97 protein-coding genes and 2 pseudogenes are annotated in these 107,109 nt (G+C 72.3%); 49 read left to right on the top strand and 50 right to left on the bottom strand.

The window, feature by feature from the left end:
* Positions 1–30 precede the first annotated feature (30 nt).
* The 3 genes and pseudogenes from ftsL to mraZ all read right to left on the bottom strand — a co-directional run bounded on the left by ftsL (position 31) and on the right by mraZ (position 2,375).
* Positions 31–636 (bottom strand): cell division protein FtsL, encoded by a 606-nt coding sequence (ftsL, locus tag NIE111_RS02745; RefSeq protein ID WP_210785713.1) that lies wholly within the window; start codon positions 634–636, stop codon positions 31–33.
* Between the two features lie 63 nt (positions 637–699).
* A pseudogene (rsmH, locus tag NIE111_RS02740) lies at positions 700–1,737 on the bottom strand (16S rRNA (cytosine(1402)-N(4))-methyltransferase RsmH); the annotation flags it as partial.
* Positions 1,738–1,943: 206 nt separating this feature from the next.
* Positions 1,944–2,375, bottom strand: a complete 432-nt coding sequence (gene mraZ / locus NIE111_RS02735; protein WP_238682869.1) for a division/cell wall cluster transcriptional repressor MraZ — start codon at positions 2,373–2,375, stop codon at positions 1,944–1,946.
* A gap of 355 nt (positions 2,376–2,730) precedes the next feature.
* On the opposite strand from mraZ, the gene NIE111_RS02730 reads away from it, so the two are divergent.
* From NIE111_RS02730 to NIE111_RS02715, 4 genes are all read left to right on the top strand, one after another.
* Entirely contained in the window at positions 2,731–3,978 is a 1,248-nt protein-coding gene (locus NIE111_RS02730) for a MurT ligase domain-containing protein (RefSeq protein WP_238682881.1), read from the top strand.
* Positions 3,968–4,687 (top strand): type 1 glutamine amidotransferase, encoded by a 720-nt coding sequence (locus NIE111_RS02725; protein WP_238682868.1) that lies wholly within the window; start codon positions 3,968–3,970, stop codon positions 4,685–4,687. Before NIE111_RS02730 ends, NIE111_RS02725 begins: the two co-directional genes overlap by 11 nt.
* Positions 4,684–5,367 carry a TVP38/TMEM64 family protein gene (locus NIE111_RS02720; RefSeq protein WP_238682867.1) on the top strand — a complete coding sequence of 228 codons (684 nt, stop codon included), beginning with the start codon at positions 4,684–4,686 and terminating at the stop codon, positions 5,365–5,367. The genes NIE111_RS02725 and NIE111_RS02720 overlap by 4 nt, the downstream gene beginning before the upstream one ends.
* Before the next feature lie 143 nt (positions 5,368–5,510).
* Positions 5,511–6,725: a hypothetical protein gene (locus NIE111_RS02715; protein ID WP_238682866.1), complete on the top strand. Its 1,215-nt coding sequence runs from the start codon at positions 5,511–5,513 to the stop codon at positions 6,723–6,725.
* Between the two features lie 183 nt (positions 6,726–6,908).
* Here NIE111_RS02715 and leuS read toward each other — a convergent pair whose 3' ends face one another.
* Positions 6,909–9,749, bottom strand: coding sequence for a leucine--tRNA ligase (gene leuS, locus NIE111_RS02710; protein ID WP_238682865.1), 2,841 nt, complete (start codon positions 9,747–9,749; stop codon positions 6,909–6,911).
* A gap of 403 nt (positions 9,750–10,152) precedes the next feature.
* Between leuS and NIE111_RS02705 the strand changes: the two genes are divergently transcribed.
* Genes NIE111_RS02705 through NIE111_RS02695 form a run of 3 tightly spaced genes read left to right on the top strand, consistent with a single transcriptional unit; the run spans position 10,153 to position 14,996 of the window.
* Positions 10,153–11,208: an AAA family ATPase gene (locus tag NIE111_RS02705; protein WP_238682864.1), complete on the top strand. Its 1,056-nt coding sequence runs from the start codon at positions 10,153–10,155 to the stop codon at positions 11,206–11,208.
* Position 11,209: 1 nt separating this feature from the next.
* Positions 11,210–12,508 carry a DUF58 domain-containing protein gene (locus NIE111_RS02700; RefSeq protein ID WP_238682863.1) on the top strand — a complete coding sequence of 433 codons (1,299 nt, stop codon included), beginning with the start codon at positions 11,210–11,212 and terminating at the stop codon, positions 12,506–12,508.
* A gap of 16 nt (positions 12,509–12,524) precedes the next feature.
* Positions 12,525–14,996 (top strand): transglutaminase TgpA family protein, encoded by a 2,472-nt coding sequence (locus NIE111_RS02695; RefSeq protein ID WP_238682862.1) that lies wholly within the window; start codon positions 12,525–12,527, stop codon positions 14,994–14,996.
* 449 nt (positions 14,997–15,445) lie between these two features.
* On the opposite strand, the gene NIE111_RS02690 is transcribed toward NIE111_RS02695, so the two are convergent.
* The 9 genes from NIE111_RS02690 to NIE111_RS02650 all read right to left on the bottom strand — a co-directional run bounded on the left by NIE111_RS02690 (position 15,446) and on the right by NIE111_RS02650 (position 25,871).
* Positions 15,446–15,844, bottom strand: coding sequence for an SCO2097 family morphological protein (locus tag NIE111_RS02690; protein WP_030334542.1), 399 nt, complete (start codon positions 15,842–15,844; stop codon positions 15,446–15,448).
* 116 nt (positions 15,845–15,960) lie between these two features.
* Positions 15,961–17,220, bottom strand: coding sequence for a DNA polymerase IV (locus NIE111_RS02685; protein ID WP_238682861.1), 1,260 nt, complete (start codon positions 17,218–17,220; stop codon positions 15,961–15,963).
* A gap of 62 nt (positions 17,221–17,282) precedes the next feature.
* Positions 17,283–18,455: an alkaline phosphatase family protein gene (locus NIE111_RS02680; RefSeq protein WP_238682860.1), complete on the bottom strand. Its 1,173-nt coding sequence runs from the start codon at positions 18,453–18,455 to the stop codon at positions 17,283–17,285.
* Complete coding sequence (locus tag NIE111_RS02675) at positions 18,452–19,219, bottom strand: methyltransferase domain-containing protein (protein ID WP_238682859.1); 768 nt, start codon at positions 19,217–19,219, stop codon at positions 18,452–18,454. Before NIE111_RS02675 ends, NIE111_RS02680 begins: the two co-directional genes overlap by 4 nt.
* A 74-nt stretch (positions 19,220–19,293) precedes the next feature.
* A complete protein-coding gene (locus tag NIE111_RS02670; RefSeq protein WP_167492956.1) occupies positions 19,294–19,470 on the bottom strand; it encodes a hypothetical protein in 177 nt (58 codons plus the stop codon).
* A gap of 93 nt (positions 19,471–19,563) precedes the next feature.
* Positions 19,564–22,950, bottom strand: a complete 3,387-nt coding sequence (locus NIE111_RS02665) for an error-prone DNA polymerase (protein ID WP_238682858.1) — start codon at positions 22,948–22,950, stop codon at positions 19,564–19,566.
* Positions 22,951–22,983: 33 nt separating this feature from the next.
* On the bottom strand, positions 22,984–24,597 hold the full coding sequence (locus NIE111_RS02660) for a DNA polymerase Y family protein (protein ID WP_238682857.1): 1,614 nt from the start codon (positions 24,595–24,597) through the stop codon (positions 22,984–22,986).
* Complete coding sequence (imuA', locus tag NIE111_RS02655; protein WP_238682856.1) at positions 24,594–25,319, bottom strand: DnaE2-dependent mutagenesis accessory factor ImuA'; 726 nt, start codon at positions 25,317–25,319, stop codon at positions 24,594–24,596. Before imuA' ends, NIE111_RS02660 begins: the two co-directional genes overlap by 4 nt.
* A gap of 102 nt (positions 25,320–25,421) precedes the next feature.
* On the bottom strand, positions 25,422–25,871 hold the full coding sequence (locus NIE111_RS02650; protein ID WP_007463070.1) for an SAV_6107 family HEPN domain-containing protein: 450 nt from the start codon (positions 25,869–25,871) through the stop codon (positions 25,422–25,424).
* A 445-nt stretch (positions 25,872–26,316) separates the two neighbouring features.
* On the opposite strand from NIE111_RS02650, the gene NIE111_RS02645 reads away from it, so the two are divergent.
* The 6 genes from NIE111_RS02645 to NIE111_RS02620 are packed head-to-tail and all read left to right on the top strand — an operon-like array spanning position 26,317 to position 31,628.
* Positions 26,317–26,805: a YbaK/EbsC family protein gene (locus tag NIE111_RS02645; RefSeq protein WP_238682855.1), complete on the top strand. Its 489-nt coding sequence runs from the start codon at positions 26,317–26,319 to the stop codon at positions 26,803–26,805.
* A complete protein-coding gene (locus NIE111_RS02640; RefSeq protein WP_238682854.1) occupies positions 26,802–27,581 on the top strand; it encodes a monooxygenase in 780 nt (259 codons plus the stop codon). Before NIE111_RS02645 ends, NIE111_RS02640 begins: the two co-directional genes overlap by 4 nt.
* Positions 27,578–28,129, top strand: coding sequence for a GNAT family N-acetyltransferase (locus tag NIE111_RS02635; protein WP_091407634.1), 552 nt, complete (start codon positions 27,578–27,580; stop codon positions 28,127–28,129). The genes NIE111_RS02640 and NIE111_RS02635 overlap by 4 nt, the downstream gene beginning before the upstream one ends.
* A complete protein-coding gene (locus NIE111_RS02630; RefSeq protein WP_238682853.1) occupies positions 28,126–29,004 on the top strand; it encodes a carotenoid biosynthesis protein in 879 nt (292 codons plus the stop codon). The genes NIE111_RS02635 and NIE111_RS02630 overlap by 4 nt, the downstream gene beginning before the upstream one ends.
* Positions 29,001–30,128: a glycosyltransferase family 2 protein gene (locus NIE111_RS02625; RefSeq protein WP_238682852.1), complete on the top strand. Its 1,128-nt coding sequence runs from the start codon at positions 29,001–29,003 to the stop codon at positions 30,126–30,128. Before NIE111_RS02630 ends, NIE111_RS02625 begins: the two co-directional genes overlap by 4 nt.
* Positions 30,129–30,140: 12 nt before the next feature.
* Positions 30,141–31,628 (top strand): phytoene desaturase family protein, encoded by a 1,488-nt coding sequence (locus tag NIE111_RS02620; RefSeq protein WP_238682851.1) that lies wholly within the window; start codon positions 30,141–30,143, stop codon positions 31,626–31,628.
* A 76-nt stretch (positions 31,629–31,704) separates the two neighbouring features.
* Here NIE111_RS02620 and NIE111_RS02615 read toward each other — a convergent pair whose 3' ends face one another.
* Together NIE111_RS02615 and metF are read right to left on the bottom strand one after the other, a co-directional pair.
* Positions 31,705–32,394: a CDP-alcohol phosphatidyltransferase family protein gene (locus NIE111_RS02615; RefSeq protein ID WP_112582773.1), complete on the bottom strand. Its 690-nt coding sequence runs from the start codon at positions 32,392–32,394 to the stop codon at positions 31,705–31,707.
* A gap of 44 nt (positions 32,395–32,438) precedes the next feature.
* Positions 32,439–33,356, bottom strand: a complete 918-nt coding sequence (metF, locus tag NIE111_RS02610; protein ID WP_238682850.1) for a methylenetetrahydrofolate reductase [NAD(P)H] — start codon at positions 33,354–33,356, stop codon at positions 32,439–32,441.
* A gap of 342 nt (positions 33,357–33,698) precedes the next feature.
* Here metF and NIE111_RS02605 point away from each other — a divergent pair, with 342 nt between their 5' ends.
* Complete coding sequence (locus tag NIE111_RS02605) at positions 33,699–34,088, top strand: helix-turn-helix domain-containing protein (RefSeq protein WP_238682849.1); 390 nt, start codon at positions 33,699–33,701, stop codon at positions 34,086–34,088.
* A gap of 9 nt (positions 34,089–34,097) precedes the next feature.
* Positions 34,098–35,180 carry a polyprenyl synthetase family protein gene (locus tag NIE111_RS02600; protein WP_238682848.1) on the top strand — a complete coding sequence of 361 codons (1,083 nt, stop codon included), beginning with the start codon at positions 34,098–34,100 and terminating at the stop codon, positions 35,178–35,180.
* Positions 35,181–35,326: 146 nt separating this feature from the next.
* Here the strand turns inward: NIE111_RS02600 and NIE111_RS02595 are convergent, their stop codons facing one another.
* Positions 35,327–35,716 (bottom strand): Rv2175c family DNA-binding protein, encoded by a 390-nt coding sequence (locus NIE111_RS02595; RefSeq protein ID WP_091408069.1) that lies wholly within the window; start codon positions 35,714–35,716, stop codon positions 35,327–35,329.
* 189 nt (positions 35,717–35,905) lie between these two features.
* On the opposite strand from NIE111_RS02595, the gene pknB reads away from it, so the two are divergent.
* Both pknB and NIE111_RS02585 read left to right on the top strand, forming a co-directional pair.
* Positions 35,906–37,894 (top strand): Stk1 family PASTA domain-containing Ser/Thr kinase, encoded by a 1,989-nt coding sequence (gene pknB, locus NIE111_RS02590; protein ID WP_238682847.1) that lies wholly within the window; start codon positions 35,906–35,908, stop codon positions 37,892–37,894.
* Complete coding sequence (locus NIE111_RS02585; RefSeq protein WP_238682846.1) at positions 37,894–38,763, top strand: deoxyribonuclease IV; 870 nt, start codon at positions 37,894–37,896, stop codon at positions 38,761–38,763. The genes pknB and NIE111_RS02585 overlap by 1 nt, the downstream gene beginning before the upstream one ends.
* An 85-nt stretch (positions 38,764–38,848) precedes the next feature.
* Here the strand turns inward: NIE111_RS02585 and NIE111_RS02580 are convergent, their stop codons facing one another.
* The 4 genes from NIE111_RS02580 to NIE111_RS02565 form a co-directional block, all read right to left on the bottom strand.
* Positions 38,849–39,889 (bottom strand): threonine aldolase family protein, encoded by a 1,041-nt coding sequence (locus NIE111_RS02580; RefSeq protein WP_274530561.1) that lies wholly within the window; start codon positions 39,887–39,889, stop codon positions 38,849–38,851.
* Positions 39,890–39,977: 88 nt separating this feature from the next.
* Entirely contained in the window at positions 39,978–41,384 is a 1,407-nt protein-coding gene (locus NIE111_RS02575; protein ID WP_091407607.1) for a class II 3-deoxy-7-phosphoheptulonate synthase, read from the bottom strand.
* An 87-nt stretch (positions 41,385–41,471) separates the two neighbouring features.
* Positions 41,472–41,978 (bottom strand): nuclear transport factor 2 family protein, encoded by a 507-nt coding sequence (locus tag NIE111_RS02570; RefSeq protein WP_238682844.1) that lies wholly within the window; start codon positions 41,976–41,978, stop codon positions 41,472–41,474.
* Between the two features lie 181 nt (positions 41,979–42,159).
* Positions 42,160–43,785, bottom strand: coding sequence for a glycosyl hydrolase family 18 protein (locus NIE111_RS02565; RefSeq protein ID WP_238682843.1), 1,626 nt, complete (start codon positions 43,783–43,785; stop codon positions 42,160–42,162).
* 167 nt (positions 43,786–43,952) lie between these two features.
* Here NIE111_RS02565 and NIE111_RS02560 point away from each other — a divergent pair, with 167 nt between their 5' ends.
* Positions 43,953–44,444: a glutathione peroxidase gene (locus NIE111_RS02560; protein WP_238682842.1), complete on the top strand. Its 492-nt coding sequence runs from the start codon at positions 43,953–43,955 to the stop codon at positions 44,442–44,444.
* A 367-nt stretch (positions 44,445–44,811) separates the two neighbouring features.
* On the top strand, positions 44,812–45,486 hold the full coding sequence (locus NIE111_RS02555) for an NADPH-dependent F420 reductase (RefSeq protein ID WP_238682841.1): 675 nt from the start codon (positions 44,812–44,814) through the stop codon (positions 45,484–45,486).
* 76 nt (positions 45,487–45,562) lie between these two features.
* On the opposite strand, the gene NIE111_RS02550 is transcribed toward NIE111_RS02555, so the two are convergent.
* Entirely contained in the window at positions 45,563–46,009 is a 447-nt protein-coding gene (locus NIE111_RS02550; RefSeq protein ID WP_238682840.1) for an Imm50 family immunity protein, read from the bottom strand.
* Positions 46,010–46,022: 13 nt separating this feature from the next.
* Positions 46,023–47,624 carry a glycosyltransferase 87 family protein gene (locus NIE111_RS02545; protein WP_238682839.1) on the bottom strand — a complete coding sequence of 534 codons (1,602 nt, stop codon included), beginning with the start codon at positions 47,622–47,624 and terminating at the stop codon, positions 46,023–46,025.
* A gap of 175 nt (positions 47,625–47,799) precedes the next feature.
* Here NIE111_RS02545 and NIE111_RS02540 point away from each other — a divergent pair, with 175 nt between their 5' ends.
* Positions 47,800–48,669, top strand: coding sequence for a DUF4397 domain-containing protein (locus NIE111_RS02540; RefSeq protein WP_238682838.1), 870 nt, complete (start codon positions 47,800–47,802; stop codon positions 48,667–48,669).
* Entirely contained in the window at positions 48,666–49,343 is a 678-nt protein-coding gene (locus NIE111_RS02535) for a class F sortase (protein ID WP_238682837.1), read from the top strand. Before NIE111_RS02540 ends, NIE111_RS02535 begins: the two co-directional genes overlap by 4 nt.
* Before the next feature lies 1 nt (position 49,344).
* Here the strand turns inward: NIE111_RS02535 and NIE111_RS02530 are convergent, their stop codons facing one another.
* The 5 genes from NIE111_RS02530 to NIE111_RS02510 all read right to left on the bottom strand — a co-directional run bounded on the left by NIE111_RS02530 (position 49,345) and on the right by NIE111_RS02510 (position 52,904).
* Positions 49,345–49,695 (bottom strand): DUF2203 domain-containing protein, encoded by a 351-nt coding sequence (locus NIE111_RS02530; RefSeq protein ID WP_091407586.1) that lies wholly within the window; start codon positions 49,693–49,695, stop codon positions 49,345–49,347.
* A 46-nt stretch (positions 49,696–49,741) separates the two neighbouring features.
* A complete protein-coding gene (proC, locus tag NIE111_RS02525) occupies positions 49,742–50,560 on the bottom strand; it encodes a pyrroline-5-carboxylate reductase (RefSeq protein ID WP_091407583.1) in 819 nt (272 codons plus the stop codon).
* 72 nt (positions 50,561–50,632) lie between these two features.
* On the bottom strand, positions 50,633–51,661 hold the full coding sequence (locus NIE111_RS02520) for a 6-phosphofructokinase (protein WP_088949424.1): 1,029 nt from the start codon (positions 51,659–51,661) through the stop codon (positions 50,633–50,635).
* Positions 51,662–51,823: 162 nt separating this feature from the next.
* The gene (locus NIE111_RS02515) at positions 51,824–52,327 is read right to left on the bottom strand and encodes a pyridoxamine 5'-phosphate oxidase family protein (protein ID WP_238682836.1); all 504 of its coding nucleotides are present in this window, start codon (positions 52,325–52,327) and stop codon (positions 51,824–51,826) included.
* Positions 52,328–52,406: 79 nt separating this feature from the next.
* A complete protein-coding gene (locus tag NIE111_RS02510; protein ID WP_238682880.1) occupies positions 52,407–52,904 on the bottom strand; it encodes a polyadenylate-specific 3'-exoribonuclease AS in 498 nt (165 codons plus the stop codon).
* Positions 52,905–53,173: 269 nt separating this feature from the next.
* Between NIE111_RS02510 and NIE111_RS02505 the strand changes: the two genes are divergently transcribed.
* Positions 53,174–53,866, top strand: a complete 693-nt coding sequence (locus NIE111_RS02505) for a Crp/Fnr family transcriptional regulator (RefSeq protein WP_091407574.1) — start codon at positions 53,174–53,176, stop codon at positions 53,864–53,866.
* A 181-nt stretch (positions 53,867–54,047) separates the two neighbouring features.
* On the opposite strand, the gene NIE111_RS02500 is transcribed toward NIE111_RS02505, so the two are convergent.
* Positions 54,048–54,305 (bottom strand): hypothetical protein, encoded by a 258-nt coding sequence (locus tag NIE111_RS02500; RefSeq protein WP_084597913.1) that lies wholly within the window; start codon positions 54,303–54,305, stop codon positions 54,048–54,050.
* Positions 54,306–54,436: 131 nt separating this feature from the next.
* Here NIE111_RS02500 and NIE111_RS02495 point away from each other — a divergent pair, with 131 nt between their 5' ends.
* Positions 54,437–57,934, top strand: a complete 3,498-nt coding sequence (locus NIE111_RS02495; RefSeq protein WP_274530573.1) for an AAA family ATPase — start codon at positions 54,437–54,439, stop codon at positions 57,932–57,934.
* A 28-nt stretch (positions 57,935–57,962) separates the two neighbouring features.
* Here NIE111_RS02495 and NIE111_RS02490 read toward each other — a convergent pair whose 3' ends face one another.
* Positions 57,963–58,655, bottom strand: a complete 693-nt coding sequence (locus tag NIE111_RS02490) for a lysophospholipid acyltransferase family protein (protein ID WP_238682835.1) — start codon at positions 58,653–58,655, stop codon at positions 57,963–57,965.
* 324 nt (positions 58,656–58,979) lie between these two features.
* On the opposite strand from NIE111_RS02490, the gene NIE111_RS02485 reads away from it, so the two are divergent.
* The gene (locus tag NIE111_RS02485; RefSeq protein WP_238682834.1) at positions 58,980–59,831 is read left to right on the top strand and encodes a DUF308 domain-containing protein; all 852 of its coding nucleotides are present in this window, start codon (positions 58,980–58,982) and stop codon (positions 59,829–59,831) included.
* A gap of 159 nt (positions 59,832–59,990) precedes the next feature.
* Positions 59,991–61,487 (top strand): alpha,alpha-trehalose-phosphate synthase (UDP-forming), encoded by a 1,497-nt coding sequence (locus NIE111_RS02480; RefSeq protein WP_238682878.1) that lies wholly within the window; start codon positions 59,991–59,993, stop codon positions 61,485–61,487.
* 20 nt (positions 61,488–61,507) lie between these two features.
* Here NIE111_RS02480 and NIE111_RS02475 read toward each other — a convergent pair whose 3' ends face one another.
* The 6 genes from NIE111_RS02475 to NIE111_RS02450 all read right to left on the bottom strand — a co-directional run bounded on the left by NIE111_RS02475 (position 61,508) and on the right by NIE111_RS02450 (position 66,770).
* Positions 61,508–62,302, bottom strand: coding sequence for an alpha/beta hydrolase (locus NIE111_RS02475; protein WP_238682877.1), 795 nt, complete (start codon positions 62,300–62,302; stop codon positions 61,508–61,510).
* A 23-nt stretch (positions 62,303–62,325) separates the two neighbouring features.
* Positions 62,326–63,732, bottom strand: coding sequence for a flavin-containing monooxygenase (locus NIE111_RS02470; RefSeq protein ID WP_238682833.1), 1,407 nt, complete (start codon positions 63,730–63,732; stop codon positions 62,326–62,328).
* 118 nt (positions 63,733–63,850) lie between these two features.
* Positions 63,851–64,543 carry an endonuclease/exonuclease/phosphatase family protein gene (locus tag NIE111_RS02465; protein ID WP_372488270.1) on the bottom strand — a complete coding sequence of 231 codons (693 nt, stop codon included), beginning with the start codon at positions 64,541–64,543 and terminating at the stop codon, positions 63,851–63,853.
* An 11-nt stretch (positions 64,544–64,554) separates the two neighbouring features.
* Positions 64,555–65,502 carry an ROK family glucokinase gene (locus NIE111_RS02460; RefSeq protein WP_238682832.1) on the bottom strand — a complete coding sequence of 316 codons (948 nt, stop codon included), beginning with the start codon at positions 65,500–65,502 and terminating at the stop codon, positions 64,555–64,557.
* A gap of 76 nt (positions 65,503–65,578) precedes the next feature.
* A complete protein-coding gene (locus NIE111_RS02455; protein WP_238682831.1) occupies positions 65,579–66,283 on the bottom strand; it encodes a hypothetical protein in 705 nt (234 codons plus the stop codon).
* A 31-nt stretch (positions 66,284–66,314) separates the two neighbouring features.
* Positions 66,315–66,770, bottom strand: coding sequence for an SRPBCC family protein (locus NIE111_RS02450; RefSeq protein WP_238682830.1), 456 nt, complete (start codon positions 66,768–66,770; stop codon positions 66,315–66,317).
* 118 nt (positions 66,771–66,888) lie between these two features.
* Here NIE111_RS02450 and NIE111_RS02445 point away from each other — a divergent pair, with 118 nt between their 5' ends.
* The 7 genes from NIE111_RS02445 to NIE111_RS02415 all read left to right on the top strand — a co-directional run bounded on the left by NIE111_RS02445 (position 66,889) and on the right by NIE111_RS02415 (position 75,124).
* Positions 66,889–68,703, top strand: a complete 1,815-nt coding sequence (locus NIE111_RS02445; RefSeq protein WP_238682829.1) for an AMP-dependent synthetase/ligase — start codon at positions 66,889–66,891, stop codon at positions 68,701–68,703.
* A gap of 14 nt (positions 68,704–68,717) precedes the next feature.
* A complete protein-coding gene (locus NIE111_RS02440) occupies positions 68,718–70,409 on the top strand; it encodes a sensor histidine kinase (protein ID WP_238682828.1) in 1,692 nt (563 codons plus the stop codon).
* 7 nt (positions 70,410–70,416) lie between these two features.
* Positions 70,417–71,085 carry a response regulator transcription factor gene (locus tag NIE111_RS02435; protein ID WP_030337723.1) on the top strand — a complete coding sequence of 223 codons (669 nt, stop codon included), beginning with the start codon at positions 70,417–70,419 and terminating at the stop codon, positions 71,083–71,085.
* Positions 71,086–71,227: 142 nt separating this feature from the next.
* Entirely contained in the window at positions 71,228–72,037 is an 810-nt protein-coding gene (locus tag NIE111_RS02430) for an SAM-dependent methyltransferase (protein WP_238682875.1), read from the top strand.
* A gap of 79 nt (positions 72,038–72,116) precedes the next feature.
* Entirely contained in the window at positions 72,117–73,775 is a 1,659-nt protein-coding gene (locus tag NIE111_RS02425; protein ID WP_238682874.1) for a putative bifunctional diguanylate cyclase/phosphodiesterase, read from the top strand.
* Between the two features lie 81 nt (positions 73,776–73,856).
* Positions 73,857–74,441 carry a TetR/AcrR family transcriptional regulator gene (locus tag NIE111_RS02420; RefSeq protein WP_238682827.1) on the top strand — a complete coding sequence of 195 codons (585 nt, stop codon included), beginning with the start codon at positions 73,857–73,859 and terminating at the stop codon, positions 74,439–74,441.
* A 20-nt stretch (positions 74,442–74,461) separates the two neighbouring features.
* Complete coding sequence (locus tag NIE111_RS02415; RefSeq protein WP_238682826.1) at positions 74,462–75,124, top strand: lysophospholipid acyltransferase family protein; 663 nt, start codon at positions 74,462–74,464, stop codon at positions 75,122–75,124.
* A gap of 13 nt (positions 75,125–75,137) precedes the next feature.
* On the opposite strand, the gene NIE111_RS02410 is transcribed toward NIE111_RS02415, so the two are convergent.
* The 3 genes from NIE111_RS02410 to NIE111_RS02400 form a co-directional block, all read right to left on the bottom strand.
* Positions 75,138–76,262, bottom strand: coding sequence for a glycosyltransferase family 4 protein (locus NIE111_RS02410; protein ID WP_238682825.1), 1,125 nt, complete (start codon positions 76,260–76,262; stop codon positions 75,138–75,140).
* Positions 76,259–77,518, bottom strand: a complete 1,260-nt coding sequence (locus tag NIE111_RS02405) for a M48 family metalloprotease (RefSeq protein ID WP_238682824.1) — start codon at positions 77,516–77,518, stop codon at positions 76,259–76,261. The genes NIE111_RS02410 and NIE111_RS02405 overlap by 4 nt, the downstream gene beginning before the upstream one ends.
* A 102-nt stretch (positions 77,519–77,620) precedes the next feature.
* The gene (locus NIE111_RS02400) at positions 77,621–77,839 is read right to left on the bottom strand and encodes a hypothetical protein (RefSeq protein WP_196918964.1); all 219 of its coding nucleotides are present in this window, start codon (positions 77,837–77,839) and stop codon (positions 77,621–77,623) included.
* A gap of 230 nt (positions 77,840–78,069) precedes the next feature.
* Here NIE111_RS02400 and NIE111_RS02395 point away from each other — a divergent pair, with 230 nt between their 5' ends.
* Complete coding sequence (locus NIE111_RS02395; protein WP_238682823.1) at positions 78,070–78,603, top strand: hypothetical protein; 534 nt, start codon at positions 78,070–78,072, stop codon at positions 78,601–78,603.
* Positions 78,604–78,727: 124 nt separating this feature from the next.
* Here the strand turns inward: NIE111_RS02395 and NIE111_RS02390 are convergent, their stop codons facing one another.
* A complete protein-coding gene (locus NIE111_RS02390) occupies positions 78,728–79,447 on the bottom strand; it encodes a DinB family protein (RefSeq protein WP_238682822.1) in 720 nt (239 codons plus the stop codon).
* A gap of 141 nt (positions 79,448–79,588) precedes the next feature.
* Positions 79,589–81,043, bottom strand: a complete 1,455-nt coding sequence (locus tag NIE111_RS02385; RefSeq protein WP_238682821.1) for an NYN domain-containing protein — start codon at positions 81,041–81,043, stop codon at positions 79,589–79,591.
* 127 nt (positions 81,044–81,170) lie between these two features.
* On the opposite strand from NIE111_RS02385, the gene NIE111_RS02380 reads away from it, so the two are divergent.
* The 5 genes from NIE111_RS02380 (at position 81,171) to NIE111_RS02360 (ending at position 86,671) form a co-directional block, all read left to right on the top strand.
* On the top strand, positions 81,171–82,925 hold the full coding sequence (locus NIE111_RS02380) for a DEDD exonuclease domain-containing protein (RefSeq protein WP_238682820.1): 1,755 nt from the start codon (positions 81,171–81,173) through the stop codon (positions 82,923–82,925).
* A gap of 126 nt (positions 82,926–83,051) precedes the next feature.
* Positions 83,052–84,842, top strand: a complete 1,791-nt coding sequence (locus NIE111_RS02375; RefSeq protein WP_238682873.1) for a RelA/SpoT family protein — start codon at positions 83,052–83,054, stop codon at positions 84,840–84,842.
* A gap of 53 nt (positions 84,843–84,895) precedes the next feature.
* Entirely contained in the window at positions 84,896–85,438 is a 543-nt protein-coding gene (locus tag NIE111_RS02370; RefSeq protein ID WP_238682819.1) for an NUDIX hydrolase, read from the top strand.
* Positions 85,435–86,304 (top strand): nucleotidyltransferase family protein, encoded by an 870-nt coding sequence (locus NIE111_RS02365; RefSeq protein ID WP_238682818.1) that lies wholly within the window; start codon positions 85,435–85,437, stop codon positions 86,302–86,304. The genes NIE111_RS02370 and NIE111_RS02365 overlap by 4 nt, the downstream gene beginning before the upstream one ends.
* 79 nt (positions 86,305–86,383) lie before the next feature.
* Positions 86,384–86,671 (top strand): Lrp/AsnC family transcriptional regulator, encoded by a 288-nt coding sequence (locus NIE111_RS02360; RefSeq protein ID WP_074313163.1) that lies wholly within the window; start codon positions 86,384–86,386, stop codon positions 86,669–86,671.
* A gap of 105 nt (positions 86,672–86,776) precedes the next feature.
* Here NIE111_RS02360 and NIE111_RS02355 read toward each other — a convergent pair whose 3' ends face one another.
* The 5 genes from NIE111_RS02355 to ctaE all read right to left on the bottom strand — a co-directional run bounded on the left by NIE111_RS02355 (position 86,777) and on the right by ctaE (position 91,950).
* Positions 86,777–87,469, bottom strand: coding sequence for a DUF4142 domain-containing protein (locus tag NIE111_RS02355; protein WP_238680080.1), 693 nt, complete (start codon positions 87,467–87,469; stop codon positions 86,777–86,779).
* Between the two features lie 193 nt (positions 87,470–87,662).
* Positions 87,663–89,294 carry a cytochrome bc1 complex cytochrome b subunit gene (gene qcrB, locus NIE111_RS02350; RefSeq protein WP_238682817.1) on the bottom strand — a complete coding sequence of 544 codons (1,632 nt, stop codon included), beginning with the start codon at positions 89,292–89,294 and terminating at the stop codon, positions 87,663–87,665.
* Entirely contained in the window at positions 89,291–90,379 is a 1,089-nt protein-coding gene (gene qcrA, locus NIE111_RS02345; protein ID WP_238682816.1) for a cytochrome bc1 complex Rieske iron-sulfur subunit, read from the bottom strand. Before qcrA ends, qcrB begins: the two co-directional genes overlap by 4 nt.
* 64 nt (positions 90,380–90,443) lie before the next feature.
* Positions 90,444–91,280 carry a cytochrome bc1 complex diheme cytochrome c subunit gene (gene qcrC / locus NIE111_RS02340; protein ID WP_238682815.1) on the bottom strand — a complete coding sequence of 279 codons (837 nt, stop codon included), beginning with the start codon at positions 91,278–91,280 and terminating at the stop codon, positions 90,444–90,446.
* Between the two features lie 70 nt (positions 91,281–91,350).
* Positions 91,351–91,950 (bottom strand): aa3-type cytochrome oxidase subunit III, encoded by a 600-nt coding sequence (ctaE, locus tag NIE111_RS02335; RefSeq protein WP_112582810.1) that lies wholly within the window; start codon positions 91,948–91,950, stop codon positions 91,351–91,353.
* A 108-nt stretch (positions 91,951–92,058) separates the two neighbouring features.
* Here ctaE and NIE111_RS02330 point away from each other — a divergent pair, with 108 nt between their 5' ends.
* The 4 genes from NIE111_RS02330 (at position 92,059) to NIE111_RS02315 (ending at position 95,011) form a co-directional block, all read left to right on the top strand.
* On the top strand, positions 92,059–92,979 hold the full coding sequence (locus NIE111_RS02330) for a cytochrome c oxidase assembly protein (protein WP_372488269.1): 921 nt from the start codon (positions 92,059–92,061) through the stop codon (positions 92,977–92,979).
* A 103-nt stretch (positions 92,980–93,082) separates the two neighbouring features.
* Entirely contained in the window at positions 93,083–93,478 is a 396-nt protein-coding gene (locus NIE111_RS02325; RefSeq protein WP_091407513.1) for a helix-turn-helix domain-containing protein, read from the top strand.
* Positions 93,479–93,569: 91 nt separating this feature from the next.
* On the top strand, positions 93,570–94,613 hold the full coding sequence (gene trpD / locus NIE111_RS02320; protein ID WP_238682814.1) for an anthranilate phosphoribosyltransferase: 1,044 nt from the start codon (positions 93,570–93,572) through the stop codon (positions 94,611–94,613).
* A 197-nt stretch (positions 94,614–94,810) separates the two neighbouring features.
* A complete protein-coding gene (locus NIE111_RS02315; RefSeq protein ID WP_238682813.1) occupies positions 94,811–95,011 on the top strand; it encodes a hypothetical protein in 201 nt (66 codons plus the stop codon).
* A gap of 105 nt (positions 95,012–95,116) precedes the next feature.
* Here the strand turns inward: NIE111_RS02315 and NIE111_RS02310 are convergent, their stop codons facing one another.
* On the bottom strand, positions 95,117–95,542 hold the full coding sequence (locus NIE111_RS02310) for a cytochrome c oxidase subunit 4 (RefSeq protein WP_091407506.1): 426 nt from the start codon (positions 95,540–95,542) through the stop codon (positions 95,117–95,119).
* 9 nt (positions 95,543–95,551) lie between these two features.
* The gene (ctaC, locus tag NIE111_RS02305) at positions 95,552–96,523 is read right to left on the bottom strand and encodes an aa3-type cytochrome oxidase subunit II (protein WP_238682812.1); all 972 of its coding nucleotides are present in this window, start codon (positions 96,521–96,523) and stop codon (positions 95,552–95,554) included.
* A 229-nt stretch (positions 96,524–96,752) separates the two neighbouring features.
* Here ctaC and NIE111_RS02300 point away from each other — a divergent pair, with 229 nt between their 5' ends.
* Both NIE111_RS02300 and NIE111_RS02295 read left to right on the top strand, forming a co-directional pair.
* Positions 96,753–97,904, top strand: a complete 1,152-nt coding sequence (locus NIE111_RS02300; protein WP_238682811.1) for a cysteine desulfurase family protein — start codon at positions 96,753–96,755, stop codon at positions 97,902–97,904.
* Entirely contained in the window at positions 97,901–98,134 is a 234-nt protein-coding gene (locus NIE111_RS02295; RefSeq protein WP_238682810.1) for a sulfurtransferase TusA family protein, read from the top strand. The genes NIE111_RS02300 and NIE111_RS02295 overlap by 4 nt, the downstream gene beginning before the upstream one ends.
* A gap of 112 nt (positions 98,135–98,246) precedes the next feature.
* On the opposite strand, the gene NIE111_RS02290 is transcribed toward NIE111_RS02295, so the two are convergent.
* The 3 genes from NIE111_RS02290 to NIE111_RS02280 all read right to left on the bottom strand — a co-directional run bounded on the left by NIE111_RS02290 (position 98,247) and on the right by NIE111_RS02280 (position 101,115).
* The gene (locus NIE111_RS02290; protein ID WP_124820724.1) at positions 98,247–99,227 is read right to left on the bottom strand and encodes a carbohydrate kinase family protein; all 981 of its coding nucleotides are present in this window, start codon (positions 99,225–99,227) and stop codon (positions 98,247–98,249) included.
* A gap of 198 nt (positions 99,228–99,425) precedes the next feature.
* Entirely contained in the window at positions 99,426–99,794 is a 369-nt protein-coding gene (gene erpA, locus NIE111_RS02285) for an iron-sulfur cluster insertion protein ErpA (protein ID WP_091407494.1), read from the bottom strand.
* A 181-nt stretch (positions 99,795–99,975) separates the two neighbouring features.
* Positions 99,976–101,115: a glycerate kinase family protein gene (locus NIE111_RS02280; RefSeq protein ID WP_238682871.1), complete on the bottom strand. Its 1,140-nt coding sequence runs from the start codon at positions 101,113–101,115 to the stop codon at positions 99,976–99,978.
* A 68-nt stretch (positions 101,116–101,183) separates the two neighbouring features.
* On the opposite strand from NIE111_RS02280, the gene nadA reads away from it, so the two are divergent.
* The 5 genes and pseudogenes from nadA to NIE111_RS31870 form a co-directional block, all read left to right on the top strand.
* Positions 101,184–102,383 carry a quinolinate synthase NadA gene (nadA, locus tag NIE111_RS02275; protein ID WP_238682809.1) on the top strand — a complete coding sequence of 400 codons (1,200 nt, stop codon included), beginning with the start codon at positions 101,184–101,186 and terminating at the stop codon, positions 102,381–102,383.
* A 212-nt stretch (positions 102,384–102,595) separates the two neighbouring features.
* Positions 102,596–103,951 carry a UDP-N-acetylglucosamine 1-carboxyvinyltransferase gene (gene murA, locus NIE111_RS02270; protein ID WP_110564159.1) on the top strand — a complete coding sequence of 452 codons (1,356 nt, stop codon included), beginning with the start codon at positions 102,596–102,598 and terminating at the stop codon, positions 103,949–103,951.
* Positions 103,952–104,064: 113 nt separating this feature from the next.
* Positions 104,065–104,658, top strand: a complete 594-nt coding sequence (locus NIE111_RS02265; RefSeq protein ID WP_091407492.1) for a DUF3043 domain-containing protein — start codon at positions 104,065–104,067, stop codon at positions 104,656–104,658.
* 172 nt (positions 104,659–104,830) lie between these two features.
* The gene (locus NIE111_RS02260; protein ID WP_238682808.1) at positions 104,831–105,391 is read left to right on the top strand and encodes a helix-turn-helix domain-containing protein; all 561 of its coding nucleotides are present in this window, start codon (positions 104,831–104,833) and stop codon (positions 105,389–105,391) included.
* 383 nt (positions 105,392–105,774) lie between these two features.
* A pseudogene (locus NIE111_RS31870) lies at positions 105,775–107,109 on the top strand (hypothetical protein); the annotation flags it as partial.

Raw genomic sequence — 107,109 nt, 5'->3', positions numbered from 1 at the left:
GCGCGGCTCGTCCGACCTTGGTGGCACCGGTCAGCCTCCCGCACCCTGGCTGGTCACCGACGGCTGGCCGTTCGCCGGCTGCGGCACACCGATGGTCTTGCCGTCCGGCAGTCGGATGTAGCCCGGCTCGCCGGCGTCGACCAGGCCCAGCCGCTTCGCGTTGGCGGTCAGGTTGCCCGGTGCCTCGGCGTCGGCGATCTGCTTGTCCAGTTGCTGCTTCTCCAGGTCCAGTCGAGCCTGCTGCTGCTGCAACCGCTCCAGCCGGAACGCGTTCTCATTGATCTTGGTGTTGACCGCCAGGATGCCCAGCACCCCACCGACCACCAGCACCACGATCAGCGCCGCGAACGGCGCACGCGGCACCGAGATCGGCGGTGGCGGCGCCACCCGCAGCCGTGGCGGCCGGGCGCTGGTCGCGCTGGCGGCCTTCTCGACCGGTCGCAGCGCGGCCGTGCCCTGAGTCGGGAACTCGCGCGCCCCCCGGGCGCGAGTCTCCCCCTGCCGATTCGTTCGATCGATGCGTGGCGTACCGTTTCCGAGGCGCGGAGCCCGCTCCGCCGCGATCCGGCCCCCCGACCGCGGTGCGCGCTGCCCGCCGCCGGTGACGTCCCGGCGGTCGCGCTTGTCAATGCTCATGTCCCCTCCCCCTCAACGTCCGTCCCTCTAGCCGTCCCGGTGCCCCTGACCCCCCACGGATCAGGCGGACCCCGTGCCCGGTTGGTGCATGCCCTTCACCCGTCGGCGAGACCGTTCGCGGTCGGTCCGCCCCTGCTCTGTCGCGTTCGGGTCGAGTCGCTCCGCGGCCCGCAGCCGCACCGAGGCGGCCCGCGGGTTCGCGGCGACCTCCGCCTCCCCCGGCAGTTCGGCGCCCCGGCTGAGCAGCCGGAACGTCGGACCGGACCCGGGAAGCTCGACCGGGAGGTCAATCGGGCCCTTACTGCGGACCCGGTCCGTGAGGGCCGCCTTGGTGAGCCTGTCCTCCAGCGAGTGGTAGGACAGGACCACCATGCGACCGCCCACGGTCAGTGCGTCGAGTGCGGATGGCAACGCTGTCTCCAGCGCTGCCAGCTCTCTGTTTACCTCGATCCGTAAAGCCTGAAACGTTCTCTTTGCCGGGTGCCCACCCGTTCGTCGGGCTGGTGCCGGAATGGAGTCCCGAACCAGCTCCGCAAGCAACGCGGACGAGGTGATCCGGGCCCGCTCCCGCTGCCGGATGATCGCCGAGGCGATCCGACCGGCGAACTTCTCCTCGCCGTAGACCCGCAGCACCCGGGCCAGGTCCGGATGGGCGTACGTGTTGACCACCTCTTCGGCGGTCACCCCCCGGGTCTGGTCCATCCGCATGTCCAACGGCGCGTCCTGGGCGTACGCGAACCCGCGGTCGGGCGCGTCCAACTGCAACGACGAGACACCCAGGTCGAACAGGATGCCGTCGATGGCCGGATAGCCCAGCCGGTCGAGCACGTCCGGCAACTCGTCGTAGACGGCGTGCTCCAGGTGCACCCGATCGGCGAACCGCGCCAGCCGGACCCGCGCGTGAGCGAGCGCCTCGGTGTCCCGGTCGAGCCCGATCAGGACCGTCTCCGGATGCGCCTCGAGCACCGCCTCCGCGTGCCCGGCGAGACCGAGCGTCGCGTCGACGTAGACCGTCCGGCCGCCTCGACCCAGCGCGGGGGCCAGCAGCTCGAGACACCGCTCGAGCAGCACCGGCACGTGCGTGCCGCGCAACTCCCCCATGATGACCCCCACTGGTTGAAACGTCCGTTCTTCTCGTGCGCCTGTCGTCGGACGGCGCTGCCGTCGTACCGCCAGATCCCCATCCGCTCCCGCCTGACACCGGACCGTCGCCCAATGACTGGATCGTGCGCCTGGCACCGGGGAAGTGATGCCAGGAACTCGAAAGCGGCTGGAGATCTCGCAGTACGTCGGGCGCCGTTACCGCCCTACAGACCGCCGGGCAGCACCCCCTCCTCGATGTCGGCGAAGTCGTCTTCGCTCTCGGCGAGGTAGGCCTCCCAGGCGACCTTGTCCCAGATCTCCACCCGCGTGCTCGCGCCGATCACCACCAACTCGCGGTCCAGCGCGGCATAGGCCCGCAGGTGAGCCGGAATGGTCACCCGGCCCTGCTTGTCCGGAACCTCGTCGTGCGCGCTGGCAAAGAAGACCCGGCTGTAGGCCCGGGCCGCCTTGTGGGTCATCGGCTGTGCGCGCAACTGCTCCGCGATCCGCTGGAACTCAGGGGTCGGGAAGACGTAGAGGCAGCGCTCCTGCCCTTTGGTGACCACGACACCCCCCGCCAGCTCATCCCGAAACTTGGCCGGAAGGATCAACCGGCCCTTTTCGTCCAGGCGCGGAGTGTGGGTGCCGAGAAACATCGGCCCAACCCCCTCGCCCCTGAGCGGCGTTCGCGGCGCCGCTGACCCCCCGGGCCGGTGAGCCCTCCCGGCCTCACCATTGGTCCCCACTCTACTCCACTTCCCTCCACCCGCAACCAAATACGCCCGCGTGGCGCGCCTGACCCGGCGACAAAACCGCACGTCACGAGGGGTGGAGCGGAGTGGAGGGCTCCGGCCGCCCCTCGGCGTGGTCCGCTTTCCGACATAGATCGACTCCGTCCGGGGGACGCCGACCCGGCCGCCCGCGCAGCCACCACGGCCGAACGGTTCACAGTCGGCGGCGATCTGGTGGGGCCGGCGGTCCGGTAACCTCGCTCGCGTGACGGACGCGAAAATGCCCCTACGGGCCAAGGTGGCCAGCTCCGTGTCACGGACCGCCGCGGCGCTCTCCCGGGCCGCCGGCCGTGGCGACGGTTCGGTGATCGGCGGGTGGATCGGCCTGAAGATCGACCCGGACCTGCTGGCCCACCTGTCGGCCGGGCGCGCTATCGCGCTCGTCTCCGGCACCAACGGCAAGACCACCACCACCCGGTTGACCTCCGCCGCTGTCGGCGTGCTCGGCCGGGTCGCCACCAACTCGTTCGGCGCCAACATGCCCAGCGGGCACACCTCGGCGCTGGCCAAGGCCGGCAGCACCCCGTACGCGGTGCTGGAGGTCGACGAGCACTACCTGGCCCAGGTGCTGGAGGCGACCGAGCCGCACGTGGTCGCGCTGCTGAACCTCTCCCGCGACCAGCTCGACCGCGCCAAGGAGGTCGCCATGATGGCGCAGCTCTGGCGCGCGGCGCTGGTCCGGCACACCAACGTACGGGTCGTGGCCAACGCCGACGACCCGCTGGTGGTGTGGGCCGCCACCCCACCGGGCGACCCCGCCCGGGGCATCAACCCGCCGCACGTGACGTGGTTCAGTGCCGGCCAACGCTGGCACGACGACTCCTGGGTCTGCCCGGAGTGCGGCTCCACCATCCAGCGCTCCGGCGAGCAGTGGTGGTGCACCGGCTGCCCGCTACGCCGACCGGAGCCGCACTGGGTCGTCGAGGACGAGGGCGTGCTCGACCCCACCGGCGCCTGGCACAAGGTCTCGCTCCAACTGCCCGGCAAGGTCAACCTCGGCAACGCGGCGACCGCGCTGGCGGTGGCCGCCGAGTTCGGCGTACGCCCTGTCGACGCGGTGTCCCGCCTCGGCATCGTCACGTCGGTGGCCGGCCGCTACGCACAGGTCGACAAGGACGGGCGCAACATCCGGCTGCTGCTGGCCAAGAACCCGGCCAGTTGGCTGGAGGCGTTCGACATGGCCGACGACGCGCCGACCCTGCTCTCCATCAACGCGCGCGACCCCGACGGTCTGGACACCTCCTGGCTGTACGACGTCGACTTCGCCCCGCTCCGCGGCCGGCAGGTGTTGATCACCGGCGACCGGGCATACGACCTGGCGGTTCGACTGGACGTCAACGACGTGCCGTTCCAGCACGTCCGCACGTTCGACGACGCACTCCGGTCGGTCCCGCCCGGCCGGCTGGAGGTCATCGCGAACTACACCGCGTTCCAGGACATCCGAGCGGAGTTGGACCGTGTCATCTGAGAGTCTGCGCATCGTCTGGATCTACCCCGACCTGCTCTCCACCTACGGAGACCGGGGCAACGCCCTGATCCTCGCCCGTCGCGCCCGTCAGCGTGGGATGCCGGTCGAGGTGCTGGAGGTCCGCTCCGATCAGCGGCTGCCCGCGACCGCCGACATCTACCTGGTCGGCGGCGGCGAGGACGGCCCGCAGGCGCTCGGCGCCCAGCGGCTGCTCGCCGACGGCGGCCTGCACCGCGCGGTCGCCCAGGGCTCTGTCGTGTTCGGCGTCTGCGCCGGCTACCAACTGCTCGGCACCTCGTTCTTCGCCAAGGGTGTCCAGTGCCGCGGGCTGGAGCTGCTCGACCTGCAGTCCGACCGGGGTGAGAGCCGAGCCGTGGGTGAGCTGGCCGGTGAGATCGACCCCCGGCTGGGCCTGCCCCCGCTGACCGGTTTCGAGAACCACGGCGGCCGCACCCACCTCGGCCCGGAGGTTTCCCCGCTGGCAAGGGTCACCGCCGGCGTGGGCAACAACGGCGCCACCGAGGGCGCGTGGCGCGGCAAGTTGCTCGGCACCTACTCGCACGGGCCGGCGCTGGCCCGCAACCCGGCCCTGGCCGATTTGCTGCTGCGCTGGGCCACCGGGGCACACCAACTCCCGCCGTTGGACGACACCTGGTCGGACCGGCTCCGCAACGAGCGCCGCTCCGCGGTGGCCGCCGCCCGGGCATGATCCGCGCCGTCCGGCGGCTGCTCCGGCAGCCGTCGGCCGCCCGGTTCGCCCTGCTCGTGCTGCTGATCGGCGGGTGTGGGTTACTGCTGCTGCTGGTGCCCCGGCCGGATCCGGCGCAGTTGCCGCTGGTCGCCGACCGGCTCGGCGATCTCGCCCCGGTGGCGGCGATCCTCGGTGGTGCGCTGCTGCTTGTCGCGCTGGTGCCCCGGACCTTCATCACGCTCGCCGCAGGTGCGATCTTCGGTCCGCTGGAAGGTGCCGCGTACGCCCTGGGCGCCGCGCTGGTGGCGGCGGCGATCGGGTTCACTGTCGGCCGGTTGCTCGGTCGGGAGTTCGTCGCCGAGCGGGTCCGCGGTCGCCTGGCCCGCCTCGACGGCTGGTTCGCCCGGCAGAGCGTGCTCGGTGTGGTCACCGTTCGACTGCTGCCGATCGCCGGCTTCGGCCTGGTCAGCTATGGCTACGGCACGACCGGAGCCCGAGTGCTGCCGTTCCTGGCCGGCAGCGTGATCGCGTCCGCGCCGACCGCCTTCGGCTACGCGGCGATCGGCGCGGCGGTCAGCTCCCCGGGGCACGTCAACTGGTACGCCGCCGCCCCGGCCAGCCTCGGTCTGATCGCCAGCCTGGTGCTCATCCACCAGTGGTGGCGCGCAGAACGCCGCCGCCGCTCCATGCCGGTCTGACCCGCTGCGGAGAGCCGAGCAGACCCCCTGCCACCTGCTGACGTCGATGACAGGATCCTGTCGGTTCGGCGGTGGTAACGGCCGGACGACGATCCCGGCGGCAGGGCATCGGGCAGCGCCGGCGCGATCTAGCGTCTGCGGCCATGACGCCCTTGCCTCGAGCCAGGATCGGTCCCCGAGCCATCGCCCTCGTTGTCGTCCTCGCGGCGGCGCTGCTCGCGGCGTGCACGCCGGGCGACCCACCGGCCGCATCGTCGCCGCCCGCCACTGCCGAGGCACCGCCCGCGACACGGGTGACCGCCCCACCGCTGGCCGACTTCTGCCCGGTCGCCATGCCGCCGAGCTGGCAGGACGCGATCCGTGACAGTCGCCTTCCCCAGGAGCCCGGGGAACGATGGGCGGCGCTCACCCCGGCGCCGGATGGTCGCTCCGCGTTCGCCACTGTGCAGCGCGGCGGCTCAATGACGCTGGTCTGGCAGGAGAAGGACGGCCGACGGCGGGAGGTGGCCACCATGCCAGACATGTTCACCTTCCCCCTGTGGGGCGTCTTCGACGGGCGCTGGCTGGTGTACGCGCGCAGCAGCCTCATGCGAGCGGCACCCCACGGCGGCGGCGGCTCCGAACTGTTTGCCTGGGATGCGGAGTCGGGGACCGCACCACGGCAGGTGCTGGGCACCGCGGACTTCCTCTTCCGGCCCCCGTTGCGCGACGGGAAGCTCGCCGTCACCAGGATCCTCGGCGAGGACCGGAACGAGCTGACCCTGCACGACCTGGCTGCCGGGACGGTCCGCACGGTGGCCACCGGCCCGGTGGGCGGTGTCGGGTTCCACGGCGCCGACCTGCTCTGGTTCGATCGGGCCACGGGTCGCCTGAACGCTGTCGGTCCGGACGGTAAGGCTGGGTCCGCGCCACAGCCGAGCCCGGGACCGGGCACCACGGTCGACGTGACCACCGACGGCCGGACCACTGCCTGGGTGTCCCGCGACGAGCGCACCCTTACCGTCTGGCGACCGGACTGGGCGGCACCGGTCCGCGCGTTCCGGGTGACTTCTCCGTCGGCCACGGCCGCCACTACCTCGTTGCCACCGGGCACCAGGCCCCCGACCGTCGACCCCTTCCACACGGTCGCCACGCCCACTGCCGTCGGGGACCTGGTGATCTTCCAGTACCACCTGGGTTGGTACGTGGCCGACCTGCGAACCGGGTCGTACGTGCGGCTGACCGCCGATCACGCCCACGCGGTCGCCTCGGGCGAGGCGCTGCTGGTGGACCCGGACAACAACTCGGACCCCGCACAGCAGCATGCGTACTCGCTGCTGCGCCCGGACCGACTACCGCCACTGCCGCCCTGCCCGTGACCACCGGAGCGCAACGCCGGGCGGCTGGTCGAGCTGATCCGGCGACTGCACGAGCCGGCTGTGCGGCGGCCGGCGGAGATGCGCCGGAGAACGTTATGACTCAGAGGCATGTTTATGCCTCTGAGTCATAACGCTCAACGCGGTGCCCACCTGCGTGGACGTCACGGTGCCTATCGCTCGCCGTCAGGCGACGACCGAGACCATCCGGCCCTTGACCACGATGACCTTGCGCGGTTCCTTGCCGTTCAAAGTTGCCGCCACCGCGTCCAGGGCCGCCGCGCGGACGCTCTCCTCGGAGGCGTCGGCGGGGACCTCGACGCGACCACGGACCTTGCCGTTGACCTGCACGGGGTAGGTAACCGTGTCGGCCACCAGCAGCGTCGGGTCGGCGGTCGGGAAGTCCGCGTACGTCAGTGAGGTGTCGTGGCCCAGCTTGCGCCACAGCTCCTCGGCCACGTGCGGGGCGAACGGCGCCACCATCAGCACCAGCGGCTCGGCCACCTCGCGGGGCGTGGCCGACAGCCGGGTCAGCCCGTTGGTCAGCTCGATCAGCTTGGCGATCGCGGTGTTGAACCGGATGTTGTCCATGTCGCCACGGACCCCGTCGATCACCTTGTGCAGCAGCCGACGGGTCGCCTCGTCGGCCGGGTCCTCGGTGATCCGCAGGGCACCGGTCTGCTCGTCGACGACGGCCCGCCACACCCGCTGCAGGAACCGGTACGAGCCGACCACAGCCCGGGTCTCCCACGGGCGGGAGACCTCCAGCGGGCCCATCGACATCTCGTACACCCGGAAGGTGTCCGCACCGTAGGCGGCACACATGTCGTCGGGGGTCACCACGTTCTTCAGTGACTTACCCATCTTGCCGTACTCGCGGTTGACCGCCAGGTCACCCAGGTAGTAGGCGCCGTCGCGCTCGAAGACCTCCTCGGCCTGCACGTAGCTGCCGCGCGAGTCGGTGTACGCGTACGCCTGGATCATGCCCTGGTTGAACAGCTTGCGGAACGGCTCGAACGACGACACGTGCCCCAGGTCGAACAACACCTTGTGCCAGAAGCGCGCGTACAGCAGGTGCAGCACGGCGTGCTCGGCGCCTCCGACGTACAGGTCGGTGCCCCCGCAGTCACCGTCGGCGCGCGGACCCATCCAGTACCGCTCGTTCTCCGCGTCGACGAACCGCTCGCTGTTCGTCGGGTCCAGGTAGCGCAGCTCGTACCAGCAGGAGCCCGCCCACTGCGGCATCACGTTGGTTTCCCGGGTGTAGCGCTTCGGCCCGTCACCCAGGTCCAGTTCGACCTCGACCCAGTCGCGCCGCCGGGACAGCGGGGTCTCCGGGTTGCTGTTGGCGTCGTCGGCCTCGAACGTCTTCGGGGAGAAGTCGTCGACCTCCGGCAGCTCGACCGGCAGCATCTCCTCCGGCAGGGCGATGGCCGCGCCGGTCTCGTCGTAGACGATCGGGAACGGTTCGCCCCAGTAACGCTGCCGGGAGAACAGCCAGTCGCGCAGCCGGTAGGTCACCGCGCCGGTGCCGTGCCCGTTCGCCTCCAGCCAGGCGATGATCGCCGCCTTGGCGTCGGCGACCCCCAGGCCGTTCAGGTCCAGGCCGCGCTCGGGCGCGGCGCTGTTGATCGCCGGGCCGTCCCCGGTGTACGCCTTGCCGTCGAAGCCCTCCGCCGGCTGCACGGTACGGACGATGGGCAGCTCGAAGACCTCGGCGAACGCCCAGTCCCGCTCGTCCTGCGCCGGCACCGCCATGATCGCGCCGGTGCCGTAGCCGGCCAGCACGTAGTCGGCGATGAAGATCGGGATCTGCCCACCGGTGACCGGGTTGGTGGCGTACGCGCCGATGAAGACGCCGGTCTTCTCCTTGCTGTCGGACTGCCGCTCGACGTCGGTCTTGGCGGCTGCCGCCTTGCGGTACGCCTCGACGGCCTCCCGGGGGCTGGCGTGCCCGCCGGTCCACGCGTCCCTCGTCCCGTCCGGCCAGCTGGCCGGCGCCAGCGTGTCGACCAGCTCGTGCTCGGGCGCCAGCACCATGTAGGTGGCGCCGAAGACGGTGTCCGGGCGGGTCGTGAACACCCGCACCGGTGCCGCGCTGGTCGGGAAGTCGATGTGGGCGCCGGTGGAGCGGCCGATCCAGTTGCGCTGCATCAGTTTGATCGGCTCGGGCCAGTCCAGGCTGTCCAGGTCGTCCAGCAGCCGGTCACCGTAGGCGGTGATCCGCATCATCCACTGCTTCAGGTTGCGCTTGAAGACCGGGAAGTTGCCCCGCTCGGAACGGCCGTCGGCGGTGACCTCCTCGTTGGCCAGCACGGTGCCCAGCCCCGGGCACCAGTTCACCGGCGCCTGCGAGACGTACGCCAGGCGGTGGTCGTCGACGACCTGGCGGCGCTCGGCGACGCTCAGCTCGGCCCAGGCGCGGCCGTCCGGGGTGGGCCGGTTACCGCCCTCGAACTCGGCGATCAGCTCGGCGATCGGACGGGCCCGGTTGGCGTCGCTGTCGTACCAGGAGTTGAAGATCTGCAGGAAGATCCACTGGGTCCAGCGGTAGAAGTCGGTGTCGATGGTGGCCACCGAGCGGCGCTCGTCGTGCGCCAGCCCCAGCCGGCGCAGCTGCGCCTTGTACCGCTCGATGTTCGCGACGGTGGTGGTGCGGGGGTGGGTGCCGGTCTGCACCGCGTACTGCTCGGCGGGCAGGCCGAACGCGTCGAAGCCCATCGCGTGCAGCACGTTGCGGCCGGCCATCCGCTGGTAGCGGGCGTAGCAGTCGGTGCCGATGTAGCCCAGCGGGTGGCCGACGTGCAGGCCCGCTCCGGAGGGGTACGGGAACATGTCCAGCACGTACAGCTTCTCCGCGCCGGCGCGTGGATGGGTCGGGTCGGCAAACGGGCCGGTCGGGTTCGGTGCGTGGAAGGTGCCCTCGCGCGCCCAGATGTCCTGCCAACGAATCTCGATCTCGTCGGCCAGGGCCGCGGTGTACCGGAACGGGGGAATGTCGCCCGCCGGTGCGGCTGCCTCACTCATCGTCTCTCCTCGCTTCGCTTCGCTTCGTCTCGGCGCCACCGGGCCGGGCCGGCGGCGGGCACAAAAAAGCCCCTCGCGCAGGAGGGGCCGCCGTGCTGTCGCTGGGTTCAGCGCATCAGCACGGCCCGGTAAGAAGCAGGAAGACTCCGGCCATGCCCCGCAGTGTACCTCTTCCACGGATCGCCCTGCCGGCCCCCGGGCGTTGTCGAACCCGTTCCCCCGAGCTGGCGAATATCGGTGCGTAACCGACGGACTACCTGCGGGGGTCGGCGATAACGACAAACATGGTTAGCCTGAGAGACTAGTGAGATTCCTGCGGCAAACGAGGCTCGACGTCGCGAACCCAACGGCGGGTCCAGGTGCTCTCTAGAGAGCTGCCGTGACGGCGACGAGGAGGAGGCCCGTGACACAACAGACCTGGGACGAGGTGGGCGGCCTGTTGCCGCACGACGAGTTCCGCGCCGCCAGCGAGGCCATCGTGGCCAACATCGAGCAGGTCATCGAGGGTAAGACCGCCACAGTGCGGCTCGCCCTGGCCGTCCTGCTCGCCGAGGGTCACCTCCTGATCGAAGACGTCCCGGGTGTCGGCAAGACCAAGCTTGCCAAGGCCCTCGCGCGGTCCATCGACTGCACGGTGCGACGGATCCAGTTCACCCCCGACCTGCTGCCCAGCGACGTCACCGGGGTCAGCGTCTACAACCAGGAGACGCACGACTTCGAGTTCCGCCCCGGCGCCGTGTTCGCCAACCTGGTGGTCGGCGACGAGATCAACCGGGCCTCGCCGAAGACCCAGTCGGCGTTGCTGGAGTGCATGGAGGAACGGCAGGTCACCGTCGACGGGGTGACGTACCAGCTCCAGACCCCGTTCATGGTGATCGCCACCCAGAACCCGATCGAGATGGAGGGGACCTACCCGCTGCCGGAGGCGCAGCGCGACCGGTTCACCGCCCGCATCGCGATGGGTTACCCGGACTCCCACGCCGAGCTGGCCATGCTCGACGGGCACGGCGCCACCGACCCGCTGCACGAGCTGCGCGCGGTCTCCGACGCGGCCATCGTCCGGCAGCTGATCGCCACCGTCCGCCAGGTGCACGTGGCGGACGCGGTCAAGCAGTACGCGATCGACCTGGTCACCGCCACCCGCGAGGCCCCCGACCTGCGGCTCGGCGCGTCCCCCCGGGCGACCCTGCAGCTGTTGCGCACCGCCCGGGCGGTCGCCGCCCTGGAGGGCCGCGACTACGTCCTCCCCGACGATCTGCAGGCCCTGGCGGTTCCGGTGCTCGCCCACCGGATCATCCCGACCGCCGACGCGCAGCTCGCCCGGCGCACCACCGACGCGATCGTCTCCGAGCTGGTGCACCGCCTGCCGCTGCCACACGACCGGCAGCGCAACCCGTACGACACCCGGCCCCCCGCCACCGGCAACGGTCGCGCGCCCTACGAGCCGCGGAGGCCATGACGTGCGTGCCGGGCTACGCGGGCTGACCACCCGCGGGCGGTCCTTCCTCGCCGCTGCGGTCGCGGCGGCGATCTCGGCCGGCATCCTCGGCGAGAAGGACCTGCTCCGGGTGGCTGTGCTGTTGGCCATCCTGCCGTTGCTGGCCGCCGCCTACGTCGGGCGGAGCCGCTACAAGCTGGCCTGCAACCGTTCCCTGGACCCGCACCGGGTTCCGGTCGGCGCCAACTCCCGGGTGGTGCTGCGCCTACAGAACCTCTCCCGGCTGCCGACCGGCACCCTGCTCCTGGAGGACCGGCTGCCCTACGCGTTGGGCAGCCGGCCCCGGGTGGTGTTGGAGCGGCTCGGCGCGCACCAGGCCAGCTCCGTGGCGTACACGGTGCGGGCCGACGTGCGGGGCCGCTACGACGTGGGCCCGCTGGTCGTCCGGATGACCGACCCGTTCGGCCTCTGTGAACTCACCCGCTCCTTCCCCAGCACCGACCACCTGACGGTCATCCCGCAGGTCACCCCGCTGCCGTCGGTCCGGCTCCCCGGGGAGTACGCGGGCAGCGGCGACAGCCGGGCCCGCTCGGTGGCGGTGCACGGTGAGGACGACGCCGCGACCCGGGAGTACCGGCGCGGCGACGACCTGCGCCGGGTGCACTGGAAGTCCACCGCCCGCACCGGTGAGCTGATGGTGCGCCGCGAGGAGCAACCGTGGGAGAGCCGGGCCACAGTCGTCCTGGACACCCGGGCGTACGGCCACCGGGGCGAGGGGCCGACGGCCAGTTTCGAGTGGTCGGTCTCGGCCGCCGCGAGCATCGCCGTCCACCTGCGGCAGGCCGGTTACAAGTTGCGCCTGGTCACCGGCTCGGGGGCAGATGTGGACGCCTCGGAGGCCGGCGGCGACGGCGCGCTGCTCGATCACCTCGCGGAGGTCCGACTGGATCAGCGCGCCGAGGTCACCGGCCTCGTGCAGCGGGTCCGCCAACGCGCCGACGGCGGTCTCATCATCGGCCTGTTCGGCACTGTGAGCATCGCCGAGGCGGAGCTGCTGGCCGGGCTGCGGGGCAACGGCGCCACCTGCGTCGGCTTCCTCCTGAACAGCTCCACCTGGCTCAGCCTGCCGGAGAAGGCGCGGGCCGAGGCGGAGCACGCCCACGCCGCCGCCGTCCTCGCCATGTTGCAGAGTGGCTGGCGGGTGGTCGGCGTCGACCACGGCGGCCGGCTGCCGGCGCTGTGGCCGCAGGTCGGTCGGGGTGCCCAGGGGTTCGCCCTGCGAGCCGCGCTGGCCGAGACGGTCGCCGGCGGTGTGCGATGAACGGAAGGCTCCCCTCATGATCAGCAGTCGGAACATCGGCATGGTGGCGGCCGCTGCCACGCTGCTGGCCGCCGCGCCGCTGTCGGCCATCTTCCAGGGCTGGACGTGGTTGATCGAGTCCATCATCGCGGTCGCCGTGGTGGCCGGGGTGGCCGCGCTGACCCGCCTCGCCCGGGCACCCTTGTGGGGTCAGGTGCTGGGCATGCTGGCCGGCCTGACGCTCGCCCTGACCTGGTTGTTCCCCAGCGGCCAGGAGCTGTTCGCGATCCTGCCCACCCCGGGCACGCTCGCGTACTTCGGCGACCTGCTCGCCGGCTCCATGCAGGACATGCGCTCGTACGGGGTCGAGGTCCCGGACACCGATCCGCTGCTGTTCATCGCCGTGCTCGGTGTCGGCGGGGTCGCCGTGCTGGTGGACGTGCTGGCCGTGGGCCTGCGTCGGCCCGCGCTGGCGGGGCTGCCGATGCTCGCCATCTACTCGGTGCCGGTCGCCGTCTACGTGGACAGCGTCCCCGCGGTGCCGTTCGTGGTGGGCGCCGCCGGTTACCTCTGGCTGCTGGTCACCGACAATGTCGACCGGGTGCGCCGCTTCGGACGCCGGTTCACCGGTGATGGCCGCGACGTCGACGTGTGGGAGGCCTCTCCGCTGGCGTCCGCCGGCCGTCGGCTCGCGGCGGTCGGGGTGGCCCTGGCTGTGGTGCTGCCGCTGGCGGTGCCCGGCATGACCAGCGGGCTGCTCGACTCGCTCAGCCGAGGGCCGGGCAACGGCACCGGCAACGGGTCCGGCTCGGGCGGCACGTCGGGTCGGATCGACCTGTTCGCCTCGCTCGCCGGTCAGCTCAACCAGTCCCAGGTGGCCGACCTGGTAAAGGTGAAGACGTCCGAGCAGAACCCGTTCTACCTGCGCTACGCGGTCGCCGACGAGCTGCGCCCCGCTGGTTTCCAGGCGCGCAACCCCAGCGGCCGGTCGGTCAACAAAGACCTACCGAACCCGGCCGACCGGGCCGGCCCAGGCGTGCGGCAGACCACCTACCAGGCGACCGTCGAGGTCACCAAGAGCCTGAGCATGTCGCTGATGCCCGTGTACGCCGAACCGACCAGCGCCGACGACCTCAGCGACAACTGGCTCTACGACACCAACCAGCAGGTCGTCTTCTCCAACCGGGAGAACTCCCGCGGTCGGAAGTACTCCTTCGACTACGTCCGCTCGACCTTTACGCCCGACGCGTTGCGAGCCGCGAAGCCGCTGCCGACCGAGCACCCCGTACGCCGACAGATGACCGCCACCCCCGGGCCGGTGCCCGAGGTGGAGGAGCTGGTCAAGGGGCTGATCCAGGGCAAGCGCACCGACTACGACAAGGTGCTGTCGATCTACCAGCACTTCTCGGCGGACAACGGCTTCAGCTACCGGTTGAGCACCGAGAGCGGCAGCAGCGGTCAGGACATCGTCAACTTTCTGACCAACAAGGTCGGCTACTGCCAGCAGTACGCCGCCGCGATGGCCTGGCTGGTCCGCTCGGCCGGCATTCCGGCCCGGGTGGCGTTCGGGTTCACCAACGGCAGCAAGCGCGACGGTGACACCTTCACGCTGACCAATCTCAATCTGCACGCCTGGACCGAGGTCTACTTCGACGGGGCTGGTTGGGTGCCGTTCGACGCCACCCCGGCGTACGGTGTGCCCGGCTCCACCCGGTCGGCCTGGGCACCGGACACTGACGCGCCGGAGGAGCCCAGCCCGAGCAGCGGCGCTACGAGCGCCCCGACTGACCCGGATGCCTCGACGGCGCCGACCGGCCCGGACAACGCCGACCAGGACACCGACGACGGGCTCTCTCTCGGCGGGACGACCCCGAACGAGCAGCCACCGGTCTGGCCGTGGTGGGCAGCGGGCCTAGTGGCCCTGCTGCTGTTGCTCGCGGTGCCCGCGCTGCGCCGGATGGCCCTGCGGCGCCGACGCAGTGGCCGCGCGGCGAGCGTGGCGATGCCCTCCGCGAGGGTCGACGGCGACAGCGAGCCGGGGGCACGTCCGGTGGTGGTCAGCGCGGACGCCGACCGGGCCCGCGCGGACGCGCACGCCGCCTGGGCGGAGCTGCTCGACACGCTTGTGGACTTCCGGGTTCCGGTCGATCTGACCGAGACGCCCAGGGCGACCGCGGACCGGCTTGTCCGGGACTCCCTCGACGATGATGACGCGATCGGGTCCGTGCGGCTGTTGGGCCGGGCAGAGGAGCGGGCCCGCTACGCGCGGGATCCGCTGACCGGTGAGCGGTTGCTGCCGGCGCTACGCGCGGTCCGTGCGGCACTCGCGGCACGGGCGGACCGACGGACCCGCCTGCTCGCCGCCGTGCTGCCGCCCTCGGTGCTGCTGCGTTGGCGCACCACAACGGCGGACAGGTCCGGCCGGATGGTGGCGCTCACCGGGCAGGCCCGGTACCGACTGCTGCGGTGGAACCCCCGACGGCTGCTGGCCGACCGGGCCGCTCGCTGACCGAAACCCGACCCACCCACTCCGCCACCACCTACCCGGCGCCGCCCATGATCACTTGATGACCAGTAGTTGCAGACCGCTTCTGGTAGCTACTCATCATCAAGTGATCATGGGCGCTCTGGGGTGGCGACGCCGGTCAGGCGCAGCGGGACCGTGTTGACGCGAGGTCGAAGACCGCGCGGGCCGAGTGGGGCCTCGGCTGAGGCGATATCGGGTCTGCGCTGTGGTGCGGTGACGTCGCGGTGTCCCGGACCACCCAAGGTCGTGCTCGATCCAGGAAAGAGGCCCTTCCCCTCGCACACGATGCCACTACTTCCAGGATCGAGCACGATCTTGCGGGAGAGGGCGGCCAGCGGTAGAGGGCGCGCGGATACGACGGAGGTCGCCGGGGGCTGTTGCCCGGCGACCGCTCGTCGCGGCGTACGGCCCGCCTCAGCGGCGGGACCGGCTCAGCGGTGCCCCTCCGGGCGCTGCCGCCACCTGTCCTCCATGCGGTCCAGGATTGACGACCGGCGACCGGATCGGCCACCGCGGGGACGACGACGACTCGTCGTGCCGCCCACCACGTGCAGGTCGGGTGACTGCGCCCGCCGGTGCGACTGCACCGCGAACGCGGCCGACGCCAGCATGACGACGAAGCCCGCCACCGCCAGTGGTGGAGTCTTGATCACCGCGCCATAGACCAGTAGAGCCAAGCCAGCGATGATGACGCCGGCGGCGACGAGCAGGCGACGCCGCGCATGGAAGCGCGGATCGCTGGCGCGCACGGCCGAGGCGAATTTGGGGTCCTCGGCAAGCGACCGCTCGATCTGCTCGAACAGCCGCTGCTCGTGCTCCGAGAGCGGCACGGCACTCCTCCCCGGTCACGTTGGTCGGGCCCACTCGGGCCGACAGACCGTGGCAGCCAACCGGCTGCTTACCCGCAAGTCTACGAGGGGGGTCGCGCGTCGGAAAGCGGGACGACCTATGGGCGGGGTGGATTTTCGTTTCGACGGGGATCACGGTCGGCCATCAGACTGGCCGGACCTATGACGGACCGCCCGAAACGGGCAGCGGCGGCGTCCGCGGCAGCTTCCGCTTCGCGCCAGCCATGCTCGGGCGCGCCGAGGGTGAGCTGCCGGTGAGCGCCCTGCGCCGGGGCGAGCCCTTCCACCCGGACACCGACGAGTCGGATCCGCTCGGCCGGGTCCAGCGCGGTATAGAGCGCCCAAACCGTGTCGAACATCTCGCGGGCGGTGTCGGTGGGCACGTCGAGGGTGCGAGATCGGCTGACGGTGCGGAAGTCGGCCAACCGGACCTTGAGTGAGACGGTGCGCCCGACCTGCCCGGAGCCGCGCAGCCGGACACCGACCTTCGCGCTGAGCGCGAGCAACGCACGGCGGATCTCCAACGGGTCGGCCACGTCGACGTCGAAGGTCACCTCGGCGCCGATCGACTTGTCGACGTGCTCGGGGCTGACCCCGCGCGGGTCGCGCCCCCAGGCCAACTCGTGCAGGTGGGAGGCCGAGGCGGCACCGACGGCCCGGCGGAGCATGCCCACCGGCGCCTCGGCGAGGTCCCCGACGGTGGTCAGGCCAAGCCGGCGTAGCGCCTCGGCGGCGCGCTCCCCCACCCCCCACAGGGCGTCCACCGGCAACGGGTGCAGGAAGTCGAGCACCTGCCCCGGGGGCACGACCAGCAGGCCGTCCGGCTTGGCGCGGGTGGAGCCCAGCTTGGCCACGAACTTGGTCGGCGCCACCCCGACCGAGCAGGTCAGCGCCTGCTCGTCGGCGACCCGGCGACGGATCAGCCCGGCGATGGTGGCCGGAGAGCCGAACAGCCGACGGGCGCCGGTCACGTCGAGGAACGCCTCGTCGAGGGAGAGCGGCTCGACCAGCGGCGTGACGTCCCGGAAGATCTGCATGACGGCCCGGGAGGCGGCCGTGTAGGCGGAGAAGTCCGGCGGCAGGTAGACCGCGTGGGGGCAGCGGGCCCGGGCCTGACTGGTCGGCATCGCGCTGCGGACGCCGTACCGGCGGGCCTCGTAGCTGGCCGAGCTGACCACCCCGCGCGGGCCGACACCGCCGACGACCACCGGCCGGCCGCGCAACTCGGGACGGCGGCGCACCTCGACGGCGGCGAAGAAGGCGTCCATGTCGACGTGCAGGATCGGACTGGCCGAGTCGTCGGCGTCCGGCCCGAAGCGCGGATCGTCGCCCCGGGGCAACGACTGGCTGCGGCCCATCCCGGCAGGTTAACCCGGGGGTACGACACGACCATCGGCCAGCCGGCCGAACCGTCCCCGGGTCAGCCCCGCACGACCAGCAGCGGCACTGTCAGCTCCGCGGCGGTGTCCGACCCGTGGTAGGCCACCAACTTCGACGCCATCGGCCGCTCGGTGCGGCTGGCCATGACCGCGTACGTGTCGTTGCAGGTCACCACCACGTCGCCGACCCGGCCCAGGTGCTCCTCGGGCACCGGCCCGAACCAGCCGGTGGCCACCACCTCGTCGCGAGTGCGTACCCGGGCCGCGACGCCCAGCACCTCCGACCAGGCGGCCCGCACGTCGTCGACAGCACCCGGCTCGACGTGCAGGTAGCGCACCCGGGCCTCGCCGGCCACCAGCCGCACACCGGCGCGCAGTCGCGGATCGGTGTCCAGGTCGAAGCGGTGCGCGGCAGGGATGTCGAGCTGCCCGTGGTCGGCGGTCACCAGCAGCGCCGCGTCCGGCGGCAGCCCGTCGACCAGTCGGGCGACCAGGGCGTCCACCTCGGTGGCGGCGACCCGCCAGGGTGCCGAGTCGACGCCGCTGACGTGGCCGTGCCGGTCCAGGTCGGCGTGGTAGCCGGAGACCAGTGTGGGCCCGGTGCCGGCGGCCAGCGCGGCCAGCATGGCGGTGGCCACCGCGTCCCCGCCGGTGGCGCCCCGGAAGTCGCCACCCCGGTTGGCGGCCAGTGTCAACCCGCTGCCGCCGAACTCCGGCCGACTCACCACGGTCGTCGTCACGCCGGCGGCGCGGGCCCGCTCCAACTGGGTGGGCACCGGCTGCCAGCGCAGCGGCGACGGATCGGCGGCCCAATCGGTGTGGGTGAGCACCCGATCGGTGCCGGGCACCCGCACTGTGAAGCCGAGCACCCCGTGCGCGCCCGGCGCGACACCGGTGCCCAGTGACACCAGGCTGGTCGGGGTGGTGGACGGGAAACCGGCGATGAGCGGCCGAGCCACCGTCGCGGCGAGCCCGGCGAGGGTCGGCGCGTACGGCGCCGCGGTAGGTAGCTGGTACCAGCCGAGCCCGTCGACGAGCAGCACGGCGATCCGACGTACGCCGGCCAGCGCGGGCCGGAGCCCGAGCGGGTCGGTCGAGCCGGGCACCCCGAGCACGGCCAGCGCGCTGGGCAGCACGTCGGCGAGGCGGCCGCCGCCGTGGCCCGGCCCGAGGATCTCCAGCGGCGCGGGCGGGGCACCGGCCTCGGCGGTCATGCCGGCCGGCGGGCGAACAGGTGCAGTTGGGCGGCCAGGTCCCGGTACGGCGGTTGGGCGGCCAGCGCACGTTCCAGCTCGACCACGGCGGCGGACTGCCCGTCGGCGACAGCGGCCGGCAGCAGGTCGGCCAGCACGCGTACCCCGTGGATCTCCTCGACCACCAGCCCGGCGGCGCCGAGCAGCGCGGCGGCGCCGGGGGCGTCGTAGCGTCGGCGCAGCGTGTCCCGTGGCCCGGCGGTGCCGGCCGGGTCGGCGGCCAGCGTGGTCGCGACGTCGAGGTGGCCGTTCATCGCGCGGCCCAGCACGGCGGCGGCCCGGCCGGCCACGAGCACACTTGCCGCCCCGCCCGGACGCAGCGCGGTGGCGAGCGCGGTCACCACCGGCACCGGGTCGTCGACCACCTCCAGGACGGCGTGGCAGAGCACCAGGTCGACGCCGGCCGGCTCGACCAGCCCGGCGAGGGCGTCACCGTCGCCCTGCACGGCGGCGATCCGGTCGGCCACCCCGGCCTCGGCTGCGCGGCGGGTGAGCGCGGCGAGCGCGTCGGGGCTGGCGTCGACGACGGTGACCCGATGCCCGGCGCGGGCCAGCGGAACGGCGAAACCGCCGGTGCCGCCGCCCACGTCCAGGACTGTGAGCTCGGCGTCGCCGCGCCGGTCCAGCTCGGCGCGGAGCACCGACCAGATCACGGCGGTACGGGGTGTCAGCGGCGGCTCGGCGAACCGGCCTCGGGTCTGCTCCACCCGGTCGAGCCTAGTCACCCGGCCCGGTGGTGGTGCGGGCGTGTGGCGGGGGCGCCCACCACACGCCCGATCGGTGCGTGGTCGGCGGTCGGTCAGGCCTCGGTGCCCTCGGCCTCGTCCTCCGCCCGGGACCGGCGCTCGTTGGCCACCGGACCGTTCGTCACCTCGTACTCGCGGGGGTCGGCGAGGTGCGACGGCACCCAGCCGGTGCCCAGTCGGGTCCGCCGGGCGTTGGCGATTCCACCGGTGTACGCGTGATTTCCCGTCACTGTCGTTCCCCCTCACGAATCACGGGCCGCTCTGCCCGCTCGGGACGAGTCTCCCGCTCGACGGTTCGGGAAACCGTAATGTGGATCACTGAATCAGCGGAAGTCGCGGGAAGCGGGGCTGACCGGTGGCTCGATGGCGTCCAGCCGGTCGGCGACCAGGTTGGTCACCCCCTCGTGCCGCTGCAACCGCCCCCGGACCACCAGCGCGGCGCTGGTCCGCGCCACCCGCCGGTAGCGCTGCCACAGCCCCGGCGAACAGGTGACGTTGAGCATCCCCGTCTCGTCCTCCAGGTTGAGGAAGGTGACCCCGCCCGCCGTCGCCGGGCGTTGCCGGTGGGTGACGATGCCACCGACCCGGATCCGCTGCCCCGGCTCCACCCGGCCGAGCCGGGCGATCGGCACCGCGCCGAGCACGTCGAGCTGACCCCGGATGAACCGGGCGGGGTGGCTCTCCGGCGACAACCCGGTGGCCCACACGTCGGCGACCAGCCGGTCCACCGCCTCCATCCCGGGCAGCGTGGGCGCCGCCGCGCCGGTCACAGTGCCGGGCAGCCGACCCGGCCGGTCCTGGGCCGCCGCGCCGGCGGCCCACAGCGCCTGCCGCCGGGACAGCCCGAAACAGGCGAAGGCGTCCGCGGTGGCCAACGCCTCCAGCTGCGCGGCGGTGAGACCGAGCCGCCGGGCCACATCCGGCATGTCCCGGTACGGCCCGTCGGCGGCCCGTTCGGCCTCGATCCGCTCGGCCACATCGGCGCCGAGGGTCCGCACACTGGACAGGCCGAGCCGGACGGCGGGGCCGCCCAGCCCCCAGGCGTGCGGCGGCTCCCCCGGCCCGCTGCCCCACCGGGTCTCCGGGGTGGACTCCAGCACCGCCAGCGCCCCGCTGGCGTTGATGTCCGGACGACGGACCTCCACCCCGTGCCGGCGGGCGTCGTCGACAAGGGTCTGCGGCGAATAGAAACCCATCGGCTGGGCGTTGAGCAGCGCGGCCAGGAACGGCGCGGGGTGGTAACGCTTGAGCCAGGAGCTGGCGTAGACCAGGTAGGCGAAGCTCATCGCGTGGCTCTCCGGGAAGCCGTAGCTGGCGAACGCGGTGAGTTTGCGGTAGACGTCGTCGGCCAGCTCACCGGTGATGCCCCGCTCGGCCATCCCGGCATAGAGCCGGTCGGCGATCCGGGTCATCCGCTCGACCGACCGTTTGGCGCCCATCGCCCGGCGCAACTGGTCGGCCTCGGCCGCGTCGAAGCCGGCCAGGTCGATGGCGAGCTGCATCAGCTGCTCCTGGAACAACGGCACACCCAGGGTCTTCTCCAGGGCGTTGCGCATCAGCGGGTGCGCGAAGGTCACCGGCTCCTGGCCGTTCTTGCGGCGGATGAACGGGTGCACCGAACCGCCCTGGATCGGGCCGGGACGGATCAGCGCCACCTCGACCACCAGGTCGTAGAACTCGCGGGGCTTGAGCCGGGGCAGGGTGGCCATCTGGGCCCGGCTCTCCACCTGGAACACCCCAACCGAGTCGGCCCGGCAGAGCATGTCGTAGACCTCCGGGTCGTCCAGGGTCATGTCGCCCAGGTCGAGCCGGGACCCGATCATGTCGTAGCCGTAGTGCAGGGCGGAGAGCATGCCCAAGCCGAGCAGGTCGAACTTGACCAGGCCCACCGCGGCGCAGTCGTCCTTGTCCCATTGCAGGACACTGCGCCCGGGCATCCGCCCCCACTCCACCGGGCAGACCTCGATCACCGGCCGGTCGCAGATCACCATGCCGCCGGAGTGGATGCCCAGGTGCCGCGGGAACGTCTGCAACTCGTTGGCGTACTCCACCACCTGCTCGGGGATGTTCTCGACATCGACAGTGGCGACCGAGCCCCACCTGTCGATCTGCTTGCTCCAGGCGTCCTGCTGCCCCGGGGAGTAGCCGAACGCCTTGGCCACGTCCCGCACCGCCGACCGGGGTCGGTAGGAGATGACGTTGGCGACCTGGGCGGCGTGCTCCCGGCCGTAACGGGTGTAGACGTGCTGGATCACCTCCTCCCGCCGGTCGGACTCGATGTCCACGTCGATGTCGGGTGGGCCGTCCCGTTCCGGGGCGAGGAACCGCTCGAAGAGCAGTTGGTGCCGGACCGCGTCCACATTGGTGATCCGCAACGCGTAGCAGACCGCCGAGTTGGCCGCCGAACCCCGACCCTGGCAGTAGATGTCCTGGTCACGGCAGAACGTGACGATGTCGTAGACCACCAGGAAGTAGCCGGGAAAACCCAACTCCTCGATCATGTTCAGTTCGTGGTCGAGCTGCGCGTACGCCGTCGGGTGCGCCTGCGGCGGCCCGTAGCGCTCGTGCGCCCCGTCGGCTGTCAGCTTCCGCAGCCAGCTCATCTCGGTGTGCCCCGGCGGCACCGGGTACGCCGGTAGCTGCGGCGCGACGAGCTGGAGGTCGAAGGCCAACTCGGCGCCGAACTCGGCGGCCCGCGCCACCGCACCCGGGTACGCGGCGAACCGGGCCGCCATCTCCGCGCCGCTGCGCAGGTGGGCGGTGGCCGCCGCGGGCAACCAGCCGTCGATCTCGTCCAGGCTGCGGCGGGCCCGGACCGCGGCGACGGTGGTGGCCAGTCGACGCCGGCCAGGGCTCGCGTAGTGCACGTTGTTGCTGGCCACCGTCGGCAACCCGGCCGCGGCGGCCAGCTCGGCGAGCGCGTCGTTACGGTCGGCGTCGATGGGATGGCCGTGGTCGGTCAGCTCCACCGCCACCGTCTCCGCGCCGAAGAGCGCTGTCAGCCGGTCCAACTCGCGGGCCGCCGCGTCCACCCCCTCGGTGAGCAGCGCCCCCGGCACGTGCCCCTTGCGGCAGCCGGTCAGCACCAGCACATGGTCACGCAGCTCGGCGGCGACCTCCTCCAGGTCCCCGTAGTCCGGGCGGCCCTTCTCCCCGCCGCGCAGTTGGGCGCGGGCGATGGTGGTGGCCAGCCGGGCGTACCCCTCGTGGCCGTGCGCGAGCACCAGCAGGTGCGCGCCGTGCGGGTCGGGCTCGCCGTTCTGCGGGCCGGGCAGGCCGAGGGACAGCTCCGCGCCGAAGATGGTCGGCAGGCCCAGCGTACGAGCCGCCTCAGCGAAGCGGACCACCCCGTAGAAGCCGTCGTGGTCGGTGACAGCGAGCGCGGTGAGCCCCAGCCGGGCCGCCTCCTCGGCCAGCTCCTCCGGGTGGCTCGCGCCGTCGAGGAAGCTGAAGTTGGTGTGCGCGTGCAGTTCCGCGTAGGGCACCACACCGTCGGGGCGGGTCAGCTCCGGTGGCTGGTACTGCTCGCGGCGGCGGCTCCAGGCCGGGGAGTCGCCGCCATCGGCGTCCACGGCGAGCGGATCCACCACGTGCAGGTGCCGCTCCTCACGCGACCGACCGCCGCCCGACCGGCCGGAGCCGCCACTGGCCCGCCCGGAGAGCACCCGCTCCAGCTCCGACCAGGGCATGTTCGGGTTGTGGAAGCTCATCGAGCCTCCACCTGCGACCCGTGGAGCACCGGCTCAGTCATAGATCGCCTCCACCAACCACTGCCCGGCCTCGACGGCCAGCAGCAGGGCGGCACCGTCGGCCAGGCTGACCTGGAACCGGGCCCGGCGGCGGGCCTCGACCGGCGCCCACCACCGCTCGTCCACCGGCCACGGGCCGGCCCAGCCCACGATCTCCGCCGGCTGGCCGGTGCCGACCACCAGCCGAGCCGGTGGGGCGCTCACCGCCAACCGCGCGCTGATCACCACCGGCTCACCGGCGGCGTCGTGCACCGTCGCCGCGAGCGGACTGGGCAGCACCACCGCCGGCGCGGGTGCCGGCAGCCGGCCCGGCCACGGCGGAGCCCCGCCTGCACCCCGGCCGGTGGCCGGATCGGCGCCGGCATCGGCCGGCGGGCCAGGACGGGCGGGGACGCGTTCGTCGCCCCACGGCACCAGTCGCACCTGGTCGGCCGGGGAGCGCCCACCACCGAGCACAGCGGTGACCACCGCTTCCGGGCCGAGGATGCCCTGCACCCGGCTCAACGCCCGGTGCGCGCGTTCCCGTTCCTCGCCGGTCTCCCCCCAGAGGCCGGCCTGCAGACCGGCCTGGGCGATCACGCCGTCCGGGATCAGTCGCAGCCGGATGATGCCGGCCGTCGGTCGGGCCGGCCGGGCGCCGGCGCGGCCGTTGCTGCCGGAGAGCCATCCGTCGAGCTGCCAGCGCACCCGGTCGGCGATGGCCGCGGCGGTGAGCAGGCCATCGTGCCGCCACACCCGGTGCAGCTCCTGCCCGTGCTCGGTCACCGCCTCGATGCCGAGCCGGGTGCAGGCCAGCCCGTGCCCGGCCAACCGTTCGTGCAGCCGCTCGGCCAGCGCCCGGGCCACGAACGCCGCCGCGTCGACCCGGTCGATCGGCTCGTCGTGCTCCGCGGTAACCGTCAGGTCGGCCGGCGGCCGCCGGACGGCGAGCGGGCGGTGGTCCCGCCCGGCGGCCAGCCGGTGGGCCAGCGCACCGTCGAACCCGAACCGGGCCAGCACGTCGCCGGCCGGCAGGGCGGCGAAGTCGCCGAGGGTGCGTACCCCCAGCCGACGCAGCAGGTCGGCCAGCGCCGACCGGCCGAGCGCCTCGACCGGCAACCCGGCCAGGAACTCCGGTGTCCCACCCGGTGCCACCACCCGGCCAGCGCGAGCGGCCAACCCGGCCGCGAACACCCCGTCGGCGATGCCGACCTGGCTCTCCACCAGGCACGACTGCGCCACGTGCTCGATGATCCGCTCAGCGGCCGCCTCCTCGCCGCCGAGGTAACGGCCCGGCCCCCGGGCGGCCACCGCGCAGGCACCCGGGCGGACCACCTCGACGCCGGCTACCAGTTCCTCCACCGCGGCGACCACCGGCTCGAACGCACGGGCGTCCCGGCCGGGGTCGTACTCCACGACGGTGAGCTGCGGGCAGCGCCCCTGCGCCTCCCGCTTGCGCAGCCCTCGACGCACCCCCTCGGCGCGGGCCCGCTCGGAGCAGGCGACCACCCGATTGGCGTGCAGCACGGCGACGGGGCCGGTCGCCGGCACCCCGTCGACGATCTCGGCGGCGAGCACCGGCCAGTCCGGGCACCACAGCAGCAGCGTGCGTGCCGGCGCGCCGGTCACCCCCGACCGACCAGCGCGAGTGGCGCGGCCGATCGGCCCGCGGGCGACGGCAGCGCACGAGGGATCACCCGGGTAAGCTCGTCCCCCGGGAGCCAGACCTTGATCTCCTTGGGCCGGGCGGCCGCGCCGCGCCCGCGCGCCGAGACGGTGATCTCCCGGCGGCGCAACCGCCCCCGGCCCAGCCCGAGACCCTCCCAGACTCCCCGGACCACCTGCAGCGTCACGTCCGCGCCGTCCCACCGGCCGTACGGGACGAGCACGCTGCCGCGCTGCCGGGCCCGAGCGGCCAACCGGGTGGCGACCGAGGCGGAGACCGAGGCCGGCACGGCGGTGACCACGACGTCCACCCCGTCGATCAGCGCGGCGACCACTGTGGCCCACTCGGGGCCGGGGTTCGGCACCAGGGCCAGCCGGTCCAGGGCGATGCCCAGCTCAGCCGCCGCGCCCGCGCCGAACGTCGGCACCCCGACCACGGCGCACCACGAGCCGGCCCGGGACGCCTCGGCGAGCAGGGCCAGCATCAGCGAGGTGCCACCGCTGCGGCGGGGCTGACCGGCGGCGACCGCTATGGTGCTGCCCCGGCGCAGGCCCCGGTTGGGCAGCAGACCGGTCAGCTCGGGCACCACCGGCAGCACCCGGTGGCCACCGACCGGGTCGGATGCGCTCGCCGGGCGCACCAGATCGGCCAGCGCGGCGGAACCGACCACCATGCGGCCCGCCATTGGACCAACTCCCCCGTCGTTGCTGTGGATCAGATCAGGACCGGCACGCCGTGCCACCGGCCGCCCGGCTCCCCCCGGTAGGGCGGCCGGTGGCAGGCGGGATCAGGCGGCGAGGCCGTCCAGGGCCGGTTGGTGGGCCACGCCGAGCGCGGTTTCCACCACAGTGACGAACTGTTCGGCGGCGCGGAGCAGATCGTCGGCCTCCCGGGCGCTGACCACCCGGGGGATGCCGGCCTCGGCGGCGGCGCGCTTGCTGGCCCCCGCGGCGAAGAACCGGGACCACTCGTCGAGCTCCGGAGCGACGGCGCAGAGGAGAACCCAGACGCTGGTGATCCGGTTGCGTCGACTCGGCGCGGGTCGGGCCCGGGCGGCGAGCAGGGCCGCCGCCGCGCGCAGGGCGGCCAGGTGGGCAGCCGCGTAGCGCAGACCGTCAGGTCGGGTCTGGCCGGCCTCGACCAGCCCACGGCGGGCCAACGTGAGGAGTTGGGCGGGGGTGCGGTGCGGCAGCACGTGCGCCGGCACCGTCGGTGCCTGAGCCGGGTTGGTCGGCATGGGTGTCTCTCCTCCACGTGGCCGAGACGTCACCGCGGCGGCTGATGCCGCCGACGAGACGCCGAGGTCGGGGTGGTGCGGAGGAAGACGCACCGGGTGTGGCCGGCCGGGTGTGGATGCTTCCCCACACCACACCCGGCCGGCGGACCGGCGGGTGCGTCGCCCGCCGCCCGGGGGTCGTGGGCGGCGGGCAACGCTCCTGCCTGTTGGGACCAGGCTCGCGACTGCCCGGAAACCCAGGTGCGGCCCGCGGAGCCGCACCGCCCGGAGGTGGCGCCGCGAAACGCCGCGCTCCGGCTGGTTGGAACGGGCGTTCGAGGCAATCGAACACTCGTTCTAACTGCTGCTGACAGTACACCTCCCCTCCGACGAAAATGCAACGTGTGACGCGCCGAGCGCGCCGGCCGGCTGAACCGGCCACCAGCGGACCCGGAAGAATGGCGGGATGCAGCCACACCCGAACGTACGGGCGGTGCAGGACGCGCTCACCGCCGCCGGCACTCTCGACGGCGCCGGTGAGCCCAGCATGGTCCGTCTGCTGCCCGACGCGGTGCACACCGCCTCGGCGGCCGCCGAGGCGCTCGGCGTCGAGGTCGGCCAGATCGCCAACTCACTGATCTTCGACGCGGACGACACCCCGCTGCTCGTCCTCACCTCCGGCGCACACCGGGTCGACACCGCCGGCCTGGCGGCATCGATCGGCGTCACCCGACTGCGCCGGGCCACCCCGGAGTTCGTCCGGGCCCACACCGGGCAGCCGATCGGCGGGGTCGCCCCACTCGGGCACCCGCACCCACTGCGCACCCTGGTGGACACGGCGCTGGCGGCGTACGCGGAGATCTGGGCCGCTGGTGGCGTACCCCAGGCGGTCTTCCCGACCACCTACCCCGAGCTGTTGCGGGTCACCGCCGGCACCCCGGCCGAGGTGGCGTGAGCGAGCGGAGCGAGCGAACCAGCGGGCCCAGCGGCGACGTCAGCGCGGCTCCGGAGCTGGTCACGCTGCACGTGTGGCGGACCTCCCCCGGCGCGCTGCCCCGGGCGCTGACCCGGATGGCGGTGGACCCCCGCCGGTTGCGGGCCCTCCCCGGCGTTCGGTTCGGCAAGCTGCTGGGCACCGGGACCGGCACCGACTTCGGGCCACGGGACGCCGACCTGACCCGGTGGGCGGCGCTGACCGTCTGGGACTCTCCCGCCGCGGCGGCCGGCTTCGACGACTCGCCGGTCGGGCGGGCCTGGGCGCGCATCGCCCACGCCCAGGCCCGAATCGACCTCCGCCCGCTGACCAGCCGGGGCGAGTGGTCCGGCCAGCGGCCGTTCGGCGACCCGTCGGGCGGCCGAGTCACCGGCCCGGTGCTGGCACTGACCCGGGCCCGGCTGCGGGCCCGCCGGGCGGCCACCTTCTGGCGGGCGATCCCGCCGGTGGCCGCCGCCCTGCGCGACGCGCCCGGGCTGCTGGCCCGGTTCGGAGTCGGAGAGGCCCCGTTGGGTTGGCAGGGCACGGTGAGCGTGTGGCGCGACCCGACGGACCTGGTGGCGTTCGCGTACCGTCACCCGGAGCATCGGGCGGCGATCATGCGAACCCCCACCGCGGGCTGGTACGCCGAGGAGCTGTTCGCCCGGTTCGAGGTGCGCGACGTGGTCGGCGACCGGTCGGTGCTCGGATGGGCCGCCGACGGCGGCCCGGAAACGGTGAAGGGTGGACGGGCATGAGGTTGGTGCGCTGGACGCCGGACGATCTCGTCCGGCGGCTGGACGACGTGGTGGCCGTCTACGGCGAGGCGATGGGGTACCGCACCGACCTGCTGGAGGCCCGGCGCGGTTACATCGCCACCCACGTCCGCCGGCCGGGTTTCCGGGCGGTCGCCAGCCTGACCAGCGAGGGTCACCTCGCCGGCTTCGGCTACGGCTACCTGGGCGCCTCCGGTCAGTGGTGGCACGACCAGGTGCACCGCGCGCTGGACGCCCCGACCCGCACGCGCTGGCTCACCCACTGCTTCGAGGTGGTCGAGTTGCACGTCCGGCCACCGGCGCAGGGGCACGGCCTGGGCGCCGGTCAGCTACGCGCGCTGCTCGGCATGGCGGAGGGCGACACAGTGCTGCTGTCCACCCCGGAGGCCGACGAGCAGACCTCGCGGGCCTGGCGGCTGTACCGACGGTTCGGCTTCGTCGACGTGCTGCGCGACTTCCACTTCCCCGGCGACGAGCGACCGTTCGGCGTACTCGGTCGGGATCTGCCGCTCGAGCCACCGGCGTCATGACCCGGCGGATCTCCTGGGCGCTGCTCGCCGTCCTGGTGCTCGCCCAGATCTGCTACCCGCTCACCACCGGCGCCACCCGGGCCGGGCTCACAGTGGCCACCGTCGTCCTCGGTTGGCTGCTCTCGGTCGGCCACGCGCTGCTCAGCCGGGGCCCACGGGTGGCGGCGGCGCTGGTCGCGGTGGCGACCGGCGGCGGGTTCGCGATCGAGGCGATCGGGGTGGCCACCGGCGTGCCGTTCGGCAGCTACGACTACTCCGGAGAGCTGGGCCCCAAGCTGGCCGGCGTGCCACTGATCATTCCGCTGGCCTGGACCTGGATGGCCTGGCCGGCCTGGCTGGCAGCGGTCCGACTGACCGGCGGCGGGGCCGCAACGGTCGGCGGCAGCGGGTCGACAGCCGGCGGCAGCGGGCCGACGGTGGGTCGCTGGGTGGGGCGGATCGCGCTGGCCACCGTGGGGCTGGCCGCCTGGGACCTCTTCCTCGACCCGCAGATGGTGGCCGAGGGCTACTGGGTCTGGCGCGACGCCACCCCGGCCCTGCCCGGCCTGGCCGGCATCCCGATCAGCAACTACCTGGGCTGGCTGCTCTTCGCGGTGCTGATGATGAGCGCGCTGCGCCCGCTGGCCGGGCCGGCAGCCGAACACACCGACCGGCGGGACGACCCGATGGTCGCGCTCTACCTGTGGACGTACTTCTCCAGCATCCTGGCCCACGCCGTCTTCCTCGACCTGCCCGCCTCGGCGCTCTGGGGCGCCGCCGGGATGTCGGTGACCGCCGTACCCCTGGCGGTGACAGTGCTCCGCGCCCGGCGCGACAGTCACCTCCGGCCGGCGGATCCCCAGACACACCGCCCCGGCGTCGACGCGACCCGATGACCGTTCTGCTCGCCCTGCTCGTCGCCGTCGCCACGTTGACCGGGCACACCTGGCTCAACGCCACCCGGTGGCTGCGCCGACCCACCGACCGGCCCGACGACGTCGACGAGCCCGTCACCGTGCTGCTGCCGCTGCGCGACGAGGCCACCCGGGTAACGCCCTGCCTGCGCGCCCTGCTGGCCCAGCGCGGCGTACCCGGGCTGCGCGTCGTGGTCCTCGACGACGGGTCCACCGACGGCACCGCCGACGTGGTCCGCGCGGTGGCCGGCGACGACCCCCGGGTCACGCTGCTCACCGGGGTCGCCCCACCGCCGGGCTGGCTGGGCAAGCCGCACGCCTGCTGGCAGCTGGCCACCCGGGCCGACCCGGACGCCACCGCGCTGGCCTTCGTCGACGCCGACGTGGTGCTCGCCCCGCACGCCGTGGCCGCTGCCGTCACCGAGTTGCGCGCGGCCCGGGCGACGCTGCTGTCGCCGTACCCCCGGATCGTGGTGGCGACGGCCGGCGACCGGTTGGTGCAGCCGCTGTTGCAGTGGCTCTGGCTGACCTTTCTGCCGCTGCGCGCGATGGAGCGCTCGTCGCGGCCGTCGCTGGCCGCGGCGGGCGGGCAGTTCCTGGTGGTGGACCGGGCCGGCTACACCGCGGCCGGCGGGCACGCCGCGGTCGCCGACAAGATCCTGGAGGACGTCGAGCTGGCCCGGGCGGTCAAGCGGGCCGGTGGGCGGATCGCCCTGGCCGACGGCTCCCGGCTGGCCACCTGCCGGATGTACGACGACTGGCCGCAACTGCGCGACGGGTACTCGAAGTCGCTCTGGGCGTCGTTCGGGCACCCGGGCGCGGCGGCAGCCGTGGTGGCGGCGCTGCTGCTGCTCTACACCGCCCCACCACTGATCGCGCTGACGGGTGCGGCGGCCGGCGCACCGAGGGTGGCCGCCGTGGGCTTGGCCGCGTACGTGCTCGGGGTGGCCGGACGGGTGCTCACCGCCCGCGCGACCGGTGGCCGGTGGTGGCCCGACGCGCTCGCACACCCCGTGTCGGTCGTGGTCCTCGGTTGGCTGACCCTGCGGTCGTACCATCTGCGAAAGCGACGCCGCCTGACCTGGCGGGGCCGCCCGGTCAGCTAGGGAGGACGCGGCATGGCGCGGATCGTGGTCGTCGGCGCCGGGGTGGGTGGCCTCGCCACCGCCGCCCGGCTGGCCGCTACCGGGCACCAGGTGACCGTCTTCGAGCGGGCCGACACTGTCGGCGGCAAGCTCGGCCGGTACGCGCACGACACCCCGGCCGGGTCGTTCCACTTCGACACCGGGCCGAGCCTGCTCACCCTGCCCGAGGTCTTCCACGACCTGTTCGAGGCGACCGGGGCGAAGCTCGACGAATACCTGGACCTCGTCCCACTGGACCCGATCGTCCGGCACGTCTTCCCCGACGGTGGCCCGACCCTGGACTCGTGCGCCGACCCGGCGGAGTTCACCGCCCGGATCGGGGCCGCGTTCGGTGACCGGGCGGCAGCCGACTGGCAGCGGCTGTGGCGGCGGGCGGCGCGGGTGTGGCAGGCCTCCTCACGGGACATCCTGCGTCGTACCGTCGACTCTCCCCGCGACCTCGCGTCGCTGGCCTGGCGCGTCGGGGACCTGGCCGCCATCGCCCCGGGCCGCAGCCTGCGCGGCCTGGGCCGCCGGCACCTGTCCGACCCGCGGCTGCGGATGATGCTGGACCGGTACGCCACCTACACCGGCGCCGACCCACGTCGGGCGCCGGCGGCGCTGGTCGCGGTCCCCTACGCCGAGTTGGCCTTCGGCGGCTGGTACCTGCGCGGTGGGCTGGGCACGCTCGCCGACGCGCTGCTGACCCGCTGCCTGGACCTCGGCGTGGTAGTGCAGACCGACACCACTGTCACCCGGATCGACGCCACCGGCGGCCGGGTCCATGGGGTACGCCTCGCCGGCGTCACCACCCCGGTGCCCGCCGACGTGGTGGTGGCCAACGTGGACGCGCTCACCGTCTACCGTGACCTGCTGCCGCACCCGCGTCGGCTGGCCGCGCTGACCGACCGCAGCCTCGCCGGCTTCGTGCTGCTGCTCGGCGTCTCCGGCAGCACCGGGGTGGCCCACCACAACGTCTTCTTCCCGGCCGACTACGACGCCGAGTTCGACGCGGTCTTCGGTGACCCCGGGCGGGGTGTACGGGCCCGGCCGGCGGCCGACCCGGCGGTGTTCGTCACAGTGGCCGACGACCCGATGGTCCGCCCAGCCGGACACGAGGCGTGGTTCGTGCTGGTCAACGCCGCCCGGCAGGGCACCGCGGCGGGCGCTGTCGACTGGCGACGCCCGGGGCTGGCCGACGCGTACGCCGATCGGATCCTGGACGTGCTGGCGCGGCGCGGCGTGGACGTGCGCGACCGGCTGCTGTTCCGCGAGATCCGCACCCCGGCCGACCTGGACGTGGCGACCGGCGCGCCAGGTGGCTCGATCTACGGCACCGCCGGTGGGCTGCTCCGCCCGGCGAACCGGGGCCCGGCGAACGGGCTGTGGCTGGTGGGTGGCTCCACCCACCCGGGCGGCGGGTTGCCGATGGTGACCCTCTCCGCGCAGATCGTCGCCGACGAGATCGGCCCCGCCTGGTAGACCCGGCCTGCTCCGGCCGGCGCCTGTTCGGCCCCCTCAGCTGGCGCCTGTCTCGGTCGGCGTCGGGCTGGCCCGGTCAGTCGGCGTCGAGCAGTGCGCGGCGGATGCTGGAGAGCAGTTGCCCCAGGCCGAAACCAGCCAGCAGCACCCAGACCGCTGTCGCCATGGTGATGGTGCCGGCGGCCAGGTCCGGCTCGATCAGCCCGGCCAGCCCGGCAACCAGCAGGCCGGCCAACGCCACCGAGACCCGGGTGGGGCGTTCCCCCACTGTCACCGCGCCGATCTCCCGCATGCCGGCGGCAACCGCCCGCGCCCGGACGTACTCGTGCAACCAGGACAGCGCGCCGCCCGCGACGACCAGCCCACCCGGCGCGCCCACCAGCCAGAAGGCCAGCAGCCACGCCACCTCACCGAGCCGGTCGGCGACCGAGTCGTAGACGTAGCCGAGCCGGGTGGTGCGGCCGGTGGCGACCGCCACCGCGCCGTCCACGCTGTCCGCCACGGCGGCGAGCAGCACGAACAGCGCGCCGAGGAACGGCCCGTCCCCCGGCCGGCCCACCAGCAACGGTACGCAGAAGCAGAGCAGCACCCCGGCCACGGTGACCGCGGTGGGGCTGACCCGCAGCCGACCCAGCACATATCCGACGTGGTACGCGAATCGCAGCCAGGCGCGCACCACCGGCGCCGCGACCCGCGGGTCGAACCCGCCGTGCAACCGCGCCCACGCCGTGGCGTACTGATCCCAGTTCAGCTGTGTGCCCACCACGGATCAACCGTCGTGCCGGGCAACAGGTGTCGCAGGCGCATCGTTCACACGCGGGCGCCGGCCTTCAGGTTCTGCCAGACCTCGCGGGTCGCAGTGGACCGGTTGAGGGTGATGAAGTGGATTCCCGGCACGCCTTCGTCCAGCAGGCGGCGGCACATCTCGCTGGCCTGCTCGATGCCGAGCCGGCGGACGGCGTCCGGGTCGTCGGCGACGCGTTCGAAGCGGGCCGCCAACGCCGGTGGGAACGGCGCACCGGACAGCTGCACTGACCGCTCGATGGTGCTGAACTGGGTCACCGGCATCACGCCGGCCAGGATCGGGGTGTCACAGCCGGCAGCGGCCACCCGGTCACGTAGCCGCAGGTAGTCGTCGGCGTCGAAGAACATCTGGGTGACCGCGAACTCCGCGCCGGCCCGACACTTGCGGACGAACTGGGCGGTGTCGGTGGCCACGTCGGGCGAGCGCGGGTGCTTGTACGGGAAGGCGGCCACGCCGACGCTGAAGTCGCCGGCGTCGCGCACCAGCCGGACCAGGTCCTCGGCGTAGTCCACGCCCTCGGGGTGACGGATCCACTCACCGCCCGGGTTGCCCGGGGGGTCACCACGAACGGCCAGCACGTTGCGCACCCCAACCCCGGCGAGCCGACCGACCACGTGCCGCAGCTCGGCGACGGAGTGGTTGACCGCGGTGAGGTGGGCCATCGGCAGCAGAGTGGTCTCGGTGGCGATCCGCTCGGTCACCGCCACTGTGGTGTCCCGGGTCGAGCCGCCGGCCCCGTACGTGATCGACACGAACGACGGGCGCAGCGACTCCAACTCGCGGATGGCCTGCCAGAGCAGCTGCTCCCCCGCCTCGGTCTTGGGCGGGAAGAACTCGAACGAGAAGGTCGGCTGGCGCTCACGGATGAGCTCCCCGATCGCCGGCTGCGGATTGGGGAGTGTCGAGGGAAGACCAAGCGCCACGACCCGACTCTAGCGGTCGATGGCACCAGGACCCAGGCCCTTCCCATCCAGCGGCCGGCGTCGCCGGTCCGGTGGGCGGTGTCGCCCCGGTCTGCCGTGAGCCCGGGGCGGCGTCGCTCGGTCTGTCGCCCGGTCTGTCGTGAGCCGGCGGGCGATGTCGCACCGCGCTCCCCGACCCGACGGCGGAAAGGCGTCGTACCTCCGAGGTAGGAAGGGACGGTGCGGGAGGGGCGGCGGGGGTGGCCCGGGTCCCGCGCGGGGGTCAGCAACCGAGCGGTGGCGCCGGTCCCGTCCGGTCGGGCGGGTGGGTCGTCACCGCACCGACGCCCGCCAGGAGGACAGATGATCCCGCTCGCATCGCCGCGCCCCGCGCAGCTCGGGCCGCTGCTGGCCCGGTGCCGACTGGAGCGGGGCTTGAGCCAACAGCGAGCCGCCGCCGAGTTGTGTGCCGCCGCCGGGGTGCCGACGCTCAGTCGGCACGAGATTTCCCGGTGGGAACGACAGCGTCGCGTGCCGGGCGGGTTCTGGCTCGGCTGGCTCGCCGTCGTCCTGGACGTGCCGCTGGTGGTGCTCGCCGAGGCTGCCGCGGCCACCCGTCGGGCCGGCTCGACGCGGGCCACCGGGCCGGGCCGCGCTACGGCGGCCGGCGCGCGACCGGCCAGGCGGACGGGGCCCGGCCGCACCGGCGGGACTACGCGTGGCGGTGGAGCACGAGCACGGGCGACCGGCTAGCGTCGGGGCGTGACCCACGCTGCTCCCGTGTCCCCCGTCGACCGCGCCGGCCTGCGGCAGCGGGTCGACAAGGCTCTCACCGAGTTCCTGGCCGGCCAACGGGTCCGGCTCGCCGCCGTGGACGACGCGCTGGGTCCGGTGGCCGAGGCGATCGAGGCGTTCGTGCTCGGCGGCGGCAAGCGGCTGCGTCCCGCATTCGCGTACTGGGGGTTCCGGGGAGCCGGCGGGCTGGACGGCGACCAGGTGCTGACCGCCCTGGCCGCACTGGAATTCGTCCAGGCCAGCGCCCTGATCCACGACGACCTGATGGACCGTTCCGACACCCGTCGCGGCGAGCCCGCGGTACACCGACGGTTCGCCACCCGGCATCGGGAGGCCGGCTGGGGCGGCGACGCGGACGGTTTCGGCGACGCCGCGGCCATCCTGCTCGGTGACCTGTGCCTGGTCTGGTCGGACGAGCTGCTGCACTCCGCCGGCCTGGACCTGTGGTCGTTGGCCCGGGCCCGGCCGGTCTTCGACGAGATGCGCACCGAGGTCACCGTCGGGCAGTACCTCGACGTGCTCACACAGGTCACCGGGGACACCTCGGTGGAGCGGGCCAGCAAGGTCGCCCGGTACAAGTCCGCGAAATACACCGTCGAGCGTCCGATGCTGCTCGGCGCCGCGCTGGCCGACGCGCCGGAGGACGTGCGGACGGCCTACTCGGCGTACGGGCTGCCGCTGGGCGAGGCGTTCCAGCTCCGCGACGACGTGCTGGGGGTCTTCGGCGACCCGTCGCTGACCGGCAAACCGGCCGGCGACGATCTACGCGAGGGCAAGCGCACCTACCTGGTGGCGGCGACCGTGGAGGCCACCGACGACGCGGGCCGCGAGCTGCTGCTCGGCCGGCTCGGCGACCCGGAGCTGGACGAGCACGGGGTGGCTCGGCTCCGCGAGGTGATCTCGGGGAGCGGGGCGCTGGCCCGTACCGAACAGCGGATCGTCACACTCACCGACGCCGCCCTGGCCGCCCTGACCGCCGTCGGCCTCGACACCGAGGCCCGCCAAGCCCTGGTAGACCTGGCCATAGTCGCAACCCGCCGATCCGACTAACCCCCCACCCTGCCCCACCCCCACCCTCCTCCCGCCCCCGCCCCCGCCCGCCGGCGTTGATCATGAAGTTATTGCCACGACACGCCAAGCGGGCTGGCAATAACTTCATGATCAACCGAGGCCGGGGGGCGGGTCCGGGGGTGGGGTTAGAAGCCCTGGGCTTGGGCTCGGCGTTTCACCTCTCGGGCCTGGTCGCCGGAGAGGGCGGCAGCGGGGGTGGCGCCGGGGAGGGTGTCGTCCGGCTCGTAGAGCCAGCGCAGAACAGCCTCGTCGTCGTAGCCGTTGTCGGCGAGCAGATTGAGCACGCCGGGCAGGTGCTTGAGCACTGTCTGGTTGGCGACCAGGTCCGCTGGGATCCGGCGGACGCCGTCGCGGCGGACCGCCAACAACTCGCGGTCACGGATCATCTGGTGCACCTTGCTGATCGACACGTCGAGGCGTTCGGCGACGTCGGGCAGGGTCAACCAGTCGGCCGGGTCGGTGGGGCCGGCGAGCTCCAGGCCGGGCGCGGCCTGGTCGGGTACGGGTTCGGTCACCCGACCACCCTGCCACGCCGCCGCCGCGACGGGCCACCGGCACCCCGGGCGACCCATCTGCGCCCCCTTCCCTGATCGCCGCTGACCAGCGGATAAGGGATGGGGAACCCGGCGGGACGGACCCGGTTCGGCATACGGCTGTAGCATCCTGTTCATCCCTCACCCTCTGGACACATAGACTGCCTGCCGATGGACACTCAGGTCGCCGACACGTTGCTGGGCTCGCTGATCGACGGGCGCTACCGCATTCGCGGTCGCGTGGCCCGTGGTGGCATGGCGACCGTGTACACCGCCACCGACGAACGCCTTGAGCGCACCGTCGCTGTCAAGATCATTCACCCGACCCAGGCCAGCGAGGCACGGGCCCGGATCGCCAACTTCGTGGCCCGGTTCACCGACGAGGCGAAGACCATCGCCCGGCTGACCCACCCGAACGTGGTGGCGGTCTACGACCAGGGCACGCACGCCGGCCTTCCGTACCTGGTGATGGAGTACGTCCGGGGTCGCACGCTGCGTGACGTGCTGGCCGAGCGACGCCGGCTCAACCCGGACGAGGCACTGGCCATCGCCGAGCAGATGCTCGCCGCGATCGCCGCCGCGCACCGGGCCGGCCTCGTGCACCGCGACGTCAAACCGGAGAACGTGCTGGTCGCGGAGGCGCCTACCGGTGGCGTCGCCAACCTGGTCGACAGCGTCGTGAAGGTGGCCGACTTCGGGCTGGCCCGGGCGGTCGAGGCGAGCGCCGACGAGGAGCAGGGCAACCAGCTGATGGCCACCGTGGCGTACGTCGCCCCGGAGCTGGTCACCGAGGGCCGCGCCGATCCGCGCACCGACGTCTACTCGGCCGGCATCGTGCTGTTCGAGATGCTCACCGGTCGGGTGCCGTACGACGGGGACCGCCCGGTGGACGTCGCCTGGCAGCACGTCGACCGGGACGTGCCGACGCCCTCGACGCTGGTGCCGGGCCTCCCGTCGGTCCTCGACGACCTGGTGCAGCGGGCCACCCGCCGCGATCCGGGAGCCCGGCCCGCGGACGCCGGCGCGTTGTTGGCCGAGGTGCAGGTGGCCCGGGATCGCCTGGGCGACGCCAACAGCCACACCGCCGTGCTCCGCCCGATCAGTGACGCACCGTCGCTCTCCCAGCCGACGATGATGGTCGCGACGGTCCAGCCGCCCAACCGCCCGTCGTGGGCACGACTGCCCGAGGGCGCCAGCAGCCAGGGGCCGGGGCGGCGTCGGGCCGCCCCGGAGCCGGCGGAGGGCCTGGGCGCCCGGCTCGCCGCGCTGCGCAGCACGGTGCTGAGCAACCCCCGTGGCCGCCTGGCCGTCGCGGCCGTGGTGGTGACGCTGGGCCTGGTGGCCGCGATCGGGGGTTGGTGGTTCGGTGTCGGCCGCTACACGGACGCTCCGCAGTTGGTGAGCCTGAGCAAGGCCGAGGCGCAGTCGCGGGCCGACCGCTCCGGGCTCCTCCTCACGTACGCTGAGCCGCGCTTCGATGAGAAGGCCCCGAAGGACAGCGTGCTGGAGCAGAGCCCGGCGTCCGCTGCCAAGATCGTCAAGGGTGGCACCATCACCCTGACCCTCTCCCTCGGTCCGGAGCGTTTCCCCGTACCGGACGTGATCGGCAAGGAGTTCGAGCTCGCCGAGGCGGACCTGGTCAACGTGAAGCTGGTGGTGGCCAAGGGCACCCCCCGTTATGACGACAGCCTGCCGGCCGGGGTCGTGGTGGACAGCTCCCCCAAGGTGGGCACCGAGGTCAAACCCGGTGCGAAGGTCACCCTCATTCTGAGCCGTGGCAGGGCGCCGGTGACGGTGCCGAACCTGGTGGGCAAGAGCCTGACCGACGCCCGGACGACCCTGGCCCAGCTCAACCTGGTGCTGAAGGAGACCTACAAGGACTCCGACAAACCGAGGGACGAGATCCTCGGCCAGAGCCCGGCCGATGGCGCTGGCGTGGAGAAGGGCACCGAGGTCAAGCTGGACGTCAGCAAGGGGCCACCGCTGGTCGCCATGCCGCGGGTGATCGACCTGCCGTGCCAGCAGGCCAAGCAGGCGTTGGAGGGTCAGGGCTTCCCGGTGACGATGGCGATCAACCCGAACGCCGTGGTCCGAATCCAGCTCCCGGGCGAGAATTCGCAGGTGGCGCCCGGCACCCCGGTCACCCTCACGTGCTTCTGATGCCGACGATCCCCGCGCGCCCTGTGGGCACGCACACTCCGACCTCGGGTGGGCTGGCGAAGGCCGCCCTGCCGTACGCCGACGCGACCGGTGCACAGGTGGTGCAGGTCTACGTCTCCAACTCGCGAGGCTGGGCACTGCCCAACGGCGACCCGGTGCAGGACGCGCTGTTCCGCGACGGTTGCGCCGAGCGGGGCATTCCCGCGTTCATCCACGCCGCGCTGCTGGTCAACCTCGGCTCACCCACCCCGGCCACTGTCGAGAAGTCGGCCGAGACGCTGGCGCACGCGTTGCGTCGGGGCGTGGCGATCGGCGCGCGCGGGGTGGTGTTCCACGCGGGCAGTTCGGTGGACGAGGGGCACGCCGAGGCGGCGATGGGACAGGTCCGCGAAGTGTTGCTGCCGCTGCTCGACTGGGCTGCCGACGCTGGTGGGCCGATGTTGCTGGTCGAGCCGAGCGCCGGCGGTGGCCGGTCACTGGCCTCCCGGGTGGAGCAGCTCGGCCCCTACCTGGACGCGGTGGACGGCCACCCCATGCTCGGGGTCTGCTTCGACACCTGCCACGCCTGGGCGGCCGGCCACGACCTGGCGGCCGAGGGCGGCATGACGGCGACCCTGGACACCCTGGTGGCCACCGTCGGTGCGGACCGGCTGCGGCTGGTCCACGCCAACGACTCGAAGGATCTGTGCGGCTCCACCCGGGATCGGCACGAGAACATCGGCAAGGGCAGCATCGGCGAGCCGGCCTTCGCCGAGCTGATGGCGCACCCGGCGACCGCTGGCGTCCCGACCGTCGTGGAAACCCCCAGCGAGAAGCACGTGGGCCACGCCGCCGACATCGCCACCCTCACCCGCCTGTCCCACCCCTGACCCCAACCTCGTTGATCAAGAGGTTTGCGTCACCCGGCGACCGGAATCTGACGCGAACCTCTTGATCACCGAGGTGAACAGGGGTTCAGGCTGCGGCGAGGATTCGGGGTAGGGCTGCCAGGGCGCGGTCGACGTCCGCGTCGCTGAGGCCCAGGTGGGTGACCAGGCGGGCGGTACGGGGGCCGAGCACCGAGATCAGTACGCCCTCGGCCCGCGCCGCGGCGGCCAGCGCCCGCGCGTCCAGGGTGTGCTTGGTGAGATCCAGCGCGACAAGGTTGGTACGGACCGTGGTGGCGAGCACACCGAACGGCGCGACCGCCTCGGCGAGCCGGGCCGCCTTCGCGTGGTCGTCGGCCAACCTGTCGATGTGGTGCGCGAGCGCGTACCGGCCGGCGGCGGCGAGAATGCCGGCCTGGCGCATGCCCCCGCCCATCCGCTTGCGGATCAGCCGGGCACGTTCGATCTTCTCCGCGCTGCCGATCACCAGCGAACCGACCGGCGCGCCGAGGCCCTTGGAGAGGCATACCGACAGCGTGTCGAAGAGCCGGCCGTACTCGATCAGCGGCACCTGGTCGGCGACGTGCGCGTGCCAGATCCGGGCGCCGTCACAGTGCAGTGCGACCCCCGCCTCGTCAGCGACCCCGCGCAGATCCCGCAGGGTCGCCAGCGGAATCACCCCGCCGCCGCCGCGATTGTGGGTCTGCTCGACGGCGACCGCGCGGGTGGGGACGGCGAAGTAACCGTCCGGCCGGATCATCCCGGCCACCATCTCCGGGTCGATGTCCGCGCCCACGGCGGGCCAGGTCCGCGAGGAGATCCCGCCGTACGCGGCCGCGGCGCCGATCTCGTACGTGACCACGTGCGCGTCGGCATCGCAGAGCAACTCGTCGCCGGGCGACACCAGCAGTTGCAGGGCGATCTGGTTCGCCATCGAACCACTCGGGGCGAACAGCGCCGCCTCGTGTCCGAACAACGCGGCGACCTCGGCCTCCAGCGCGTTGACGCTCGGGTCCTCGCCGTAGACGTCGTCACCGACCTCGGCGGCGGCCATCGCCTCCCGCATCCCGGCGGTGGGTCGGGTCACCGTGTCGGACCGCAGGTCCACGAACAGATCAGGCACTGTCATCCTTTCAACTGCCGACTGCGGGCTCGCAAGCTCGCTCCCCACGTCAGCCATTGTCATCCTCTGACTTGCCGGCTGCGGGCTCGCAAGCTCAGCCCCGCAGCATCTCCGCTACGAGGAAGGCCAACTCCAACGACTGCTGGGTGTTCAGACGCGGGTCGCAGGCGGTCTCGTACCGGTCGGGCAGGTCGAGATCCTCGATCCCCTGGGCGCCGCCGAGGCACTCGGTGACGTCCTCGCCGGTCAACTCGACGTGCAGGCCGCCGGGGTGGGTGTCCAGCCCCCGGTGCACCTCGAAGTAGCCGAGCACCTCGTCGACGATGCGGTCGAAGTGCCGGGTCTTGTAGCCGTTCGACGACTCGTGCGTGTTGCCGTGCATCGGGTCGCACTGCCAGACCACCTTGGCCCCGGCGGCGGTGACCTTGGCGACGATCGGCGGCAGCGCGTCGCGTACCCGGTGGTTGCCCATCCGGCTGATCAGTGTGAGCCGGCCGGGGATGTTGTCCGGGTTGAGCTTCTCGCACAACTCGATCGCCTCGTCCGGGGAGGTGGTCGGGCCGAGCTTGACCCCGATCGGGTTGGCGATCCGGGAGATGAAGTCGATGTGCGCCCCGCTGATCTGCCGGGTGCGCTCGCCAATCCACAGGAAGTGCCCGGAGAGCCCGTACGCCCGACGGTCGGAGACCCGGGTGAGCGCCCGGTCGTACTCCAGGGCCAGGGCCTCGTGGGAGCAGTAGAGCGTGACGGTGCGCAGCGCCTCGTCGTCGGTCATGCCGCAGGCCCGGATGAAGGCCAGCGCCCGGTCGATCTCCCGGGCGATCGCCTCGTAACGCTCCCCCGCCGGGGAGTTCTTCACGAAGCCCTTGTTCCAGTCGTGTACGGCGTGCAGGTCGGCCAGCCCGCCGGCGAGGTACGCCCGGAGCATGTTCATCGCCGCCGCCGAGTTGGCGTACGCGCGGATCATGCGTTGCGGGTCGGCGACCCGGGCGGCCGGGTCGGCCTCCAGCGAGTTGATCATGTCGCCGCGGTACGCGGGCAGGCCGCGGGCGTCGGTCGGCAGCGAGCGGGGCTTCGTGTACTGCCCGGCGACCCGGGCGACCTTGACCACCGGCAGCGACGCGCCGTAGGTGAGCACGATCGCCATCTGGAGCAGGGTGCGGGCGTTGGCCAGCAGGTGGCTCTCGGTGTTGTCCACGAACGTCTCGGCGCAGTCACCACCCTGCAGCAGGAAGGCCTTGCCCTCGCAGACCAGGGCGAGCTTCTGCCGGAGCTGGTCCACCTCGTAGGGCGCGACGACCGACGGCACGGTGTCGAGGACCTTGCAGACCGCCGCCACGGCAGCCGGGTCGGACCACGGCGGGACCTGCTCGCGGGGCAGCTCCCGCCATCGGTCCAGACCGAGCGCGGCGTCCTCGGCGGAGTCGATGGTCGGTCGGCTGGTCTGCAGGCCCGGGCTGCCCACCGCGGGATGGCTCAGCTGATGCCACTCATGGCGCATGACAGAAAGCGTACGGCGACGGTCGGGGTGACCGGGCGGCGAGGGGGACGGTTCCGGCAGATGGGAGATCAATCTGCCGGGCGCTGGTCAGGACGCGGGGGTAGGGGCGACGCCGGCCGGCGTCGGGGCGGCCGGCTCACCCGGCGCTTCGGCGGCGATGCACCAGTCGCTGCCGTCCCGGGTGACGGTGAAGACCAGTGGCCGGACGACGGTGCGCTTGCCGACCGCGACCGAGACCGAGACGCGGACTTCCTGCCCGAGCGGACCGGACCGGATGTCCGTGATGGCCGCTTCCGGCACCTGGAAGTGATCGGCGAAGTCACCGTTGGGGCCGGTGGCGCCCAGGTCGAAGCCGTCGTGCAGCAGAGCGCAGAGCTGGCTACGGCCGGCGGCGACGTCCTTGGCCGCCATCGCGTCGAGGTACGCCTGCACGCGCTCACGGGAGCGGGTGGCGGCCTCGTCGGCGGGGGCTCGGGCGGGCTTGGCGGCGGACTTCTCCTCGTCCTTGTCGCCGATCCCGCAACCGATGAGGGCGACCGGCAGCAGCATCAGCCCGGCGGCGGTCGCCGCGAGCCTGCGGTGCGTCGGGCGCATGATCACCTCCGTCGGCGGTGAGATCGAGACGTGCCGAGCCGCGAGTCTGCCACATCCGGCTGACCGAGCCCAATGGCGGCGGCCCGGTCGACGCTGGGCGTCGGCCGGGCCGCTGTGTCACGGGCGGGAAGGGACGGTGCGGGCCCCTTCCCGCCGTGTGGGTGGTGCGTCGGCCCTCGGCTCAGCCGAGACCGCCCTTGATGGCGCCGATGAGCTCGCCGTTGCTCGTGTCACCGGAGAGCTCCCAGAAGAACGCGCCACCGAGGCCCTGGTTGTTCGCGTACGTCATCTTGCCGTTGATGGTCGACGGGGTGTCGTAGCTCCACCAGTTGCTGCCGCACTTGGCGTACGCGGTGCCGGCGATCGTGCCGGTGGCCGGGCAGGTGTTCTTGAGGACCTTGTAGTCCTCGATGCCGGCCTCGTAGGTGCCCGGCGCCGCGCCGGTGGCGCTGCCACCCGGAGCGGCCTGGGTGACACCGGTCCAGCCCCGACCGTAGAAACCGATGCCGAGCAGCAGCTTGTTGGCCGGGACGCCCTTGCTCTTGAGCTTCTGGATCGCCGCGTCGGAGTTGAAGCCCTGCTGCGGGATGCCGGTGTACGAGGTGAGCGGGGAGTGCGGTGCCGTCGGACCCTGTGCGGCGAAGGCGCCGAAGTAGTCGTAGGTCATCGGCATCAGCCAGTTGAGGTTGCCGATGGCGCCGGCGTAGTCGGTGGCATCGATCTTGCCGCCGTTGCTGCCGTCCGCGGTGATGGCCGCGGTGACCAGGGCGCTGGACCCGAACTTCGACCGCAACGCGCTGATCACGTTCTTGAACGCGTTCGGGCCGCTGGTGTCACAGGTCAGACCGCAGGCGTTCGGGTACTCCCAGTCGACGTCGATGCCGTCGAAGACGTCCGCCCAGCGCGGGTCCTCGACCAGGTTGTAGCAGCTCTCGGCGAACGCGGCCGGGTTCTGCGCGGCCTGGGTGAAGCCACCGGACCAGGTCCAGCCACCGAACGACCAGATCACCTTGAGGTGCGGGTTCAGCTGCTTGAGCTTGCGCAACTGGTTGAAGCTGCCGCGCAGCGGCTGGTCCCACGTGTCGGCGACGCCGTCCACGCTCTCCGCAGCCGTGTACGCCTTCTCGTAGTCGGCGTAGCTGTCACCGATGGCACACCGGCCACCGGTGGTGTTGCCGAAGGCGTACAGGATGTGGGTCAGCTTGGCGGCCGAGCCGCTGGTCTGGATGTTCTTGACGTGGTAGTTGCGCCCGTAGACGCCCCACTCGGCGAAGTAACCGACGATCTTCTTGCCGCCCGGGTTCGGCGGGTTGGTGGTCGGCGGTGGCGTGGTGGGCGGAGGGGTGGTGGGCGGCGTCGTCGTCGGTGGGGTGGTGGTCGGCGGAGTGGTGGTCGGCGGGGTCGTCCCGCCGCCGCACGCGGCACCGTTGATGGTGCAGTTCAGTGGTGCCTTGTAGGCGCCGCTGCCGTTGTAGCCCCAGCTGAACGAGGCGCCGGGGGCGATGCCGCCGGCCCAGCTCTTCTTGACCGCGACGTAGTGGTTGCCGCTGCTGGTGACGTCGGCGTCCCACGCGCTGCTGATGGTGGTGCCCGACGGCAGGTCGAACTCGATGCGCCAGGTGGTGACGGTGGCGCTGGAGCCGTTGGTGACGGTCACCCTCGTCTCGTGACCGGTCCCCCAGTCCTGCGCCTTGGTGAAGGTGGTGGTGACAGTGCCGGCGCCGAACGCGGTGGTCACCGGCACCGCTGCGACGGTCACGGCGACCACGGCACCGGCCCAGAGGGCCCGGCGGAGCGATCTTTTCATGAGGCGTCTCCCGAACTGTTAGGAAACTTTCCAAAAGAGATGGTGAGACGGTACTCACGCCGTCATCAGTTCGTCAAGATGCGCATGTTTCGATTTCTCCTGGTGCACGGAGTGCGTACGCTGCGCCCACCCCGGGTCGACACCCGGCCGGCGCGTAGCCTCGGCCCATGACCGTCTTCGACATCCCGATCGACGCCCTCAACGGCGGCCCCGCCGACCTGGCCCGCCACCGCGGCAAGGCGTTGCTGGTCGTCAACGTGGCCTCCCGCTGCGGCCTCACCCCGCAGTACGCCGGCCTCCAGACGCTCGCCGACTCCTACGCCGACCGGGGCCTCGTGGTGCTCGGCGTGCCGTGCAACCAGTTCGCCGGGCAGGAGCCGGGCAGCGCCGCCGAGATCAGCGACTTCTGCCAGGTCAACTACGGGGTCACCTTCCCGTTGACCGAGAAGGTCGACGTCAACGGCCCCGACCGGCACCCGCTCTACGCCGCGCTCGTGGACACCCCGGACGCCGACGGGCACACCGGTGACGTGCGCTGGAACTTCGAGAAGTTCCTGGTGGCCCCGGACGGCTCGGTCGCCGCCCGCTTCGCCCCCACTGTCGCGCCCGACTCCGACGACCTGCGCGCGGCCATCGAGAAGACCCTCCCCACCTCCTGACGCCCCGGGCGCTCGCCGCACCGCCTTGATCACGCTCGAACATGGATGTAGTGGCCTGCCAACTGTCGGATGCCACTACATCCCGGATCGAGCGCGATCTTGCGGGGCCGGCATCGCAGGACGACCGGCGGTCCACATCGACCACCCGCCCGAACCGCTCACCACCGGAGAGTGGCACGTCCCCGGAGAGCCGGTCGGCGACCAGCGCGAGCAGTACGTTGTGCAGGACGGGCTCGCGCGCCACCAGGCACCCGCCGCGACGGCGAAGGTCGCGAGCAGCCTGCGCAGCTACCCGGCAGCGGGCAATCGGAATAACCCACCAGTCTGGTTGGGAATGCGTCGTGGGTGAACGAAGTTGGGAACGAGCATGACAACTGTGGGACTGATCGGCAGTGGCAACATCGGCGGCACCGTGGCCCGGCTGGCCGTCGACGCCGGCTACGACGTGGTGCTGAGCAACTCGCGGGGCCCGGAGACCCTCACCGACCTGGTGGAGACCCTGGGCGAGCACGCCAGCGCCGGCACCACGCAGGACGCGGCGCAGGTCGGTGACCTGGTGATGGTCAGTGTGCCGCTGAAGGCGTACCGCGCGGTGCCAGTGGAACCGCTGGCCGGCAAGGTCGTTCTCGACACCAACAACTACTACCCGCAGCGTGATGGCACCTTCCCGGAGCTGGACTCCGGCGAGACCACCAGCAGCGAGTTGCTCCAGCGCCACCTGCCGGACTCGCGGGTGGTCAAGGTCTTCAACAACATCAACTTCAAGGGCCTGGCCGCCCTCCCCCGGCCAACCGGTGCGGCCGACCGCAGCGCCCTCGCGATCGCCGGTGACGACGCCGCCGCGAAGGCCGAGGTGACCGCCTTCCTGGACCGGATCGGCTACGACGCGGTGGACGTCGGCCCGCTGGCCGAGGGGTGGCGGTACCAGCCGGACACCCCGGCGTACGGCACGCTCTACTCCGCCAGCCCGACCGACTGGGAGCACCCGGCCCCGGGCGACGCCGCGAAGCTGCGCGCCGCCCTGGCCGCCGCCACCCGCTGAGCAAGGCCAGCCGCCGCCCAGCCGGCGATCACCTACCGGGTGGTCGTACGGAGGGCGGCGGCGAGCCGCCTAACGGTCAGCTTCCCGCCCACTGTCTGTCCGTGTACGCCACCAGCTCGGACACCGTGACCGAAGCCGCGAACGCCGATACGACCATCGACGCGGAGCGAACGTCGAGGCTCACCCCGCTTGCGGCTCGAATCTCCAGGTCGGCGACCAGTTCGGTGGAGATGCCGACCAGCCGCAGCTCACTGACGCCGCCGAAGAGAAGTTCGACCTGAACCGTGTTGAATCCGGCGCGAAGCCATTTGGCTGGCGGGTTGGCCGGGTAGGCGGGCAGGTCCAGTCTGAGCCGAAGAGTAGGTCCCTCACGCTCGACGACCAACCCGTGCAGGCTGACCCCACTCAGTGACGGAGGCCCTTCCGGAAAAATCTCCCGGAGGCCCTGCGGATTCGTGACCAGGTCGACCCAGGTCCTGTCGCCCCGAGACCTAGGCGCATGGACCCGTACACCGTCTGACACCTCGTCCAACCTCCTACCGGGTGGTCGTACGGAGGGCGGCGGCGAGTTCGTCGTCGTAGCTGGCAATCTGCTGCCCGTCCGAGGCGTACGCGACGAGCCGACCGTGGGCCATCGTCGCTGACCGGAACGAGAAGGTACGCGAACCCGGGTACGCGGCGAGCAGCGGGATGGCCCTGGGTGCTCCACCCGGTGCGGAGTAGTACTCCAGGCGGGTCACCTGCGGGGAGACCACGCCGTTGACCCGGACCTTGGTCTTCTCGGCGCGGGTGCCGAAGGTGACCGGCACGTCGGTGGCGTAGGCGGCGCATTCGGCCGGACCACGGCAGACGAAGAAGTATCGCGGGTTGACCACGTCGTCGAGGGTGTACGCCTTGAAGGTGGGGTCGGCTCCGGCCGGCAGCGGCTGCACGGCGAAGAACGCGACCGCCACCGTGGCCGTGACGCCCACCCGCAGCCAGGCACGGCCGGCGGCCGGTCGTCTGCTCGTACGGTGGGCGGCGACGGCGACACCGCCGAAACCGACGAGGCACAGGACGCACACCCCGACGGCACGGGCGTTCTCGAAGAGGAACTGCACCCCCGGCCGCGTCGAGATCGGGCTGAGCACCGCGCCCAACGAGACGACCATGGCGGCGAGCAGCGCCGTGCCGGCGGCCCGCTGGGTGACGCCGGACGCGCCGACCAGCAGCATCGCGGCGAGCACCGGCCACACCTGGTGGTGGGTCCAGGACACCGGGGACGCGGCCACTGTGGCGCAGCCGACGAGGACGGCGGCGTGCCCGGGTCGGCCCTGCCGCGTCAACTGTCGGGCCCGCAGCAGTGCCGCCCCGCAGATCAGTGCCACCATGCCGGCCCAGAGCACTGGCAGCGCCGCCTCTTCGACGCCGACGCGTAGCAACATTCCGTGCACTGACTGGTTGCCCAACGAGGACAGATTGCCGATGCGCGAGGTCTGTCGCACGGTCTCGGTCCAGTAGGACCAACTCTCCGAGGGCAGCACGATCGCGGCGAGCCCCGCGCAGGCCACGAACGTGGCCGCCGACCGGCCGGCGTCCCGGTAGCGCCCGACGGCGAGGAAGTAGACCACGAACAGCAGCGGGGTGAGCTTGATCGCCGCGGCCACCCCGACCAGCGTTCCGCGCAGTCGGGGTGGGACGACGCCCAGCCCGTCGAGAAGGGCCATCAGCACGATGAAGATGCTGACCTGCCCGAAGCGTAGGTTGCTCTGCACCGGCGCGGACAGCATCAGCGCGGTGGCCGCCAGCGCCACGACGAGCGGGCGCCGGGAACGTCGGGTGGTCAGCGCGACACCCACCGACCCGGCGATGGCGACGACCGCCGCGCACGTCGCCACCAGCCAGATCCCCTGGAGTACGCCCTCGCTGACGGCGGTGATCGGCCACAGCACGAGAGCGGCGAACGGCGGATAGGTGAACGGGCCGCCGTTCTCCGCCACATATCCGTACAGCGGCTTGCCGGCGTTCAGGTCGGACAGCGCGCCGTAGTAGATGTGCAGGTCGGAGAGGCGATCCGGACGGCGTAGAACGAGCACACAGGACACCAGCGCGACGACGACGAAGGCCGCCCACGCCAGCGCCACCCGGCGATCCCGCATCGCCCGAGAATAGGCGAGCGTCTTGGTCCGTGTGGGACCCGCAACGGCAGACGCGGGGCTTCGGTAGCGACAGCCGGCAGAAACATCGCTGTGGCAACTTGCGCCACAGTCCTGTTCACGGGACCCTGTTCTCTGGGTTGCCACCCGCTCACCGAACGTGCCCCCCGGAGGCGACATGCACACGCTCCGTACCGTGCCCCGCCGGCTGCTGGCCGGCTCCGGCGCGCTCCTGCTCGGCACCGCCCTCGCCACCGCCGCCGTTCCGATTCCGGCCAACGCCGCGACCGGCGCGGACACCGTCGGATACGTCCGACTCGCGCACCTCTCCCCGGACACCCCGGCGGTAGACGTCTACCTGGCCGCGCCGGGCGCTGCGAAGCCGCAGGTCTTCCCCGGGGTCGGTTACGGCGTGGTCTCCGACTACCTGGAACTAGCGCCGGGCCGGTACGCGGTGGCCATGCGCGAGGCCGGCGCCCCCGCCAGCGACCCCCCGGTGCTCACCACCGAGGTCGCGGTGACCAGCGGGAACGCCTTCACTGTGGCCGGTGTCGGCCGGCACGCCGACCTCGGCCTGCGGGTGCTCACCGACGATCTCAGCGCCCCCACCGACGGCCGCGCCAAGGTGCGGGTCGTGCAGGCGTCGGTGCGGACCCCGGTGCTCGACGTGGCCGCCGCCGACGGCCCGATGATCGCCGACGGGGTGCAGTTCGCCACCACTACCGACTACCAGCAGGTCGAGCCGGGCAGTTGGCGGCTGAAGCTGACGGGCGCCGGCGGGCCGAGCACCGACGCCGAGGTGCGGCTCACCGGCGGCGCGGTCTACTCGCTGCTGGTGCTCGACGCGAAACAGGGCGGGCTCACCGCCGAGCTGCGCCGCGACGCCGAGGGCGGCAGCGTCGTGCCGGCCGGCGGGGTGGACACCGGCGCCGGTGGCACCGCCGGAGCCGGGCTCGACGCGTACCCAGTGGTGGCCGGCGGTCTGGCCGCGGCGGCCGGCGCGGTGGCCCTGTTGCTCTGGCGCCGGCGGCGGCGCACCACCTGGTGAGCGCCGGGCCGGACCCGTCGATCCGGCGGCACCGTGAGCGCCGGATACCGCTGGCCGCGCTGGTCGCGGCCGGCGCGGCGGTCTGCCTGGCCGCCGGCACCGGGGTCGGGCTGGCCACCACCGGCTCGCCACCGCCGGTGGCGGCCTGGCACCCCGGCTGCGGCGACGACTGCCCGTCGGTGGCCGCCGCGCCCACACCACACGGTCCACCCACGCGGGTACGCGTACCGCACATCGACGTCGACTCACCGCTCACCGTGCTGGGTCTGGACCGCGCCGGCGTGCTGATTCCGCCGACCGACTTCCACACCGCCGGCTGGTACGGCGGCGGCCCGGCCCCGGGCGACACCGGTCCGGCCGTACTCGCCGGGCACCTGGACTCACGACGCGGCCCGGCGGTCTTCGCCCGGCTCGGCGAGCTACGGCCCGGGGACCTGGTGGAGGTGTGGCGCGGCGGGCAGCGGTTGCCGTTCCGGGTGACCGGGTCGCTGCGTACCCGCAAGGACCAGTTTCCGACTGCCGTGGTCTACGGCCCGACGCCCGGGGCGGAGCTGCGCCTGGTCACCTGCGGGGGCGACTTCGACCGGCGGCGGGGCCACTACGTCGACAACGTGGTGGTGTTCGCGGTGACCGAGGCCCCCGACCCGGTCCTGCCGACGTCCGCCGCAGGCTGAGTCAGAGGGGACGGCGGCCGGCGAAGCCGCACTCGGCCCGGTGGTACCAGCGCACGTCGGAGTCGCCCTCCAGCCAGCACCAGAGCACGGCGCGGCCGGCCCGCTCGCCGGGGAAGTCGAGCAGCACCGGGGCTATGCCCTTGACCTGGATGTCGTGCTGGTGCAGCTCGTCGACGACGGCGTGCAGTCGAGCTTCCAGTGCCTTGACCTCGGCCAGCCCGCCGAGCGCGCTCACGCCGTGGTCGGCCAGGTCGACGCGCAGCTCGGCCAGGTCGGCCCGGACCCGGATCAACTCGTCGACGCGCGGTTGCAGGGTGGCCACCAGGTGCCGGGCCTGGGCAAGTGTGAACACCGAGCCAGTATGCGGCACACACGGCCCCGCGACGCGCCCCGACCGCTCAGTCGGCCTGTGCCGCCAGCTCGCGGGCGCGATCCCGGGCGGCCTCCAGCGCGGCGAGCAGCGCAGCGCGTACGCCGTGCTTCTCCAGCTCACGAATCGCGGAGATGGTGGTGCCGGCCGGCGAGGTGACCGCCTCGCGCAGCTTGACCGGGTGCTCGCCGGAGTCGCGCAGCATCACCGCCGACCCGATCGCCGTCTGCACGATCAACTCGTGCGCCACCTGACGGGGCAGCCCGAGCAGGATCCCCGCGTCGATCATGGCTTCGACCAGCAGGTAGAAGTAGGCCGGGCCGGAGCCGGAGAGGGCGGTGACGGCGTCCTGCTGCGACTCGGGCACCCGGATCGTCTGGCCGAGCGGCTTGAACATCTCCTCGGCAAGCGTGAGGTGCGCCCCGGTGGCGTGCGCGCCGGCGGAGATCGCGGTCATCGCCTCGTCGACCAGCGCCGGGGTGTTGGTCATCACCCGCACCACCGGGGTGCCCTCGGGCAACCGGCGGCTGAAGAAGCTGGTAGGCAGCCCCGCGCAGAGCGAGATGACGAGCTTGTCGGCCGGCACCTTGGGGCCGATCTCGTCGAGAAGCGCGGCGGCGTCCTGCGGCTTGACCGAGACCGCGAGCACAGCGGCCTCGTCCACAGCGGTGAGGTTGTCGACCACCCGTACGCCGTACCGGGCGGTCAACTCCTCCGCGCGAGCGGGTCGGCGGGCGGTGGCCAGCAGCCGGTCCACCGGCCATCCTGAGCGCAGCAGCCCGGAGAGCATCAGCTCACCGATCTTGCCCGCGCCGATCACCGCGACAGTGTGCACTCCGGCGGACATGTCGGCCCGTACCCCCTCGCATCGGGTCGCGGCGCGGCGGACCCGCAGGCCCGCCGCGCCGCCGACGATCGATCAGCTGCCGAAGAACACCTCGGCCTCGGCGTACCGCTCCAGCGGCACGGTCTTCAGCTCGCGGGTGGCCTCGGCGAGGGGCACCCGGACGATGTCGGTGCTCTGCATCGCGACCATCTTGCCCCAGTCGCCGTCGTTGACGGCGTCGATGGCCTGCAGGCCCAGGCGGGTGGCGAGCACCCGGTCGAAGGCGGTCGGGGTGCCACCGCGCTGGATGTGACCCAGCACCACGGTGCGGGCCTCCTTGCCGGTCTTGGCCTCCAACTGCTCGGCGAGCCACTGGCCGATGCCGCCGAGGCGGACGTGGCCGAACGAGTCGAGCTCCTGGTTGGCGAGGACCATCTGGCCGTCGAGCGGCTGGGCGCCCTCGGCGACCACGACGATCGGGGCGTACTGGTGCTGGAAGCGCTTCTCGACGTAGCCGGCCACCTGCTCGACGTCGAACTGACGCTCGGGTAGCAGGATCACGTTGGCGCCGCCGGCCAGGCCGGCGTGCAGGGCGATCCAGCCGGCGTGCCGGCCCATCACCTCGACGACCAGGGTGCGGTGGTGGCTCTCCGCTGTGGTGTGCAGCCGGTCGATGGCCTCCATCGCGATGTTGACAGCGGTGTCGAAGCCGAAGGTGTAGTCGGTGGCGCCGAGGTCGTTGTCGATCGTCTTCGGCACGCCGACGACGTGCACGCCCAGCTCGTAGAGCTTGGTGGCAACGCCGAGGGTGTCCTCGCCGCCGATCGCGATCAGCGCGTCCACGCCCTGGGCGGCGAGGTTGTCCTTGATCCGCTCGACGCCGTTCTCGATCTTGAACGGGTTGGTACGGGACGAGCCGAGGATGGTGCCGCCGCGGGGCAGAATGCCGCGAACGTCGGCAATGTCCAGCGGGCGGGACAGACCCTCGAGCGGGCCCTTCCAGCCGTCCCGGAAGCCCACGAACTCGTGACCGTAAGTGGCGACGCCCTTGCGGACCACCGCCCGGATGACCGCGTTGAGACCGGGGCAGTCGCCGCCGCCGGTGAGCACGCCGATACGCATGATCCGCTCATCCTCCTGGAGCATCAGGTAAAGCCCGATATGCCCCAGGGTATGTGTCAGGTCAGACCATCGGCGCCGTTGCCGGCCCGGGGCGGGCCGTCACTGCGAACTGTAGTCGGCCCGCCAGTACGACGACAGCGCGCCCCGGGCACCCACCCCCGGTCAGTAGGTCACCTCGTGGCTCTCGCCGACCTTCGGTGGCCGGCCGGTGACCGCGGCCCTCGCGTAGTCGAGCAGGTTCACCACCGTGCTGTTCGGCGAGTCCCAGTACTCGGCGGAGCTGGCGTGCACCTTGATCAGCGTGAGACCGGAGGTGTCCAGCCCGTCGGGGAACCACGCCTTGAGCAGCGGGCTCCACAGCCGCTCGGCCCGGGCCCGGTCGAACCCCTCGGTGGCGGTGCCGGAGATCGACACCCACGCGTTGTGCTTCTGGTCGGAGAAGGCGACGTTGACCTCCGGGTTCACCCGGATCTGGCGGATCTTGGCCGAGTCGGCGTAGGCGAAGAACCACAACTCGCCGTCGAACTCGGCCTCCTGGAGGGCCATCGGTCGACTCACCTGCCGCCCGTCCAGAGCAGTAGTGGTGAGCATGCAGATGCGCGCGGCCCGGGCCAGGCCGGTGACCCGGGCGCGTGCCTCCGCGGCGCTGCTGGGCTGGTCGCTCATGGCTATCTCCCTCGGCTCGGCTGGTCGAACCGTTGCCCGGGACAGAACCGGTCAAAACCTGCGGCGGCGTGGCCACCACTCAACGAGCGGTCATCGCCCGCCAGCGGGCCAGATTGTGCCGGGCATCGACCAGAGCGTCGTGCCGGGCCGCGTCCGCCTCCGGCAGGGGCGGCCGGCCCCGGTCGTCCCAGAGCTGCCGCAGTTCCTTGGTGTAGCGGGGAATCTCCCGGGGCAGCGCCGGCATCGCGCCCCAGAGCTGGGCGAGCACCACGTGGTCGTACGCGGCGAACCAGGCCCACAGCTCCAGCTGCTCCCCCGGCCGGTCCCGGATCGGCTCCATCAGGAAGTCGTACAGGTCGTCGCGAATGCGCTCACGCGAGCGCCACGCCCGGTCCGCCGGGGAGGGCAGCTTGTCCAGCACGTTGCGTCGGACCCAGGGCACGGCGCGGGAGTCGTCGAACTCGGTGGAGACCGCGTAGAACTCGCGGCCGTACTCGTCGACGACACCGATCGAGACGAGGTCGACGGTCGTGCCGTCCTCGATGAACTCGCAGTCGTAGAAGTAGCGGTAGACCATTCCGGGCATCCTCGCCCACCGCCGCACGGCCGCGCCCGGCGGGGCCCGTCCGGAGGTCGACCGAACTCCGACGACACCTCGTGAACGGCACGTCGCAGCTCGTGACGGTCACGGAAGTGCTTCGAGGGGTGTACAGCAAGCGACCGGACCGTCATGATCTGATGTGTACCGCTACCGGACGCCGAATCGGTGTCAGTTCACCTTGTCGGGGCCCATCAGGTTCGCCCGGTGAGCGAGTTGTGGTCCATGACCGGGGGAGGGGTTGGGCCGTGGAGGTTCGCCTGCCGGAGCCGGGTGACGCGCTCACGGGTGTCGAGATGTTCGCCGGGCTGGAGCCCGAGGTGCGGCAGCGTGTCATCGCCGCCGCCGTTCCGCGCACCTACCGCAAGGGTCAACTGCTCTTCGTGGAGAACGACCCCGGCGAGTCGCTGATCGTGCTGCGCCGCGGCGCGGTGGCGGTCTTTCGCACCGCTCCCACCGGGGAGCGGGCCGTGCTGTCGGTTATCCGTCCACCGGACGTGCTCGGTGAGGTCTCCCTGCTCGACGCGTCCACCCGGTCCGCCTCGGCGGAGGCCATCGAGGACTGCGCGGCGCTCGCGCTCTCGCGGGGTGCGTTCATGGAGTTGGTGCACTCCAACCCCCGCATCCTGGACGCGGTGATGCGCTCACTGGGCGGGCTGATCCGCCGACTCACCGAGCAGAACGCCGATCACGTCTTCCTCGACCTGCCCGGTCGGGTCGCGAAGACGCTGGTGCGGTTGGCCGGCGAGAGCCAGGCACCGATGATCACGATCGAGCTCAACCAGAGCCAACTGGCCGAGATGGCCGGTGGTTCCCGGCAGAGCGTCAACCAGGCGATCGGCTCGTTCGCCAGCCGTGGCTGGCTGCGTACCGAGGGCCGCCGGATCGTGGTGACCGACGTGGCCGCGCTGCGCCGCCGCGCCGGCATGGCCGACCGCTGACCGACCGGCCCGCGCCGGCCTCGTCACCGACCCGAGCTCCGGTGTGGACGTCCGTCACCGGTCGCCGGCCCACCCGTACCCACGGCTGATGCCGGCCGCCACTGGCAACCGGCATCAGCGAACGCTTAGGACGGACAGGTGCGGCCGGTGGACCGATGGCCCGCCGACCGCACCTGGACGATCAGTTCTCCGTGCTGTCGGCCGGCGGCGCGCCCGGCCCCGGACCGATCTTCTTCGGATCGGTCGGCTTACCAGCCGTGGACGTGCTCGACGAGGTGGTCGTGGTCTCCCCCGACCCGCCCGACTGACCCTCAGGCTCTTCCACCATGCCCTGCTCCTCCAGTTCGGCGAGAGTGACCGCATCGACGTCGATCGTGTCCCCCGGCGCCCACAGCGTGCCACCCGGATCGGTCCACGAGGCGGACAGTCGTACCTGCACGGCACTCTCCCTGACATGAAACTTCCTGGTACGGAACACTAACCCCGACCGATCGATGACGTTGCCCGTCCGCACGTCGGGTACCCGACTGGGCCGACCGGCCGCGATACTGACCTCTTTCGCCCACGGAGCTGAACATCGACCTCAAGTGTGGACACTGCGCACGCGCGGCCGGGCCGGACGACCGCTTCTGCGGCGGGTGTGGCCAGCCGCTCGGGGTCAACTGTGCGCACTGCGGCCACGCCAACAGCACCGAGGTCAACTTCTGCACCAGCTGTGGTCAGCCGCTGCGGGACAACGCCGTCGCGGTGCAGGAGGACCGGCGTCAGGTCAGCGTGCTCTTCGTCGACATCGTGGACTTCACCAGCTACGCGGAGCGGGCCGACCCGGAGCAGGCCCGCGGTCTGCAGCAGACCTACTTCGCCACGGTGCGCCGGATCGTGCACCAGTACGGCGGGGTGGTCGAGAAGTACATCGGCGACGCGGCGATGGCGCTGTTCGGCGCGCCGGTGGCCACCGACAACGACGCGTTGCGATGTGTCCGCGCCGGGCTGGAGCTGCAACGGAACCTGGCCCGCCAGCCCGCCGGTCCGCAGCCGCCGCTGAGCTTCCGGGTCGGCATCGCGACCGGCGAGGCCCTGGTCGACCTCTCCGCCACCCGCGACGGGGGGCAGGCCTTCGTGACCGGGGACGTGGTCAACACCGCTTCCCGCCTCCAGGGGTTCGCCCCGCCTGGCGGTGTCGTCGTCGACGAGAGCACCTGGTCGGCCACCCGAAACGAGATGGAGTACGCCGACCAACCACCGGTCACCCTGCGCGGCCGGTCCGCGGTCAGCCGGATCTGGCTCGCCGTCCAGGTGCGACCACATCGGGACCCGCGCGGCGCCGAACTGACCCCGATGGTGGACCGGGAGCACGAACGCGGCCTGCTGGTCAACGCGCTGCACCGGATGGTGACCGAGCGGACCTCCCAACTGGTGACGGTGTTCGGCCCGGCCGGTGTGGGCAAGAGCCGGCTGTTGCGCGAGCTGGCCCGGCACGCCGGCAGCCTGCCCGGCCCGCCGATCACCTGGCTCGTCGGGCAGTGCCCGCCGTTCGGCGAGAACGTCACCTGGGCCGCCCTGTCGGACATCGTGAAGACCTGGGTGGGCGTGCCGGAGGTCGACGACCCGGTTGCGCTGCGCGAGCGGCTGCGGTCCCGGCTGGGGCAGCTCGCCGACCCGCACGCGATCCGGCTGGCCGAGGCGCTCGGGCCGCTGATCGGCGTACCCGGTGAACGGCTCACCCCTGTCGAGACCGAGGCCGCCTGGCGGCGGTTCCTGCTCGCCCTGGCGACCACCGGCCCGACAGTGCTGGTCTTCGAGGACATGCACTGGGCGGACCAGGCGATGCTCGCCTTCGTCGAGCAGTTGGGCGCGTCAGCGCGCGGCGTACCGCTGCTTGTCGTCGCGACGGCCCGACCGGAGCTGCGGGAACGGAACCCGGCCTGGACCGGCACGATCAGTGGGGCGATGTCCATCTCGGTGCCGCCGATGCACGACACCGACATCGACGCGCTCTACTCGCTGCTCCTCGGGCAGGCGACGCTGCCGTCCAGCTCGCGTACCCCGCTGATCGAGTTCGCCGACGGCAACCCGCTCTACGCCCAGGAGTACGCCCGGATGCTGCTGGACGGCGGCCTGCTCGACGCGGTCGGTTCGACCGCCCGCCTCGACCTCGACGGTGGCGCGGAGATGCCCCGCACCGTGCAGGCGGTCATCGCCAACCGGCTCGACCTGCTGGACCCGGCCGACCGGGCGGTGCTCCAAGCCGCCGCCGTGGTCGGCGTGGTGTTCTGGGCCGCGCCGGTGGCGATGGCGTTGGGCCGGCCGGTGGAGTGGGTGGAGCGTGCGCTGGACCGCCTGCAACGTCGCGACCTGGTGTACGAGCAGAGCACGTCGACGATGCCCGGTCAGTCCGAGTACCGGTTCCGGCACATCCTGGTGCGCGACGTCTGCTACCAGCGGCTGCCCAGGGCCGAACGGGTGCTGCGCCACCAACGCACCGCCGACTGGATGGCACAGCTCACCGACGGCCGGCAGTACGACCTGGCCGAGGTGCTGGCCAACCATCGCTGGGCGGCCCACGAGATCGCCCGGACGGTCGGGCTGGACACCGCCCCCTACGCCCCGTCGGCGCGGGCCGCGCTGCACCGGGCGGCCCGCCGCGCGTACGAGCTGCACGCGTTGGACACCGCCGCCGCGCTGGTCGGCCGGGCGCTGGCCCTGGACGTCGGGCCGGACCCGGCGCTGGAGCTGTTCGACGCCGAGCTGGCGTTCTATCGGGACGGGGACGCCTTCCTGGTGGCGGGGGGCACTGACACCCTCACCCGGCTGGCCGAGCGGCTCGCCACGAGCGGCGACCGGACGGGGGCGGCGCGCGCCTGGACGCTGCTCGCCACCGCCGCCTGGAGTCGGGCCGACCGGTCGGCGACGTTGCGCTGCCTGGACCAGGCGATCGGCATCTACGGCGACCTACCGGACAGTCAGGAGAAGGCGGGCGCCCTGCTCGAGCTGGCCCGGGTGCACATGCTCAACGCGGAGACCGAGCCGGCGTGCACCGCGGCGCGGGCGGCAGCGTCCCTCGCCGAGCGGCTCCAGCTGCGCGAGGTCCAGGCCAACGCGCGGATCACCCTGGCCGTGGCGCGCTACCTGGCCGGCTCCGCCTCGGCGTTCCCGGAGCTGGCGGAGGTGACCGAGCACTGCCGGGTGGAGCGGCTGACCAGTCGGCGTCGGGCGGTGCAGAACCTGGCCTGGGCGTTGCAGGAGGAGGGCGACCTGGCCGGCTCGGCCCGGTTGGTCGACGAGCAGCTCACCCTCGACCTGGGCGGCGAGCACAGCCTCGCCACCAGCTTCGCCGACCAGTGGGCCCGGTCGTACTACGCGGGTGACTGGACGGCGGCGCTGGCGATGGCGGCGGAGTCGACCCGACGGCCGACCGCGGAGTGGGATCTGCACATCGTGGCGGTCTCGGGTTGGATGCGCGGGCTGGCCGGAGCCGAGCTGGCCGGCCCCGACGGGCCCGACGAAACTGCGGGGCCGGCCGCAACGGGTGGGGATCTGGTCGAGCAGGCGCTGGTCGCGGCGCGGCGCACCGGCTTCCACCGGGTGCTGCGCTCCACCCTGGCGCACGCCGCCCTCTGCCGGGCGGTGCAGGGCCGCCGTGACGAGGCGATGGCGCTGCTCACCGAACTGGACGAGGACTGGCAACGGACCCGGATGATTCCGTTCGCGGAGTGGGTGCCGGCCGTCGGGCACGTCGCCGGGGTGCTCGGCGCGGACGCGGCCCGGCTGGTCCGGCGGTTGCTCGACCGGGCGCCCCGGACGACCCCGTGGGCTCACGCGGCCGGTCAGGTCGCCGACGCCACGGTGGCCCGGCACGCCGGGGACGCCTCGACCGCGGCGAACCTGCTGCGCTCGGCGGCGGCGAGCTACGCCCGGATGACCGACGTGACCGACGAGATCATCACGTTGGCGCTGGCCATCGGCCCGCTGGCCGAGGCCGACCCACCCGCCGCCGTGGCGACCCGCGCCCGCCTGCACGACTTCGCCACCCGTCACCACGCCCCCGCCCTGCTCCACCTGCCCTGACCGCCGACCGGGCCGGGCCGGCGGTGGCTCAGGCGGCCAGTGGCGTCGGGACGGGCTGCTTGAGCTTCTGGGCGTAGACGTCCACGTACTCCCGACCGGAGAGCTCCATCAACTCGTACATGATCTCGTCGGTGACCGCGCGTTCGACGAACCGGTCGCCGGCCAGCCCGGCGTAGCGGGAGAAGTCCAGCGGCGCCCCGAACCGGATCCGCACCCGGTCGATCTTGGGGATGAGCTTGCCCGGCGGCTGGATCTCGTCGGCGTTGAGCATCGCCACCGGCACCACCACCGCGCCGCTCTCCAGGGCGAGCCGGGCCACCCCGGTCTTGCCCCGGTAGAGCCGGCCGTCCGGGGAGCGGGTGCCCTCGGGGTAGATGCCGGCCACTCCCCCGGCCCGCAGCACCTGCAACTGGGTGTCCAGGGCGGCGCGCGCGGCCCGGCCACCGGAGCGGTCCACCGGAATCGTGCCGGTGCCGACGAAGAACATCTTGGTCAACCAGCCCTTGATTCCCTTGCCGGTGAAGTACTCGGCCTTGGCGACGAAGGTGACCTTCCGCGCGGTGATCAACGGTGTGAAGATCGAGTCGGAGAAGGAGAGGTGGTTGCTCGCCAGGATCACCGGGCCGGTCGCCGGCACGTTGTGCAGGCCCTCCACCTGCGGGCGGAAGATCAGCTTGAGCAGCGGACCGAGGATGACGTACTTCAGCAGCCAGTAGAGCACCGGCGTCCTTTCCCGTGGTGTGCCCGCGACAGCGCCAGCCGTCGTCGCCGCCGAGCCTACGAAGCGAGCGCTCTCACCACAACGGACGACGTTCGGGGGCCGAGGCATCGAGCCTTCCCGCGATCACCGAGATCGCACTTGTCGCGCAAGAACGGACAAAGGAGCCCCGCCGCGACCTGCGGAAGCAGCCGTGACTTTGGAAGACGCGACACAACGCACTCCCGGAACCATGCCCTGACGTGTCACGATTCAGAGCACGGCGTGCGGATGGCGCCGAAGGGCAGGGGTGGCCGCGCCGGAAGGCGCGTTAAGGGGGATGTCCGGGTGTCAGCGGGTGGGGCCCGCCGGGGACGGCGGGACAACGGGCTCGACGCGAACGAGTACGCCGTCGTCGGCGACGTCGATCCGCGCGTCGGTGAGCACCTGCTCGACGTGCTGGCCGCCGGCGGGATCGCCGCCTACCTCCAGCCCTCGGCCGACCTCAACCCGGTCACCCGCACCACCACGGTGCCGGCCCGGCCGGTCGACCGGCTCTACGTCGACCGCTCGCACCTGACCACCGCCCGGGACTACCTGACCCAACTCGCCGACGAGACCGCTCCGGAGCAGCCGCCGGCTCGCGACGAACCGGACATCGACGCCGAATGGGCGCGGATCGTGGCGGGCTTCCACACCACCTCCACGCCCGGTGACCACCCGTGGCCGGCCTCGGAGGACGTGGACGAACGGGACGGCCGGGACGAGCCGACCTCCGGGCCGCTGACCCGATCCGGCACCGACGAACCCGGTCCGACCGCCACCGACGTTCGCCGGCTGCCGTCCGCGACGGACATCTCCGGGATTTCCGTGGGGCGGGGCACCCGACCGGACGAGCCGTCGCTGCTGGACGGGTTGGACACCTTCGGCGCCGACCTGCCCGACGACGAGGACGACGAGGGCTACCACCCGCCGCCACCGCCGCCGCTGCCGCGGGTCAGCAAGTACGCGGTGATCGGCGTGCTCGGGGTGGTCGTCGGGTTCGTGCTGTTCCTCTTCCCCTGGCTGCTCCCGATCGACCGCTCCGCGGTCACGCTGTTCGGGTTCACCGGCATCCTGGCCGGCTTCGTCACGCTGATCTGGCGGCTGCGTCCCGGCGACGAGGACGAGGACGACCCGGACAACGGCGCCGTCGTCTGAGGGTCGGCCCGCATCCCGGGACAGCAGCGCCCCGCCGGGGGCGTAACAGTGGTGTAACTTACTGTCAGTAGGAATACCGCTGTACGTCACTTCCCCCGCTGACTGACCGGTTTTTCCTTGCTCGCGGCGGTCAGTCCTCTGCTGATCGGAATGCCCGAGATGCGACAGAGTTCTCTCGTGGTGGTGGCCAACCGCCTCCCCATCGACGACAATCAGGCCCCCGACGGGGCCTGCGAGTGGCGGCGCAGCCCGGGCGGGTTGGTCAGCGCGCTGCACCCGCTCCTGAGGCACACACCGGCGACCTGGGTCGGCTGGGCCGGTGGCACCGGGCCTGCCCCCGCCCTGCCGGACGTCGACGGCGTGCGGATGCACACCGTCGCGCTCAGCCCGGAAGACCTGCGCGACCACTACGAGGGGTTCGCCAACGCCACCCTCTGGCCGCTCTACCACGACTCCGTCGAGCAGCCGCAGCACCACCGCCGGTGGTGGGAGGCGTACCAGCGGGTCAACCAGCGCTTCGCCGAGGCGACAGCGGAGGTGGCCGAGCAGGGCGGGGTGGTCTGGGTGCAGGACTACCACCTGCAACTGGTCCCCGGTCTGCTGCGCGCGCTCCGCCCGGACCTGCGCATCGGCTTCTTCCTGCACGTGCCGTTCCCGCCACCGGAGCTGTTCATGCAACTGCCCCGCCGGGCCGAACTGCTGCGCGGCATGCTCGGCGCCGACCTGGTCGGCTTCCAGCGGGTGCAGGCGGCGCACAACTTCGCCCAGTTGGTGACCCGGGTGCTGGACCTGCCGGCCACCGACCGGCGGATCGGCGTCGACGACCGGGTCGTCCGCATCGGCGCGTTCCCGGTCTCCATCGACACCGCCGAGATGGCAGCGCTCGCCGACCGTCCGGACGTGGCCGCCCGGGCCCACCGGCTCCGTCAGGATCTCGGCGATCCCCGGCAGGTCGTCCTCAGCGTGGACCGGATGGACTACACGAAGGGCATCGAGCAGCGCCTCAAGGCGTACAGCGAGTTGCTCGCCAGCGGCGACGTCAAGGTCCGCGACACGGTGCTGGTGCAGGTCGCCATGCCGAGCCGGGAACGCGTCGGCCAGTACCAGATCCTCCGTGAGCGCATCGAACGCGAAGTCGGCCGGATCAACGGCGAGTTCGGCCGGGTCGGTGAGCCGGCGATCCACTACCTCACCCAGCCCTTCGACCGGGCCGAGCTGGCCGCGCTCTACCGGGTCGCCGACGTGATGGCGGTGACCCCGTTGCGCGACGGAATGAACCTGGTCGCCAAGGAGTACGTGGCCGCGCGGGTCGACGACACCGGCGCGCTGCTGCTCAGCGAGTTCGCCGGCACCGCCGCCGAGCTGTCCCAGGCGTACCTGGTCAACCCGCACGACCTGGAAGGGCTCAAGCAGGGCCTGCGCGCGGCGCTGCGGGCCGACCCGGCCGACACCACCCAGCGAATGCGCGGCATGCGCGCCCACCTGCACACACACGACATCCGAGCCTGGGCCCGCTCCTACCTTCGCGCCCTGGACGAGGGCGGCGGCCTGATCAGTCGCCTGACCAGCACCGACACCGGTTCCGACGGCGCCGCTCGGGTGCCCCGACCGGCCACCCCGGCTGGCAGCCCGGCCGTCCACCAGGCCGGCGGCTGACCGCCGGCGGCCCGGGCTGGTCAGTGCGCCACCGGCTCCTTCTCCAGCCAGTCCAGGATCGCGTCGATCGGCTCCGCCCACCGCGCGTCCAGCATCAGGTCGTGGCCCATTCCGGGAAAGAGCAGCGGGGCCGACCCGTACCGGCGGGCCACCCGGGTCAACGTCGACGCCGGCACCACCCGGTCGTCCGGGCTACCCAGCACCAACACCGGGGGCGCGCCAACGGCCGGCTCGGCCTCCGGCTCACCCAGCAGCGCCCACTGGGCCCGCCGACCCGCCCGACCGAGGCGTCCGACATACCGCCGGGCCTCATCGTCGGGCAACTCGCGGCTGAACAACTGCCCCCGGTTGAGCCGCAACGGCCCGCCGAACACCGCCGGCAACGTGCCCGCCGGGTTGCGGCGCAACGCCGCGCCGAGCACTCCCCAGCCGCCGAAGACCGGCGCCACCAGCACCGCGCCCCGCGCCGGGTAGCGGGCCAACGCGTGCGCCACCACCAGGGCTCCGGCGCCGTGCCCCACCAGCACCGCCTGCCGAGGCAGGCTCGCGGCCACCTGGACCACATCGTGGGCGTACGCCCGCAGCGTCGCCTCCGGCGCCGGCTCGCTGCCACCGTGCCCCCGCAGGCTCACCGCGTACGCCGGGAACCCTCGCGACGCCACGTGACCCAACCAGTGCTCGGCGAACGCCCACGCGCCATGCCCGAACCCGGGTACGAACAGCAGCGGCGGACGCCCCTGCTCCAGCTCGGGGACGGCGCTGAGCACCTCCCGCCGGGCCGGCCGCACCGGCCGGGACCACTCCCGGCCCCGCATGATCCGCAGCTCACTCCTCGCGCTCACTTGCCCTCCAGCTCGACCAGGGCGCGTTGGATGGCGCGCAGATAGTCGGCGTGCCCGACCTCGAACCAGTGCCGGCTGCTGTCCTTGACCGGCCCGGAGTACCGCTCCCCCGCCCGGTCCCGTACCCGCTGCGCGAACGCCGTGGCCCGTTCCGGCCGGTCCCGACGGGCCTGTAGCAGCCGGGCGAACAGCACCGTCTGCCAGTGCGACAGGGTGAACAGCCCGGAGTCCGGTTGCAGCAGGCCGGCGACGGCCAAGGTCGGATGCCCCGGGGTGAACGCGTTGAGCCACAGCGTGGGCCGACCCGCGCCCGCGCTGTCTCCGAACACCGACGCGTCGAGGAACTCGAAGCGCGGCAGGTAACCGGTGGCGAAGACGACCACCTCGGGGTCGATCTCGCGGCCGTCGGCCAACTCCACCGCGTACGGGTGGAACCGGGCGACGTCCGGCACCGGGCCGATCCCGCCGTGGCCCACGTAGTAGACGAGCTGACTGTTCGCGATCGGGTGCGTCTCGTACACCCGGTGGTCGGGCTTGGGCAGGCCGAAGCGGGTCAGGTCGCCGACGGTCAGCCGCAGCGTCCAGTGGTAGAGCCACTGCCGCACCCGCAGCGGCACCCGCAGCGCCAACAGGCTGTCGTTGACCTGGTCGGCGGGGCGACCGAGCACGAACTTCGGCGCGTACCAGTAACCCCGGCGGGTGGAGTGCCAGCAGCGCGATGCCTGCTGGGCGGCCTCGACGGCGATGTCGCAGCCGGTGTTGCCGGCGCCGACGACCAGCACCCGCTTGCCGCGCAGCTGCGCCGGGTCCTTGTAGGACGAGGCGTGCATGATCTCGCCGCGGAACTGTTCGAGGCCCTCGTAGCGGGGCAGCTTCGGCGACCAGTTGTGGCCGTTGGCGATCACCACGGCGGCGTACCGGGCGGTGCGCTCGGGGCCGTACCCGCCGGTGGAGCGGGTGGTCACGTCCCACCGGTCGCCCTCGACGGGCTGGACCCGGATCACCTCGGTGCCGAACCAGATGTGCGATCGCAGGTCGAAGTGGTCGGCGTAGCGCTCGAAGTAGGACAGCAGCTGACTGTGGTGCGGGTAGTCGGGCCAGGAGTCCGGCATCGGGAAGTCGGGGAACTGGGTGAACGGCTTCGACGAGATCAGGTGGGTGCTGGCGTACACGGGGCTGCGGTCGTGCCGCCAGTTCCAGGCGCCGCCGACGCCCGTCTCCCGCTCGTAGCAGTCAACGCCGAAACCGTGCTCACGCAGGTTCTTGATGGCCGTCAGGCCGCTGGCCCCGGCCCCGATGACGCAGACCGTGTCGCCCCGGTCGGAGACCGGGCGGCCCTCGCTGTTCGCCGCGGGCGTGGTCGCCTCCGGGTCGGGCCGGCCGTGGTCGGTGGAGGTGGACACCGGGGACATCTCCTTTTGGTACGGCAGGCGTGCCGGTCGCCGCGAAATCCTCTCCACAACCGGGCCGGATGTCCAGTCCTGGGGCCGGATGCGCCGACGGTCGAGCCGGGGTCGGGGGTCAGCCGGTGGCGGGTAGCAGCAGGTCGACCAGGACCGGGAAGTGGTCGCTGGCCCGACGGGTCTGCGGGGTGTCCACCACGTCGTAGTCGACAACTGTGATCCGCGGGTCGACGAAGAGCGCGTCGATACGTCGGCGCGGGTCGGCGCAGGAGTAGGTGAGCCGCTCGGCCCGGTCGGCCGCCACCGCCGCGTCGGTCAACCCACGCGACACGGTGGCCCAGGCCGGCCCGTCCGGACCCTCGTTGAGGTCCGCCCCGGCCAGCACCGGGCTGGTCGCCGCCTCCAGGCCACGCTTGAGCTCGGTGGCCTGGGAGGGCCGCTCGGCCGGGTCGGTGGACAGGTGCGAGCCGGCGAGGGTGAACCGGGCGTCACCGACCCGGCAGTCGGCGTACGCGGCCCCGCGCAGGTGCCGACCGGGGGTCAGCGGGAAACGCTGGCATCGGGTGCCCAGCACCTGGACCCGCAGACTGGTCAGCAGCAGGTTGCCCAGGGCGGGCAGCCCACCAGCGGCCACCACCAGGCCGAACGACTCGGCCAACGTGGCGGACTTCTGCCGCCACCGGAACCGGCGCGGCCCCTCCTGCACGATCACCACGTCCGGCGTCGCGGCCCGGACCACCGCAGCCAGCGCGGCGGTGTCGTCGCGCTGGCTGTGGATGTTGTACGACACCACGCGCAGTGGCACGCCCATCCCGGACCGCCTCAGATCCGGCGGGCCAGGTCAGCGGCGCCGATCACCCCGGCGCTGTTGCCCAGCTCCGCCGGGAGCACCTCGGCCACCGGCAGGCGACCGCGCTGGGCGAGCGCGTCGAGGTACGAGCGGCGGGTGGGACCGAGCAGCAGGTCACCGGCGTCGATCACGCCACCGCCGACCACCAGGGTCTGCGGGTCGAGGATCTGTGCCATGTCGGCGAGGCTGGTGCCCAGCCACCGGCCGATCTGGGCGAACGCCTCGGCGGAGACCGGGTCGCCGCCCTGCGCGGCGGCGGTCACCATCGGGCCGGTGATCGCCTCGGCCTCACCGCCGGCCAGCTTCAGCAGGGCGGTGGCCCGGTTGGGCTCCTGCCGGGCGCCGGCACGGGCGAACCGCACCAGGGCGCTGCCGCTGGCGTACTGCTCGATGCAGCCCAGCCGGCCGCAGCCGCACTGGTGCCCGTCCGGCACGGCAAGCATGTGGCCCAACTCCGCGGCGATGCCGTGCGCGCCGCGCATCAGGTCGCCACCGAGGACGATGCCGCCACCCACACCGGTGCCGATGGTGAACATGATCATCGAGTCGTCGGCGTCGCGGGCCGCGCCGTAGCGGAACTCGGCCCACGCGGCGACGTTCCCGTCGTTCTCCACGATCACGGGCAGCCCGACGGCCTCGCTGACGTACTCGCGCAGCGGTTCGTCACGCCAGGCCAGGTTGGGAGCGAAGAGCACAGTCGAACGGTTGGCGTCGATCCAACCGGCCGCGCCGATGCCGACGGCCTCGATGGTCCGCCCGGCAGCCAGCTCGCCGACCAACTCGATGATGACGTCGCGGGTCTTGGCCACGTCATCGGCGGGAGTGTCCCGTCGGGTCTGCACGAGGACCGTGCCGGTGTCGTCCACGACACCGCCGGCCACCTTCGTGCCACCGACGTCGACTCCGATGGTCAGCGTCACCGCTACCGCCCCCCTCTGCTGTGCTGTCCGGCCCAGGTTCCGGCCCAGTGCCGGTCCGGGTCGGAAGGTCCCGCGCTCAGGCGCCGTCGCCCGATGCTTCCGCGTCGGCGTCATCGGGCACCCGCGAGGCGGGCACCACGGGACGGGTGGTCGGTGCCGGTACGGTCGCCGTCCCGGCCTCGTCGACGGGTGGTACGGCGGCCGGGGCGAGTGGGTCCGCCGTCCGGGTGGCGACCGACCAGACATCCCGCTCCGGCGCCGGCTGAGAATCATGCCCGGTACGGGTGGCATCGCGCCACACGTGGTCGTCGACTGTCGCTGTGGGCGGGGCGCTCGGGGGTGGCTCGGGGAGCACGCCGTCGCTGCTCGCGGCGGGTGCCGGCGAGGGCGGGGTGGTCGGCTCGGCGGCCGGCTCGGCGGGGCTCGGCGCGGACGGTTCCGGCGGGGAGAACGCGCGGAGCAGGCTGGCGACGCCCGCGGCGAGGTCACCGGCGCCGGTCGCGAGCCGTTCGGCGAATTCCGGACTCGGGTCCCGCAACGCGGCGATGCCCCGACAGACCGGGCAGACGCAGCATTCGGCCGAACCGGTGGCGAAAGCACCACCGGCGCCGGAGCGGGCGTCCGGGCCCGCGCTGTGACCGAGGACACCGGACAGCATCCCGCCCAACGAGCCGAACGCGCCGCCCGCCGAGCCGGCGGAGGCCAGTCGCGCCCCCGCCAGCAGGGTGGCGACCAGTCGCTCCGCCTCTTCCCGGGCCGAACCCGGATCCGTTCCACCCACCGTCGGCTCCTCTACCGTGCCACCGGACACGTCACTGCGCCGCACCGGTTGCTTCTACCCGGCGCTTGAGCTGCTTCAACGCGGTGTCCATGATCATCTTTTCGGCTTTGCGCCGAAACATCCCGAGCATGCCGACCGACAGGTCGACCTCCAGCGTGTAGGTCACCGTCGTGCTGCCGTCCGGGTTACCCACCAGGTCGTACGAACCACGCTGGGCCTTCTGCATCTTCGAGGGGGCGACCAGGTGCCACTCGATCCGGGACAGGTCCTCGGCGTACTCGTAGGCGAGCACGTACTCGTCGGCCATCACCCCGGCGTCGATGGTGAAACGCACCTGACTGGGGTAGCCGTCCTCGTACTCCTCGACGACCTCGGCGCGACGCACCGCGTCGGTCCACTCCGGGTAGCGCGCGAAGTCGCAGATGACCGCCGTCACCCGATCCGGTGCGGCGCCGATGATGATCGACTGGGTGGAGGAGTCCGCCATGGGGGGAGGCTACCCGCCTCCTGGTTGTCTCACCCCGACCGCCCGCCGGGTAGGTTTCGACACATGCCGACGCCACGGCGGCGGCCGGCCCAACCAGTGCGAGCACGAAGGAGTGCAGGTGCGCGAGTTCTCCGTCCCGCCGATCGTCACCGTTGGCGACGCGGCCAACCTCACCGATCCGGTCTGGGACAACGCCGAAGTCGCGCCCGACACCGTCCAGTTCGCCCGCCCCACCCCGCGCTCCGACGGCACCGTCACCGAATGGACCGACGTGACCTGCCTCCAGTTCCGCGACGAGGTGGCCGCCGTGGCCCGCGGGCTGATCGCCGCCGGCATCGAGCCCGGTGTCCGGGTCGGGCTGATGAGCCGCACCCGCTACGAGTGGACGCTGCTCGACTACGCCATCTGGACCGTCGGCGCCGTGACGGTGCCTATCTACGAGACGTCCAGCGCCGAGCAGGCCGCGTGGATCCTCGAGGACTCCAACGCGGTCGCCGTCGTGGTGGAGAGCGAGGCCCACGCCGCCCTGATCGCCGGTGTCCGGCATCGACTGCCGGAGCTGGGCCAGGTCTGGCAGATCGACAGCGGCGGGGTCGACGAGCTGGTCACCACCGGTGCCACCGTCGAGCTGGCCGAGGTCGAGCGGCGGCGCAAGGCCGTCCGCGCCGGCGACCTGGCCACGATCATCTACACCAGCGGCACCACCGGCCGGCCCAAGGGCTGCGTGCTCACCCACCGCAACATGTACGCCGACATCGCCAACGCGGTGCCGGTGCTGCCGAACCTGTTCAACGCCGGCGCGAGCACCCTGCTCTTCCTCCCGCTGGCGCACGCCTTCGCCCGACTCATCCAGATCGGCGTCGTTCAGGCGCGAGCCACCATGGCGCACTGCGCCGACACCAAGAACCTGGTCGCCGAGCTACAGGCGTTCCGGCCGACCTTCGTGCTCTCCGTACCCCGGGTCTTCGAGAAGGTCTACAACGCCGCCAAGCAGAAGGCCGAGGCGGACGGCAAGGGCGGCATCTTCGCCCGCGCCGAGCAGGTCGCCATCGCGTACAGCGAGGCGCTCGAGACCCCGGGCGGCCCCGGCCTGGCGCTGCGCGCCCAGCACGTGGTCTTCGACCGGCTGGTCTACCGCAAGCTGCGCGCCGCGCTCGGCGGACGGTGCCGGGACGCGATCTCCGGCGGCGCTCCCCTCGGCGCCCGGCTCGGCCACTTCTTCCGGGGCATCGGCGTGACGGTCCTGGAGGGCTACGGCCTCACCGAGACCTCGCCCGCCGCCGCCGCGAACCTGCCCAGCGGCACCCGGATGGGCAGCGTCGGCCGTCCGCTGCCCGGCGTGACAGTGCGGATCGAGGACGACGGCGAGATCCTGATCTCCGGCGAGCTGGTCTTCCAGGGCTACTGGCGCAACGAGACAGCGACCGCCGAGACGATCAGCGCCGACGGCTGGTTCCGCACCGGCGACCTGGGCCAGCTCGACTCCGACGGCTACCTGAGCATCACCGGCCGCAAGAAGGAGCTGATCGTCACCGCCGGCGGCAAGAACGTCGCCCCGGCGGTACTGGAGGACCTGGTCCGGGCGCACCCGCTGATCAGCCAGTGTGTCGTGGTCGGTGACCGGAAGCCGTTCATCGCGGCACTGGTCACCGTCGACGAGGAGGCGCTGCCGACCTGGCTGGAGAGCGCCGGCATGCCCCTCGACACCACCATCGAGCAGCTGCGCGAGCACGAGGGCCTCCGCACGGAGATCCAGGCCGCGATCGACGCCGCGAACCAGGCCGTGTCGAAGGCCGAGGCGATCAAGGTGTTCCGGGTCCTGCCCCACGACTTCACCGAGGCGACCGGCGAGCTGACCCCGTCGCTCAAGGTCAAGCGCCAGGTTGTCCACAAGACGTACGCGGCGGAGATCGCCGATATCTACCGAGGCTGACTACCATCCGTCACGTGCCCGCATCCACAGCCACCGCCCCGCACCCGCATCCCCTCGCCGCGGCCGCCCGCGTGGTGATGCTGGCGCTGATCGCCATCCTGACCCTGTTCGCCACCCGCGACGTCACCCAGCTCTGGTGGATCGCGCTGCTGGCGGTGGCCGGGCTGCCGTCGCTGCTGGCACCGCAGCACCGGCTGGTCGGCCCGCTGAGCCGGGTGGCCGAGGTGGTGGTGCTGGGGCTGGCCGCGAGCCACGTCGCCGCTGTGGCGTCCATCGGTGGCACAGTCGACGGCCTGGGCGCCTCGGCGGTGCTGCCCTACCTGGCGGTCCCGGTGACCGTCACCGCGCTGCGCCGCCGCTTCCCGGAGGGCGCCGCGCTGCTCGTGGTCACCGCCGCGACCCTGCTGCTCAGCGGCGCGCTGACCCGGGTCGACGGTGATCTCCAGCTCGGCCAACTGGGTTACCTCGCGGTCTGCGCGCAGTGGCTGATCCTGGCGGCGCTGGGGCTCTACGCCGCCGGCACGCTACACCGGGTGATGGCGGTCCGCGGTGAGGGCAAACCCCAGCCGTACGCCGAGGCGACCCGGCTGCTGACCCAGCTGCGGACTGTGGCCCGGCAGCTGCCCGGGGCGACCCTGGATCCGGGCGGCATCTCCGAGCACCTGCTGGAGGAGCTGCGCACCGTGGCCCGCGCGGACCGGGGCGCGGTGCTGTCGGCCAGCGGCGGAGGTCGGCTCGTGGTGCTCGCCCAGGCCGGCGTCGACCGGGTTGACTGGGAGACGACGCTGGACGCGGACTCGGCGATCGCCGACGCCTGGGCCACCCAGCAGGCCACCACTGCCGCCAGGTCGCAGTCCCGCTCGCACCGCGGTGGCGACGTGTCCGCGCTGATCATTCCGCTGGTCGCCGGGGTGCGCACTGTGGGGCTGGTGGTGCTGGAGGCCGATGCCGCGCACGCGTACCCTCCGCCGGTGGTGTCCCGGGTGACAGCACTGACCCGACCAGCCGCACTGCGGCTGGAGGCGGCGCTGCTCTTCGACGAGGTGCGCTCGCTGGCCACCAACGAGGAGCGGCAGCGGCTGGCCCGGGAGATCCACGACGGGGTGGCCCAGGAACTGGTGATGGTCGGCTACGGCATCGACAACGCCCTGGCCACCGTCTTCGACGACGCCGACGAGACCGCCGAGGCCCTGCGTACGCTACGCGGGGAGGTGACGCGGGTGATCCAGGAGCTGCGGCTGAGCCTCTTCGAGCTGCGCAGCGAGGTGGACCGGCAGGGTGGGTTGGCCGCGGCGATCGCCGAGTACGCGCGCACAGTGGGCGCGTCCGGCGGGCTGCGGGTGCACCTCTCGCTGGACGAGTCCACCGCCCGGCTGCCGGCCGCCACCGAAGCCGAGTTGCTGCGCATCGCGCAGGAGGCGGTGACCAACGCGCGCAAGCACGCCGGGGCGTCGAATTTGTGGGTCACGTGTGAGGTCGACCCCCCGTACGCGCAAATAGAAGTGTCGGATGACGGTCAGGGGATGGCTGACCAGCGCCCGGACGGGCGGTACGGTCTTGCGATCATGGCCGAGAGGGCGGAACGTATCCGGGGCCGGTTGGAGATCAGGCCGCGGCAACCCAGCGGCACGACTGTGGCGGTGGTTCTCGGCACCTCGGCCCGGCGCGATAACGTGCGCGGCAGCGCAGCACCAGAAGGGGAGTAACCCGAGGATGACCACAAGTCCGATACCGGCCACCCGTACCAAGGTCCTCCTTGTCGACGATCATGACCTGATTCGCAAGGGTTTGCGGCACGCCTTCGAGCGGGACCGCCAGTTCGAGGTCGTCGGTGAGGCGGCCACGGCGGCGGAGGGAGTACGCCAGGCCGGCGCCTTGCAGCCGGACGTGGTGATCATGGATCTGCGGCTGCCCGACGGCAGCGGCCTGGAGGCCACCCGCGCACTGCGGAAGTCCAGCGCGTCGATGGGCATCGTGGTGCTGACCATGTACGCCGGCGACGACCAGCTCTTCGGCGCCCTGGAGGCCGGCGCGAGCGCCTTCGTGCCGAAGACCGCCCCGGCCGACGAGGTGGTGGCCGCCGCACGGCACGCCGCCTCCTCCCCCAGCGCGTTCACCGCGGCCGACCTGGCCGAGGCGATGAAGCGCCGGCTCGCCCCGTCCGGCCCGCAGTTGTCTCCCCGGGAGGGGCAGGTGCTGCGGCTGCTCGCCGACGGGATGAGCGTGGCGGGCATCGCCAAGCAGCTGTTCGTCAGCGAGTCCACGGCGAAGACGCACATCTCGAAGCTCTACGAGAAGCTCGGCGCGGCCAACCGGGCTCAGGCCCTGATGACCGCGCTCCGGCTGGGCCTGCTCGAGGCACCGGACGCGCCGAAGTTCTGACCTGCCTCCCGCTCGTTCGGCGGGACGACGCGACCGACGTCGGCGGGCAACCTTCGGCGCGCTATGGTCTGGCGTGCGTGGCGGGTGCACAATACCCGCGCGGGCGACGATGCTCGCGTCGCGGATTCGAGGGGTGAAACGCATGCAGCGGCCGGACTGGGCACCCGACACCATCGACATCGAGCGCCCGAGCGTCGCGCGGATGTACGACTACTACCTCGGCGGCTCACACAACTTCGCCGCCGACCGGGCCGCGGCGCAGGCCATGGTCGCCGCGGTGCCCGAGGCACCGTTGATGGCCCAGGCCAACCGGGCGTTCCTGCGCCGTGCCGTGCACCACCTCGCCGACGCCGGGATCCGGCAGTTCCTGGACATCGGTTCGGGCATCCCGACGGTCGGCAACGTGCACGAGATCGCCCAGCAGCTCGACCCGCAGTCGCGAGTGGTCTATGTGGACGTCGACCCGGTGGCGGTGGCGCACAGCCGTGAGATCCTCGCCGGCAACGAGCAGGCCGCGGTCGTGCAGGAGGACCTGCGCAACCCGGAGGCGATCCTGGCCCATCCGGACGTCCGCAAGCTGCTCGACCTGAGCCAACCGGTGGCCGTGATGGTGGTGGCCGTCCTGCACTTCGTCCCCGACGAGGACCGGCCGGCGGAGCTGCTGCGGACGCTGCGGGACGCGTTGGCGCCCGGCAGCTACCTGGTGCTGTCGCAGGCCAGCGACGACGGGCGCAGCGAGGACGAACGCGCCGAGGCGGAGCGGGTCTACCGGCGCACCGACAACCCGCTGTCGGTGCGCAGCCGCGCCGAGCTGACCGCGCTCTTCGACGGCTTCGAGCTGCTCGACCCCGGCGTGGTCTGGGTGCCCGAGTGGCGACCGGACACTCCGGAGAGCGCGGAGGACGCCGAGCGGGCGGTCTTCATGGGCGGCGTCGGGCGCCTCGGTGACTGAGTCGCCCCGGGCGAACCCCTACCCGGGGACGTTCGCCCGGGCCTGGGCGAAGGCGGTCTCCGGTACCAGCTACCTACCGATGACCCAGGCCCAGTTGGAGTCCCTGCTGGACCGGCTCACCGGGCAACTGGCCGGGGCGTTGCTCACCGAGCCGTTCGACCTGCGTGCCGGGCACCGGGTCGGCGCCGAGCTGGTCGCCGCGCACATCGCCTCCGCCGAAGGGCTGGGTCGTACCGTCGAGGTCATCCAGCTCCGCCTGGTGCGCGACCTGGGCCTGGTGGCCGAGGACGTCGAGGACCGGATGGCCCGGCTGCTGGCGGCCGTGGCGACCGGCTACGCCCGCGCGCTGCGCGACCGGACGCTCGACGAGCAGGAGTCGATCCGCCGCGCCGCCATGCGGGCCCGTACGCAGGCCGAGCGGGCGCTGCGGGCCAGCGAGGCCCGGTTCCGGCATCAGGCCACCCACGACCCGCTCACCGGTCTGCCCAACCGGACGCTGTTCACCGAACGGCTCGCCGCGGCGCTCAACGAGCCGGGCCGGGGCGCGCAGCGGGTCGGGGTGTGCTTCCTGGACCTGGACCGCTTCAAGGTGGTCAACGACACGCTGGGGCACCAGATCGGCGACCTGCTGCTGGCCACTGTGGCCGAGCGGCTGCGCAAGGCCATGGGCGAGCACCTGGTGGCCCGGCTCGGTGGCGACGAGTTCGTCATCCTGGTGGAACACACCGCCGGCACCGACGACATGGTGGCGGTGGCCGAGACCGCGCTCGCCGCGGTACGCACACCGGCGCTGGTCGACGGGCACGAGCTGCAGATCTCGGCGAGCATCGGCATCGTCGAGCGCCAGGTGGCCGGGGCCAACCCGACCGACCTGATGCGGGCCGCCGACAGCACCCTGCACTGGGCGAAGTCCGCCGGTGGGGCGCGCTGGGCGCTCTACGACGCCGAGCGCAACCAACGTGAACTGGCCCGCTACGCGCTCTCCGCGGCCATCCCGGCGGCGTTGGAGCGGGGCGAGTTCTACCTCGACTACCAGCCGCTGACCTCGCTGCGCGATGGCAGCCTGGTCGGCGTGGAGGCGCTGGTCCGCTGGCGGCACCCCGAGTTGGGGGTGCTACGCCCGGACAGCTTCATCGGGTTGGCCGAGGAGACCGGCCTGATCGTCCAGCTGGGCGGTTGGGTGTTGGCCGAGGCGTGCCGCGAGGCCGAGGCGTGGTCGGCCGGGGGTGTCACCGCGCCCTTCGTCAGCGTCAACCTGGCGGTACGGCAGGTGCACCGGCCCGGGTTGGTGCAGGAGGTCCGCGCGCTGCTGCGGCAGACCGGCCTGCCACCGGAACGGCTCCAACTGGAGATCACCGAGAGCACGATGATGAGCACCGCCGAGGAGCCGGTCCGCGCCCTGCGGGTCCTTGCCGACCTCGGGGTACGCATCGCCATCGACGACTTCGGCACCGGCTACAGCAACCTGGCGTACCTGCGGGACCTGCCGGTGACCGAGCTGAAGGTGGCCGGGGAGTTCGTGGCCGGCCTGCGCTCGCCCTCCGTCGGCCGCACCGACGAGCGGATCCTCGCCTCGCTGGTCTCGCTGGCGCACGCGCTGGACCTGACCGTCACCGCCGAAGGTGTGGAGACCGCCGGGCAGGCCGAGCGGCTACGCGCGATCGGCTGTGACGCAGCGCAGGGCTGGCACTTCGGCCGCCCGGCCCCCGCCGATCGCATCCTGGCCCGCATCCGCTGACCCTCGGGCCCGCCCACTCCCCCAAACTGCGGCCCCACCGCCGAGGTAGACGGCGTCTACGGAAGCTGGTAGACACTGTCTATGAGCGCGGACGAGACGGGGCTGCGGGCTCGGTTGGTGGCCGCCGGTGTTGACCTGGTGCTGCGCGAGGGCCAGTCGGCGGTGTCGCTGCGGGAGATCGCCCGCCGTGCCGGGGTCTCGCACGGCGCACCGCGCCGCTACTTCCCCACCCACGTCGACCTGCTCTCCGCCATCGCCCGGGAGGGCTTCGCCGACCTCACCGCCCGGGTCGAGCGAACGCTGCGTGACCTCGGCCCGGACCCGCGTACCCGATTGACCGCGCTGGCCCGGACGTACCTGGACTTCGCGGCGGACCACCGTGGCATGTTCGAGCTGATGTTCCGCCACGACCTACTGGACAGCGGCCGACTGCGGCTGCGCGAGACGAGCCTGCCGCTGTTCGCCGTCCTGGCCGACCTGGTGGCGCAGGCGCGCCGGCCCACCGACGCGCCCGCGGCGGTGCTGGCCGGCGCGCTCTGGGCGAACCTGCACGGCATCGCCCAACTCTGGGCCTGGGGCAGCCTGCCGCTGGCCACCGGAGCCACCGACGACGACGCCCTGCTGCGCGCCGCGTTGGAGGCCCACCTCGGCCCCGCGCCCGTCTGAAACTCGACCCCGGAGGACACGTGCCCCTGCTGTACGACGTCACCAAGCTGACCGTCGGCACCGCGCTGCGGTTTGGCTGGCGGCCCCGGGTGGAAGGGCTGGAGCATCTGCCCCGACACGGCGGCGCGATCCTCGCCGGCAATCACCTGTCCGTCGCCGACGAGCTGTTCCTCGTCACCGCGACGCCCCGACACGTCACCTTCTGGGCGAAGGTCGAGTACTTCAACGGGCGGGGTCCGGGCGGCTGGCTGAACCGGCGGATCGTCGCCGGCATGGGCGCCATCCCGGTCGACCGCGCCGACGGCCGGGCCGCCCTGCGCGCCCTCGACGCCGCCGTACCGGTGCTGCGCGCCGGCGGCCTGGTCGCCGTCTACCCGGAGGGCACCCGCTCCCCGGACGGGCGGCTCTACCGGGGCCGGGTCGGGATGACCCGGCTGGCCCGCGACGCCGAAGTGCCGATCATCCCGGTCGGCGTGACCGGCACCGCCGAGGTGCTGCCTGTCGACGCGCGGCTGCCCCGTCGACACCCGATCGCCCTGCGGTTCGGCCCGCCGATCCCGGTCGCCGAGCGGATCAACGGGCCACGCGACATCCGGACGGTCACCGACGAGGTGATGGCGGCGATCCAGAAACTCACCGGCCAGGAGTACGTGCCGCACTACGCGCCCGCCCGGGAGAGCTGAACGACGGCGGCGATCAGCCGGCGAGCAGTGCCGCCATGCGTTCCGCCTGCGCCTCCCAGCGCCACTCCCGTTCCACCCACGCCCGGCCAGCCGCGCCCAGCTGACGGGCCAGGTCCCGGTCGGCGAGCAGGCGGGCGACCCGGTCGGCAAGCTGGGCGACGTCCCGACCGCGGACGACGTAGCCGGTCTCCCCCTCCCGGACCGCGTCCGGCGCGCCACCGGAATCACCTGCCACCACCGGCAGGCCGGTCGCGGATGCCTCCAGGTAGACGATGCCCAGCCCTTCGACGTCGAGGCCGCGGTTGCGGGTGCGGCACGGCATCGCGTAGACGTCACCGGCCGCGTAGTGCGCCGGCAACTCCACCGACGGCACGGTGCCGGTGAACACCACATCTCGTTCCACACCGGTCTGGCGGGCCAGCTTCTCCAGGGTCGCCCGGTACGGCCCGCCACCGACGATCAGCAGCGCCGCGTCGGGCACCTGGCGGCGGATCTCCGGCAGGGCCCGGATCAGGGTGTCCTGACCCTTGCGCGGCACCAGCCGGGACACACAGACGACCACCGGCCGGTCGGTCAACCCCAGCCGGGCCCGGACCTGTTCACCGTCCACGCTCGGGTGGTAGGTGTCCACGTCGACCCCGGGCGCGAGGCGGCGCAGCTCGGTCACCCCGTCCAGCACCCGGGCCAACCGGCTGCGGGTGTACTCGCCGAGATAGGTGGTCACGTCCACACCCCGACCGATGCGCCGCAGCGCCGGCCGGGCGGCCGGCACCGCCGCCCAACCGACCTCGTGCCCGTGGGTCTGCGCCACCACCCGGCGGATGCCGGCCCGACGCCGCAGGCCGGCCGCGAGCAGGCCCAACGGGGCCGCCGCGCCGAACCACACGGTGTCGCAGTCGTACGAGCGAGCCAACCGGGCCGCCCTGCGGGCGATCAACGGGGTCGGCAACAACACCCGGGTACGCTCCCGGATCACCTCGAACGGCTGGTCGGCGTCGAACTTCGCGGCCCCGCGCCAGCTCGACGCGTAGACGACCACCGAGCCGGCCGGTTGACGGACCGCGAGGTTGTGCACGAACGACTGGATCCCACCCGGGCGGGGCGGAAAGTCATTGGTGATCAGCAGGGTGCGGTTCATCGGCCGGCCTCCCGGGCGTACGCGCGGGCGGCGGCCATCCGCTCCACTGTCGACGGATGTGAGGCCGAATAGAGGTATTCCCAGCGGGGCGGGTCGGGGTCGCCGAGGTTGACCGAGCCGAGCCGGCGCTGCATCGACTCGAAGGACTCCGGGTCGTTGGTGAGCGCGAGCGCGTGCGCGTCGGCCCGCGCCTCCACCCGTCGGGACATCAGCGCCTGCACCGGAGCGGCAACCAGCCCGGCCACCGTGACCAGGGCGACCAGCAGTGGGAACGCACGCGGTTGGGCCACCGAGTCGACACCGGCCAGCCGCAGCAGTGGCCCCCACGAGCCGAGCAGGTAGAGCGCCACCACGGCGGCCGCGGCGCCCAGCGCCCCGGTCAGCGTGCCGGCCGCCACGTCGGAGCCCTTCGCGTGCCCCAACTCGTGCGCCACGACGGCGGTCACCTCGGCCGGGGTCGCCTCCCGCAGCAGGGTGTCGTAGACGACCACCCGTCGGGTCGGCCCGAGACCGGAGACGTACGCGTTGACCGCCCTGGTGCGCCGGGAGGCATCGGCGACCAGCACGTCACGCACCGGCACCCCGTCGCGGGCGGCCATGCTCATCAGCTCGGTGCGCAACGGGCCCTGCTCCATCGGGGTGAACCGGTTGAACACCGGCTCCACCAGCACCGGCAGCACGAACGACAGCAGCACCACCAGCACCGCCGCGCCGGCCGCACCGAACGCCCACCACCAGCGCGGCGCGAGCCGGATGACCGCGTAGAAGCCGAACAGCGCCACCGCGCCGATCACCGCGCTGACGGCGTACGACTTGAGCAGGTCGACCGCCCAGCCGCTCCAGCCGTTGGTGCTCAAGCCGTAGCGGGTGAGCACGCTCTGCCGCCAGGCGGCGAACGGGAGCGTCACCAGGTCGGCGACGAGCACCACCGCCAGCCCGCCGAGCACAGCCTGTGCTGCCCAGTGCCCACCGAACGGCCGGCCCACCAGCTCGACCAGGCGACTGCCCAGCGGGGTCAACCCGAGCGCGAGGGCGATCAGCAGCCCGACGGCGAGTGCGGCATAGCCACCGGGACGCAGCGCGGCCCGGAACTCCCGCCCCCTGGCCACCTGCTCGGCCGGAAGGTCGCGTAGCGCGGCGAGTTGGTCGGCCCGGGGTGCCGGCGGGCGGTGCCACGGGATGAGCAGCGCGGCCAGCACGACCAGCGCGAGGGTGAGCCCGGCCAGGGTCAGCAGCGCCCAGCCGCGCGGGGTCACCGCGTCACCGCCCGTTGTTCCCCGTTCATCGCGCCGCTCCTCCTGCCGTGACCGCTCATCCTATGGCCCGCGAGAAGCCCGCTTCCGGGCGCGGTGCCGCGCTCAGGCGACGCGGCGGGTGGCACGACGGCGAGCTGCCTCCGGGCGCGCGGGCGCGGCCAGCACCTCCACGTCGAAGCCAGCCCGGGCAAACACCTCGATGGCTTCGACCTCGGCGGCGACCAACCCGGCCGCCGGGGACGTCTCGTCGAACAGGGCGGTCAGCGGGCAGCCGGAACAGCCGTCGGCCCGCTTCGCGCACCCGTCGCAGTCGATGAGCATCGTGCCTCCTGATCGGCTCTCGGTGCTCGGTCGACGCCCTTTCGTCGCCGACCGAGCACCGTCGGTGACATCGACACTAACCACCGGGTACGACAGGAACCCCGTCCGACCGCCCGTTTCAGGGCTAGATCCACTCCAGATCAGCGATATCGGGGTATCCCACCCGGCCGGAACCCCGACACCGAGGAACCCGACGAACTCATGCCGATCAACCGACGGAGGGGCGTCGTTTGGCCGACCGGCCACCCGGGCACTGGGCGACGGTGGCCGACCTCGATGCTTCGTCCGTCGTGGACTTCCGGTACTCCCCTCGCCGACACCGCCGCGCCAAGGTCGTCGCTGTGCTGGGCGCCGCGGCTCTGCTGGCCGCCTACGCGGCGCTGTTCGACGAGCCCTGGTGGCAGGCACCGCTGCGGTTCGGCTGGATCGGCGCCGTCGTCGCGCTCGTCCTCAACTGGCAACTGCGCCGGCAGCCTCGTCTGCCGCTGCGGCTGACCGACGAGACGCTGCACCTGACCGGACCGAACGGCACCGGGCTCAGCATCGACTGGGTCAACATGACCAGCGCCCAGGTCCGAGGCCGCCTGGATCCGCGGCTGGTGGTCACGCCACGCGACCCGGAGCAGACCCGGCCCCCCATGCGACCCGGGCAGTGGTCGACGCCCGGACGCGGCCCCTACGAGCTGGTCGTCCGGCTCAACTGGATGACGCCGGGCCCCGACACACTGCGTCGTGAGCTGGCCCGGCGACTGCCGACCACCTGACCGGCGGCCGCCCCGAGCGCCGGCCATGCCGAGCGGTCGAACGCCGGAGCGTCGGCGCACCGGAGCCGCCGAGGCGCAGAGCCGCCGAGCGGCCGTTGGGGCGAGCGGCCGTTGGGGCGAGGTCTCAGCCCTGCGCGTCGAGGTCACGCAGGGCGAAGCGGAGGTGCTGCCACTCCTCGCCGACGATGACGTGAAGGCAGTGCAGGACCGACACCTGCTTCTCGGGCCACCAGGCGGCCGGCCGAGTCTCGGCGAGCAGCTCCGGTGTGACGGCCACGAGAAAGTCGCGCACCATCGCCTGCCGCTCGGCCCGCAGCTCGAGGGTCGCGGCGAACGTCGGCTGCTCGACGGCGAAGATCGACACGTCGAAGCCCTCCGTCTCGTACTCGGCATGGGGTTGCCCGAGCGGGTGGAAGGGCTGCGGCAGGCGCAGGATCGACTTGCCCAACCAGGTGTCGGCGGCGAACGCGAGGTGGCGCAGTGTCTGCGCGAACGACCACTCCCCGTCGATCGAGACGTCGACAGCACCCTCGGGCATGGACACGGCCCGGTCGACCGCCGCCGCCCAGGCCCGTTCGAGTGCCGCCCACGCCACCCGGAGGTCGTCCGGATTGTCGGCGTGCCGGAGGTCGCGACCGGGAAACCGCCTGTTGAGTTCGGCCTCGACCAGCGGCACGACATCGACGCCGTTGATCAGGAACGTGCCCTCGGCCAGCCACGGCGCGTCGATGTCCAGAGCATCCACATCGACGCCGCGCATCACCGCACCGGCCAGCGTCGACCTGTTGAACCGGGCACCTCGCAGGTCCCGGTCGACGAAGTCCTTGACGTCGTCCTGTGCCATGGCGACTCCCATCCCTCGGCGGTCGCGGCGATGCTAGCGCCGGGGTGGGACAGGTTGAGGCACAGCGCGACGTGGGGCGCGCCGGCCGGGCTCACCAACCCTCGCCGGGACCCGGCCCGTCGACGGGTCGGCCCGCTGCGGTCAGGAGCGGGCGAGCCGCCGTAGCAGCGAGTCCGCGCCCAGCGGGTAGGCGCCGTGCCGGCGTACCCCGTCGGCGACCTCGCGGTCCGACGAGACCACTACCACCGGCCGGCCCGCCGGCTCGGCACGGACCAGTCGCCGGATCAGCTCGTCGGCGGTCTCACCCTTGCGGGAGAAGAGCACCCGTACGCCGCGCGGCGCGGGCGGCAGCCCGTGCATCCGCTCGGCGCCGTCGAAGACCACAGTGACCTCGTCGCCGGTCTGCGCGGCGATCCCGCCCAGCCCGGTGATCAGGCGCTTGCGCTGCTGCTCCAGGGACATCTCGCCGAAGCCACGCTTGGTGACGTTGTAGCCGTCCACCACCAGGTGCGCCCGGGGCAGGGCGAGCAACTGGTCGAGCCGGGCCGGGTCGTCGGTGTCGCGGGCGCGGGCGGCGGGGCCGGCCGGGGCGGTGCCCGGCTGCTCGGCGAACGCGTCGGCGACGAAGTCGGCGGGGAGTTTGTCCACCGGGTCGAGCGCCAGCTCCCGGCGCAGCCCGACGGCGGCCTGGCCGATGGTCTCCAGGAGCAGCCAGAGCCGGGCGTCGTCGACCGAGCGGGCCTCCTTGGCGCTGGCCCGGGCCACCCCGGCGGCGGCCTCGGCCTCGGCCAGCCGGGCCCGGGCGCGGCGGAGTTCGGCGTCCACGTCGGCGCTGGCGCGGGCGGCCCGGCCTCGCTCGGTGGCCAGCAGTTCGGTGGCCTTCCGCTCGCGGGCCTGGGTCTCCCGCAGGGTGCGGGCCACCTGTCGGGACTCCTCGCGGAGCTGACCCAGCTCCTCGCGGACGCGGGCCAACTCGTCGCGGAGCTTCTCGGCCTCGACCCGGGCCACCGCGCGGTCGTGCTCGGCCCGGGTGGCCCGCTGCTCGGCCTCGCGGACCAACTCGGCGACGACCGCGCTGTCCGCCTCGGCGCGCACTGCCGCGCCGCTGGCGTCGATCAGCTCCCGCCAGCCACGGGGCCGGGCCAGGTAGGCCAGCGCGGCCACCTCGACCGGGTCGGCGGCGGCCGGTGCGGTGCCCTCGACCACTGCCGCGCCGAGGTCGCCGGCGTCGGCCAGGACCCGTGCGGTGACCCGCTGCCGGAACAGCGGGTCGGCGGTCAGCTGGGCGGCGATGACCGGCGCGCCGAGTCGGGCGCGTCGGTTGGGGGCGAACTTGGCCACCCGGCGCAACGGCACCGGGACCTCGTCGGTGGGAAGGGTGGGCAGCACCGCGGCGGTCAGCGTCACGATCCGCTGCCGGACCGGCTCGGGCAGGGTCGGCTCCGGCTCGGCGGCGGGGCCGTCACCAGTCGTCGTCGGGCCTGATGCGCCAGATGTGTCGGTGACTACGTTGTCGTCCGGGTTGCCCAGGGCCCCGTCGAGCGCGACCGGATCCTCCTGCGGGAGGTGGTCGTCGTACGGCTCGGTGAGGGGCATGTGGCAAGTCTCCCACCGCGACCGGGCCCACCGCCCGGTGAGTGAGCCGATCTCTCATCCTAGCCCCATGGTGACGGATGGGACGGCTGCGACGGGAGTGTCGGACCGGGGCGCTAGCGTGCCGCCGATGGCACAGGCGGAGTACGTCCAGGAGTCACTGGCCGGTCTCGACCCGGCGGTGGGCGGGGTGGACCCGGCGCTGCCGCTCTACGCGACGACGTTCGTGGTGGTCGACCTGGAGACCACCGGCGGCGCGCCGGACGGCGGCGGCATCACCGAGATCGGCGCGGTCAAGGTGCGCGGTGGCGAGCAGTTGGGGGTGCTGGCGACCCTGGTCAACCCGGGCCAGCCGATTCCGCCGTTCATCACGGTGCTGACCGGCATCACCCAGGCCATGCTGGTGCCGGCGCCACCGATCGAGCAGGTGCTGCCGAGCTTCCTGGAGTTCATCGACGACGCGGTGCTGGTGGCTCACAACGCCCCGTACGACGTGGGCTTCCTCAAGGCCGCCTGCGCCAAGCACGGCTACCGCTGGCCCAACCCCCGGGTCCTGGACACGGCGGCACTCGCCCGCCGGGTGCTGACCCGCGACGAGGTGCCCAACCGCAAGCTTGGCACCCTGGCCGCCTACTTCCGCACCGCCACCCAGCCCACCCACCGGGCGTTGGACGACGCGAAGGCCACTGTCGACGTGCTGCACGGGCTGATCGGTCGGCTCGGCGGGCACCGGGTGGACACTGTCGGCGACGCCATCGAGTTCGCCCGCGCTGTCTCCCCGACCCAGCGCCGCAAACGGCACCTGGCCGAAGGGCTGCCCAAGGTCCCCGGCGTCTACATCTTCCGGGCCGCCGACGACCGGCCGCTCTACGTGGGCACCTCGGTCGACATCGCCACCCGGGTGCGCAGCTACTTCACCGCCGGCGAGAAGCGCGCCCGGATCTCCGAGATGCTGGGCGCGGCCGAGCGGGTGGAGGCGGTGGAGTGCGCCCACTCGTTGGAGGCTGAGGTCCGTGAGCTGCGGTTGATCGCCGCGCACGCCCCGCCGTACAACCGCCGGTCCAAATACCCGGAACGAATGGTCTGGCTCAAGCTGACCGACGGTCCGTACCCTCGGCTGTCGATCGTCCGCGACCTCTCCCCCACCGACACCGCGTACCTCGGGCCGTTCACCTCCCGGCGGGCCGCCGAGCTGGCCGCCGCCGGTTTCCACGACGCGGTGCCGCTGCGCCAGTGCACGCACCGGCTCTCCCTACGCACCGTCACGCCAGCCTGCGCGCTGGCCGAGCTGGGTCGCTGCCCGGCGCCCTGCGAACACAAGATCACGCCCGAGGAGTACGACGACAGGGCCGCCGCGCCCTTCCGCACCGCGACGGCCAGCGATCCGCAGCCGGTGGTGGACGCGCTGCTCGCACGGATCGACGTGCTCTCCCGCGACCAGCGCTACGAGGAGGCCGCCGTGGTGCGGTTCCGCCTGGCCGCCGTGCTGCGGGCCACAGTGCGGATGCAGCGGCTGGCCGCGCTGACCGGGATCGTCGAGTTGGCCGCGGCCCGGCCGGCCGCCCGGGGCGGCTGGGAGTTGGCGCTGGTCCGGCACGGCAGACTGGCCGGCGCGGGGGTGTCCCCGCCGGGCGTGCACCCGCGTCCCACGCTGACCACGATCCGGGCCACCGCCGAGACGGTGTCGGGTGGACACGGTCCGGTGCCGGCCGCCACCGCCGAGGAGTCCGAGCGGATCCTGTCCTGGTTGGAGCGACCGGAGACCCGACTCGTCGAGATGTCCTCCGGTTGGTCCTCTCCGGCGAGTGGCGCGGGCCGCTTCCGTGACCTGCTGGCGAAGGCCGAGAGCGGCGCGTCCCACCAACTCTCGACCGAACGCTCATGACCAACTGACCGATCGGACTACGTCGACTCGCTTAGGCTGTTAGAGAAGTGCAGTCCTGCCCGATTCGTGGGCCTGCTCCCCCGCCGGGTCCCGGCGGTGCGGAGCCGGGGTGAGGAGGTGTCCCTCGTGGACGTCGACGCCGGACACGGCGCCGCCCTGGGGGGCGCCCTGCCGACACAGCCGGGTGAGCTGCCGCTCGCCCGCCGGCTGCGGTCGCTGCTCAGCTGGCCGACCACCGACTCGGACCCGGTCACCCAACTGGTCCGCACCCACCGGGGCATCCACGCCGGCACCGACCCCGCGGTGTTGCGCCGTGCCTACACGATCGCGGAAAACATGCACCGCGGGCAGTTCCGCAAGAGCGGGGAACCGTACATCACCCATCCCCTCGCGGTGGCGCAGATCTGCGCCGAGCTGGGGATGGACACCACCACCCTGGTCGCGGCGCTGCTGCACGACACCGTGGAGGACACTCGCTACACCCTCCAGGCGCTCTCCGAGGACTTCGGCGGCGAGGTGGCCCACCTGGTCGACGGGGTGACCAAGTTCGACAAGGCGTTCTACGGCAAGGCCGCCGAGGCGGAGACGGTCCGCAAGATGATCGTCGCGGCCGCCAAGGACGTCCGGGTGCTGATCATCAAGCTGGCCGACCGCCTGCACAACATGCGGACGCTCGGAGTGCGCTCCGCGTCGTCGCGGGAACGGATCGCCCGCAAGACCCAGGAGGTGCTGGTCCCGCTCTGTGATCGGCTGGGCATCCAGACGCTCAAACGCGAGCTGGACGACGTGGTGCTGCTGCACCTCGAGCCCGACGAGCACGCCCGGCTGGCCCGGCACGTGCACGATCGGCCGGGCTGGGATTCCTACCTCGACTCGGTCGTCACCCGGACCCGGGTGGCGCTGCGCCGCAGCCGGGTCGACGCCGAGGTCAGCCCCCGTCCCCGGCACCTCTACTCGATCTGGAAGGACACCATCGCCGGCGGCCACACCGCCCCGTACGACCTGCCCCGCATCGTGGTGGTGGTCGACGGCCCGGCCACCGACTGTTACGCGGCGCTGGGCGCGATCCACGGCACCTGGCGACCGGTGCCCGGCCGTTTCAAGGACTTCATCGCCTCACCGAAGAACAACCTCTACCGTTCGCTGCACACCAGCGTCTGCGGCCCTCAGGACCGCACGGTGGAGGTGCTGATCCGCACCGAGGAGATGCACCGCTCGGCCGAGTACGGCATCGCTGCCGACTTCCGGTTCCCCCGCTCCGGCAGCACCGCCGCGGCCCGTGCCGAACAGTTGGACTGGCTGCGCCGGGTGCTCGACTGGGAGCCGGACGCCGCCGATCCGGCACAGTTCTACGAGTCGCTGCGCTGCGACCTGGCCGAGGGGCAGATCCAGGTGTTCGCCGACGGACGGCAGGTCGTGCTGCCGGCCGGTGCCACGCCTGTCGATCTCGCGTACGAGCTGGGCAACGACCGGGGCGACCACTGCCTCGCCGCACGCATCAACGGTCGGCTGGCCCCGCTCAGTTCGGAGCTGGACGAGGGCGACGTGGTGGAGATCTTCACCGAGAACGACGGCGACAACGGCTTCGAGGCCGGTGTGGCGCCGCGCGGCCCCCGGCGGGAGTGGCTGACCTTCGTCAAGTCGCCGCACGCGCAGATGCAGATCAACAGGTGGTTCGCCGAGCACACCGAGCCCGGCATCACGATCAGCGACAAGGTACGCCTCGGTCGGGCCACCATCGGGCTCGCCCTGCGCCAGCACAACCGGGGCCTCGCCAGTGACCTGCCACTGCTGCGCCTTTCGGAGGAGTTGGGCTACCCCGACCTGGAGACCCTGTTGGTAGCGGTCTTCGACCGGGTGATCGAACCGGACACCGTGGTCCGCCAGCTCATCGACCTGGTCGACCATCGGCAGTGACCCGCCAGGCCCCAGCGCGACCGAGGGACATTCGTGACCACTAGCCTGGAGTCATGATCCCCCGCTCCCGCGCCACCGGTCGGGCCCTCTTCTACCAGGCCTTCTACCGGCTGCCGCTGCCGGTGCGTCGGCAGCTGGTCCGGCTGGCCGTGCCCAAGTACATCGTTGGCGCGGTGACCCTGGTCCGGGACACCGAGGCGACGGGCGCGGGTCGGTTGCTGATGCTGCGCCAGCCGCCCGGCAAGGGTTGGTCACTCCCCGCCGGCCTGCTCAATCGGGGTGAGGCCCCGGTGGTGGGCGCGGCCCGTGAGCTGTTCGAGGAGTCCGGCGTCCGGCTCCCACCGTCGCGGCTGCGCCCGGCGGTGCCGAACGCGATCGTGCACGCCAAGGGCTGGGTGGACATGGTCTTCGAGGCCGAGGTGCCGGCGTCCAGCACCGAGCTGACCGTCGACGGCGGGGAGGTGTTCGAGGCCGCCTGGCACCCCCTGGACGACCTGCCCAAGCTGACCTGGCCGACGGCCCGGCTGCTCGCCTACTACGACATCGGGCCGTTGGCCGGGCAGTTCCCGCCGCCGGTGCCCGACGACACCCCGTGACCGGGGCGGCCGGGGTGCCGGCGGAGCTGTGCGCGGTGGTGCTGGCCGCCGGCGAGGGCACGCGGCTTCGCCCGCTCACCGAACGGCTGCCCAAGGCGCTCTGCCCGGTAGGCAACGTCGCTCTGCTGGATCGGGCGTTGGCGCGGCTGGCCGGCCTGGGCCTGACCGGTCCCGATCGGGTGGCGGTGAACGCCTGCTACCTCGGCGATCAGGTGGTGGCGCACGTCGGCGACCGCGCACACCTGTCGGTGGAGCCGGGCGACCCGCTGGGCACCGCGGGCGGGGTGGCCAACCTGCGGGACTGGATCGACGGGCGGCCGGTGCTGGTCGGCAACGCCGACGCGTACCTCGCCGACCCGGCTGCTCCCCCGGGCCCGGACGTGGCCGCCCTGCTCGACGGCTGGGACGGGCACACCGTACGCCTGCTCGGCCAGCCCGCCGCGGACCCGGCGGCGCCGGGCACCTTCGCCGGGCACTGCTTCACCGGGTTCTCGCTGCTGCCCTGGCGGCTGGTCCGGGACCTGCCTGTCGTCTTCTCGGACCTGGTTCGCGCCGTGTGGCGTCCGGCCGAGGCCGCGAGCGCTCTGACGGTGGTGCCGTACCCGGGCACCTTCTTCGACACCGGCACCCCGGCCGACTACCTGTCGGCCAACCTGCACGCCGCGGCCGGCGGCGTTCTCGTCGAGGAGTCCGCGACGGTGACCGGCCACTGTGTGGAGTCGGTCGTCGGCGCGGGCGCGCGGGTGGACGGTGACGTGTTCCGCACCGTGGTGTGGCCGGGCGCGACCGTACGGGCCGACGAGCGGCTGCGGAACGTGATCCGGGCCGGGAGCGACCTGACCGTGCCCTGCCCCGCCCAGGGCTGAGCCCTGACGGCTCCCGCCTCCGGTCCGGGGGCGGAACATCTAGCATGGGCGACGACGCCGACGAACGGAGAAATGCCCCGTGATCACCGCGATCGTGCTGATCGACTGCGCCACCGATGCGATCCCCGAGGTGGCGGAGAACCTGGCCAACCTTCCCGGTGTCAGCGAGGTCTACTCGGTGGCCGGGCACGTCGACCTCATCGCCATCGTCCGGGTCCGCGAGTTCGACCAGATCGCCCAGGTCATCGCGGGCAGCATCTCCAAGGTCCCGGGCGTGCTCAACACCGAGTCCCACATCGCCTTCCGGGCGTACTCGCAGCACGACCTGGAGGAGGCGTTCGCGATCGGTCTGGCCAGCGCCGACTGACCGGCTCGCCGTTGCGGGGCACGCGCCGGGCCCCACGGCGGCGCGTAGCGCGCACAGGGCGGCCGGCCCACCACGAGGGTGGACCGGCCGTCTGCTGTGGCTACGTCAGCTCTCGCTGGGAGCCGGTACCTCGGTGCTGCCGCCGCCGGGAGCCGGCGACTCGGTGCCGGTGCCGCCCGGAGCCGGCGACTCGGTGACAGTGCCGCCCGGAGCCGGGGACTCAGTGCCGGTGCCGCCCGGGCTGGGCGTACCGCTGGCGCTGGTCTGCGGAACCGGGATGCCCAGCTTGTTGGCGAGCGCCACCAACTCGTCGTAGTGCGTCTGCAGCGTCGGAAGCGCCGTCTGCGCCAACTGGACCACCGACTGCTCGGAGCCCTGCGAGATCTCCGTCTGGGTGGCCTGGATGGCCTGGACGTGGCCGGCCAGCTCACTGGTCACCCAGAGCCGGTCGAACTCCGCGCCGCTGGCGTTGTTCAGCTTGTCGATGACCGCCTGCTGATCGGCACTGGGCTCGTTCGGCAGTTCCACCCCGAGCTGCGACGCGGTCTGCTGCACCGTCTGGTCCAGCTGGGTGTGGTCGGTCTTCAGCATCGCGCCCAGGTCCTTGACCCCCTGGTCCTGACCCTTCTGCTGAGCCAGGTCACCAGCGGTGATCTCGAACAGGTTGACCTGGTGTACCGCCTGCAGGTACTGGGTGTCCTGCGTTGACGGCTGTGCCGCGGCCTGCGCGGCCGCAGCCGGCGCGACACCGACAAGTACCAGCGCGGCCAACAGGCCGAGGCGTTTGATACCCAACATGCTTCCCCCCCTTGAGACGTTGGACCGCACGGATACCCGGCTCACCGTGGTTATTCCTGCGATCGCCCGTCGCGCGGGGTCGACCGGTCCCATCAGGGGCGTCCGACTCCTGGTCGGATGGGTCGGGGGGTGTGGATACGACGGAGCGCCCGCCGGAATCCGGCGGGCGCTCCGTAACCGTGTAACTGGGCGGTCAGCGGCGGCTTTCGCCGCTGCCGATCTCCTCGCGCTCGGGTCGGGCCTCGACCGGCGGGTGCCCCGGCGAGACCGGTGCCTCGACCGGCTTCTCGATCGGGTAGAAGAAGCCCCGGATGGCCGGGCCGAGGGCCCCCAGCCGGTTCATCTTCTTGGGCACTACCCAGCCGACGTAGTCCAGCTGGCCGTGACCGTCAGCGTGCCCGTTGGACGCGCTGAGCGGCTGGTGCACCTCGACGAACCGACCGTCCGGCATGCGCCGGATGATGCCGGTCTCCACGCCGTGCGCCAGCACCTCCCGGTCGTGCTGCTGCAGACCCAGGCAGAGCCGGTAGGTGACGTAGTACGCCAGCGGCGGGACCACCAGCAGGCCGATGCGGCCCGCCCAGGTCATCGCGTTCAGGCTGATCTGGAACTTGTCCGCGATCACGTCGTTGGCGCCCGAGAGCGTCAGCACGATGTAGAACGAGACGGCCATGGCGCCGACGGCGGTCCGGGCCGGAGCGTCCCGGGGACGCTCGAGCAGGTTGTGGCTCTTGCGGTCCTTGAGGTGCCGGGCTTCCAGGAACGGGTACATCGTCGACAGGCCCACCAGGATGCCGGGCAGCACGACAGTCGGCCAGAACAGCGGCGGGATGACGTACCCGTCGCCGAGCGGGATGTTGATTTCCCAGGCCGGCATGAGTCGGGTCGACCCGTCGAGGAACATGACGTACCAGTCGGGCTGGCTGGCGGCCGAGACCACCCACGCCTCGTACGGGCCGAACAACCAGATCGGGTTGATCTGGAACAGACCGCCCATCAGCGCGATGACGCCGAAGACGACCATGAAGAAGCCGCCCTGCTTCAGCGCGTACCGCGGGAACATCCGCTCGCCGACCACGTTGTTGTTGGTCCGGCCGGGGCCGGGCCACTGGGTGTGCTTCTGCTTGAAGACCAGACCCAGGTGGACGCTGATCAGCGCGACCAGCAGACCCGGGATGAGCAGCACGTGGGCGATGAAGAACCGGCTGATGATGATCGTGCCCGGGAATTCGCCGGCGAAGACCGACGAGGTGACCCAGGAGCCGATCACCGGGATGGACAGCATGATCGCCGAGGCGATCCGCAGGCCGGTGCCGGACAGGCCGTCGTCCGGCAGCGAGTAGCCGGTGAAGCCGGCCAGGAAGCCAACCCAGAACAGCAGCGAACCGATGATCCAGTTGGTCTCGCGCGGCTTGCGGAAGGCGCCGGTGAAGAAGACCCGCAGCATGTGCACGACGATCGCGGCCATGAACAGCAGCGCCGCCCAGTGGTGCATCTGCCGCATCACCAGACCGCCGCGGACGTCGAACGAGATGTCCAGGCTGGAGGCGTACGCGGCGGACATCGGGGTGCCCTGCAGCGGTGCGAAGCTGCCGTCGTAGACCACCTCGGTCATCGCCGGCTCGTAGAAGAAGGTGAGGAACACACCGGTCAGCAACAGCACGATGAACGAGAACAGCGCGATCTCGCCGAGCAGGAAGGACCAGTGGTCCGGGAAGACCTTGTTCAGCAGCCTGCGCAGCGGGGTGGCCACCTGGAAGCGGTCGTCCACTCCCACCGCGGCCTTGCCCGGCGTCGCCGCAAGGTCAAACTTTCGACGCTTCATGGCCGCTCCCAGAAATCAGGCCCGACGGTCTCGGTGTAGTCGGACTTCGCCACGAAGAAGCCCTCGGAGTCCACCTCGATCGGCAGCTGCGGCAGCCGCCGGCTGGCGGGGCCGAAGACTGGCCGGGCGTTGTCGGTGATCAGGAACTGGGACTGGTGGCACGGGCAGAGCAGCCGGTTGGTCTGCTGCTCGTACAGGCTGGCCGGGCATCCCGCGTGCGTGCAGATCTTGGAGAACGCCGCGTAGTTGCCCCACATGTAGTCGCCATGGCCGATCTTCTCGTTGGCCCGGCGCGATTCCTGTGCGTCCGAGTCGCGGAGGTGGATCAGCAGCGTCGGCGAGTCGGCGTGCTTGTTGCTCACACCATGGTCGATGCCGGGGAAGACGGTGATCTGGCCACCGGTGCTGACGTCCGCCGGGCGGACCGGACGGCCGTCCTCGCGGACCAGGCGGATCCGCTCGCCGCCCTCGGACGTGCCGAACCCGGTGGTGAACATCTGGTTGTTCTTGTGCGGCTGCGAGATCAGGCCGCCGACCAGCGGCGCCGCGGCGACCGCGGCGACCGGCGCGAGACCGGCCAACAGCGAGATGCCGAGCAGAGGACGACGCTTCACGCCCAGCTCGTCCGCCATGTAGAGCATGGTCTGGCCGGTGATGGTGCGGCCGTCGGAGTCCACCTGGCCCTCGTGCCGGTCCTGGATCGAGACCTCCTTGGGCAGCAGCTTCTTGCCCCAGGTCAGGATGCCGAAGCCGACGGCGAGCAGCGCCACGCCGAGGGTGAAGCCGAGCAGCGGGGTGTAGAACTTGTCGCCGCCCCGGCCCGCCTCGTACTGCCAGGGCCACCAGATGTAGATGGCCAGGAACGCGGTCGCGGCCAGGCCGGTGATCAGGAAGAAACCGGCGACCACCCGGGTCAGCCGACGCTCGGCCTTGGTGCCCGGCAGCACCTGTGGCTCGTAGTGGACGATCTCGATGTCGTCCCGACGCGCGCCCTCACGAACGATGTCGAACCGGGTCAGCTTGGGGTCGTTCACATCGAGCGGCTCCGGACCCTGTGAGGCCCGGTGCTCGGGGTGGGTGCTCATGCCGTCACCTCGCTACGGGTGGCGCCGAGCGGCACCACAGCACTGAATCGGATGGCCTGCTCGATCACGACTTACCCGCAATCCACAGGCTAGCGAAGACGAGCGCCACGATGCCAACCAGGAAGATCGCCAGGCCCTCGGTGGACGGGCCGTACCGCCCGAGGTTCAACCCACCCGGGTCCTGGTCGTGCTTCAGCGTCTCCTGGATGTAGGCGATGATGTCGGCCTTCTGCTCCGGCCGGAGCTGGTTGTCGCCGAACACCGGCATGTTCTGCGGGCCGCTCAACATCGCCGCGTAGATCTGGCGGTCGGTCGCGGGGTGCAGGCTCGGGGCGAACTTGCCCGAGGAGAGCGCACCACCGCCGCCACCGAAGGCGTGGCACTGCGAGCAGTTGATCCGGAACAGCTCACCGCCGGCGGCGATGTTGCCGTCCTCGCGGAGGTCGTCGCCCTCGGGCACGACCGGGCCGCCGCCGAGCTCCTGGACGTACTGGGCCAGCTGACGGGTCTGCTCGTCGGTGAAGACCGGGGGCTTGCGGTGCGCCTGGGCCTCCTGGCGGGCCAGCGGCATCCGCCCGGAGCTGACCTGGAACTCGACCGACGCCGCGCCGACGCCGATCAGGCTCGGCCCGCGGCCCTCGACGCCCTGGGCGTTGCGGCCGTGGCAGGTCACGCAGCTCACGTCGAACAGCGCCTTGCCCTCGGCGGCGGCGCCGGTCAGCTGCGGGTTGTCCTGCGCCTGGGCGCCCGGGGCGAAGACGGTGTACGCGCCACCGGCGAGCATCAGCGCGGCGATCAGCCGGACCGCGGCGCCCAGCCGGCGGCGGCCCCTGCTGCGCGCGGCGGGCCGCTCGCGCAACCGCGCGAGCAGACCGCGTCGGCGGTCGTTGTCAGAAGTCATGAGCGGTGTCCTTAACCGGTTGGACCTGTCTCAGGGGACGGAGCAGCAGCGCGGAATGTGACGCGCAAGATCACTGGAGCCAGTAGATCATGGCGTACAGCCCGATCCACACGACGTCGACGAAGTGCCAGTAGTACGACACGACGATCGCCGACGTCGCCTGCGCCGGAGTGAACCGGCCCATGGTCGTACGGACCATGAAGATGATGAAGGCGATCAGACCACCGGTCACGTGCAGGCCGTGGAAGCCGGTGGTCAGGTAGAACACCGACCCGTACCCGTCTTCGTTGATCTTGATGCCGTCGGCGACCAGGTGCCGGTACTCGTTCAGCTGGCCGAGGACGAAGATCAGGCCCATCACGAAGGTGACGGTGAACCAGCGCCGCAGCGCGTGCACGTCACCCTTCTCCGCCGCGAAGACGCCGAGCTGGCACGTCACCGAGGACAGCACCAGGATCACCGTGAAGGTGGTCGCGTACGGGATGTTCAGCGCCTCGGTGTGCTTCTCCCATTGCTCCGGCGCAGCCGCGCGGATGGAGAAGTACATCGCGAACAGCGCCGCGAAGAACATGAGTTCGCTGGAGAGCCACACGATCGTCCCGACGCTGACCATGTTTGGTCGGGTCAGAGAGTGGATCCGGCTCTTGTCAATGGCTGGGGCCGCAGTCACGCCGTCATTATTGCCCCTGACCGGGGCCGCCGATCAGCGGGGTGGCAAACCCGCGCCTTCCGTGGCCCGAGCGTCAGGGTCCGGTTCGCCTGGCCTAGCCTGAAAAGCGTGCTGCACGTCGATCCGATCTTCGCCGCCACCTCGGCCCCGCCGCCGTTCACCGTCGGCGCGGTGCTGACCGAGACCCGGCTGGACAGCTGGCTGGCCCTCGGCCTGGTGCTCGCCGCCGGCCTGTACCTCTACGGCGTGTACCGGCTACGCCTACGGGGCGACCGTTGGCCGATCGCCCGAACCGTGTTCTTCCTTGGCCCCGGCCTGGGCGGCATCGCGCTCGTCACGGTCAGCGGGCTGCACGCCTACGACACCGCCCTGCTGTCCGTGCACATGATCCAGCACATGGTGCTCTCCATGGTGGCGCCGATCTTCCTGGCGCTTGGCGCGCCGATGACCCTGGCCCTGCGCACCCTGCCGGTAGCGCCACGCAAGCGTCTGCTCGCGATCGTGCACAGCCGCGTCGCCCGGGTCTACAGCTTCCCGCTGGTGGCGTTCGCCATCTTCGTGGTCAACCCGTTCGTGCTGTACTTCAGTGATCTGTACCGCTACACCCTCGAACACGCCTGGGCGCACGAGCTGGTGCACGCGCACTTCATCATGACCGGCTGCGTGTTCTTCTGGCCGCTGCTCGGCCTCGACCCGCTGCCCGGCCGCTGGCCGTACCCGGCGCGTGCGCTGCTGATGCTGCTCTCCGTGCCGTTCCACACAGTGCTCGGCCTCACCATCATGCAGAGCAGCACGCTCTTCGGCGGTGACTGGTACCCGTCGCTGAACCTCGGTTGGGTCGACCCGTGGCAGGACCAGGTGGTCGCCGGCGGCATCCTCTGGGCCGGTGGCGAGTTCGTCAGTGTGACGATGCTCGCGGTGCTGGTGGTGCAGTGGGTCAAGCAGTCCGAACGGGAGGCCCGCCGGGTGGACCGCGAGCTGGACCGCCAGGAGGCCCGCGAACGCGCCGCCGACGCCGCGCCCGCCTGAGCTGCCCGGACGGTACGCCCCGACGCGCGACGCCGGGCGGGATGTCGGCTACGTCACGCCGACCGGTACGATCTGCGGGCAGCTACGAGGTGGGAGTTCCGGCATGACCGATCGTCTTTGCACCGTGTTGCTCTACAGCGACGACCCGCAGGTCCGTGATCGGATGCGGATGGCCGTCGGCACCAGGCCCGCTCCCGGTCTGCAGATCGAGTTCGTCGAGGCGTCGACCTACGCGGAGACGATCCGGCTGGTCGACGACTACGAGATCGACCTGCTGCTGCTCGACGGTGAGGCCAGCCCGGGCGGCGGCATCGGCATCGCGCGGCAGGTCAAGGACGACCGGGACGACGCTCCCCCGACCTGCCTGGTGATCGCCCGCGCCGCCGACCGATGGCTCGCCGCGTACGCCGAGGTCGACGCGACGCTGGTGCACCCGCTCGACCCGGTGACCACCGGCGGCACGGTGGCCGAGTTGCTGCGGACGCACGCACCCGCCTGACGTCCCACGCTCCTCCGGCACCCCCACGGCGCCGGATCTCCTCGGCGCCGGTTCCAGCCCACCCGCACTTCGCATGCTCGGGAGGCCCGCCATGGGCGATCGGACCTGGCCGCACCTGCTCAACGCGCTGCTGCGCGGTGACGAACTCTCCACCGCCGACACCGCCTGGGCGATGGACGAGATCATGACCGGCTCGGCGAGCGCGGCGCAGATCGCCGCCTTCGCCGTGGCGCTGCGGGCCAAGGGGGAGACCCCCGCTGAGCTGGCCGGCCTGGTGGAGGCGATGCTCGGACGCGCGGTCCCGGTGGCGCTCCCCGAGGAGCTGCGCCGTACCGCGCTCGACGTGGTCGGCACCGGCGGTGACCTCGCCCACACGGTGAACATCTCCACGATGACGGCGCTGGTGGTCGCCGGCACGGGCGTCCGTGTCGTGAAGCACGGCAACCGGGCCGCCTCCTCCCTGTGCGGCACCGCCGACCTGCTGGAGTTCCTCGGCATCCCGCTCGATCTCGGGCCGGAGCAGGTTGCCCGCTGTGTCGAGGAGGCCGGCATCGGGTTCTGCTTCGCGGCCCGCTTCCACCCCGGGATGCGGCACGCCGGCCCGGTCCGCCGCGAGGTGGGCGTGCCCACCTTCTTCAACTTCCTCGGCCCGCTGACCAACCCGGCCCGCCCCCGGGCCGGCGCGGTCGGCTGCTTCGACCTGCGGATGGCCCCGGTGATGGCCAGCGTGTTCGCGGCCCGTGGCGACTCGGCGATCGTGATGCGCGGCGAGGACGGGCTGGACGAGTTCACCACCGCCGCGCCCACCCGGATCTGGGCGGCCCAGGGCGGCACCGTACGCGAGGTCGTGCTGGACGCGACCGACCTGGGGGTACCCCGGTCCACCCTCGCCGATCTGCGGGGCGGTGACGCCGCGTACAACGCTGGCGTGGCCCGTCGCCTGCTGGCCGGCGAGACGGGCCCGGTCCGGGACGCGGTCCTGGTCAACGCGGCGGCGGCGCTGGCCACCCAGGGCCCGCTGGACGGCGACCTGACCGAGGCGCTCCGCGCCGGCCTGGCCCGCGCGGCCGAGTCGATCGACTCCGGCGCGGCCGCCGCGACCCTGGACCGCTGGATCGAGACCGCCGCCGCCTGACCTCACCACCACCCGAATCGCCGGCGTCGTCCGCGGGCGGATTCGTGGACGTCGCGCGGATGCCGACCAGGGGGCGACCGTGCGCGGAGATTTGTCGGACCCGTCTGGGAAACTACAGGTGAGTAGTTCTCTGCTGCCGTCGGTGCGTCGTTGTCGCATCCGGGGGCGGTCCGCCTGGTATCCGAGAGGAGACGCCCGTGTCGCATCGCGAGCTCTACTGCGACGTCTGCGAGGGCGTGGCGCTGTTCGAGGCGCCGCCCTGCGTCGACAGCCACGGCACCGACTGTCCAGAGCTGATCTGCACCGACTGCGGCGCCGCAATCGTGGTCGGCACGTTCGCCTTCCCGGTCACCCGGCTGGCCACCCGCCGCCGCCAGCCCGCCCGCCGCGCCGCCTGACCGCCGCGCCACTCTCGGCGGGGTGGAACATGACCGAAGGCCCGCTCCCCTTCCGGGGAACGGGCCTTCGTCGTGCCGGGTCGGTCGCGACGGCGACCGGGCGGATCAGTGCTCGGCGGTACGCCGGGTGCCGCTGTAGTACTCGAACAGGAGCCCACAGGCGGAGAAGACGACGGCCAGCAGACCGGCGCCGATCAGCCAGTACTGCCAGAACACCATGCCGAGCGCGGCGATCGCGGCGGCCAGCGCCAGACCGAACGGCCAGTAGCTGCCCGGGCTGAAGAAGCCGACCTCACCGGCGCCGTCGGCGATCTCGGCGTCCGGGCGGTCCTCCGGGCGCAGGTCGATGCGGCGGGAGACGAACCAGAAGAAGCCACCGCACATCGAGCAGAGCAGGAACGACAGCAGCAGGGCGACGGTGCCGACCCACTCGATGCCGCCCGACGCACCGTTCGTCCAGGCGCCGTAGAGGATGGTGGCGCCGAAGAGGAACCCGGCGATGATCAGGAAGATACGCCACTCGGTCTTCATGCGGCTGCCTCAGCTTCCCGTGCGGGCCGGAACGTCGTCCGGGTTGAAGTTGTCCTGCGTCCGCCGCGTGTCGAACGGCTGCGTGGTCGTCGCGTACGGCTGCTCACCGATCGCGGACAGCGCATCCTGGGTCGACTTGCCGCTCTGCTTGGCCGCGAGGAACTGGTCGTACTTCTCCGGCGAGACCACCCGCAGCTCGAAGTTCATGAACGCGTGGTAGCTGCCGCACAGTTCGGCGCAGCGCCCGACGTAGGCGCCCTCGGCGTCCAGGCTCGAGACCTCGAACACGTTGCGGATCTTGCCCGGCATGACGTCCCGCTTGAAGAGCAGCTCGGGCACCCAGAACGAGTGGATGACGTCGCGGCTGGTCTCCTCGAACCGGATGGACCGGTTGGTCGGCAGCACCAGCACCGGGATGACCTCACTGGTGCCGAGCGTCGACGCGGTGGTGCGGGCTTCAGTGCCCTGGCCGTCCCGGTAGTTGAACTGCCAGTTCCACTTGAACGCGACGACCTCGACAGTGACGTCCGGGTTCTTCGACAACTTGTCGACGTCGGTCTGCACGATCGCCGTGTAGTAGAAGAGCACGGAGACGATCAGGATCGGCGCGATGGTGTAGAGGAACTCCATCGGCATGTTGTAGCGGGTCTGCACCGGCAGCGCGTTGCCACGCTTGCGGTAGCGCACGACGCACCAGAAGATCAGGCCCCACACGAAGACGCCGACCGCGAGCGCGGCGATGCAGGAGGCGATCCACAGGTCGTACATCCGCTTGGACTCCGGCGAGATGCCGCCCTGCGGCCAGCCGAAGCCGTGGAACGTCTGACCCACGTCACAGCCCGTGAGCAGAACCAGCAACGCCACGCCACCGAGACCGAGCCCGGCCAGGCGACCAGCACCACGCCCCCGGCGTCCACCAACCCCTGGGGAAGCGCTGTGCCGTACGGCCGACGACCGTACCTCCGAACTCCTTGCGACCACCTGGTCCTGCCTCCCTAGCGCGCCGCGGTGCGTCTTTCCTCAGCACCCGCGGCAAAGGCGTCACCGACGGTCGCAGATTACTCGACCATGACGGACTCGGCCGTGGTGGGGTCACTGTCCGACCCCCATCGGGGGGATCCTAGGCATACCGCCGCGATAGCGTTTGGTCTGTGAGCGCGAGGAGCGAGCCGGGGTCGCGAGCCCCGCGACCGCGAACGAAGGCAGGTCTGTGAGCGCATCCCCGGTCTACCTGGACGCGGCGACCGCCGCGCCGATGCACCCGGTCGCGCGGCAGGCCCTGCTGGCCGCCCTCGACGACGGCTGGGCCGACCCGGGCAAGCTGTACACGCAGGCCCGCCGGGCCCGGCAACTACTCGACGCCGCCCGCGAGGCCACCGCGCTGACGCTCGGCGTCCGCGCCGACGAGGTCTCCTTCACCCCCAGTGGTACGACCGCAGCCCACGGCGCGGTGCTCGGCGGCCTGGTGGGGCGGCGCCGGGTCGGGTCGACGCTGGTGCACTCGGCGATCGAGCACTCGGCGGTGCTGCACGCGGCGGAACGGCACGTCAACGCGGGCGGGACGGCCACCGCGGTGCCGGTCGACCGGTTGGGCCGGCTGGACCTGACCGCGTGGTCGACAGCCGTTCGGGCCCCGGGGGTCGCGCTGGCCGCGTTGATTACCGCCAGTCACGAGGTGGGGACGGTGCAGCCCGTCGCCGAGGCGGCGGCCGCGTGCGCCGACGTGGGTGTGCCGCTGTACGTGGACGCGGCGCAGTCGGTGGGCCGGGTGCCCCTGCCGGCCGGCTGGTCGGTGCTCACGGCGAGCGCCCACAAGTGGGGTGGGCCACCCGGCGTGGGGGTGCTGGCGGTCCGGAAGGGCGTTCGCTGGGAGTCACCCTGGCCGGCCGACGAGCGGGAGAGCGGACGTACCCCCGGAGTGGTGAACCTGCCCGCGGTCGTGGCGGCGGCGGCGAGCCTGCGGGCGGCGGCGGCCGACGCGGCGGCCGACGCGACCCGGTTGGCCGCCCTGGTGGACCGGATCCGGGAGCGGGTAGCGGCGGAGGTGCCCGACGTGGAGGTGGTCGGCGACCCGGTGCTCCGGCTCCCGCACCTGGTGACCTTCTCCTGCCTGTACGTCGACGGGGAGGCGTTGCTGCACGCCCTGGACCGGCGGGGCTTCGCCGTGTCGTCCGGCTCGTCCTGCACCTCGTCCACGTTGCGTCCGTCGCACGTGCTGGAGGCGATGGGGGTGCTCTCGCACGGCAACGTGCGGGTCAGCCTGCACCGGGAGACGACCGAGGCGGACGTGGAACGGTTCCTGACCGAACTGCCGGGGATCGTCGCCGGGCTGCGGGCCGAGGCCGGGGTCGTGGGGCTGTGACGACGCCGGACGAGGTGATCGACTGCCGGGGGCAGCGCTGTCCGCTGCCGGTGATCGCGGCGGCACGACGGATGCCCGAGGTGCCGGTCGGCACTGTGGTCCGGGTGCTGGCCGACGACCCGGCGGCGGCGGTCGACATCCCCGCCTGGTGCCGGATGCGCGGCCAGGAGTTCCTAGGGTCCGTCAACGGCCCAGACGGCCCCGCCCACGACATCCGCCGCACCCACTAACCCGGCGCCACCCCGGCCACCCCCGCGATCTTGCAGTTTCTGCGCGGACAAAGGGGTGCAGAAGCCGCAAGACGGCGACAGAAAGTGCAAGATCGCCGGGGTGGGGGCGGGGTTAAGCCGGGAGGAGGTGGGGGCGGACCTCTTCCGCTGCGGTGTCGCCGTAGGACTCGGCGAGCCGCTTGACGAACAGGTCGCGGCGGACGTCGTACTCCTGGGTGCCGACGGTCTCCAGGACCAGCGTGGCCAGCAGCGAGCCGACCTGGGCGGCGCGTTCCAGGCCGAGACCCCAGGAGAGCGCGGTGAAGAAGCCGGCCCGGAAGCCGTCGCCGACGCCGGTCGGGTCGACCGCGCGGATCTCCCGCGCGATCGGTACGTGGATCGGGTCGATGCCGCGCCCGGCGATCTCCACACCGTGCTTGCCCAGCGTGGTGACCCGCACCTTGACCAGGTCCAGCAGTTGGTCGTCGCTGAGCTGCGCCTTGCTCTGCAGCAGCGACTTCTCGTAGTCGTTGGTCATCAGGTACTCGGCGCCCTCGATCAGCGCCACCACGTCCTCGCCGGGCATCCGGGCGAGCTGCTGGGACGGGTCGGCGGCGAAGGCGTACCCGCGGGTGCGGCACTCGGCCGAGTGGCGCAGCATCGCCTCGGGGTCGTTCGCGCCGACCAGCACCAGGTCCAAACCACCCAGCCGGTCGGCGACCGGGGCCAGCTCGATGTTGCGGGCCTCGCTCATCGCACCGGCGTAGAACGACGCGATCTGGCACATGTCGGTGTCGGTGGTGCAGACGAAGCGGGCGGTGTGCGCCACCTCGCTGATGTGCACCGAGTCGCAGTCCACGCCGTGGCGCTCCAGCCAGGAGCGGTAGTCGGCGAAGTCGGCGCCGACCGCCCCGAGCAGCACCGGGCGCAGCCCGAGCTGACCCATCCCGAAGGAGATGTTCGCCGCCACCCCGCCACGGCGGAGCACCAGGTCGTCCACCAGGAAGGAGAGGGACACCTTGTGCAGTTGATCGGCGATGAGCTGGTCGGCGAAGCGACCGGGGAAGCTCATCAGGTGATCGGTGGCGATCGAGCCGGTGACGGCGATCTTCATGTCAACCCTCGGGGTCGGGAGCAGGGCGCGGTCAGCCTACCGGGACGGCAACCCGATGGTCACCGCTCGGTCGGACAACGGCAACCAGGCCGCCACGACCCCCTTCGGGACCGCTCCCGGACGGGTGCGACCGCCGACAAATACGCCGATGGGGCCGTCCCGAAGAACGGCCCCATCGTCGCTGGTGTGTGGTGTGACTCAGTTGAACGAGTCACCGCAGGCGCAGGAGCTGCCCGCGTTGGGGTTGTCGATGGTGAAGCCCTGGGCGTCGATCCGGTCGGCGAAGTCGATCGTCGCGCCGGAAAGGTACGGGGCGCTCATCCGGTCGACGACGACCTCGACACCACCGAAGTCGGTCACGACGTCACCGTCGAGCGAACGCTCGTCGAAGAAGAGCTGGTACCGCAGGCCGGAGCAGCCGCCCGGCTGCACGGCGACGCGGAGCCGCAGGTCGTCGCGGCCCTCCTGCTCGATCAGGGCCTTGACCTTCTGCGCCGCGACGTCGGTGAGGACGACGGAAGTAGGGGCCTTGGCCTCGGTCGACTCGGTCTGCGCTGGCGTGGTCACGTGGAAGTCTCCCTGCGCGGTTTGGGTCCGGACGCACTGGCCAACGTCGCGCGTCGTCCAGTGATTCCCGGTTGTGGTCCTCACCCGATCGTACGCCGCCTTGGCCGGGCTCACCCGCGTGGCGTGACCCCCGCCGCAGGTAGGCCCTCGGTCGGGGCGGACTGACGGGCGGTCGGGAGGCTCAGCGGCTCCACTGCCGGGCCAGTCGGGCGCCCAGCTCGCGCAGCCCCTCCGCGGGCCGGCTCAGCGCCGCGTCGAGCCCGCCGCCCTCCTCGCCGCCGAAGTGCTCCACCAGGCTGTACGCGTCGGTCACCCCGGCCGAGGCGGCCTCCCGCCGACCGGTGCTCACCTGCCCGGCCACCACCACGCAGGGCACTCCCCGGTCACGGGCGGCGCCTGCCACCCCGGCGACGACCTTGCCGCGCAACGACTGGTGGTCGAACGACCCCTCACCCGTGATCACCAGGTCGGCGGTGTCCAGCGCGGTGTCGAGTCGGGTGGCGCGGGTGACCAGGCCGATCCCCGACTCGCAGTCGCCGCCCAGGGCGAGGAGCGCCGCGCCGATGCCACCGGCGGCCCCGCCCCCGGGCAGCGCGCCGAGCCCCGCCGGGCAGCCGGCCAGGTCCCGTTCCAGCACCGCCGCGAAACGCTCCAGGGCCGCGTCGAGCAGCAACACGTCGGCGCGGTCGGCGCCCTTCTGCGGCCCGAACACGTTGCTGGCCCCGTGCAGGCCGAGCAGGGGGTTGTCCACGTCGGTGGCCGCGACCAGCCGGACGCCGCGTAGCCGGGGCGCGCCGTCCAACGCGTCGACCGCGGCGAGCGCGGCCCCGCCGTACGGCAGCGCGGCGCCACCCTGGTCGAGGGGGGTCACGCCCAGCGCGGCGAGCATTCCGGCGCCGGCGTCGTTGGTGCCGGAGCCGCCCAGCCCGATCACCACGGTGCGGGCACCGCTCTCCACCGCGGCGGTCACCAGCAGACCCAGCCCGTACGAGGTGGTGGCCTTCGGGTCGCGCTCGGCGGCGGAGAGCAGGTGCAGGCCACACGCCTGCGCGCTCTCCAGGTAGGCGGTCGCGCCGTCGGCGGTGAGCAGGATCTCACCGGCCGCCGGACGGCCCAGCGGATCGACGGTCGGCACCTGCACCCGCCGGCCGCCGAGGGCCTCGGCGAGCACCTCCACGAAGCCCGGTCCGCCGTCGGCGAGGGGCCGGATCAGCAGATCGTCTCCGTCGGTGACGGTGCGCCAACCGGCGGCGACGGCGGCGGCCACCTCCGGTGCGGACAGGGTGCCGGCGAACTTGTCCGGGCAGAGCAGCACGCGCATGCCGAGCAGTGTGGCAGCCCACACCGAGCGAGGCTGCGTCGCGCTCGCGCTGTGGGACCATGGGCTACGTGACTTCGACCTGGGTGGAACCCTCCAACACGGCGACGGCTCTGCTGCTGCTCGGCCGGGGCAGCGACCCCGACACCGAGCGCGGCGTCGAGTGTCCGGGCGACCTACCGGCGCCCAGCGATCCGGATCTGGTGGCCCGCGCCACCGCCGCGAAGGCGAAGCTGGGCAGCAAGGTCTTCGTGCTGGGGCACCACTACCAGCGCGACGAGGTGATCCAGTTCGCCGACGTGACGGGTGACTCGTTCAAGCTGGCCCGGGAGGCGGCGGCCCGCCCGGACGCGGAGTACATCGTCTTCTGCGGCGTGCACTTCATGGCCGAGAGCGCCGACATCCTCACCACCGACGCCCAACGGGTGATCCTGCCCGACCTCGCGGCGGGTTGCTCGATGGCGGACATGGCGGTGCTGGGCCAGGTCGAGGCCGCGTGGGACACGCTGACCGAGCTGGGCATCGCCGGCGACACAGTGCCGGTGACGTACATGAACTCCTCGGCCGACATCAAGGGCTTCGTGGGCCGCAACGGCGGCGTGGTCTGCACCTCGTCCAACGCCAAGCGCGCCCTGGACTGGGCCTTCGAGCAGGGGTCGAAGGTGCTCTTCCTGCCGGATCAGCACCTGGGCCGTAACACCGCGGTGTTGGAGATGGGCCTGTCGCTGGACGACTGCGTGCTCTACGACCCGCACAAGCCCGGTGGCGGGCTCACCCCGGAACAGCTGCGCGACGCCAAGATGATCCTGTGGCGGGGGCACTGCTCGGTGCACGGCCGGTTCACCCTGGAGAGCGTCAACGACGTACGGGAGCGGGTGCCCGGGGTCAACGTCCTGGTCCACCCGGAGTGCCGGCACGAGGTGGTCACGGCCTCCGACCACGTCGGGTCCACCGAGTACATCATCAAGACCATCGAGGCGGCCCCGGCCGGCTCGGCGTGGGCGCTCGGCACCGAGTTGAACCTGGTGCGCCGGCTCGCGCTGGCGCACCCGGACAAGCAGATCATGTTCCTGGACAAGGCCGTCTGCTACTGCTCGACGATGAACCGGATCGATCTGCCGCACCTGGTCTGGGCCCTGGAGGAGCTGGTCGCGGGCCGGGTCGTCAACCAGATCACTGTCGACACCGACACCGCGCACCACGCGCGGGTCGCGCTTGATCAGATGCTCGCGCTGCCCGGCGCGGACACTCCGCCGCCGACGGTGTCCTGATCACGATCCGTAGCGCTCTTGGTACGCAAAAGTGCCGGATCACCGATTAATGCCACACACGCCGATGTGACCGAGTCCTTTTTCGTCACCGAGGGCTATGCTGCCCAAGCGACGACACACGCGGGCCGTTTCGACATGGCCGCATCCGGGGTAGCGACAACGTTCAGGCTCCCCACCATCAACACGGCAGCACCGACGCGCTGGAGGTTGCGTTGACCGACGACGTCCTGGTTGTGCACGGAGGTACTCCGCTCGAAGGGCGGATCCGCGTGCGCGGCGCGAAGAACCTGGTATCGAAGGCGATGGTTGCCGCGTTGCTCGGCGACAGCCCGAGCCGGCTGTTCGACGTGCCCAAGATCCGCGATGTCGAGGTGGTGCGAGGTCTGCTCGGCCTGCACGGCGTCAAGGTCACCGACGGCACCGAGGACGGCGAGCTCGTCTTCGACCCGGCGAACGTGGAGAGCGCCAGCACCGACCAGATCAACGTGCACGCCGGTTCCAGCCGGATCCCGATCCTGTTCTGCGGCCCGCTGCTGCACCGCCTCGGGCACGCGTTCATCCCGGATCTGGGTGGCTGCCACATCGGCCCGCGCCCGATCGACTTCCACCTCCAGGCGCTGCGCGAGTTCGGCGCCACCGTCGAGAAGCGGCCCGAGGGTCTGCACCTGTCCGCGCCGAACGGGCTGCACGGCACCAAGTTCGCCCTGCCGTACCCGAGCGTCGGCGCCACCGAGCAGGTGCTGCTGACCGCCGTGATGGCCGAGGGCGTCACCGAGCTACGCAACGCCGCCGTGGAGCCGGAGATCATCGACCTGATCTGCATCCTGCAGAAGATGGGCGCGATCATCAAGGTCCACACCGACCGGGTGATCGAGATCCAGGGCGTGCCCAAGCTGCACGGCTACACCCACCGGCCGATCCCGGACCGGATCGAGGCGGCGAGCTGGGCGGCCGCCGCCCTGGCGACCCGTGGTCACGTCGAGGTGCTGGGCGCGCAGCAGGCCGACATGATGACCTTCCTGAACATCTTCCGCTCGGTCGGCGGCGAGTACGAGGTCACCGACGCCCGCGCGCCGAAGCTGGGCGACCCCGGCCAGGAGGGCGGCATCCGCTTCTGGCACCCGGGTGGCGAGCTGAACGCTGTGGCGCTGGAGACCGACGTGCACCCCGGTTTCATGACCGACTGGCAGCAGCCGCTGGTCGTGGCGCTGACCCAGGCCCGTGGCCTGTCGATCGTCCACGAGACGGTCTACGAGCAGCGGCTGGGCTACACCGAGGCCCTCAACTCGATGGGCGCCAACATCCAGGTCTACCGGGACTGCCTCGGCGGCACCCCGTGCCGCTTCGGCCGGCGTAACTTCAAGCACTCCGCGGTGATCGCCGGGCCGAGCAAGCTGCACGCCGCCGACCTGGTGATCCCGGATCTGCGGGCCGGGTTCAGCCACCTGATCGCCGCGCTCGCGGCCGAGGGCACCTCCCGGGTGTACGGCGTGGATCTGATCAACCGGGGCTACGAGGACTTCGAGGCGAAGCTCGCCGACCTGGGCGCGCACGCCGAGCGTCCGTAACCTCGGTCACTCATCGTTCGGATACGACGGCTCCAGGTCGCGCTGCGACCTGGAGCCGTCGGCCGCTGTACCGCGATGTGCACAGGGCGCGGACCGTTGGCTACCCTTGCCGCGTGCCGTCGCTCTTTCGCCGCAAGTCCACCGACCTCGTCGACGAGGCCGTCACCTCGGTGACCCCCGAGGAGACCGCTGAGCGTTCCCGGGGTTACACCCCGGCCAAGGGTCGGGAGACGCCCAAGCGGCCGACCGTCGGCCGTCGCCCGGCCGGCCCCACTCGCCCCCTCACCAAGGAGGAGGAGCGGGAGCGTCGCCGTCAACTGCGCGCCGAGGCGGCGTCGGAGTTCCGCCGTGAGGGTGGCCCCCGCGACCGTGGCCCGGAGCGGCTGCTGGCCCGCAACGTGGTCGACTCCCGGCGTACCGTCGGCACCTGGTTCTTCGGCGGCGCGCTGATCGTGCTGGTCGGGTCGAACGCCGCCATGCCGCCGCTGGTCCGACTGATCTCCAACGTGCTCTGGGGCGCGCTGGCGCTGGGTGTGGTCGTCGACTCGGTGCTGATCTGCCGCAAGATCAGCAAGCTGGTCCGGGAACGCTTCCCGAAGACCGACCAGCGGATGGGCTCGCTCTTCCTCTACGCGGTCATGCGGTCGATCACCTTCCGCCGGATGCGCGCTCCGGCGCCCCAGGTCAAACTGGGCGACAAGGTCTGACCCCCGGCTCCACTCCCGCATCTCCAAGATCCGCGCGACATCAGCGAAACTGCTGCCTCAGACATCTCCGAGGCAGCAGTTTCGCCGTAACTGCGCGGATCTCGTCGTGCGTTCATCATGCTGAACGGGTCGTTGTTCGACAGACCGAACATTTGACCAATGGAGCGAAGGCATGCCTTCGGAACCGGCTGCTCCCCTGGCCACCATCGCCGCGGCTCTGCGCCGGGAGCGGGAACGGGTCGGCATCTCGCTGACCGAGCTGGCCCGCCGGGCGGGGGTGGCCAAGTCGACCCTCTCCCAGCTGGAGTCGGGCACCGGAAACCCGAGTGTGGAGACGCTCTGGGCGCTGGGCGTCGCACTCGGTGTGCCGTTCAGCCGGCTGGTGGAGCCCGTCGACGACGGCGTACGGGTCATCCGCGCCGGGGACGGGCCGCGCGTGCGCTCGGAACGGGCCGACTTCAGCGGAACGCTGCTCAGCGCCGGTGCGGCGCACCTGCGCCGGGACGTCTACCTGATCAGGTTGGAGCCGGGCGCGGTCCGAGCCGGGCACGGACACACCCCGCGCAGCATCGAGCACGTGGTGGTCGCTGCCGGCCGGCTGCGGGTGGGGCCCGAGGCGGCACCTGTCGACCTCGAACCCGGTGACTACGCCACGTTCCCCGGCGACGCCCCGCACCGTTACGAGGCGCTCGCTCCCGGTACGTTCGCCGTCCTCATCATGGAGCACCCCTGAACGAGGACGGCGATCCCGCCGCAGCCGGGTTGCCGTCGAGTGCGGTATGGTCGGACAGCAGATTCGCTTATAGGACCAAATGTCCGAAACCAATGGGATAACGTTTGCGCCGGTGGGCGGTGCCACAGTGGCGGTGAGCGAGCCCACGCCGTTACCCTCCATCCGCAGCCACGGCCTGCCGGAGCAGCGATCTGACCGGCACGGGCGGCCCCAGCGCGACAATTTGCAACGAGGTGACAACGCGTGAGCGAGCGGACGCGAGCCGGCCACCGGGGCGTGGCAGGCGGCGACCGGACGCCCAGCGGTCACCCGACGACGGCTGCGGACACCTCACCCCCGGCGAGAATCGGCCCAGCGGCCGGGTGTGGCGACGGGCTCGACGGATGAACGGCCGCTACACCGACCGGTGGTCAGATCCGAACGAACCGTCCTGGGTGGTCGAGCCGACCACCGAGTGGCACCCCCAGTTCCCCGGCCAGCGGTACGCCGGCGACATCGGCATGCCGCACCAGCCGCCACCGCGCGGCCGCGCGACGGTGTCCGGTCGCGCCGAGGTGCCGCCGCTGGCGCCCACCCGCCCGGACGGCACCTACCTCGGCCGGTCCTGGTCCGACGAACCACCGGCCGAACAGGCACCGCACGGCCGTTCCTGGGTGGACGACGAGCCGGGTGAGGCATCGGCCTACAGCCGACTCCGCAGCGACGAGCTCTCGGCGGACACCTACGGCCGGCCCGACAACGCCGACTCCCGCCACTACGACCACGAGCCGTACCGTCGTCCGCTGCCCGAGCCACCCCGCCGCGACGACCGCCGCTCGCCCGAGTCGGACCGACGTACCGCCTGGTCCGACCGGCGCCCCGCCGACGAGCGGGGGCCGGCGCGGGAAGCCGCCTGGCACCGGGACCAGCCCACCCCCGAGCGGTACGACAGCCGCCGTCCCCGGCAGGAGCCCACCGAGCGGGATCGGGGTTACCGGGGCTCTCCGCCGGTCTCCCCCGCGCCCCGGTCCGAACCCGGCTGGGTGCCCGAGTCGGACGACACACCACGTCGGCGCGGCGCACCGGAACGACCGGCCGCAGGTTACGAACGGCACACCGGCGACGGGTACGGCGTCCGACCCACCCGCGACCACGACGGCCGCGTCGCCGACGGGGTCGACCCGTGGGCACCCGTGGACGGCCGCGCGCGATACCGCGCCGACGGGTACCCGGACCGGGCCACCGACGACCCGCGCCGCCCAGAGCCGCGCTACCGCCCGGACGAGGGGATCGGCGCCGCACCCTCCCCCAACGGGGGACGACGGCGTCGCCCCGAGCCGGACCTGCCCGACCAGCCCCGCCTCGACGACGACCGGCGACGGCCCGACACCGACCCGCACCGGCAGCAGCCCCGTGAGGCGGCGGCCCGCGCCGAGGCGTACCCGGATCGGCGGCCCCGCGAGCAGGCCCGCCCGGACACCTACCGCGACAACGGGTACCGCGAGGACGCGCCTCGTGAGGACGCGTACCGCGAGCCCCGGCCACAGCCGGGCCAGCGCTCGGACGGCAGTCTGCCCTGGCCAGCACCGGGTCCGGTGCGCCAGGACCGCACCCCGGACCGCACCCGGGAACCGGGGCACCGCACCGATCCACCCCGCACCGGAGACCCCCACCGCACTGCGGACCCGCAACGCACCGATCCGCACCGCGATCCCGATCCGCACCGCGGTTCTGACCCG

This window comes from Micromonospora hortensis (genome assembly GCF_022230935.1).
Classification (GTDB): Bacteria; Actinomycetota; Actinomycetes; order Mycobacteriales; family Micromonosporaceae; genus Micromonospora; species Micromonospora hortensis.
Note: the sequence above shows the minus strand (reverse complement) of the source record. Positions and strands in the feature narration are given on the sequence as shown.

Bases quoted from the DNA above. Each gene is read 5' to 3' on its own strand.
- NIE111_RS02465 (WP_372488270.1), bottom strand. From the start codon at position 64,543: ATGGGCGTGCCACTGCGCGTGGTGTCGTACAACATCCACAGCCAGCGC.
- NIE111_RS02290 (WP_124820724.1), bottom strand. From the start codon at position 99,227: ATGAAGATCGCCGTCACCGGCTCGATCGCCACCGATCACCTGATGAGC.
- NIE111_RS02540 (WP_238682838.1), top strand. From the start codon at position 47,800: ATGCACACGCTCCGTACCGTGCCCCGCCGGCTGCTGGCCGGCTCCGGC.
- NIE111_RS02260 (WP_238682808.1), top strand. From the start codon at position 104,831: ATGCCTTCGGAACCGGCTGCTCCCCTGGCCACCATCGCCGCGGCTCTG.
- pknB (WP_238682847.1), top strand. From the start codon at position 35,906: ATGGACACTCAGGTCGCCGACACGTTGCTGGGCTCGCTGATCGACGGG.
- NIE111_RS02370 (WP_238682819.1), top strand. From the start codon at position 84,896: ATGATCCCCCGCTCCCGCGCCACCGGTCGGGCCCTCTTCTACCAGGCC.
- NIE111_RS02605 (WP_238682849.1), top strand. From the start codon at position 33,699: ATGATCCCGCTCGCATCGCCGCGCCCCGCGCAGCTCGGGCCGCTGCTG.
- NIE111_RS02355 (WP_238680080.1), bottom strand. From the start codon at position 87,469: ATGTTGGGTATCAAACGCCTCGGCCTGTTGGCCGCGCTGGTACTTGTC.
- NIE111_RS02325 (WP_091407513.1), top strand. From the start codon at position 93,083: ATGACCGATCGTCTTTGCACCGTGTTGCTCTACAGCGACGACCCGCAG.
- NIE111_RS02510 (WP_238682880.1), bottom strand. From the start codon at position 52,904: ATGGTCTACCGCTACTTCTACGACTGCGAGTTCATCGAGGACGGCACG.
- NIE111_RS02520 (WP_088949424.1), bottom strand. From the start codon at position 51,661: ATGCGTATCGGCGTGCTCACCGGCGGCGGCGACTGCCCCGGTCTCAAC.
- NIE111_RS02635 (WP_091407634.1), top strand. From the start codon at position 27,578: ATGAGGTTGGTGCGCTGGACGCCGGACGATCTCGTCCGGCGGCTGGAC.
- NIE111_RS02645 (WP_238682855.1), top strand. From the start codon at position 26,317: ATGCAGCCACACCCGAACGTACGGGCGGTGCAGGACGCGCTCACCGCC.
- qcrA (WP_238682816.1), bottom strand. From the start codon at position 90,379: ATGAGCACCCACCCCGAGCACCGGGCCTCACAGGGTCCGGAGCCGCTC.
- NIE111_RS02730 (WP_238682881.1), top strand. From the start codon at position 2,731: ATGCCCCTACGGGCCAAGGTGGCCAGCTCCGTGTCACGGACCGCCGCG.
- NIE111_RS02555 (WP_238682841.1), top strand. From the start codon at position 44,812: ATGACAACTGTGGGACTGATCGGCAGTGGCAACATCGGCGGCACCGTG.
- proC (WP_091407583.1), bottom strand. From the start codon at position 50,560: ATGTCCGCCGGAGTGCACACTGTCGCGGTGATCGGCGCGGGCAAGATC.
- NIE111_RS02410 (WP_238682825.1), bottom strand. From the start codon at position 76,262: ATGAACCGCACCCTGCTGATCACCAATGACTTTCCGCCCCGCCCGGGT.
- NIE111_RS02685 (WP_238682861.1), bottom strand. From the start codon at position 17,220: ATGGGCCGCAGCCAGTCGTTGCCCCGGGGCGACGATCCGCGCTTCGGG.
- NIE111_RS02630 (WP_238682853.1), top strand. From the start codon at position 28,126: ATGACCCGGCGGATCTCCTGGGCGCTGCTCGCCGTCCTGGTGCTCGCC.
- NIE111_RS02380 (WP_238682820.1), top strand. From the start codon at position 81,171: ATGGCACAGGCGGAGTACGTCCAGGAGTCACTGGCCGGTCTCGACCCG.
- NIE111_RS02560 (WP_238682842.1), top strand. From the start codon at position 43,953: ATGACCGTCTTCGACATCCCGATCGACGCCCTCAACGGCGGCCCCGCC.
- qcrB (WP_238682817.1), bottom strand. From the start codon at position 89,294: ATGAAGCGTCGAAAGTTTGACCTTGCGGCGACGCCGGGCAAGGCCGCG.
- NIE111_RS02450 (WP_238682830.1), bottom strand. From the start codon at position 66,770: ATGGCGGACTCCTCCACCCAGTCGATCATCATCGGCGCCGCACCGGAT.
- mraZ (WP_238682869.1), bottom strand. From the start codon at position 2,375: ATGTTTCTCGGCACCCACACTCCGCGCCTGGACGAAAAGGGCCGGTTG.
- NIE111_RS02280 (WP_238682871.1), bottom strand. From the start codon at position 101,115: ATGCGCGTGCTGCTCTGCCCGGACAAGTTCGCCGGCACCCTGTCCGCA.
- NIE111_RS02425 (WP_238682874.1), top strand. From the start codon at position 72,117: ATGACCCAGGCCCAGTTGGAGTCCCTGCTGGACCGGCTCACCGGGCAA.
- NIE111_RS02680 (WP_238682860.1), bottom strand. From the start codon at position 18,455: ATGACCGCCGAGGCCGGTGCCCCGCCCGCGCCGCTGGAGATCCTCGGG.
- imuA' (WP_238682856.1), bottom strand. From the start codon at position 25,319: ATGGCGGGCCGCATGGTGGTCGGTTCCGCCGCGCTGGCCGATCTGGTG.
- NIE111_RS02475 (WP_238682877.1), bottom strand. From the start codon at position 62,302: ATGCGGGGCCGGGAGTGGTCCCGGCCGGTGCGGCCGGCCCGGCGGGAG.
- qcrC (WP_238682815.1), bottom strand. From the start codon at position 91,280: ATGACTTCTGACAACGACCGCCGACGCGGTCTGCTCGCGCGGTTGCGC.
- NIE111_RS02515 (WP_238682836.1), bottom strand. From the start codon at position 52,327: ATGAGCGACCAGCCCAGCAGCGCCGCGGAGGCACGCGCCCGGGTCACC.
- NIE111_RS02310 (WP_091407506.1), bottom strand. From the start codon at position 95,542: ATGAAGACCGAGTGGCGTATCTTCCTGATCATCGCCGGGTTCCTCTTC.
- NIE111_RS02545 (WP_238682839.1), bottom strand. From the start codon at position 47,624: ATGCGGGATCGCCGGGTGGCGCTGGCGTGGGCGGCCTTCGTCGTCGTC.
- NIE111_RS02400 (WP_196918964.1), bottom strand. From the start codon at position 77,839: ATGCTCATCGACTGCGACGGGTGCGCGAAGCGGGCCGACGGCTGTTCC.
- NIE111_RS02385 (WP_238682821.1), bottom strand. From the start codon at position 81,043: ATGCCCCTCACCGAGCCGTACGACGACCACCTCCCGCAGGAGGATCCG.
- leuS (WP_238682865.1), bottom strand. From the start codon at position 9,749: ATGAGTGAGGCAGCCGCACCGGCGGGCGACATTCCCCCGTTCCGGTAC.
- NIE111_RS02625 (WP_238682852.1), top strand. From the start codon at position 29,001: ATGACCGTTCTGCTCGCCCTGCTCGTCGCCGTCGCCACGTTGACCGGG.
- NIE111_RS02430 (WP_238682875.1), top strand. From the start codon at position 71,228: ATGCAGCGGCCGGACTGGGCACCCGACACCATCGACATCGAGCGCCCG.
- NIE111_RS02665 (WP_238682858.1), bottom strand. From the start codon at position 22,950: ATGAGCTTCCACAACCCGAACATGCCCTGGTCGGAGCTGGAGCGGGTG.
- NIE111_RS02565 (WP_238682843.1), bottom strand. From the start codon at position 43,785: ATGAAAAGATCGCTCCGCCGGGCCCTCTGGGCCGGTGCCGTGGTCGCC.
- trpD (WP_238682814.1), top strand. From the start codon at position 93,570: ATGGGCGATCGGACCTGGCCGCACCTGCTCAACGCGCTGCTGCGCGGT.
- NIE111_RS02715 (WP_238682866.1), top strand. From the start codon at position 5,511: ATGACGCCCTTGCCTCGAGCCAGGATCGGTCCCCGAGCCATCGCCCTC.
- NIE111_RS02620 (WP_238682851.1), top strand. From the start codon at position 30,141: ATGGCGCGGATCGTGGTCGTCGGCGCCGGGGTGGGTGGCCTCGCCACC.
- NIE111_RS02480 (WP_238682878.1), top strand. From the start codon at position 59,991: ATGCGACAGAGTTCTCTCGTGGTGGTGGCCAACCGCCTCCCCATCGAC.
- NIE111_RS02695 (WP_238682862.1), top strand. From the start codon at position 12,525: ATGATCAGCAGTCGGAACATCGGCATGGTGGCGGCCGCTGCCACGCTG.
- NIE111_RS02585 (WP_238682846.1), top strand. From the start codon at position 37,894: ATGCCGACGATCCCCGCGCGCCCTGTGGGCACGCACACTCCGACCTCG.
- NIE111_RS02580 (WP_274530561.1), bottom strand. From the start codon at position 39,889: ATGACAGTGCCTGATCTGTTCGTGGACCTGCGGTCCGACACGGTGACC.
- NIE111_RS02435 (WP_030337723.1), top strand. From the start codon at position 70,417: ATGACCACAAGTCCGATACCGGCCACCCGTACCAAGGTCCTCCTTGTC.
- NIE111_RS02390 (WP_238682822.1), bottom strand. From the start codon at position 79,447: ATGGCACAGGACGACGTCAAGGACTTCGTCGACCGGGACCTGCGAGGT.
- NIE111_RS02420 (WP_238682827.1), top strand. From the start codon at position 73,857: ATGAGCGCGGACGAGACGGGGCTGCGGGCTCGGTTGGTGGCCGCCGGT.
- NIE111_RS02575 (WP_091407607.1), bottom strand. From the start codon at position 41,384: ATGCGCCATGAGTGGCATCAGCTGAGCCATCCCGCGGTGGGCAGCCCG.
- ftsL (WP_210785713.1), bottom strand. From the start codon at position 636: ATGAGCATTGACAAGCGCGACCGCCGGGACGTCACCGGCGGCGGGCAG.
- NIE111_RS02570 (WP_238682844.1), bottom strand. From the start codon at position 41,978: ATGCGCCCGACGCACCGCAGGCTCGCGGCGACCGCCGCCGGGCTGATG.
- NIE111_RS02650 (WP_007463070.1), bottom strand. From the start codon at position 25,871: ATGCCGACCAACCCGGCTCAGGCACCGACGGTGCCGGCGCACGTGCTG.
- NIE111_RS02720 (WP_238682867.1), top strand. From the start codon at position 4,684: ATGATCCGCGCCGTCCGGCGGCTGCTCCGGCAGCCGTCGGCCGCCCGG.